The organism is Bacteroidales bacterium (assembly GCA_012519055.1).
Taxonomy (GTDB): Bacteria; Bacteroidota; Bacteroidia; order Bacteroidales; family Salinivirgaceae; genus JAAYQU01.
Window position 1 is genome coordinate 1 of sequence record JAAYQU010000001.1, and the last position, 115,343, is coordinate 115,343.

Genomic DNA, 115,343 nt, shown 5'->3' on the forward strand with positions numbered 1-115,343 from the left:
AAATGCAGAAATAACATTAGAAGCCAATCCCGATGATTTAAACACACGATATCTTAAAGAATTAGCGCGAACTTCTGTAAATAGATTAAGCATAGGTGTACAATCTCTTAATTCATACTATTTGAAGCTAATGCACAGAAGACACAACGAAGAGCAAGCCATTTCAAGTATTAACCATGCCAGAAGATTTGGGTTTGATAACATTAGCGTTGATATCATATATGGAATCCCCGGATTGACAATTAAGGAACTTAATTCTACTTTAGACAAGCTAAACAGGGCGAACATACAACACCTTTCTGCATACCACATTACATATGAAGAAAATACCGTATTCGATAATCTTAAAAACAAAGGTTTAATTATTCCAATATCCGATAACGAAAGTTATGAGCAATATATGGCAATAATTGAGTGGGCAAAGTCAAACGATTTTATTCATTATGAAATTTCAAACTTTGGCAAGAAAAGTTTTTTCTCTAAACACAACTCAAACTACTGGGATCAAGTGCCTTACTTAGGAGTTGGTGCCGCTGCCCACTCGTATAATGTTCACAGCCGCAGGTGGAATATTGATAATATACATGAATACGTGAGGTATGCCGAGAAAGGTGGACAGATATATAAAGAGGAGCAACTTTCAACAACTGACAGATATAATGAACTGTTATTAACATCATTACGTACAGCCCACGGAATAGACCTTGAAAAGGTAAAAAACGAATTTGGAGAAGATAAGGCTCAGCTTATTCTTTCATTTGCAGAACGTTATGAAAAATCGGGGTATATGGTTTTGGAAGAAAATTCGGCAATACTCACAGAAAGAGGTTTTTTTATTTCCGATAGAATTATTAGCGATATGTTTGTTGACAAATAAAGAATTGACTAAAACGTTATTCTAACAAAGTTCTAAAATTCAACTATTTCATAGAAATTAGCAAGCAGATTATGAAGCGTTATTTGTTAATTATTTTTACAACAGTTGCTCTTCTATTAGGATATACGAGTGATATATTTTCACAATCAAATCACACTGATTTACAGGATATTGACTTCTTTAATCTCTTGGTATCCACACCAAATTCAGTTATTTTGGATGTTCAGACTGCGAAAGAGTTTAAAAAATGTCATATCGCTAATGCTATTAGTGCCCCCCAAAAAAAAATATTGCTTAAAATTTGCGATACATTGAGCATAGAGAGTGATATTTTTATCTACTGTTTTCATGGGGAGAGAAGCCTGTTTTGTCAAACACTGCTCGATAGTTTGGGGTTTATAAATGTCCACAATCTCAAAAATGGCTTAGACCCTGCATTACAAAATCCAATCATGAACCAATACAAATCTTTAATCTATTTTAAGGAATAACCTCCTAAGTTCTCCAAACTATCTCAACAATTGAAATTACTCATATACAATAATATATAGGTTATATTTGTTTTATATTAGCGAATGTTTTATATTCGTTTGGTAAAACTGATAGCAAAAAGCAGATCTCACGATAAACGTAAAATGATATGAAACAAATACAAATTTCTCTGATTCTCGTACTTATTTCAACAATAAGTACATTTGGACAAAATTTTCAAACCATAAGTTCCGACCGGATAGCTTTTTTTGAGAATGAGTACAACAACGTCAAAGCTGTTCGGATTGACTCTGTAAAGTATCAAAACGATTCTCTGTTATACCCTTTTACTACCATACAACAATTGGATTATGATTGCTTCTCTCCACTTGAAGCTTCATGGATTGGGAAAAGCGTGATAATAAAAGATAATGGGCTAAATGGGTTCATTAATAAAATGGGAGATACTATATCTATAAAAACCGATGCTAATTTGGGAGATACATGGATTGCCTACGCACTACAAGATTCTCTTACAATCGAAGCATCTGTAGTAAGCTATGATACGTTGACATTCATAGGAATTACCGACTCCGTAAAAACAATTAATTTTCAGGTTTATGACAAAAATATGAACCTGTTGGATTGGGAACTAAACAATATGAACATACGGATAAGTAAGTATCACGGATTTGTTACAACATTTGATTTCTATCTGTTTCCAAATTTGCAATTTGATTATCCATACGAAACACTTGAAGAGTATAATTTAATTGGATTATCAAATCCCAAGGCTGGTATTAGTAACCTTACTTGGTTCGAAGTTAACGATTTTCAAGTAGGTGACGAATTGCATATTTTAGATGAATCGAGTTGTTGGAATTTCGATGGATACGGTTCAGCCACAACAAGTAAAGCAAATTATAAATACTTGGAACGCACAGATTATTCTGACTCAATTGTTTATCGATATTCACGAAAACAGAGTATTCATACGGTTTGGACCGATAGTTCTGATTTTAAATACTATAACGACACTTTAACAACGACAATAAAGCCCAATCCACTATTTGATAAACTTCCCGGAGAACCTATCATTTATGAAAACGAAACATATAATTATTATATGACAAACGGGTCTCACTTGTCTAAAACAGATGCAGGAGGAACTGAAAGATATTGGTTTGATGATAATTATTGTTGGAACGCGGCTCTTGTTGACGGATGCTTAAGAGATGACAAATATATTAAAGGACTTGATGGTCCGTATTATTCCTGCACACAATCGTTTTGTCTTGGTGGTGCAGAACGAAAATTAGCTTACTATAACAAAGGAGGGGTCACATGGGGCAATCCTCTTACAATAACAGGGATTTCAGATGCTTCAATATCAAGGGATATTACAATTTTCCCAAATCCAGCTAAAAATCAAATAACAGTCAATATTTCTGATGGCAATTATCAGGATTTGCAAATCTTTATTTATGATATTCAAGGGAAATTGCAGAAAATAGAGTGTTTAGAATCAAACAATTCAACTATTAATATTTCAAATTTAGATTTAGGGGTTTATATCTTAAAAATATCTGATAATGAAAGAGTTTTAAAAATAGATAGATTAATAGTTGAATAATATGGGGGCTTAACCAAATCCATTTAGCGACAATTCTGACAGCTAACTGCGTTGCCGATGAGAAAACTTGTTAAAATATTACCTATAGTTCTTTCCCTATTTACAACAAATTCATTCGGACAAACCGATAAGAATCTGATTTTCAATTTTCAAACAGATACATTAAAAGTTGAATCCAGTGATAAAGATGTCGCTGAACCAGAATTGTATTTCCCTATGGCAACACGGATTGACTCAAACAGGTGCATAGGACTAAGTTTATTCCGCAACAGGTGGTACTCAGAACACCTGCGAGCTATGAATGAACCAATATTGTATAATGGGGTGCAGCAAAAAAAGGTATTTCGTTTTACATGGCTAAGGACATTCCACAACCCAATCATCATCAGAATTGAGAATAAAAATGATTCTATCAGTTTATTTTATAAAATGACTAATGGAGATGGTGAATATGAACCAGGAAAAATAATAATTGACAAAAGAAAACAATTGACTATAAACGATTGGAACAAATTTATCCAGTTAGTAATCTTTTGCAATTTCTGGACAACAATGCCATGTGAAGAATTCTTAGTAGGATTAGATGGTTCTCGATGGATTTTAGAGGGAGCAACCGATAAATATTATCAGTTAATAGACGAATGGTCTCCAGATGAGGGGGCATACTATGATTGTTGCAATTTCCTTATTGAATTGACTGATTTAGAGTTTGAGGAGAACGAGAAATATTAATTAATTCGGCGCATAACTTATGAACAAAATACTTTTGTCAATACTTACAATCCTTCTGACTTTAACAGCCAAAAGCCAATCCATTGATTTGGAAACAGAAAGATTTAATGGTGTTAAAAGACTTGAAGTGAGGTCATTTAATGGTTGTGTTAAAAAGGGGTACCGCGCAGTATATATATTTAACAACAAAGGAGAAGCGATTGAATCATCAAATTTTTTCAGAAGAAAACTTTTATCAAAATATGAATACAAGTATAATGAAAAAGGTTTGCTAATCGAGAAAACTCAAGTATTCGATATAAATAATAGAAACAAAAATATAACAACTAAATTTATTTATGAATTTGATGAACAAGAAAGAATGATTTCTAAATCAAAGTATTTTGGACCATGGGTATCAGTGGAAAACTTTCAAACCTTTAATAACAAAGGGCTTCCAACCACAATTATTAGGACATTTAATAATGATACTACAACAATTCTAAAAGAGTATGATACATTTGGGAATGAATGCAAAATTCAAAAAGTTGAAAATGATTCTATAATAACTCTCGAAGAAAAAAGATATAATGCTAATGGGGATATATCTTACAGTATTATTCCAGACTTAGTTGGGAAAGATGAGGCAGGACTTGCCATATTTATCGGTGGAAACAGGTTTTCAGCAATAGAAGAGTACGAATATGTTTACGACAGCATGAATCTTTGGACTGAAAAATATGTTCTATTTGATAACCAAAAATTATTAATTGAAAAAAGAAAATACATATTATTCCCTAATCGCTAACATAATAGGGTAGAATACATTTACTACATAATCACAACATGAAAACAGTTCACTACTATTTCATACTGATTGCTCTTATAATCATATCTTCTTGTCAAGGCAATAAGCTAAAAGATAATGCAAACTCAACAGATACTGTTCAGTTAATTCCATTACCCAATAAAATTAAAGTTGGTCAAGATTCGCTCAATATAACATCTGGTTTGAAACTCAATTTTGCGGAACTTAATCCTGAAATAGAAAACAATCTGACAACTTACTTGAAATCCACTACGCTGAACATTTCAGAATCGGGAATAGACGTTAGGTTTTTATTAAACAATTCGCAAAACTCAACTACGCCGGACGAATCTTACAAATTGATTGTCAATAAAAAAGGAATTGAAATAAGTGCGGAAACTGAAGTAGGACTATTCTATGCCATTCAAACACTTATCCAACTAACCGAGCAAAATCCTGACAGATTGCCATTTATCGAGATAGAAGACAGCCCACGTTTTGCATATCGAGGTGCGCATATAGATGTTTCGCGACATTTCTTCTCACTCGATTTTCTAAAAAAGCAAATCGATATGATGGCACATTACAAGCTCAACTATTTTCATTGGCACCTAACTGACGGACCGGGTTGGCGAATAGAAATAAAACAGTATCCCGAATTGACAAATATCGCTGCATGGCGCACACATTCGCTTTGGAAAGAGTGGTGGGCTTCTGAAAGGAAATATGCAAATGAAAGTGCCCCAAATGCTTATGGTGGCTATTACACGCAAGAAGAGGCAAGAGAGCTGGTCGAATACGCCTCAAAAAGACATATCACAATTATACCCGAAATAGAGATGCCGGGACATTCGGAGGAGGTTCTTGCGGTATATCCACATCTATCATGCACAGAAAAACCATATACAAGCAGTGAGTATTGTATTGGCAATGAGGAGACTTTTGTTTTCTTAGAAAATGTTTTAAGTGAGATTATAGACGTTTTCCCGTCCGCTCATATTCATATTGGCGGAGATGAAGCAAGTAAAGAGCATTGGAAAAAGTGTCGCAAATGTCAGGAACGCATTAAGAATGAGGGTTTAAAAGATGAAGCCGAACTGCAAAGCTATCTAATCAGACGAATAGAAAAATATCTGCACTCTAAAGGTAGAAAGCTTATTGGTTGGGATGAAATCTTAGAGGGCGGATTAGAAAAAAGTGCGATAGTGATGAATTGGCGCAGTGAAAATATTGGAATTGAGGCTGCACAAGCAGGACACAAAGTTATTTTGACACCAGGTAAATATACCTATTTCAATGGCTATCAAGCCTCGCCCGATAAAGAGCCTGAAGCTATGGGTAGTTTCTTGCCATTGGAAAATGTTTACGCCTACAACCCTGTACTCGACAGCCTTTCAGCCGAATATATAGGTAATATATGGGGCGTTCAGTCGTGTCTGTGGGCAGAATATATTCCTACCGAAGATCTTGCGGAATATATGCTCTATCCACGCTTGTTGGCACTTGCCGAAGTAGCTTGGACAAACCCGCAAAACAAATCTTGGGAGTCGTTCAAACGGCGTGTTAATCTATCTATCCCGATATTGCAACAGAAAGGTTATAACACTTTTACCTTGAGCAAAGAGCCTAACGTTTTTATGGAAAACGATTCTGTCAATAAAGCGATATCCGTTACTTTAACATCTGAGATATATCCTGTAGAAATACGCTACACAACTGATGGTTCGGCTGTTACAAGCAAATCGTTGTTGTATGAAAATCCGATTTTGGTAAGAGATTCGACAAAACTAAAAACTCAACTCTTTAGAAACGGAAAACCTTTGGGCGAGGTTTTAGAGAAACGGGTTGATTATCACAAAGCTATCGGGAAACGGATTGAATATCTCAACCCATACAATAGGTACTACCCTGCAAGTGGAGAAAAGAGTTTGATTGATGGACTTTTCGGCGGAATCTCGTATGGTGATGGCTTTTGGCAAGGCTTTATAAAAACAGGTTTCGATGTGATTATCGATTTAGGTGAAACGGATTTGCTTCGTCATACACGTATCAATTTTTTACAAAATGGAAGTGTTGAAATTTGGCTACCAAAAGATATTACTATTTCACTCTCTAATGAAAGAGACGGAGATTTTGAAACAGTTGCCACATTCAGTAACAGCGTGATAGACAATAGACCTGGCACATTCGTCAAATCGTTTGAATGGAACGGCTCTCAACAGGCACGGTTCGTCCGTATTACTGCAACCATAAATCCCTTAGTTCGTGGATGGATTTTTGCTGATGAGATTGTTGTGTGGTAATGCTCGTATTCGTTTAATAAATATTTATTCACTTTTTATTCACTTGGTTCCCACCACTTTCAAATAACAAGCTAAATCAATAAATTCATCAACGACAACTGTTCTGGTCATTTGAATTGTTGATAAAACATCTTGATTATTTCAAGTGAATATTTACTGGAAACATTTTTAATGAAAGAAGTGAAATCTAATTCAGCTTTTTCGTCCGCAGTATCAGAAATTGCTCTTATTATCGTGAAAGGAATTTCATATTCATAACAAACTTGGGCTACTGCTGCCCCTTCCATTTCCACACACAAAACTGAAGGCAAAACATTTAGGAGAGCATGTTTGTCATTGCTATTTGAAAAAAATTTGTCTCCGCTTGCTATATCCCCAATAAATAGTTTAGGCTCCCGAATTCCAAAGTGGTTTAACTCTTCTCTGCTAATTACTTTTTCTAAATGTTTTTTATCAAAAAGTTCATTAATTATTTTTTCAGCAATACTTAAATTTTCTTTACGACACTCAAAGAAGGAAACACCAAGCAATGGAATTTCAAATTGTTCTATTAATGGTCTGCCATCCATATCGTGCTGAAACAACTTCTTACCAATCACAATATCTCCAATGCGCAATTCTGAATTAATTGCTCCGGCAACTCCAGTAAAAATAAGTTCCGTAATTTCGAACTTTAGTATGAGAGTTGTCACGGTAGTTGCAGCAGCAACCTTTCCCCAGCGTGAAAATACAACTATAGTTTTGATATTGTTCAATAATCCAACATAGTATTTTCTGCCACCAAGTTCTACTTCTTGCTTTTCTGATAGCAATTCCGTGATACTATTGATTTCCTCGGGCATTGCTCCCATAATTCCAATTGTTTTCTTACTCATTTTTTTAGCAGTCTATTTGATTTGATGCGTATTAGTTTGAAGTTAGCACTGTCATATAAGGTTTGCCGATTGCGTACAAGTATATGCAAATGTGGGCGATTGCGGACTGCGTTCTTGTCCACCGTTGTTGAAGTTGAAGCGGGAGAAAATGCCCAAAAAACCACAGAAACCCTTATTTGCTATACCGTGTGTTAGCGTGCGTAATTCATTTATAATCTATATTTTAAATTCATTATTAACATTGGGAACCATTTACTTTTTATGTCTTTAAATCCCATGCCTGGAATAAAATTACCATAACTATACAAATCTAAATACTTATCAGTCGGGAATGAAAGTTGAAAGTCAATATTTGTTTTTAATCGACTCGTTATCTTAAATTCGTATCCAAGTGACGAACTAAATCCAAATAAATAAACTGTATGTTCGATCTCGTCCGCATAGGAATATGGTCTTGGATCAATCGGTGATAAATAAAATCCTTTCTCATGGACAATTGAATTTGTCATAAATAATCCAAAATGAAAGAAATTTTGTTTTTCAAAGTCCTTTCTGAAATTTAAATATCCTCCAAGTTTTAAATATCCACCTGACTGTTTGTCAATCTCATACCCATCATACAGTTTAATGTGTGGTGTTAAAAACATTCCAATCAAGTCGTAGTTTTCATTATATCCAAATGCGTATCCAATATCCACAATCGGAGTCAATAATGGTTTATAATCAATCGAATAATTTAAGTTAATCGTTGAAGTTGGTAATTGTAAAATATTCAATCCTATAAATTGGTTTTTATCAATTTGTCCATATAATTTTAGTCCAATTAAGATTATCAATATTGTTAAAATCCTTTTTGTCATGTTTCAGGGTTTTTATTTTATGCACGCTAACGTATAATTTACTAAACAAAGTTAAACATTCGTATATTGTTTTTTATTTCATTAATACAATCGGTCAAATGTAATAAATAATACCTATTGGACAGCTAATATAGTCAAATCTGCGCTTTCGCTATTTTGGGCTATGTGTCTATTAAATCAATATTTATCACTTAACCCAGCTCTGTACCTCTCTCAAATAACAAGCTAAATCAATAAATTCATCAACCGATAGCTGTTCGGGTCTTTTGTCAAACACAGTGTCAGTTAGTGACTGTTTTTCAAATAGTTGGCTAAGGCTGTTGCGTAGTGTTTTTCGCCTTTGGTTAAATGCTGTTTTAATAACGGATAGTAAAAACTTTGGGTCAACTCCTTTTAGATCTCTGACGTTTCGCTCTAAAAGAATAACTCCCGATTTAACTTTGGGAGGCGGAATAAAAACATGCTCAGGTACTGTAAAACAGTACTTTACTGTGTAAAACATTTGTGTCCATACGCTCAATATCCCGTACTGCTTGGAGTTGTGGTTTGTTGCTACTCTTTCGGCAACCTCTTTTTGAAACATTCCTACAACCACAGGTATTTGCTGGTAATGCTCAATTATTTTAAAAAGTATAGGCGATGAAATATTATACGGGAAATTACCGATAACCATAAACTCGTCATCAAAAAGCTCATTGAGAGGAAGTTTTAAAAAGTCCCCAAAATGAATTCTATCCTTTAGTTCAGGTATATCACTCTCCAAAACTTCAACACTTTCGCTGTCTAATTCAACTACATGTAGTTTTTCTTTATGTAAATCAATTAAGAACTTAGTTAAAACACCTGTACCTGGTCCTATTTCTAAAACAGGCATGCTGTTTTGAGGAAGTAGTTCTGCTATCTTTCTCGCTATATTTTTGTCTGCAAGAAAATGCTGTCCCAGATGTTTTTTTGCTCTTATCATTCTAGGAAGTTAAAATATAGAGTTGTGCTTAAGCAACACAACTCTACATAAAAAATTTATTTATTGATTACAAGTTCTTCGAGAATATTTTGCGCCTCACCATATCTCTCGATAATAAAGAGCGCAAAGCGAATATCTATGCTAATATTTCTGCAAATCTCAGGGTTATAATACATATCGCTCATTACACCTTCCCAGGCTCTATCGAAATTAATTCCTACCAATCTTCCATAGGCATCGACAACGGGGCTTCCACTGTTGCCGCCTGTGGTGTGGTTGGTAGCTGCAAAACAGACTGATACTTTGCCATCTTCGCCAGTATAGGTTCCAAAATCGTTTGATTTATACAAATCCTTTAGTTTATCGGGTACAACATAATCGTACACTCCAAGATTACCTTTTTCGATTACTCCGTCTAACGTTGTATGCCATTCGTAATAAACTGCATCAACAGGTTTAAATCCCATTGTCTTACCATAAGCTATTCTGAATGAGCTGTTTGCGTCCGGATAAAATTGCCTGTCTGTTTGCATTTTTCTTAAACCTTCGACATATCTTTTTTCCAAATCAGGTAACTCTCTCTCTAATTGTCTAAGCTGAGGACCAATAAGCGCTGAATATGTATCTTGCAGAGCTGTAAACAGTTGATAAAACGGGTCGTTTGAAGCTACTTTGCTTTTGCTTGGTTTGTAGTTGTTAATCAACTCGATAAGTTTAGTGCTATCTGCAAAAATAGATTTTGTGTAAAACCATTGGGCAATTTTATCAAAATCGCCTTTGTGCTTTTTCTTTATGCTTTTAAAATAGTCGGGTTGATACTCAAGAGGAACATTTGAATCAAATTTGTCCAAAATCCTCGCGCAAATTTCCTGGTCGATTGGCTGATGGTAGTCTTTATAAAATCCACGTGTTATACTTATAAGCTTCTCTTTATCAATCGAATCGGAATTTGAGCCTAAACTTCTAAGTCGATATGCAAATGTTAGAAGCTCTATTTGAAATGGTCCCTCGTTGTAGTAAACTCTTAATGGAGCTATTTTATAAAGTTCTGAATATATAAAGTCGAACCTCTCTAATATGTTTTGATATTCAGAATTAGACTTAGCAAAGTTAGAAAATTGATTTTCAAGCTTTTTTTTCTGTCCAACAACATCAAATCTATCGAGACCCTGAATCTCTCCAATCCATTTTTTCCATCCATTAGCAACACCTGCAAGCTTGCTGCTGTATTTTATTCCAACTTCTCTATCCTTTGCCATAAATTGTTTCATAATTGATATCCTAACATCTCGCAACTCAATCCTAATCGGGTTTTCGTAATCCTTAAACAGAGTAATAGCCTGTGATGGCAGATATTGCTGTGTTGTACCGGGATATCCCATTACGAAAGTAAAATCATTTTCTGACAGTCCTTTGCCATTGATTTCAAAATATTTATCGGGCACATAGGGCTTATTATCAGGCGAATATGGGGCAGGTTTATTGTCTACTCCTGCATAAATTCTAAATAGCGCAAAATCACCAGTATGGCGGGGCCAAACCCAATTGTCGGTATCTCCGCCAAAATTTCCAATTGCCGATGGTGGTGCTCCAACTAAACGTACATCATTAAATATTTCGTAAACCGATAGGTAATACTCATTACCGTTGTAATAGGAATAAACTTTTGCGTGATAATGATTTCCTTCAACAGCCTCTTTTTCAATGACTTTTATATTCTCTTTTACTATAGAGTCTCTTTCTGTTACGCTCATTTTGTCATCAACACCTTTAAAAACAGATTGTGTTACATCTTCCATTTTTCGTAATATACTGACTGTCAACCCCGTATTGGTTAGTTCTTCCGTCATGGAGTATGCCCAAAAACCATCTTTTAGATAGTCGTTTTGCAGTGTGCTATGTTTTTGGATAAAACTGTATCCGCAATGGTGGTTCGTTATGAACAAACCTTGATTGGATATTATTCCCCCTGTACAAAAGTGCCTAAAGGGTCTCCCCTCCGTCCCTAACCCAACTACGGCTTCACTTAATCCATGTTTTTCTAAGGAATAAATATCATCTGCCTCCAAAGTCAAACCCTTCTCTTTCATTTGGTTAATTATACCGTCCTTTAATTTAAACGGCAACCACATTCCTTCATCTGCTCTAACCTGAATAGCGGTTAGTAAAAAAACTAAGGATAGATAAAATACTGATTCTCTCATGATTATATGTTTTTGTTTAATATTTTAGTTTTGTTTATAAAAATTCTGCCAACTCCTTATAAATCTTTTGGGTAGGCAATCCCATAACATTAAAATATGAACCTTCGATCTTCAAAATTCCCACCATTCCAACCCACTCCTGTATGCCGTAAGCACCTGCTTTATCGTAAGGTTTATATTTGTCAACATAATAGTTAATATCACTATCTGTCAATTTATCGAACCATACGGTTGTAATATCGTGAAACAGTTTATATTTATCATATCCTAAAATACAGACCCCGCTAACAACCTCGTGCTTGCTATCTGATAGAGTCTTTAGAAACATCACCGCCTCGTCTCTATTTTTGGGTTTGCCTATTATTTTGTTATTGTGTACAACAATTGTATCACAGGTAATTACAAGTTGATTTTTACTTATTTTATCTTTTATTGTGCTTGCTTTTTTATGTGCGATATATTCGGCTGTCTCAATATAGTTCAGGTTATTTGGTGCCGACTCATCAATATCAAGCGTATCAACAATTGTAAAGCTAAATCCTAAATCGCTTAGTAACTGTTGGCGACGTTTTGATTGCGAAGCAAGAACTATTTGATACTTTTTTTCTATTTTTTCGATAAGTCCGGTATGTTTGACCATAATAGTATTTTTATTGCAATAAGCCAAACATAAAGGGGAACAGTATCCCGGTTAGCATTACAAATTTAATTATTTTCCCTGACAAGGAGTATTGTTTAGCCTCTCGTGCTTTGTGGGTTCTGTAAATAACAAAAAACAAAGGTATAATGATAAATAGTGTCAAATATATTGCATAGACTATAAAATAAGGATCTTTAGACAAGTACAACACACATAAGACACTAACTAACAATATTATAACAAGGGTCACTATCTGAACTATCCATTTAGCTTTGTTTGGACCAAGCACTATAGGAAGAGAACGCCGCAAATATCGGGCATCACCTTTAATATCTTCGAAATCCTTGGTTACTTCACGAATAAAATTGGTTAGAAATGCAAATACAGAAAAAACCAAAACAGTGTAAAATGCAAATTTCATCGTATTTAGAGTTCCAATATCATCGGGGAAATTACCGTTAAGTTTTAGATACCAAGCAAATTCGTACAACGCAACCTGAAACGGAACTAAAAATGCCATTGACGAAACTGCGATATTGCCAAGTAATCCCGATTTTTTCAACGAGAGACTGTAAAACCAAAATATAGCTGTTACAGCAAAATAGACAACTGCAACCCACCATATCCCTACTCTGTACGCAAGGAATAAGCCAATTAACAGTCCAACAATATTTAGGACACTATGCGAAAGTATTGCAAACCGCCTGCTTACCCCCTTGCCTACCACAACTCTTGAGGGGCGGTTAATTGCATCTATTTTTTGATCAAAATAGTCATTTATTGCGTATCCAGCTGCACCAATGGCAAGCGTTGCCAATATCATTAAACAAAAATCGCAAATAGGCATTTGAACAGATAATCCGACTTTTGAAAATAGCGGCATAATAATTCCATATCGCATGGAAATTATCGTAAGGGCTATTATTAGCAGGTTTACCGCTCTAAAAAGTCGAACATACTTCATGACCTATGAGTTAAAAGTTTATAAAGCTTCTTTCTCCTTGTACCTTGCACCTTGTTACTTAATAGGCCACTTTCCTTGAGCTCTAAGTGTTTGCTCAATTACATCACGCACACATCCACGACCTCCTGCAAATGCTGAAACGTAGTGCGAGAGATTTTTTATCTCAGAGTCAGCATCTGCCGGACAAGTTCTTATCCCTGCAAGTTGGATAACTGAATAGTCGGGCATATCATCTCCCATAAACAGTACTGTATCGGGATTCAAATTGTGTTTTGATGTAAAATCAATAAACTCCTTACATTTATCGCCCGCTCCCATGTAAATATCTTTCACTCCAAGTCGCTCCATGCGAACTTTCACAGATTTTTCATCGGCTCCGGTAATAATTGCAATGGGATATCCTAATTTGCAGGCTAACTGAACTGCATATCCATCACGGATATTCATGGTGCGAAGTTGTTCGCCACCTGGCATAAGCAACAGACTTCCATCGGTAAAGACACCGTCAACGTCAAATGCAAATGCCTTAATAAAGCTTAGTCGTTCTTTAAAGTTTAGCATAATAATGGGCTTTTTGCAAATATAAGTATTTGTTAATTATTTTTTACCGTATTTATCTCTTATTATTTCTGTCAATATTTCGTATATATGTTTTTCACTATCAGCCAGTAGCGATAAATGTTTGTTTATTGTATTCAAATCGTTTCTGACTGCCGGTCCTGTTTGTGATAAGGAGGGGCTTGTGTGCAGAGCTTTTTCGGTTGTCTCTTTAATCAAACTGTGTAGCAATGAAAAATCGAGATTACTGTCTCTCAATATATTCTCTGATATTGAGTACATAAAGTTGGTAAAATTACAAGCAAATACAGCAGCCAAATGAATCATAAGTCTTTGGCTACTACTAATTTCTACGACATTATCACTTAAAGTATTTGCCAATTCTGTTAATACACTCTTAGTGAATGAATTGTTTGATTCAATACAAACAGTGATATCTTTAAAACTAACTTGTTTTAGTTTATGCAGGGTTTGCAAAGGATATAGAACTCCGTAATTGATACTGCTACATTTAAGTTCTGACATATCGATACTTCCTGCAGTATGCAACATTACAGAACCTTCGGGCAATGCGATTTTTTGCGCTGTTTCAGCAACTAAACGGTCAGGAACTGATAAGACACAGACACATGGATCGGTTATCTTAGCTCCATAACTAATTGCTGCTAACCCTTGTTCGGATATATACTCTTCAGCTTCTCTCCCTCCGCGAGTTATAACTCCGATTATTCTAATATTATTCAATTTTAACGAGTGCACTAATGAACGAGCAACTCCACCTGTGCCAACAACAATTACAGGTAAGGAACTACATTGTTTCATAAATTACAGATATTATACCACTTTTAGATTTTTTAATACCCGATGAATCGGTTCCACCATATACTTTAAGTTCGCCTTTACTCCTTACTTTGCCAGTTATTTTTGTTGTTTTGTTGAATGCTGCAAACCCCCATGTATTTATGTTTACCAAAGCATTTTCAATATTTGCATCGTTAGCGCGGAGATTCCCTTTTAGTGAAGATTTTACATCAAGAGAGTTTATATTTCCTGTTAAATATCCAAAACCGTCTGTTCTCACTTTCATTGCCACAAAATTTGTCTTCAAGTTTGCTCGGAGTTCTCCGCCCGTTACTATTTTTACTTCGACTGTGTCTGAGGGCATTTCATCTTCTATTATCAAATTTGCAGAGTGTTTTACTGTAATCTCTTTAAGTGGTTTTCCGTGAATTTCAACAGTTGCTTTATGCTCTTTCTTGGCTCCCAACTTTTTGTGTTTTACTATTATCGTGTTGTTTTTTAGTTTATAACGAACTAAATCCGCATTTTCTTTGATATCTACCTTATTCTCTCCATCCGGAGCAATATGGTAGCTTACCGATAAATTACCTTTAACTTTAATATTTACATAAGGCTCAACAGATTGAGTATAACTGTAATTAAACAGAGAAAAAAGCAAAATAAAAGCTGTAATTAAAGATATTTTTCCGTGCATTTTAAGTGAATTTAAGCGTTTTTTAATGATATAATTGCCTCCTCGGGATTAGGAGATTTAAAAACATAACTTCCTGCTACTAAAACATTTGCACCGCATTGTACTAATTTAGCAGCGTTAGTATTATCAACACCACCATCTACCTGTATCTTAACATTCAATGATCTTCTCTTTATCTCACTGCTAAGCTTTTTGATTTTATCGTAGCTGCGTTCAATAAATTTTTGTCCTCCAAAACCGGGATTAACCGACATAATCAAAACCATATCAAGGTCCTCCAAAACATCAAACAGCAATTCAACCGATGTGTGTGGATTTATTGCCACGGCAGCCATTGCTCCCGTATCTTTAATTTGCCGAACTGTTCTGTGCAAATGTATAGCCCCCTCGAGATGAACGGTCAGAATATCTGCACCTGCATCACGAAACGCAGTTATATATCGTTCGGGCTTATCTATCATCAAATGGACATCTAGAGGTTTTGATGTTGTGGTTTTAATTTGACTTATTACAGGCATTCCGAAAGTGATATTGGGAACAAAAATTCCGTCCATAATATCTAAGTGTAGCCAGTCGGCTTGGCTTCTGTTTAACATTTCAATGTCAGCCTTTAGATTTAAAAAGTTGGCTGATAAGAGCGATGGAGAAACAAGTATTGACATAAGGTTTTTTTTCAAAAGTACGAAAAATCGGGGCAATAAAGGCAAATTCTCAATAATTATTTCTTTTTTCAGAATGGTATAAATATTCTGAACTTTTATTGTTTATAAGTGTTGTATATGCTAATGTTATATGTTTACTCAACAAATAATAAATATACGATTATGGAAAAAGATGTAACAATATGCTATTGCAACAATGTTAACAAAAGTGAAATTGTTAAAGCTATTAAGGAAAAAGGGTTAAAAACCGTTGACGAAGTTGGCGAAGAAACAATGGCAGGAACCGGCTGTGGACAGTGCCAAGATGATATTCAAGAAATCCTTGACGAAATAAACGGCAAATAACCACTGAAGCTAACAGATTGTCACAAAACACTATGGAGAGAGTGATGCAGTTAACGTACCTATATCACTTTTTACTTGCTTTCTATTGACAAATTGTGGCTTAAAATTTTCAAAAGTTTTATTGCCCAAGATAAGTTTTCAAATTTTGGCAACGAGTTGTGTGCTTTAAACGTTTAATAGATTTTTCTTTAATTTGCCGCACACGTTCGCGGGTAAGTCCAAATTTATCTCCAATTTCTTCAAGAGTAATAGCTTGAGTATTAATCCCATAGTAGTGTCTAATGATGTCTGCTTCCCTTGTGGACAATGTTGAAAGCACTCGCTCTATCTCTTTGATCAACGAATCATTTAATAAATTTCTATCTGGTCCGTTGTTATCTGTAGATTCTAGAATGTCGGACATTGACAAGTCTTCATCTTCATTTAATGGTGCATCAATTGAGACATGTTTCCCTATGGTTTCCAAAGAACGCTTGACTTCACTTGGCGAGAGATCAAGAGCATTAGCTATTTCTTCGGCTGTTGGCTCACGTTCAAATTCTTGTTCTAAACTCGCAAACGTTTTTAAAATTCTATTTGCAGAGCCTATTTTATTTAACGGCAGCCTTACTATCCTTGCCTGCTCTGCTAATGCTTGCAAAATTGATTGACGAATCCACCAAACTGCATAAGAGATAAATTTAAAACCTCTGGTTTCATCAAATCGTTGAGCGGCTTTAATTAAACCTAAATTTCCTTCATTTATTAAATCGGGCAAGCTTAGTCCCTGGTTTTGATATTGCTTTGCAACAGATACAACAAACCTGAGATTGGATTTTACAAGTTGATCGAATGCAGCTTGATCGCCATTTTTTATCCTGCGTGCAAGCTCTATCTCCTCTTCAACCGTTAGCAACTCTACTTGTCCTATTTCGCGCAAATAGCGATCTAATGAGACGGTATCGCGGTTTGTAACTTGCTTTGATATTGTAAGTTTTCTCATTTATGTGCAATTTGTGGTTTGGTTTTAAAAACATCTCAAATATAGTATATATTTTAACATATATGTTCTGAACCAAATTTAGTGAGCGCAATTTTTGTGGGAGTGCTATTTAATTATGGTTTAATTGTACTTCTAAAACAGTATACCTATTAATTAAAACACTTTTATTGTTAAAGTTGTTCACAGATTTTTAAAATATCTTCAGTTTTTCTTTCTGCGTTTGAAAAAGAGATGATAGGGGTTGTTTAAACACTTATCCAACTGCAGTTAAATTAGTGGAGCCGGCGGGAGTCGAACCCGCGTCCAGACAAGCGGCCAGATTGCTTTCTACATGCTTAGCCATTCGTTGATTGTAGGGCAGCTACCGGAGAGTGGCATCCAATATCAGCCTTAGCTCCTAAATTTTCGCATAACATTCGGAGCAAACGCTATACTATCCTCAACTTCCTGCACCCCATGCTCGGACGGCAAGAGGAAAAACCTCCGTGAGATGTCTCGTCGCAGCTCCTTGAGCCAGCGATTAAGCTAATCGACTAAATCGTATTAGGCAGCGAGAGCAAAATTATTTTCGCCATTTAATTGTTGTTGACCCTTTTTTGCAGGAGTAGTCAATCCCCGCATGCTTACAACCCCACACATCATGCTGTCAAAACCAAGTCGGCCCCATAATTTTATGGTGGAGCTTTAAAACAAATAGCTTGCAAAGTTAAGCCTTTTTATCGAAAATTACAATGTATATTTGCATTAAGAAACAAAGACTACTGTTATGTATAAATTTCCACTTCTAGTAGCAATACTAAGCATATTAACATTTGGTACTGTTCTTAGTCAAAAGAATGACCCTTACGAACTTATACATAATCTGACCGAAATGGTAAATCCTGATAGTTTGGCAAGAACCATTCAGGACTTGGAGGCATTTGTAAGCAGATATTCTACAAAACCCAACCGAATCCATATTGTATCGTATTTGAGGAACAGACTTGAATCATACGGCTGCGATATCGAAATTGATACATTCCCGTACATAAACAACGGTTTCAATTTTGAACAGTACAATGTTATTGGGAAAATATATGGCACAAACAATTCAGCACCGTTATTGATAGGAGCACACTATGACAGTTGTTGCAGGACAGATTCATCGCCAGGAGCAGACGACAACGCTTCAGGGATTGCAACTGTTATTGAGGCTGCCAGAATAATTTCACAGTCGGGATTTACGCCTCGTCGAACAATTTATTTTGGAGCTTGGGCGGCAGAAGAACAAGGACTGTTGGGCAGCAGAAATTATGCACGCAAACTCAGTCTATTAGGGGTTGAACTTGACTTGGCAATAAACTTAGATATGATTGCTACTAACAGATCAGAAAATTATAGGGCTTATGTTAAAACTTCTTCATCTGTCACTGAACATGCACTGTTTTTTGGTAATTTGAATGGGGGATTATCCTTAATACAAGACGCTCCAACAAGCAATTCTGACCATGCATCATTTCGACAATACGGATATCCTATTCTATATTTTCATGAATACGATTTTAGTTCCTACTATCATACTTCCCGCGATTTGTTTATTCATTTGGATATGAACTATTGCGCAAGAGTAACACAGGCAGCATTGGCAAACCTATATGCTTTCTCACAAATGATTGACAAGCCTGAATTAGTTTGCGTCGGCAATAATGGAACAGGCACGGGAATATACGCTCAATGGTTGCCGGTAAAAGATGCTGTTTCGTACAGAATTAAACTACAAAGCAGCGGAGATATTTTACTCGACACATTAATAACAAGCTCTTTATCATTGAGTTACGAAGATTCCTCTTTTTCATCTCTTTCACTAGTTAATTTTTATATCTCAGCTGTTGACAGTTTGATGTTTGAAGGAGTGGCTGTAACTGAAAACATTAAACTGAGCGATAAACCATTAGCATTAAACGAAGTAAAAGCTTTTTCAGACCCTGATAAAATTACAATATCATGGAAAGCACCGAGTGAGCGCGACTTAAAAGAGGTAATTGTTTGGGTCCGTGAAGAAAATCAAGATGTTTTTGTTGATTTTGGCCGCACAGATCCCTACTCAACAGAATACGACATTATTCCTGAAGATAGCCGTCATTTATATATAAAACTTCAATGTGTTGATAGTGCGGGGAACAATGGTGCGGAATCTGCAATAACATCAGGAGCTTTAGCTAAGTTTGACAGAGGGTTACTTGTCATTAGTGATGTTAGTACGGCAAGTGGATTTTCTAACGACTCTGTAAGAGGTTATTTTAGAGCTCTTAACAAGGTAGTACCAACAACAGTCATAAGGTCGTCAGCAAAAATACCAAACATATACAAAGCCTACGAAATGGTGTTGTGGCACAGTACAAAAGCTATTTTATCGCAAAGAATAGTTACAAATCTCGACAATTTAATAGATTACGTAAACTCAGGAGGAGGGCTTATTGTTAGCACTGATTATCCACAAAAGATGTTCGTTATTAATGAACAATACTCACTTTCTGTACCAAATGAAAGTCCTGTTAATTCGTTCCTACATATATCAAAAATTGAATTTGTCAACGGCAGTCGATTAGAGCAAGCCCGAAGCAACCTCGCACCAACTCTTAACGTTGATCCAGAACGAGTCCCAAGTCAATTTGATGGTAATCTTAAGGAGTTTTGTGCAATAACCCCTATTGCTCCGTTGGCGCCTATTTACACTGGATATACATCACTATCTGGTAATTTAATGAATAACAAAACTATTGGTATTATATCTAATGAGAATCCAAAATTGTGTGTTTTAAGTTTCCCTATGTTTTATTTTAAACACAACGAAATCTGCGATTTTATTTCATTTCTGAGAAACGAATGGGGATATACATCAATACCTATTGTCAGTTCAAATAAGGGGACTTTTAATTTTTATCCTAATCCCGCTGGCAATGTAGTTACTGTTACAGTTGAAGAGACAGGAAATGATATTAATATAGAAGTATTTGATTTACAAGGAACAAGAGTCCTTCAATTAAGTAAAAAATGGTATGAAATGTTGACAACTAAAGATATAATTGTCAATATTTCAAAACTCCAGCATAATGTTTATTTCATTAAAGTTAACAATGAAACTAAATTATTGCTAAAACGTTGAGTTATATGCATTAACGACACAGTATATAAAATCTTTGACCCAAAAATTATTCTTCTGCACGGAGTTAATTATTTCAAGTAAGTCGGCTGGTTTCAGTTTCATTTGTTCATTCAACAGATACCTTATTTTGGTTTTTCTTGCATTTTTTACGTTTTATTTTGGTTTTTAATAAAAATGTACTATCTTTGCTTTGATGACCATTCTCTTGTAACCGCGGTTTAACCAGTTGCCTGAGTTTGGTCATCTTTAGTATAGCATTGCTGTTTTTCTCAAGTTTTGAGAAAAACAAAAGCTATGATGTACGGTTTTAGTGTTTGTGATTTATAACAAACTGAGCCATTTGGTTTAATGGTAGTACGTGTTGGGCGGCTCCTAGTTTAATAGCCTCCTTAGGCATTCCAAATATTACGCTCGATTTTTCATCTTGGGCAATGGTTACAGCACCTCTTTCTTTTAGTTCCAATAGTCCCCTGGCACCATCGTCTCCCATTCCTGTCATAAGTATTCCCAATGCGTTAGGACCTGCATATATTGCTGCACTTCTGAAAAGTATATCAACCGAAGGTCTGTGTCTGTTTACTAATGGACCATCGTTGATTTCAACGTAATAACGCGCACCACTGCGTTTTAACAACGTATGGCGATTTCCTGGAGCAATCAAAGCCCTTCCTCTGATTATTGTGTCGTTATCTTCTGCCTCCTTTACTGAAATTTGGCATAACTCATTAAGCCTATCTGCAAACGAGCGGGTAAAGACCTCTGGCATATGTTGCACAATTACGATTCCTGGCGAGTCGGGAGGCAAAGCCGTAAGAAACTCACGCAAAGCTTCTGTTCCACCGGTAGATGCACCTACTACAACGACCATTTCAGTTGTTTTTATCATCGATTGCCCTTTTGTGAATGGGAGTATTACGTCGGCGCTTAGCTTTGGCTGTACCTGTATTGGTTCGCTTATACGTGGTCTTTCTTTTTTCGGCAGTGTAGTTGTGGTTTGTTGCGATGTTATTATCGGTGATTCCGTTTGTGGTACAGATGTTGGGGTTTTTGTCACAGGTTTAGTAGTAGCACTAGCATAACCACGACGTTTTGGTTTAACCTTAGACGCAGTTTTAACCGAATCTGTGATTCTAATGCGCGACTCTTCTATAAATTCTCTGGTACTCATGTTAGGCTTTGCAATGATGTCTACTGCACCAAGCTCAAGCGCGCGCACTGCAGTATCTGCTCCTTTTGTTGTAAGTGATGATATTATTACTACTGGAATAGGATGTTGGCTCATTATTTTTCTCAAAAAGGTGAGTCCATCCATTCTTGGCATTTCAATATCGAGAGTTATTACATCGGGAACCTCTTTACGAATCTTCTTTGCTGCAAAATAGGGATCTGCTGCGACGCCAATAACCTCTAACTCGGGATCCATATTAAAGATAGCAGAAAGAGTTTGTCTCACAACTGCGGAGTCATCAACAATCAATACCTTAATCTTTTTCATATTTCTATAGTTTTCAGTCTAAGGTCGTATGGATCTCATATGCTTTACAGTCATACTTTTGAGTATCTAGTCCAAGGTTAGTGCGTTATATGGCCACAACTACAAATGGTATAACAAGGTATTCGATTTGCTGTTACGATCTTACATTATGGTTGAGCAACTGTACGTTGAATGGTTTTCATAAGGACAACACCTGTTTGTGTGTTAAATTGCAACTTACGTCCAAACTTTCCCCCTGTATCTGCTGCAACTATTTTTATGCCAAGATCTTGTAACATTGATTCTGCAACTTCTATATTTCTTTTACCTATGTTAAACAAATTAGTGGTAGTATCAATAACCTCACCACCTCCAAAAACTTTAGCTACAATATTATGTTTTCGGCTACCCATTTTCAGCATCTGTTCATATAATTTTTCAATGGCTATATTGCCATATTTAGGTGATGCTAATCCCTCGCCATTCCAAAAAGGGAGCATATAATGATTTATTCCACCTATCTTAAGTGTGTTATCGTGAAAACACACCGCTATACAAGAGCCAAGTATAGTATTAACCAAATATGGTTCAACCGAATAAAACATGGCCGCTGGATAAAGATAATGTGAAGGCAATGTATTCGTCATAATTTAAAACACCACGTTATCTAAGTCATCAAACAAAAATTCATTTCCATCAAAAGCCATTCCTTCCACTACCGTACAAGCCAACCTAGGGATACTTATAATTATAAGAGTGCCCATGCCCTCTTCACTACTCAAGTCAATTCTTCCTCCAAGAATATCAAGATACGATTTGGTTATTGATAGCCCTAATCCGTATCCTTCGTTAACCGAATTTATCTCATCATTTCCCTTCTCAAAGCGATCGAATATTCTTTCTAAATTTTCATGAGAAATTCCTTCTCCATAGTCTCTGATTGAAACAAAAAGCTCTTCGTCAACAACAGCAGTCTTTATTTCTATGTTGCTTAAATTGTTGCTGAATTTAATACCATTACTCAAAATGTTTGATATAATGAGTTTAAACATTTCGGCGTCAGTAGGAAAAACAAAATTATCGCCTACCTCTTCGGATACATGGTATTCAAAATTAACAGTCAGGTTTTTTTGTTCTGTTTTATGTTTGTATGTGTCTATAACGCTATTAATTACACCATTAATATCAACATTGTTTATTTCAACATTTGTTTGTCCAGCTTCAACTTTGGCAGCAGCAAAAATATTTTTAAGTTGGAAATCTAAATTAAAAGCCTCATTATATATAAGCTGAGCCATTGATTTTGCTCTATCTGTGTCTTTTATTTCCATAATAGATTTACTCAAGCCTAAAATAGAAGCAAAAGGATTGACCATTTCATTTGTGACGTTTGAAAGAAAATGGCTTTTAAGAGCCTCGCTCTCGTTAAGTTTTACATTAGCAACTTTAAGTTCTTCGTTAATCTCTTGCAATTGTTTTAAGTTTCTTCTACATTGCAACATTCTATTTTTTAACTCCTCAAGTAGCTCTTCTTCTGTAAGTTGATATTTATTCATTTTTCCCTGTAAGATCATTAATTATTTCGACAAGTTTTATTTCAGAAAATGGTTTTGCTATCACTGCATCTGCTCCCAACTCTTTTGCCTTTTCCAGATACTCATCAACAGTATAAGCGCCACCACCTGTTGTGGCAATTATTTTTAAGTTTTGTTGTTCTGCCTTAATTTCCACAATTAACTCAAGTCCTCCTTTCTCGGGCATAATTATGTCAACCAAGACAACATCATAGTCATTTTCTCTTATTTTCTTAATACCCTCAACTCCGTTAGGAGCATCATCAACATATATAGGATAATCAACGAGTAAATCTTTAATGATTTCACGCATTATTACATCATCATCAATTATCAGTAGTCTCATCGATGGTCGTCTTTTTGAAAAATTGTTGGTTTTATATGCTTTAATGGTACATTCATGTTTGTTATAGATTCAGAATGACCAAGAAAGAAATATCCTTTCGGTCGTAAGTGCCGGCACAGCTTATTTATCACGTTTTCTTGCGTTTCTCTATCAAAGTATATCAAAGTGTTTCTACAAAATATGATATCAAAGGTTTCATTTATCGAATAAGATGAATCCATAAGATTCATTCTGCCAAATTTAACTTTTGATCTTACTTGTGGAATAACTCTGTATAAATTTTTCCTGGGATCTTTCGATTTTAAAAAATACTTTCTCCTCAATGACATGGGAATTGGCTCTACTTTATCCTCTTTATAAACCGCATCGATTGCTGCTTTTAAAACAATCGTAGAGATATCCGTTCCAATAATTTGATAATCTATTCCACTATTATTTTTAATATTTTCGTTAAACTCATTGATTGTAAACGCAATAGTATATGCTTCTTCTCCACTTGAACTTCCTGCGCTCCATATTTTTATGTTTCGCTGGTTGTTTGATATGGCTTCAGGTAGTATTACATCTCTCATAAAATCAAAATGGGCAGGCTCGCGAAAAAAATCGGTTTTGTTGGTTGATACAACATCCATCATATGTATAACCTCCTCAGAACCGGGCGTTCCAAACACATGTTCAATATACTCTTTGAATGTAGACAAATTCAGTTCTTTAAGTCGCTTTTGCAAACGACTTTGCAACATAACTTTTTTCACATACGGCATTTTAATTCCATACTCGCCATATATGTATGAACTTAATGCATCAAAATCTTTATCTGACAACTGAGCATTATAATATGTTTTGGGCTGAATGTCCATCACTTTTATATACAAATTTTAATTAAGAAGATTTCTTACATAAGCGTTTTATTACTCTTCCTCTTTAACTTCTCCTGCCTCTTCAGTTTTTGCCTGTAGCAATACTACTTCGTTGGTTGAAAAAATGAGGTCGATATTCAAAAGCATTATAAATGCATCGTCACCTTGACGCCACATACCTTTAATAAACTCGGCTTTATATCGAGTTCCAATACTTGGAGATGGTTCAACCTGCATCTCGTCAATTTCAAGCACTTCACTTACTGAATCAACCAAAATACCCAACATTACTTCTTCACCACTGATGTCAACATTTAATACTATAATACATGTATCGGGAGTTGCTTCTTTTTTTTCCATTCCGAACTTTACACGCATATCAACAACTGGCAACACATTACCTCTCAGATTGATAACTCCGCACATGTACTCAGGAGAATGTGGTACTTTTGTTATGGGCTTGAGCTCTAATATGTTTAATACTTTCTGAACGTTAGTAGCAAATTCCTCGTCTCCAAGACGAAAAGACAAGTAGGTTTGAATGTCTTTGCTTACTGTGTCGGCTTCTTTGTGTTTCTCTTTCATAATATTGTTATTTTTGTTTTTTCTTATAGTTTTATACACTAGTAATATCTTTAGTAAAATTTTTAATCACCGATTTTCACCTCTGTTTTTGCAAACAGTTCTATAAGTTTATTTGGATCTAACACTAATGCAACTGTTCCATCGCCTAAAATTGTTGCACCAGAGAAAAAATCTTGTTCTTTAAATGCACTTCCGAGTGGCTTTAAAACAGCCTGATACTCTCCAATGATTTCGTCTACAGTAAAACCCATGTAATATTCGCCATACTCAATTGTAACAACTCTTTCTAAAGGTGGCGGAATAGATTTCATCTTGAAGTATTTACGTAGGTTTATTATCGGCACCTGTTCCCCGTCAGCTAAAATCAGATTATTAACAGCTTTTTCTATCTTAGTATGCTCATATTCATATACTTTATGGACAGAAGATAGTGGTATTACTATGTTTGTATTTTCAACTTTCACTAATAATCCATCTATAATCGATAATGTAAGTGGTAGCTTAATTGTTACTGTTGTCCCCAATCCTAGCTTACTGTCTATTTCAACTTGTCCTCTTAAATCAGCTATTTTCCGTTTCACAACATCCATTCCTACACCACGTCCTGAAAGGTTTGTAACAACTTTAGCCATGCTAAATCCCGGCAGAAACAGAAAATCAAAAAGCTCTTTATTAGAAATCTCTGATTCTGAGCTTATTAGATCTTTTTCAATTGCTTTTGCTCTAACTTTTTCGGCATCAATGCCTTTTCCGTCATCAATAATTTGTATATAAACATTTGTTCCTGAATAGTACGCATTAAAAAGTATTTTGCCTCTGGCTGGTTTTCCTTTTTTTACCCTCTCTTCGGCGCTCTCTTCAATTCCGTGATCAATACTATTTCTTATTATGTGCATTATCGGATCGGCAAGCATCTCAATAATATTTTTATCCAACTCGGTTTCAGTTCCTCGAGACTCAAAGACAATATCCTTATCCAAGTCGTGTGATAACTCTCGAACTAATCGCTGAAAACGTGTAAGCATGTTGGAAACTGGTATTAATCTTATGCTAAAAACGTCATCACGTAAACGGCGAGTTATTTTTTCAATCTCTTCCGATATTGGAGCCAATCCGATATGCTGGTTATGTTGGGTATATAATGATAGCTGCGCTTGTATTGTAACAAGTTCGCTGACCCAGTTTATCAGATTATCGAGCTTTTCGCTTGATACCCGTATCGAGGCTATAGTTTGTTCGCTAGAGTGTGTAGACTGTACTCTTTGTCTTTGAAAATTTGGGTCACTTTCGTTTTGTGCCTTTTCAAAGTCTAGAGCAATGGCGCTCAATTTATCAAACAAGTCATTGTAATTTTTCGATAAGGTTTCTAACAGTGTTTTTCTATGTGATTCTTCTGCTAACAAATTGTTATCGGAAAGCTTTGCTACTTCAACTTTCGAACGCTTGTTTGTAAAAATAAAAACATCCATAATTGCATTTATGTCATCATCTGTTGCTACCAACAAATTCCATGACATGTAACAATCTATTGGATCTATTTTTTCATATTTCGGTATTTTGGAGAATATAGGAACAATTAGTATTTCCCCAAGCTGCCATATATCATCAATTAAAAACAAAGGATTTGAACCATCTTGAAAGAAATCGACAGAAGGTTCGAAGCGAACAAAATATGTTTTTGTATGCTTGCTTATCTCTTTACTATTGCCTTTGGATGAAGTTTTCGAATCGTTTGATTTCAAAACTCCTGTACTAAGAATATTCTCAATCTGTTCGATAAATTTATTATTATCTTTCTCTAATTGCGCAACTGTTTTTGGTGTTTCTTCTATCAAGTTACGCAAATGGTCAACTGCATTAAGAGTTATATCAAGAATATCGTCTGTAACCTGATACTCTCCTGCTCTTATTTTGTCGTAAATATTTTCTAGCAAATGCGTGAATTTATCAATCAATGTAAATCCAAACATTGCACTACCTCCTTTAAGTGAGTGCATTACGCGAAAAACTTCTTCGACAATGGACTTATCGGTTCTATTGCCTTCCAACTTAAGTACCATGTGTTCAAGTTCGGCAATAAGTTCTCTGGCTTCTTCTTTAAATTTTTCTTTAAACGCTTCCATTATCTCACAACTTTTTTAATTGCCTCGAGCAGTTTCTCGGGAACAAATGGTTTGACAATCCAGCCTGTAGCCCCGGCATCTCTAGCTTCCATTTTTTTTGCTGTTTGCGACTCGGTGGTCAAAAACAATATTGGAATAAATTTATACTCTTCTATAGTTCTAACTTTCTTTATTAGTTCAATGCCGTTAAGGTTTGGCATATGCAGGTCGGTGATAATCAAATCGTACTTCTGTCCATCAAGATATTTAAGAGCATCTTGTCCATCGACTGCTTTAACTACTTCGTGGCCAGCATTTTCTAAAGTAAAACTAACTACTTCGCGAATACTTTCTGAGTCATCAACAATTAAGATTTTTTCTCCATGGGAATCTATTCTTTATCAAGTATTGTGATATTTGCGTGTTGTAATAAAACTGATGCTGACTGACTTAAATCGGCATCATAGTATACTTCGAGTTTTTTTGCTTCTCGATCACGCTTAAAAGCGTAAAGCAACTGTACAGCAGATAAGTCAAAAGCTTCAACTTTTTCAAAGATAACTCTTATTTTACGATTATCTGTTAAAAACTCTTGTAGTATACTTTTTAATTCATTACTATTAGCAATGCTAACATCTCCTGAGAGTTTGATATTAACTTGCTTTTCTGTTTTTTTTACGTTTTTACGCAGTGTTGACATATTTTGGTGTATTAAATAACAAAACAATTATATATTCAGTTCACTTTCCAAATATTTTGAATTTTTATTTACCTGTAAACTCCCCTGCATCGATTTCATTTAGCAAAAAACAAATTTGCCAACATCATCTTGCACTATACTAGTACGCAGATTACCTCACATGCAAATTAATTAAAACAAACTGTATGCCGACATTGTTTTAAAAAAGATAAGTTAACTCTTATTTTTTACCAACAATGTTTTTTTGAATATAAACAATATGTTTCAGTAAATGTTTGCACGATAAATAAAAATAAGTATATAGCAAAGTTAGATATTATTTGCAATGCATCAAAAATTTCTAATTTTACTTAACTAAAAAGTAACTGCAAATTAATGATGGAATAGTTAAATAATAACTAATTTTGGGTTCGTTATAAAAAACCTGTTAATATTATGAGTTTTCTATAGATTGAATTACAAACAAATTCACGTAGAAAAATATTCGTAAAAGACAATTTATCACATCACAAGGTCTGTAAAATGACAAAAAATAACATACTGTTATCAGTTTTATCGGGGCTGTTGCTTGCCACCTCATGGTTTTTTAAGCCTTTTGCTTTATTGATATTAGTTGCAATTGTTCCTTTGTTGCTTGTGGAAAACAGTGTTGAGGGTTTGAAAGATTCACAAAAGAAAATGACTCTGTATGCCTCTATCACATTTCTCATATGGAACTCATTAACAATATGGTGGATATATAAAGCCACACTTTTTGGTGCCATTTTCGCTGTTATAGGTAACAGTTTTCTTATGCTTTTTACGTTTTGTCTCTACTTTTGGCTGAGAAGAAAAAGCAATTTTAGAATTAGTAATTATACGTTAATTATATGGTGGTTGGCTTTTGAATTTGCTTATCTACGTACTGAAATATCGTTTCCCTGGCTTCATTTAGGAAATACTTTTAGCACTACGCCCTCGCTTGTACAGTGGTACGAATACACAGGAACTCTTGGAGGAACTCTTTTGGTGTTGTTTGTCAACATATCACTGTCAAGAATTATAATTGCATTTAAAGAAAGTAAAAACAACAAATACACTATATATCAAACTATTGCAACCCTGTTTATTCCAGCTTTTCTGTTTACATATAGCTGGTTTGTTTATAGCAACTATGAGGAAAAAGGTGAAGCATTTGAGGTTGTCGTTGTACAACCCAATATAGACCCATATAAAGAGAAGTTTAACGGGCTTTCAGATCGTGAACAATTAGACAGAATATTAGACCTGGCAGCAAAAAAAATCACTACCGAGACACGTATGGTTGTGGCTCCTGAGACTGCAATTACTGAAAATGTTTGGGAAAACAGTATAGAGAACGCCATGTCGTCAATTGTGATTAGTAGTTTTTTAAGCAATTGGAATAATCTTTCTGTACTTATTGGTGCCAGCACAAGGAAGATATATGAAAATGGAGAAACTCCATCCCCAACTGCGATAGCCTTCAGAGACACAGCAATTTTTTACGATAGGTTCAATACCGCCTTAATGTACGATTCGGCTGAAATACAGATATATCATAAGTCTAGATTAGTAATAGGAGTTGAAAAAATGCCCTATCCAAAGTATTTAAAGTTTCTGGAGAGTATTAGCATCGATCTTGGGGGAACCGTAGGAAGTCTGGGTACACAAGAGATTCCTTCAGTATTCAAATTTGGAAGTATTATGGCTGCACCTGTTATTTGCTACGAATCGGTATATGGCGAGTATGTTACCGAGTATGTACACGAAGGGGCAAATATGTTGTCAATAATAACTAACGATGGTTGGTGGGGCAATACTCCTGGTTACAAGCAACATCTCTCATTTGCAAGCCTGCGAGCCATAGAGACACGCCGAGCCATTGCCCGTTCTGCAAACACTGGCATAAGCTGTTTTGTCAACCAACGTGGCGAAATATTACAGCCAACAGAGTGGTGGACACCCGATGTAATCTCCGATAAAGTTCATTTGAACACCGAAACCACATTCTATACGAAATATGGCGATTGGCTTGGGAGGGCTGCGGGGATATTCTCACTTCTTTTAATGGCTTACGGAATTACTCTTGTTTTACAAAGCAGGAGAGTTTCTTTGAAAAAGCGACACTCAAAAAAGCTAGATAATTAACAATAAAGCAAGACCTTTTTATTAAAAAAAACATGCTTTTGTAAACATTTTCATATACATTTGCTATTGTTCAAAATTCGAAGAGAGTCGTTAACAGGATGACAGTGTTGTTTTTTTACTTTTCAACACTATTTTAGAAAGTAAAATACGATAATTTTATGTCTTAGAACTTAAGATCTTCTCGTTTGATATTAAAAAAATAAAGACATGAGAAATATTTTAATTTCAGTTTTGAAGAAAGTAAAATACACACTTATAGCACTCTTGCTATTTACATTTGCGTTTACTTCTGACACACCAAAAAGTACCTACACGGTTCCAAGAACAATCTGGTCTGTTAGTTCTGCCGATATAGATTTAGATGGTGATATGGATATAATTGTTGGTCATAAAACAATGTTGCAAGAAACAAATCCGTCATTTACAATATTAAAAAATGACGGCAAAGGGAATTTTACAATAGCCGATACATCAAAAAGCTTTTGCGGTTCTCAAGAAAATATTTTTGCATGTAAAATTGACGAAGATGATTATCCCGATTTGGTAACTTTATACGGAGAACTTTGTGATCGTGATGGTTTTTTTGAAAGATATATTCGTGTTTGGTACAACGAAAATGGAAGTTTTAATACTTATAAAGATTTTTTGCTATATCGTACATTAGCGGGCCTTAATTATATTGTTCGTGATGTTACTTACGGAGATGTAAACGGTGACGGACTTATAGATATACTTGTATTGTCGAATTGGATACAAAACTGGATGGTGCTATATAATCTTGGATATGGTTTACTTTCACCACCAGAATTCTATAATACTGATCATCCTCCACGGGGTATACAGTGCGGAGATTTGAATGGCGATGGTAGAGATGATGTTGTTGTTGCTTTTGGAGAAGCATTAGAAATTTACTATTCAAGAACTTTTGGTCTTGAAAAAAAGGTGCTTGACCCTCTGTCATCTAGTGAACGAATTTCCATTGTTGATTTCAATTTAGACGGATTAGTAGATATTATATCTATGGGTGGTTCAGCGACCGTGAAGTGGATAAATTTCTACCAAAATATAGGAAATGAAAATTTCCTAAAATTAGACAAGTATGTTTCAACACCGGGGGGAAACCCTTTTGTTATAGATTACAATAATGATGGTTTGCCCGATATAGCTTACAACTTGGGAACTCCCCCCTTTGCAGAGTTTATGGACACTATTGTAGGTATAGAAATACTTTACAATCTTGGGAACTTTCAACTCTCAGAGCCTCAACCTATACCTTTGGTTCATCTAGGTGGTGAAGGAGGAATATTTTACGCGACTGATCTTGATGGCAACGGATATAACGATTTTATAATAGCTCAATTGCGTTACTCTTACTTAGAGAACAATCTTATGTTGTTATTTAATGATGGCAATGGCAATTTTGTAGATAATCCTGTGGGCATTAGTGAATTTTCCTCAAAAAGAGAAAAAGCGATGCTTCGCTGTTACCCAAACCCTTTTACTGAGTATATAAACTTTGAATATAAGATAGAAAAAGCAGCTATGGTAGAGCTAAGCGTTTACGACTTGCAAGGCAAGCTTATACAATGTTTAACCCAACAAATCAAGGAAGGAGGAGATCATTCAATACAATGGCATGGGCTTGCTAATGGTTTTATACCGGAAAAGCCCTCTGTTTTAATTGCCTGCCTTAAAGTAAACGGAGAAATCTGCCAAGCAATTAAAATTATAAAAAAGTAAAGTATTAAAAACTATGTTTAAAATAAAAAACATAATAGTTACGCTATTTGCCCTGACAATAAGCACAGTTGCCTTGACACAAACAATAGGCGAAAAGATCAAGATAGACGATTATCATATTTACAAAATAACAAGCCTTGAGCCCCCAACTGTTGAAGTTGTGCCAGACTTTGCTGGACCTCCGTATTGGAATCAAATAAAACCTTATGGCAATTTAGTTATACCAGACACAGTATTCTATAAAAACATTTTATTCAAAGTTACTTCTATTGGAAAAGGTGCTTTCTATGGTTGCGATAACTTAATATCTGTTGTTATTCCTAACTCCGTGAAATCATTTGGTGCTCGTTCTTTTATATTCTGCAACCGTTTAACATCAATTAATATTCCTGACTCTTTGAGGTCAATTGCAGATTGTGCTTTCAGCTATTGCTCAGGAATAACATCAGTTAATATTCCTGATTCAGTAACGTCAATTGGTAGTTATGCATTTTTTGAATGCTCAGGTCTAACATCTGTTAACATCCCTAAATTATTAACTTCAATTAATAACCATACTTTTTTCAAATGTACAAGCTTAACATCTGTTACTTTTCCCGATTCACTGACATCAATTGAAGAATATGCTTTTGCTTACTGTTCTAATTTAACATCGGCTACTATTCCTAACTCCGTAACATCTATCGGAGAGTTTGCTTTTGGTTATTGCTCTAGTTTAACATCAGTTAATATTCCTGAACTCATAACTTCAATAGAGATAGGTACTTTTTTTCAATGTACAAATTTAATATCAATTACTATTCCTGAAATAGTAACTGAGATTGGGCTGGGAGCTTTTTTATCCTGCGAGAGTTTAACAGAGCTTACTATTCCTGCATCTGTTACTTCAATCGGTAAAGGAGCTTTTGATGGTTGTATTGGCTTAACCTCAGTTACTATTCCAAAATCTGTTACATTTATTGGCAATGGAGCTTTCAGGCGATGTACTTCGCTTACTGCTATAGACGTTGCGACCGAAAACACGGAGTATATCAGCGAAAACGGAGTATTGTTTAACTATGACAAAACTACGTTAATAACTTATCCTGCGGGCAAGGTGGGAGCTTCATACGATATTCCATTATCTGTTGACTCAATAGGGATTGCTGCTTTTGAGGGTAGTGTACATCTTACGTCAATAACTGTTCCTGAACAGATAACGTCAATTAGTCGTTATACCTTTGCCAAATGCGCTGCATTAGAGTCAGTTACTCTCCATAACTCCTTAACGTCAATTGGAGACGCTGCTTTCAATAGTTGTAGTAGTTTAATATCAATTACAATACCTACAACGGTAAAATCAATTGGAGATGAGGCTTTTATCCATTGTACAGGATTAACTTCTATAACTTCTCTAATAACAGACCCCCGCTTAGTAACATTAGGTGAAAAGGTGTTTTTTGGTGTTCCCAAAGGCACAGATGCTAATGCTTGTGCGCTCTATGTTCCTGAAGCAAGTTTACATCAGTATCAAAATGCATGGCAATGGAAAGACTTTATACCAAATATGTTTACAAGTATAGAGGATACTCCGCAAGTCTCTGTTATAGTCTATCCCAATCCAGCAAGCGACTTTCTTAATATAAAAAGCGACACGCCTATCTGTAGCTTTGAGATTTACGATGCTCTTGGAAGATTGGTGAAATACCAGACTGAAATGTTTGATACAGAGAACATTATAGATGTATCTTCGCTTACATATGGTATCTATTTTATTAAACTACACACCACAAACGGCATTGCAGAACATAAAGTTGTAATTAGGGTTTACTAAAAAAAGTCTTATTCTTTTGATTTTAAGCATAATACATGCATTTTTACCTTGTTTAAGTGCAAGGTTTTACTAATATTTTTCAAAAAATTCGTGCACTTATGTTTAAACCTAAACCCAATTAGAAATCTGAAGTCGGAAATGTCCGTAGGACAACATGTGATTAACCGTAAGATTTATCTTACGGAAACGGCACCCCCTCGACTTTCGTCCGTAGGGCGACACTAATACATTAAAGCAATGTGCCACCCTACGGGTGGGATTGTGTGCTATTGCACACCCATAGGCTTACGCCTATGGTTAATCATATGTTGTCCTACGGACAAAAAACATGTACTAATCCAAAAATATGAATCTTCAAAAATCAACCATATCATAAAGACGCAGTCTTTCCTAAATGTTCCTTAACTCCTTAATGGATATTTAGTTAATGTCCACCAACCACGCATCACGCAACCCACACCTAAAGATAACATACTTTTTCAGTGAACCCTAATTAACAATTAGCGGTTATAGAAATAAAAAAACCGATAATCTCTTTACTAAGAATTTATCGGTTTTTCTATTTTGAACTATATTCGCCTTATTTTACGCTTATTACCAAGTATTTAGACTGTTGCCAAAATAAGTCGGGGTTCTCAATTGTTAAGCTGTCAACGGTTTTGTCGCCGTGTAACGTATAACTTTCTGTTGGGTGCGAAGTGATAAGTTTTACTCTTTTAGCACCTAAAACAAACGTTTTTTTCACATATTTATCAGCGGCTTCAAAATATCTAGTGTTCAAATCGTCAGAGACTGTACGAGTTTTGCCAATACCTATAAATCCGCCAGACTTGTCAATTACTTTGTTTGCAATCAACTCTTTTTCAGTTCCTATGGCATAGTATACTGTATTGAGTCTTTCTTTTTGGTCAGCCAGCTCAACTTTTTGTTCTTCAATTACCTGATAGCGCTCCTGTGCTACAATACTCAGACTGTCAACTTTTACGTTCAAGCCTGTGATTTGATATTCCATTCTCTCAAGTTGACCACGAAGAACCTCTATCTCAACCACTTTCTCTTCCATCTGTTTGGTCATACGTTCTACTATCGACTCCAAGTCTTTGTTTTTAGTCGATAAAGACTTAACGTTATGCGACATCTGGTTCAATTTTTTACGGTTTTGCAACAACATGTCGTAAATCGCATTAATTTGTTCATTTACCTCTTCGTGTGCGGGTTTAGACTTTTCACCCGAAACTGCAAGTTTGTTAATTATTCCCTCTTTTGCAGCAATACTGTCGAGATTTGACTGTATTGCATTAAAAGTTTCGGCAAAGTTAAAAAGAGCCTCTTCGTTTTGTCCTTGCTGATTTTTTAATTTCAAGTTTTCTTCTCTAAGTTGCTCAAGCTCAGCTTGATGTGTGTTACATGCAACTACTCCTAAAAGAGCTATTGCTAAAAAAGCTAATCGTTTCATTTTGTTGTTGTTTTTATGGGTTTATTTTATGAGTTAAAAGTTTGTAAAGTAGAGACGGAGCATGCTCCGTCTCTACAATTATTTTGTTAATTTTTGTTCAATATATTGTGTGATAATATCATTTATGTTATCAAACAATTCATCGTCTTTCAGACATTTGGTTATAAATTGATATCCCTCAGAACTGGAAATTAAATTAAACGTTGACTTATAATTAACGTCAAAAATCCAACTAAGTTGCATAACTAAAAAATCAGCTGCCGATTTTAACTGTTGCTTATTCACAACCTTGTGATTTTTAAACTGTTGATATGCTTCATCAGAAATTTTTCCATTCTCTTCCAAATTGAGCAAAACAGTACTTTTGTTTTCATCAGACTCTTTTTCCAAACTTTCTTGCATTACCCGGTAAACATCGAGTTTGTCGGCATCTCTGACAACTTTGGTTATTTTTTCGGAAATTTCGTCTGGATATTCTGTTACATATCTTTTGTTATGATTTTTAACTGCATACAAAAGAGCCAGCTGTTCGGGCGTACTAAAATGTTCGAGGAACCCTGTGTTTGAAAGCACATTGTGTCCCAAATCGCCATGATCGACAGATTGTAAGTCATCAAAAGTTCTGTAAAAATTGAGTTGTTCGAAACGACCTATGTCATGCATTATCCCTCCGACTTTGCACAACAAAATCGTTTTATCATCGAAATTCTCCGAGTGTGCAATCTTACCTGAAAGTTCAGATACTTTTAAAGAGTGCTCTTTTTTTAAGTTAATAAGTTGAAGAAATTCTGGTTCTTCGTCGTCATCAACAAAGCAATCGACGTAGTTTAAAAAATCGCTTTCTATTTCGCTAAAAAGGTCTAAATATTCAGACATTCTAATTTTGACATTATATCCTTTGCCTCATCAGTGCTTCGTCCACATATAAGTGGGTCGGGTTTGAAATCCGCACACACTTTCGGTCTATCAGGATGGTTATAAATTAAACATTTTAAATCGTCAGACAGGTAAAGGCAACGTTCGCCCGCCTTTTTCCCGTTGGGATGCAACGGACTTGGAGATGATATGGATAAATAGATACAACAAGCTGCGCAATTATCATGACACTCCATATCACACGTTATCTATTGTATTGATATATTGTTAATTGCAAATTCAATTCTATTTACACAAGCCTCAGCACCAATAGTTTCGCATATCGCAAACAAGTCGGGTCCAACTGAACCTCCTACCAAAGCCAATCTAAGTGCGTTAGCAACGGCACCAAAGCCTAATCCGTTTTGCTCTATATATTTCGAAACGTTCTCCTTAATAGTTGCTACCTCATACGGTGTTGTTTCAGAAATGATTTTTCCCACATTATTTACGTGAGGAATAATATCAGCTTTCCAACGTTTCTTTACAACACTTGGATCGAACTCGGTTGGATTAATAAAGAAAAACCAGCCATGATCCCACAATTCGTGTGTAAAGTTCAGACGCTCCTTTATAAGCTGAACAATTTTTAAAACATATGAATAATTGGCTGTTATTCCTTTGTTTTTTAGGATATTAACAAACTCCACTGCCAAAAAATCGTCACTTTTCAGCAAAATATGTTGGTGGTTGAACCAACGTGCTTTATCGGGATCAAAACGTGCTCCAGATTTGCTTACGCGCTCTAAATCAAACGCTTCTATCAACTGTTCGAGGCTAAAAATCTCCTGCTCAGTGCCGGGATTCCAACCTAAAAGCGCAAGTAAATTAATTACAGCTTCGGGCAGATAACCATCTTCGCGGTATCCGCGGCTAACTTCTCCTTCGGGCGATTCCCATAACAAAGGGAAGACAGGAAATCCCAATTTATCTCCATCGCGTTTACTCAATTTTCCTTTGCCTTCGGGTTTTAAAATCAACGGAAGATGTGCAAAATTTGGCATTGTATCTTGCCAGCCAAAAGCCTCGTACAAAAGCACATGCAACGGAAGTGAGGGCAACCACTCTTCACCACGGATTACGTGAGTTATCTCCATTAAGTGGTCATCAACAACGTTTGCCAAATGGTAAGTTGGCAGTCCGTCTGATTTGAAAAGTACTTTATCGTCAAGTGTTTGTGTATCAACTTTTATCGTGCCTCTTATAATATCATTCATAACGACCTCGCGGTTCTCTGGTATTTTAAACCTTACGACATAAGGTTCATCATTCTCGATTATTCTCATCGACTCTTCTAAAGGGAGTGTCAGAGAGTTTTTCATCTGCATACGTGTAGTCGTGTCGTAGGTAAATACCTTACCTTGAGCCTCATACGATTTTCTTATAGCATCTAACTCCTCTGGTGTGTCAAAAGCAAAATATCCCCAACCTTTATCAATCAGTTCATTAGCATATTTAACATATATTTCGGAACGCTCAGACTGCCGATAAGATGCGTGAGGACCTCCAACAGTGTGTCCTTCGTCTATTTTCAGTCCAAGCCAACGAAACGACTCGATTATATACTCCTCCGCTCCGGGAACATATCGCGTTTGGTCGGTATCTTCAATACGGAGAATAAATTTACCTCCTTTGCTACGTGCAAAAAGATAGTTGTATAGGGCTGTTCTTACACCTCCGATATGAAGTGGTCCTGTGGGACTCGGTGCAAATCGTACTCTTACTGTCATTTTACATTTTTAATTGTGCCGCAAAGATACATGAAAACAAGTTCATGGGTTTATTATTTCGGATATTTTTTGATGACAGTAGAGACGGTGCATGCACCGTCTCTACATCCTGTTAATTGATAAAGCTATCAATTACTGCTTCTTTGATTAAACTGATACTTCAGAGATATTATGTGTGAATAGAGTGCTCCCGAAACATTTCCGATATCGGTATAAGCATAATCTAATCCAAATCGGTTTATTTGCAAGCCTGCACCAATACCCGGCATAATTGTATAGTGTTTTTTCGATTCATCCCCAATCTCTTGTTGAAGGTTGCGTATTCCAAATCGGGCATAAACAATATTATCGAAGCTAAACTCTAAGCCGAGTTGGGGATCCATGCTTATAAAATTGGTGCGAATAAGGGTATTTCTTTTTTTATCTGTAGTGATATCGAGGTTAAACTCTCCCAAAATCTTAAAACGTTCGCGTATTGTGTATGAATATGATACTGCTCCAATAATCCGCGGGGTAGTTATTTCGAGAGAATTGGTGGGTATCTCGTTTCCAGTCTCTATAAATACTTCTCGCAAGTCGTCTGTATTATAACTCCATGCGTTAAAAGTTCCTGTAACATCACGAGCTATCGCAGCAAAAACCCAATCGTCTAATACATATCTCGCACCAACATCAAAACCAAAACCCCACGATTTTGCAAAATCGCCAGCCTTACGTCTTATAATTTTTATATTACCGCCTACTGAAAGGTTTTCAACTGGTATTTTTTGCGCAAAAGTGCCAATAAAAGCCATATCTGCAACAGAAAATGATGTCACACGATCGTAATTTAGAACTCCGTCTTTATACAAATTCAGTGTATTGGGAATATTATCGACTCCAAATCTTATAAACGAAATTCCAGCCACCTGACTTTCGTTTATACGGTAAGCAACTGCACCATAATCGTACTTTGCGATGCCTGCAAAATATTCAGAGTGCATGTATCCAACCTGCATATCGTTTTCCATTGACAATAGCCCCGACGGATTGTAATAGGTTGAATAGATGTCAGTTGTTGAAGCTGCAACCGAATTGCCCATGCCCATTGCTCTTGCTCCAATGCCGATACTTAAAAACTCATTACTATATTTCCTTACTACCTGTGCCGATAAAGAGTTAACGGAAAAAATCATTAGAAAAAACGAAACTGATATTGTGATCTTGCGAATCATACTATATAATTATTTCTGTAAAGATAGAGAACGTTATTTCGTTTACAAAAGTATGTTTCTTTTGAATTAGTCATAACAAACTGATATATAAAATTAACAAAATCAGGTTTAATTTTAATTTGAGGAGAACGCATTGAGCAGGTCATCTATATATTTTTCGCCTCTTTTAGTTTGAAGCGGCACAACGCCCTCAAGTCTTACAACTGTCGGATATTTAGATATATTATTTTCTAAATCTATGATATTCACAATCTTAATAAATAGACTTCTTTCCGAGAAATAGTCGAAAATATATAAAAACCTCTCTCCCTTATTGCTACACCAATCTTCTATATTAATATCTTTCATCAAATGCTTGCTATGCTCGTCCATATCAATTAGTGTCGCCTCGGAAATTTTTTGCCAATTTTCATCTGTTTTCCAAAAAGAGGCAAGATTATTACTGTCAAAATTTAACGCTTCTATAATAGCATGATGAAAATCGAGGAAACTATTTTTTTGATGTAACTGTAATTCCAAAACAAAATCCTCAGACTCACCACTCAATATTAGAAAATGAAAAACCATTGTTTTTATGTGTTAGAATCAACTATATATTGCACATAAAAATTATGTACTTTTTGTTTTGCAATATAGTTAATTCTTTTCTAATGATTGTTTTACGACGTTACAAATTATGGTAAATCAATTATTAACTTTTATTAATATTTAACTGATTGACTTAAATATAGCAAGAAAAGACTATATCAAAGGGGGAAACAATATGAATTTTATAAGTTTTATTTCTACAAGTTTTGTATCTTAGTTTCGTTAATTATTCATTATATGCGATGTTAAATTGTTTCCACCAATGGATAAAGCACTATTAATTAAGAATATATGCAGAGTGTTAACAATGCAGACAAAATAATTAACACATATATACTGAAAAACAGATAAAATATTCGTGACTCTATTATAATAATATTAAACCAAACACTAAAACAATAAGATATGATAAAAAGGTCTCTAATTATTATTTTGCTTTTTGCGATAACTAGATTTATAATAAGTTGTTGCAATGAAAAAGGTTTTAATTTTGAATTTTCAAAAGTTGACCTAACTTTTGGAAATAATATTATCCATGGATCAGTAAATGATTTGGATTCTATCAAATATGACCAATTGATCGGACAGATTGATTTGGGATATACCCGTATAGCATATTTAAATTTAAATTTTTCAAATAATTTGTACGCATTTGATTGTGAACCTTTATACGAATCGATCAAAAAGATCTCTGATGTTCAAATAATCACGATTAATAAATTTAACAATGACAAATTAGAGGGTTCTGAATTAACAGTAAGTTATAAAGTTTTGGGATACGATATGGAATTTGACGGAACTAAAGAAACATTAATTAATATTCTTAATAAGCGATACGGCAGATTACCAAAAGAAATTATTTGTTTTAAATTCAATGAAATACCAAACAAAAATTCATACCACAAATTTTCGGTTAATGTATTATTTGATGACGAAACCATGATTTCAGATACAACTAACATGATTTATCTATATGATTAAGTATCTGCATACAAAACTCGATATAGATCATATAAAAACGAAAAAAATCAACAAATCAAAAAGAGATATTTTTTATTGCTTTGGTCGAACTACTAGAGAATATAAATCAAGCAATTAATGAAATAGATATATAGCAAAAGAAACAGTTATAAGCTAACGATATAAACCATAAAAGATTGAAATCATGAAAATTATTATTCCACTTATCATCTTACTAACTCTTTTTAGTTGCAACAATCAGAGCCAAAATAAATCTGAGCAAGAACCGATAAAAGAGGCAATAATATTGCCAGATAACGCTATTCCTTTTATTTATAAAGGCGGAGTAATTATGGATATAAAAGTCAACGATTCAATCATGGGAAGCTTCCTTTTTGATACTGGTTCGGACCAATTATATCTCGATAGTTCATTTGTAGCCAACAATAATATCCTTACACAAAAGGGCAGAACGAAAGAAATAAGTGGTGTTGGAGCAAACACTCCCCGAGTTCCCGTTTCTGATAATATAAAATTGGAGATAGACTCATTGACTATTACTTACAATAATGTTCCTGTTTTAAATCTTAACTCCATCAGAGGGGAAAAGATTGATGGTATATTTGGAATAGATATTTTTAGGAGTTCCGTTTTAAGAATCAATTTTGACAGCAGTTATTTTCAAATAATTAAGCCATCTGATTTTGTTATTCCAAGCGAGCATGACAGTCTGAAAATCACTATTGCGGGGAACAAAACCTTTATTAAATGTAAGGCATTAATTCTTGACTCTCTAAATGTAGATGGCTTTGCTATGTTAGATTTGGGAAGTGGACATAATCTAACATTTACAAGTGTGATTGCCCACGATTTCAACTTCAACGACAATATAACAAACAAATACTCTGTTACACATAAAAACGCAGGATATGGAGGAGACTCCCACTCTTATTATTTTAGAGCCAAAAAATTAAATATAGGTAAATATACTCTTGAAAACCCTGTTATGAATTATTCTACTGACGAAAGTGGGGGGCTATCAATGTGGGGACCTATGGGTTTAATTGGAATAGGAGTAATGAAAAGGTTTGACTTGATATTCGATTTTCCAAACAAGAAATTGTATTTCAAACCTAACAGTTTGTTCAACGAACATTTCTTTTCAAGCACAACTGGATTTACGGGAAAATATAGAGAATCAGATAGTGTTGCAGGATTCATAATTGGAAATGTTATTGAAAATTCGCCTGCCAGTGCTGCCGGAATAAAGCCGGGAGATATAATTACCCATTTGAATGGTTTAGAGATTTTGTCATACCCAGATACAGAGAGAAATAACCTGTTTCTACAAGATACAATGGAGTTGGAATTTAAAATCAAACGAGGCACTGAATCACACATCGTTAAATTTGTTCCACGAGAAATGCTATGAAACGAGCATGCCAACTTTATATGAAGGTATAAGGTAAAAGGAGCAAGTAGAAAGTGTTTTTAACTTTATAAACTTTCTCCTTTTAATACCGATTGGACAGCTACAATAGTCCAAACTTCGCTATCGCTCTTTTGGACTATGTATCTGTAACATCGGTATTTTCCATTGTAAAATTTTAAAAAAGATTGGACTATTTTAAAATTACAATTGGTATAACTTTTAACTGTGAATTACAGTTGCATTATAAAATCGCAAGTATTTATTCTATCGGCAAAGTCGTTAATATCAGGATATTGCGATTTTCCGAAAGGTACCCATGAGTTGTCAATTTTGGCATCCCCAACCACGCATTGAACCATTGAATCTAAGGCTTTTAAAGATTTTTTAACTTCCTCTATCGACTTATATATTTCAAAATGAACCACTGACATTGGCGAATTTAGTTTCGACTCCTGAATCATAATAACTGGACCGCAATCGTAAAAAGTTTCTCCTTTAGTCAACATCATTGCCTTTTGAAACCTTAGATTGTCAGACCAATCTTTATGATTAGTCATCCAGGAATATGCAGAAAGAGAGTCTTGAATTTGTTTAATACATTCTTCATCAGGCAGATAAATTTTAGAAACTGAACGACATCCCATTCCAAAATAGAGGCAAATATCTTTGGTTAACTCTTCAATCTCTTCTGCTGTCTCATTTCCAGTAATTACAGCCACACTGTTTCGGCTACCTCTTAAAATTGAGGGAATCTGCCCATATTTATAGCTAAAGTAACTCATGGTATTATTTGTGCCGGAGGCAATCAGAGCATCTATATTGTCTGTAATTTCTTGCACAAAAGAGATATGTTTGGCAATCTCGGGAAAATCTTTTTCTAAATAGGATACCAGCGTGGGTAGTAAGATTGTATCTTTAGACGAAAGCTTAACAACCGCTTTATTCCCCGTCAAAAGCACTATTATAAAGTCATGAAATCCAACTAAAGGGATATTACCCGCCATTATTAATCCTATCGTTTTGGGGGTTTTCGCAAATTTGATTCTGTTTTCATTGTAAAAACTCCAAAGTTTATCTTTATTAAGCCACTGGCTAACCCCTTTTAACGAGTTGATTACAAATGGTTTAACAAACCAACTGTTCTGCTCGTGACAATCCAAAACAGCGGTGCTAAGCTCGGGATATTTAGCAACCCTCTCCTCTTCAGAGAGACTAAGAAAATTACTGATGATTGACCCAAGTTTGTCAAGAACATCTATAATACAATCGGGCTTCATTTGATTAATAATTTATGGGTTGAATGCAATCTACTTTGAATGGTACCCTCTTTATCAATTAACACAAATTGATGGATAAAAGTTCACACAAACCTCACTTTTAAGCTATAAAACAAGCAATTTATATTGTGTATAAATTTACTGTAAACGCTGTTATCAAAAAAACAATTAATTGTTTATGGTTTATTTTGTAAAAGTAAAACATTTCATGATGTAAAATAATTATCTTTGCCTGAAATAAAGTTGAAAGGTAAAAGGTACAAGGTAAAAGTGAAGAACGGAGCACTTTACAAACTTTTAACTTTCACCTTAATTGTTAATTGTACATTGCTAATTGTTAATTGATAAAGGTATGAAGTTTGGAGTAGTAACATTTCCCGGATCTAACTGTGATCACGACATGATTTATACATTGGAAACTATCATGGGGCATGAAATTGTTCATCTATGGCACAAAGATGGCTCTATACCAAAAGTAGATGCCATTGCACTACCCGGAGGTTTCACTTATGGAGATTATTTACGCTGTGGCGCCATTGCGAAACACAGCCCAATCATGGCCGAAGTAATCAAATTTGCTAATCAAAACCGCCCAGTTTTTGGAATATGCAACGGATTTCAAATTTTGTGCGAATCGGGATTGCTACCCGGAGTGCTACTGCAAAATACAAACCAGAGATTTATCTGTAGTAACCAGTATATTATAGCTGACAATCCTAAAACAGCATTTACAGCACACGCAGGTTCAAAACCATTAAATATACCAATTGCTCACAGTGAGGGTCGTTATTATGCGCCTGATGAGGTGTTAGAAGAGCTGGAAGATAATGGTCAGGTTCTCTTTAGATACTGCGACAAAAATGGAAAAATTACTGACGAGGCAAATCCAAACGGAAGCGTAAACCATATTGCTGGCGTTTGCAACAAAAACAAAAATGTTTACGGAATGATGCCACACCCCGAACGCGCTGCAGACCACGAGCTTGGAAATACCGATGGACTGTTTATTCTCGAATCGTTTATTAAATGGATAAGCTAATAATAAGGTGCAAAAAGGCGCACTAAACGTAGAAGACATTGTAGAGACGGAGCATGCTCCGTCTCTACTTTATAAACTTTTAACACTTCGACTTCGCTCACATTTCGACTCTGCTCAGTGCATCGCTTCGACAAGCTCAGCGACCGAGTACAACGCTTTTAACTTTAAAAACTTTTAACTAAAAATAGAAATTATGAAAAAAATTCCCAAATATTTTGTTCAAGGGCTTGTGTTTGTACTACCATTAGCCATAACCTTTTATCTTATATATATTGTCTTTATGTGGGTGGACAATATTATTCCTTTTAAAATCCCTGGATTAGGAATATTGGTAATTCTGACAAGTATAACCATTCTTGGATTTTTGTTTCAAAAATTGGTTACTACTCGTTCAATGGGTGTATTGAAGCGCATGTTTAGGAAAGCTCCGTTACTTAAAGTTATATACACATCAATAAAAGACCTATTCTCTGCTTTCGTAGGGAAAGAGAAAAAGTTTGATAAACCCGTTTTGGTTACAATGGACAATGTAAACAAAATCAAACAGTTAGGCTTTGTTACTCAAACCGACCTGTCGTTTATCGATGTACCCGAAGGGTTTATTTCTGTATATATCCCATGCTCTTACGGTATTCTGGGAGATATGTATATCGTTCCAGCTGAAAACGTTGAGCCCATTAAAGGACATCCAGCCGAAATAATGAAATTTATCGTTAGTGGTGGTGTTTCAAAAATAAACCCAGACTACGATCCAGATTCAGAAGAGCAAGAATAGTCTTTCCTAGACAATAACATTATAGGTTTTGCTCGAACAAGGGTTTGTATATCGCACCCTTGGGAGTTAAGGTACTTTGGTACATAATTACTTTGTCGCACAGAACTGTTTGAAATTCCTTGTTTCGATATTTTCTAGATAAGTCGTTAACTATATTGGTATCATTTAGTTGCTTAATTCTCCCAATAGTTATATGCGGCTTGAAAGCACGAAAGTCGTGTTGAATTTTATGCTGTAAAACAATGTCATTAATGACCTTGTGTAGTTCTATGAGATGTTCGCTTTGCTCTATACCTACCCAAATAACTGTAGGGCTTGCTTTGGGTCCAAAATAACCGACATTAGCAACTTTCAACTGGAAGGTTCCAAAATCACTAATTCTATTTTTGAAATCGGTTTGGATCTTTTGAATTACACTGTTTTGAGTATCTCCTAAAAACACAATTGTCAGATGAAGAGTTGAAAAATCGACCCAATTGATTTTTGACGTTGATAGACTCTGTTTAATGTCTAACATTGCCGTTTTAAGTTCCTCGTTTACAGGTATATCTATTGCTATAAAAGTTCTCATATCAGCATAAAGTAGTGTAGAGACGGAGCATGCTCCGTCTCTACGTTGAAAACGTTGCCCTTGTGAACCGCTTTACTTGGGCTAAAGCCCAAAAAGCACGGGTGCTTACTCAATCCCCGACTTGAAAGTCGGGGCTATTGATACAAAAATTGCCTCATTAATCACCAGCCACCAATCACCAGCCACCAATCACCAGCCACCAACCACCAACCACGTAATTCGCACCCAAAAATTGCATGAACTTTTTCAGTGAATCCTAATTTGTCATGTAGTAAGCGATAATTTTTACTTTATTTCAATCTCTATCCATTTAGAACGGTCTGGCTCTTCAGGTGTTTTCCATTTTTTAGGTGGATTTTCCTTCAACTCTTTTAACAACACCTCTACAGCCTTTTCGAGAGATGGATCTTTCCCTTGTGCGACCAAATGCGGAGAGTCAATCACCTCAATATCAGGATACACTCCTACTCCCTCAATAATCCACTCTCCATCTTTATTATAAATACCAAATCGAGGAACATTAAACGAACCTCCGTCAACAAATCCGGGATTTGCGGAAATTCCAACAAGTCCTCCCCAAGTGCGTGCTCCTATAACGGTTCCCAATTTCTTTTGTTTAAAGAAATACGGAAACGCATCGCCACCCGATGACGAATATTGGTTGATAAGCATAACTTTTGGACCATCGTGAGCGATACCAGGGGTGCGCATTGGATCAAGTCCATTTACATTCCATTTTGCAAGGGTTTCGCGACTAACGATTTCAATCATTCTATCGGGGATAAATCCACCGCCGTTAAATCTGTCGTCAATAATTAAAGCCTCTTTATCGTTGTATGCATACATTCCGCGATGTAACTCACGGTTACCATCATACGATGTGTTTGGTATGTGCATATAACCTATTTTCCCGTCAGAAAGTTTGTCAACCATCGCACGTCGTTCGTTTACCCAATCAAGGTACATAAGTTCGTGTTCACTCTCAATTGGCTTAACTGTGTAGGTTATTGCACCATCGGCGGATGGTTTAGAATTGACGGTAATTTTCACGGGCACATTGACTTTGTTTTCAAGAAACTTGTAAGGATTTTCGTTAGTTGTAACATCTATCCCGTCTATTGCTATCAAATAGTCGCCCTCTCTAACATTAATACCTTGTTCGGTAAGAGGTGCACGCCGGCTTGGGTTCCAGTTCTCACCTTGATATATTTTAGTGAATTTATATCGCTGATTTTTTAAGTCTGCTGCAAATTTAGCACCTAAAAGACCTGTCTCTAAGCGTTTTACCTTTTCAAAATCGCCGTAATTTGAGTAAGCGTGTCCGGCGTTAGTCTCTCCTATCATTTCTCCAAAAATGTAGTCTAAGTCAAATCTGTGACTAACAAAAGGTAACAACTCGCTATATTTTTTACGGAAACCATCCCAGTCAACTCCGTGTATATTAGAGACATAGAAATAGTCGCGATAAATACGCCAACCATCGGCAAATACTTGTTTCCACTCCTCACGTGGCTCGATACGCATATCAAGTTTATCGAGGTTTAGCTTACCATCTCCTGCCTTTTGATTTGGTGCTAACGTAGCAACTCCGTAATCTGAGCCTTGACTGTAAAGGAATTTGTTTTCGTTGGCTGAAACAACGGCAAATGAGATACCTTCCATTATTGTCTCTTGCTTCTGCTCTTTAATGTCAAATCGTTGAAATCCTTCATCATTACAAAAAACAATTCCATTTTTTATTGCATCAAGATTCCAATAAGAGCCTGATGGTAACGGGAATGCCACAATACGCTGATTTATTCCGTCAAAATCTATTGTAACATTTAAGTCTTTTTCTGACTTATCATCTTTTTTAGCGTTATCTTTTTTCTGCTCTGTACTCTTTTGAGAGTCATCGCTTGGCGTTTCAAGCGTTTCCTTAATATCCAACAGTCTTGGGCTATCTTTTCTAAGTGCTACAGCATAAATACGCGTTGCTTTATTGTAAAGATAATTGAACTCAAAATCAGAGAATGCCAAATTAAAATCGCGGTTAGATCGGAAAAATATGTAGTTTCCACATTCAGAAAACACGGGACTTCTGTCGCTGAAAGTTGCATCGGTTAGTTGAGTTTTTTCAGATTTTTCGATATTGTAAACCCAAATTGCAGACTGATTGTTAGGATTATTTTTTGTGTATGTAACCCAACGAGAATCGGGAGAAAACGAATACGAACGTATCTCATTGCTTGTTGGAGTATCAATGACTGTAACTTTTTTAGTGGTTACATCAACAAGCTGGAGTTGCATGCTTCTGTCAAAAAAGACCAAATATTTACTGTTTGGCGACCATTCTGCTTGATATTTCCAACCTTTAGAGTTTTTGGTAATTTGCGTTGGCTTTGCACCCTCTTTATTTTCAAGCAAGTACAACTCATATTCATCGGTAGCGTCATTATAGTATGCAATATATTTTCCATCGGGTGACCATGCTGATGACAAATCCCTAACTCCTTGACTGTTTGTAAGATTAGTTATTGTGCCCTCTCCAGCGGGAACTGAAAAGATATCTCCACGAGCATCAATCAATACACGGTTTCCGTTTGGAGAGATATCAACACCACTGATATCTTCTTTTACATTTTTGAAATATGGAAGCGTATATGGATTATCGTAATTGATACTGATTTTTACTCTCTCTATATTTCCATTTGCTAAATTTAGCTTATAAATATGTCCTCCATGTTCATAAACAATTTGACCATTTGAGCCACTGGGCCACATAACATCAAATGTGTCGTGGTTTGTAACTTTTGTAGTAGCCTTAGTATTAACATCGTAGCTAAATATATTTAGCCATAGGTCTCTGTCCGAAGCATAATAAATTTTATCGCCGTACCAAACGGGAACTTGATCTGTACCCTTAAAGTCGGTAATCTCTTCGGAGAGATTTTTCTCTAAATCGTAAATCCAAATATTTGAGGCTCTACCACCTTTATATCTTTTCCATGTTCTAAATTCGCGGTCGATATATGAAAAAGCAACTTTTTTATTGTCGGGCGAAAGTGTTCCAAAACCTCCGTGCGGTATCGGAAGCTCTTCCTCTAAACCTCCCTCTATACTGATTGTAAAGTATTTTCCCATTCGGTCACCATATTCGGTTCTGTTGCTGCGGAAAAACACCTTTTTGCTGTCGGCTGTCCACCCTAAAACCACGTTATCAAACCCTCCACGTGGTGGCAAGTTTGTAACATCGTTATAAAAAGTTAATTGTTTAGGAGTACCTCCATTTGCGGGCATTACATAAACTTGTCGGCTTCCGCTGTACTCGCCTGAGAAAGCAATCCATTTTCCATCTGGAGATATTTTTGGAAAAAGCTCAATTCCACGATGTGACGTTAGTTTGCGGGCTACTCCACCTTTTGAATCGACTGTCCAAATGTCGCCTGCATAAACAAATACTATGCGTTCACCGTTGATGTCGGGGAAACGCATCATTCGGGCATCATCATAAGCCCACGACTTTGTTGCGCAAAAAGTTACCGCAACAAACAGAAATAATAATTTTTTCATATAAATGGGTTTTTTATTAATTTTTAACATTTAAGTCTGTAAAATACAAAATTTTAACTAAAATTACTTTTTAAACCGTAAAAAGGTCGTTTATATATTAACTATCAAAGTACAACAGGTCGGTGCTATCAATCTCAATCTTATCATCAAGAAATTGAGGTAAATAAAGGCTACGACCAACAATCTTTACCATCTCTTCCTGATAAATCATAGGACCTGATAATGTGTTTTTCAAAACAACTACAGTTATTTTTTGTTCAGGAAAACGCATTAGCAATGTTTTAAAGCCTTGCCACCATCCTGTATGGTAATATACAGCTGCTTGATTGTAATTGGCTATTCTCCAACCATATCCATAATTATTTTTTGACGAGATTGGTCTTCCATGTGGAGTTAATGCTAATTCAAGTGTTTCGTTTTTTATAATTACAGAATCGTATAGAGCTTGATCCCACGATACAAGATCTCTTGCTGTTGACCATATACCTTTATCGCCATAACAGCCGTTGAGATAATCTTCCCGGCTATCACGCCCAAATTTGCTATAGCCTGTTAGCATGTTAGGGAAGTTATCATTGACATTTGGCACCAAAAGTTCGGTTTGCAACATTCCTGCAGGTTCAAATAGATTGTTTCTGAGATAATTGTGAAACGACTCTCCTGTAATTCGTTCAACTATAAGCGATAATACAACATAACCTGTATTAGAGTATCTGAATCTACTTCCGGGTTTTGAATAGATTGCTGGGGGATTTTTTACTAATAGTCTTAATAAAGAGTCGCCAGAAATAGAATTATAACGAGAATCTGCAAATTTATCTAAAAAATAAATATAATTCGGTAGCCCCGATCTGTGACATAACAGTTGATGAATAGTAATGTTATGGTAGGGAAACTCAGGAATAAATTTTTGTACTGTATCATAGATATTTAGCAAACCCCTTTCATATAATTGTAAAACTGCCACCGCCGTAAATTGCTTAGTAATAGAGGCTAATTGAAAACGGGAATTTTGATTTATATTGGCATTTATTCTTCTGTTTTTAAACGACTTATACCGCTCAAAAACAATATCTCTACCGCATGAAACTATCATTGCTCCTGAAAAGCCGCCTGTTATCTTTTCATTATAAAGTTTCTCGACTTCTCCTCTTAAAATAGGATAAAATGAAGTATCGGGTTTATTTAATTCTTCAGTATTATACAAAGGGGATTTGTTAGAAAGGCTTAATGGAAAATTATTTCCCAAAATAAAAAATAGAACTGATGTGAGTAACAAAAATAAAAATTCAGTTTTTCCTCTCCTCATTACTGTTAGTAATAAAATTTTAGACCCTACAAAAATATAAAAATAGTGTTTCCATCACCATGTTTATTCAATTTTAAAGAAAAGGTTCCATCACTCGATAGTAATATCCATGCATAAATGCTATTGCCATTCCATAATTTGTTATAGGAACTCCAGCATCAATAGCAACTTGCAAACGCTGATGTAGCTGCTTTCTGGTTACCATGCAACCACCGCACTGAACAACTAAAGCATAATCAGTAATAGGACGATTAATTGCTGACAGACCTGCAACAACATCAAACTCTAGTTGTTTTTGGGAAAAATCTTTCATCCAACGTGGAATTTTCACTCTCCCGATATCGTCACAACTAACGTGATGTGAGCATGATTCAAGAATCAGAACTCTGTCACCATCTTTCAAACTACCAATCTTAGGTGTCCCTTTCATATACTCCTGAAAATTACCTTTATGGCGAGCTAAGACGATGCTAAATCCTGTAAGTGGAATATTTTCAGGCACAAGAGTGTCCACCCGATAGAAAAGTTGGGAATCGGCAATCGCTAATTTTGGCTTAATGCCGGTTGTTTTTAAAAATTGCGCCACCTCATTGAATTGCAGAACAATAGAGACTGCACGATTGTCCAATATATCACGAATTACTTGAACTTGTGGTAATATCAGTCGTCCTGCAGGAGCCTCTGCATCTATTGACACTATGAGCAATACGATATCACCTTCGCCAACAATATCTCCCAATATTGAGGACATTGTGTAAGCTGTTTCGGGAATCAAGCGTTTAATCTCATCAATAATTGCTTTTAATCCTTCGGGATTTGCAGTATTGATGAGAAAAATCTCTTTATTGTACTTATCTTGTTTCGATTTAATTAGCTGATTGTCAGGAGTAGAAATATCTGTCTTTGAATAGACTAAAACATAAGGTAGCTTGTGTTTGTCGAAATCTTTAATAAGATTATCCTCTATTTCACCAAACTGATTATCAGTAACTAAAAGTAAAGCCAAATCTATTTGCGATACAACTTGTTGCGTTCGCTGGATACGTTTTTTCCCGAGTGCCCCGACATCATCTATTCCAGCAGTATCAATAATAACTACCGGTGAAAAATCCAAAATTTCAACCGAACGCTTAACAGGGTCAGTTGTAGTACCTGGAATATCAGAGACAATGGCAACTTCTTGTCCAGTTAGTATATTGATAAAAGTTGATTTACCAACATTTCGACGACCAAATATCCCTATATGTGGTTTTAAATCGCGTGATGTTTTGTTTGTCATATGTCAATTGCTTTTAAACAAAAACCTTTACTGCTTTTGGGATAATGCTTATTTCATAAGGCGTAGAGCCGATGATTTCTCCATCAGTCTCTGCAAAAATTTCTTGTTCAGACTCAATAAGGAATTTCTTAGTTTTGAACATTCTTACTCCTCTAACCTTGCTTACGCTCCCATTAAATAATCTTCCAACGTTTATTGCAATTTTAAATTTTGGCATATTTTCGTAAATAGTAACGTCTAACCAACCGTCATCAATTATTGCATCAGGAGTTTGGAGCATTCCTCCTCCTGAGTATTTCCCATTACCAATACTTATAGACAAAAACTTCCCTTCAAGAATTTCATCGTTTATGTGAATTTTTAAATGCCACGGCTTATAGTTAATAAGGTTTTTGAGCAAACTGAACATATAAGACAATCTTGTTCTCTTCCCTCTTGCTTTCATTTGATTGGTTGCTTTTACTACAACAGAGTCAAAGCATAAACCTGCAATATTTATAAAATATGCTTCTTTGTTTTCGGATTCGTCTTTATATCTAATTAAGCCTACATCTTGAAATTTTGTTTTCTTCTGTTTAAATCTATCTATTGCCTTTTGATAATCGTTGTCAAACTCGTAATATTTAGACCAGTCATTTCCAGTACCCATTTGAATAATGCCTAAGCTAATATCTTCAGAACTAACTTCATTTTGTTTACAAACGGCATTTATTACTTCGTTTACTGTTCCGTCTCCTCCGACAATTATAAAGTTTCTATGTCCAACTTTTATTTGCTCCAGAACAATTTGTTCAGCATGTCCGTTGAATTCAGTAAAAGCAAAATCTAAATCTAAATTGTTTTTATTTATAACTTCTAATATATTGGACCATTCGCGTTTGCCTTCTGAATTTCCAGCGTTGGGATTTATTAAAAAGAAATATTTGTTTTCGTAGGTATTATTCAAAATATCTGTTTTTAAACTATTGGGATTTATTTTTTTAAAGCAACAAAAGTACAAAATTATTATTGCAAAAACACTTAGTTTAGCTAAAACAGTGAAACTGAAAAGATTAGTAAGATTTTATAATAACTAAAAAACAATTTGATGATGGCAAATTATTAACACCAGTCAAAAAAATGTGACTAAAGATAATTCTCAAAAGAGATATTTCCATAAAATTAAAGTACATCAATGTTGTACCTGTAAAAACAACTAGGAAAGTATAAATTGGGTTTTAGTCCCCAAAAACCTGATGATTATGATTTCTCTTTTTCCGTTGAAACGAAAAAGTATTGATGTTAAATAAAAATACTATTTAGAGCTTTTCAAAATGTATATAATTTTTACACAAAAACTTTTACCGCATTTGGGATAATGCTTATATCATAAGGAGCAGAGCCAATAATTTCGCCATCGGTTTGGGCAAAAACATCTTGCCCAGATTCTACAAGTATTTTTTTAGTTTTAAACATTTTAGCCCCCTTAACCTTGCTTATGGTCCCATTGTATAGTCTCCTGATGTTTAATACAATTCTACACTTTGGCATGTTTTCATAAATAGTAACATGTAACCAACCGTCATCAATTATTGCGTCGGGAGTTTGCAGCATTCCTCCTCCTGAATATTTTCCATTACCAATACTCATAGACAAAAATCTTCCTTCGAGAATTTTATCATTTATTTGGACTTTTAAATGCCACGGCTTATAACTAATAAGACTCTTTAACAAATTAATCATGTAGGACAGACTTGTTCTCTTCCCTCTTACTTTCATTTGGTTGGTTGATTTTGTTACAACAGAATCGAAACACAAACCTGCTATATTTATAAAGTATGCTTCCTTGTTTTTTCCTTCATCCTTGTATCTAACTAAACCTACATCTTGAAATTTTGTATTTTTTTGTTTAAATCTGTCTATCGCTTTTTGATAATCGTTATCAAACCCATAATATTTAGACCAATCGTTTCCCTTACCAATTTGAATAATACCTAAGCTAATATCTTTAGAACTAACTTCATTTTGTTTACAAATGGCATTTATCACTTCATTTAATGTTCCATCCCCTCCTACAACTATAAAGTTTTTGTGTCCAGCTTTTATTTGTTCTGAAACAACTTGTTCTGCATGTCCATTGATTCTAGTGACAGCAAAATCAAAGTCTAAATTATTATTATTTATAACTTCTAAAATGTTAAACCATTCAAGTTCGGCTTCTGAGTTGCCGGCATATGGGTTTACAAGAAAAAAATATTTATCTTCGTAAGTATTCAAAATATTTATTTTTTAATAATTAATTCTAAATTTTTCAACTTAAAGGTAAGTGTAATCAGTGGTTTTTACTAAATTTCTAATTTAAGTAACTATTCCTATAAGTGTTGCTGATGAAGCAGAAACTATTTTTACTTTAACAAGGTTACCAATTTTTGTGCCATTATTCGGAAATACCACAACCTTGTTTTGAGATGTCCTTCCAAACATATCTTTATCAGACTTTTTTGAATATCCCTCCACAAGAACTTCGAAGGTTTTTCCTACTTCGGCTTGGTTCCGTTTTTGGGATATTTTGTTTTGCAGATCTATTATCTCTGTCAAACGCTTTATTTTAATATCTTCGGGCACATCATCGGGTAGTTTTTTTGCGGCATAAGTTCCGGGTCGCTCGCTATATTTAAACATAAACGCCGAATCGAACTCAACTTCACGTAAAAGCTCCAATGTTTGCAGAAAATCTTGTTCTGTTTCGCCTGAAAATCCACAAAAAACGTCTGTTGTAAGACCACAATTGGGAATTAGAGTACGAATCTTTTTCACTCTCTCTAAATAATACTCACGTGTATATTTACGGTTCATTCGCTCCAAAACAGCATTGCTTCCAGCCTGAACGGGCAAATGTATATGTTTGCAAACATTGTTATATCGGGCAATAACCTCTATCAACTCATCTGATATATCTTTAGGATGGGATGTTGTAAACCTAACACGTAAATTTGGGTTAATTTTTGCAATCATCTCCACGAGTTTGGGGAAATTAATTTCTTTATCCTCTTCTATCCAATTGTAACTGTTTACGTTTTGCCCCAAAAGAGTAACCTCACGGTAACCCTTGTCAATCAACGACTTAATCTCATTGATAATATCTTTAGGATTGCGACTTCGCTCCCTGCCACGTGTATATGGAACAATGCAATATGTACAAAAATTATTACACCCACGCATAATGCTTACAAAACCGCTAATAGAATCGTCTGCAACTCTTTCAGGAACGATACCTGAGTAGGTTTCAACTTCACTCTGTTCAATATCAATACCTTTTGAACCAGAAATAGCTCTGTCGAGCAGCATAGGCATGTCGCGATACGAGTCGGGACCTGCAACAATATCAACAGCTTGATGTTCTATCAACTCCTGACCTACTCGCTTAGCCATGCAACCAATAACACCAACTTTGACATTAGGTTTTCGTCTTTTGTAACCTTTGAAAAAATCCAGCCTATTCCAAACTCGCTGCTCTGCGTTATCGCGGACACTACAAGTGTTTATTAATACAAGATCGGCATTGTTAACATCATCGGTGAGTTCGTATCCCTGAGCAACTAATATCGCCGCAACAACCTCACTATCAGCTATATTCATCTGACAACCATAAGTTTCTATAAATAGTTGCGGCTTTCTTATTTTAAAACTCATTTTAAATATCTTGGTTAAAAATTAACAACTTTAGAGCTCTTTATGATGTTTCACAAAATTCACATAAATCAAAATTCTATTTTCAACTGATTGTCTAACAATTTGAAACTCCTACGATGGTATTTGGTTATGCCATACTGCTTGATTGCCTCGCGATGTTTGACGGTTGGATATCCTTTGTTTTTATTCCACAAATATTCGGGGTATTCCAAAGCGATTTTATCCATAAATCTGTCTCGGGCTGTTTTTGCCAGGATTGAAGCTGCAGCAATGCTTTTAAACTGTGCATCACCTTTAACAATGGTTTTGTATTTTACCTCTCCATACGGTTTAAATCGGTTGCCATCAACAATAATAAATTCAGGTCTAATCTTCAGCATATCTAGCGCACGGTGCATACACAAGATAGATGCATTTAAAATGTTTATTTTATCGATTGTTTCGCGGTCAACAAATGCTACGGCGTAATCAATTGCATTTTGTTCAATAAAAACACGTACTTCCTCTCGTTCCTTGTGAGAGAGTTGTTTCGAGTCATTTAGAAAAGGATGGTCAAAGTTATTTGAAATTATTACAGCCGCTGCAACTACAGGACCTGCCAGACAGCCCCGACCGGCTTCATCGCATCCAACTTCAAACTTAAACCCTGAATAGTTTTCTTTTAATATGCTGTTTCCTTGACGTATTGTTGACATTTAAGACAACTTACAACCACCTATTTATCCATATCCGCAGGAACTACAAGCCGTAATTCTCCTTTTGTAATCGAACCTGCTGTAATTAGAGTTTTGAACTCATCTTCGCTAATCGTTATCGACTTTGTTTTATTTCTCTCGTATTCAAATGTTGCAGATAACCAATTGTTTATTAATATCTCGTATTCAGCATATTTCGCATATTTATAACGTTTCAAGTCGTCAATAGTGCGTTTATTAAGTATGATATCGACATAACTTATCGGACCTTTAGGTTTCGATGGCTTATTTTGTGCAATTGATTGCTCTATTTTTTTTACCTCTACCGGATCTTCAGGCATTTGATCCGGATCTGCCATATTAAGCTCTTTTTCAGTAACCTCATCTCCATCTTCTTCAACTAAAAAGTTTGGAGTTCTAGCCCTCTCGGCCTCAATTAGATCCTTACTTTTTAATATAAGTATTGAGTTTAAATAATTGTCTGGACGGTATATAATGTAATGGTTATTTTCTGTATAAGACTCAGTTGTATATTGCCTCGGCTCAATTTTCTTACAACCAATTGGTGTTGCATTACAATTTACTTCTTCAACTTCCTTAGTCTTGATATTGATTTTTTTAAACTTATTTCTAAAAATATCGGTATTTGCATAAAAAAATTCACCTTCTGGATCAAAAGTACTGTTATACAACTCTATACGATTGTCATCCAAACGTAAGGAGACCAACTCTTCCCAAGTATAAAGTTTATAAACCTTTAAATAGGTATGTGAGGCTTTTTCAGCTCTGAAAGTTGCTACAAAATAGTTGTTGTATTTATCAACCATTATTTCAAGCACACTGCTTCTCTTATGTCTGGGTCCTACTATTCTTTTTTCGAATCTATACTTCTCTATTTTTTCCTCTCTCTCTGTTTTAACCTGTGATTTGGCACTAAAGGCAACGCCACACACTAACAAAACAACAAGAAAAATATTATTTATAGCTTTTTTCATATGTCTATAATTTTTTCAGTTTAGGGTCACAATTAACAATGTGCAATTAAGTCAAAAAGAGACCTCAAATTTATAATAAATTATCTAATCTACGCAATAATTTACTCATTGAAACCTTACTATCAACTATTTCAGTCAGCTTATCAATCGGGATACGTTCTTGCTTCATTGTATCGCGATCACGTAAAGTGACTGTGTTAGTATCTAATGTCTCATGATCGATTGTTATGCAATATGGCGTTCCAATAGCATCGTGGCGACGATATCTTTTACCTATGCTGTCTTTCTCATCGTATTGACAAACAAAGTCATATTTCAAATTATTAAATATTTCTGCTGCTTTTTCTGGTAATCCATCTTTGTTTACTAATGGGAAAACTGCGACTTTCACAGGTGCGAGCGGGGCAGGTATTTGCAACACAATTCGCGTATCTGATTTTCCTTCGCTTTCAAGAACCTCTTCTTTATAAGCGGCTGACAATATCAACAAAAACATTCTATCTAGCCCTATTGATGTCTCTACAACATACGGCACATAACTTGTATTTGTTTCATTATCATAATATTGCAACTTCTTACCTGAAAACTCTTGGTGTTGTTTCAAATCAAAATCGGTACGAGAATGTATTCCCTCAACCTCTTTGAAACCTATTGGGAATTCAAACTCTATGTCAGTTGCTGCGTTTGCATAGTGTGCAAGCTTTTCGTGATCGTGATATCTAAATCTACTTTCGTCAATACCCAAGTTTTGATGCCATGCCATACGTGCTTTTTTCCAGTACTCAAACCATTTGATCTCCTCGCCCGGCTTGACAAAAAACTGCATCTCCATTTGTTCAAACTCACGCATACGGAAAATAAACTGGCGTGCAACAATTTCATTACGAAATGCTTTACCAACCTGAGCTATCCCAAAAGGCAGACGCATACGTCCTGTTTTAGCAACATTCAGGTAGTTAACAAAAATGCCTTGAGCCGTTTCAGGTCTTAAATAAATTGTGTTTGCATCATCGCTAACTGAGCCTAATTTGGTTTCAAACATTAAGTTAAACTGGCGTACATCTGTCCAATTACGTGAACCACTTACAGGGCAGACGATTTGTAAATCTTCTATCAGCTTTTTAAATCCCTCTAAATCGTCTTTGTTTTGAACATCAGCCAAACGTTGTTGAATATTTTTGACTTCAGCCGAATAACCTAAAACACGTTGATTTGTTGTAACAAACTGTTCGCGATCGAAGCTGTCTCCAAAACGCTTTTGTGCTTTAGTTATCTCTCTATTAATCTTATCTTCAATTTTTTGAATATGTTCTTCGACTAAAACATCGGCACGATATCGTTTTTTTGAATCCTTATTATCAATCAACGGATCATTGAATGCTCCAACATGACCGGAAGCTTTCCAAATGGTTGGATGCATAAATATTGCTGAATCAATTCCAACAATGTTTTCATTAAGCATGGTCATTGTTTTCCACCAATATTCACGAATGTTAGATTTTAAAGCTACACCGTTTTGTCCATAGTCATAAACTGCGCTTAACCCGTCATAAATCTCACTCGACTGAAACACAAACCCGTACTCTTTCGAGTGGGCTATAATCTTCTTAAATAAATCTTCCTGTATCATTGTTATTTTTAAGCTTTTAAAATCGAGTGCAAAAATAAACTAAAATTTATGTTTAATTGCAAAATAACGCCGAATATACAATTATAGTACCTACATATCACACTGTTTTTGATAAATAACATATCATTAAGAAAAGATAAAGCAGAATTAAAGTCAGGTTTTCGAGTGTAAAGTTTAGGTTGGCATGTTCGTTGTAGCAGTCCAAAAACAGTTATTGATTTTTATAAAAGTACTCCTTTTGTTGTCTATAAAAATTCTGTAACTTGCAACGTTTTTTTTAATTTATAAATATAATAAATCAAAAGTTTTTTAACAATATGACAATGAGAAAGTTAATTTTTATTTTGCCGGTATTGCTTATTGCGGTATCGTGCGCTGACAAAGCAAAAGAGAAAATCGTGTATCCCGAAACCGCAAAAGTTGATACGGTTGACATCTATTTTGGGCATGAAGTTGCTGACCCTTATCGTTGGCTTGAAGATGACAACTCGGAACAAACCAAAAACTGGGTAAATGCACAAAACGAAGTGACCCAAAACTATTTGTCTAAAATCCCATTTCGCGATTACATTAAAAACCGATTGACTGAACTTTGGGACTATCCACGTAATTCTGCTCCATTTAAAAAAGGTGGTTACTATTTTATTTTCAAAAATGACGGATTACAAAATCAAAGTGTAGCTTATTATACACGTTCACTTGACGAAGAACCGAAAGTTTTGCTCGACCCAAATCTTTTAAGCGATGATGGCACTGTTTCGTTGACTGAATTCTCGGTATCAGAATGCGGAAAATATTTAGCATATGGAATTTCAAGAGGAGGCTCAGACTGGAATGAGTTTTTTGTAAAAGATATTGAGACAGGAGAAGATTTAAAAGAGGATCATATCCAATGGGTAAAATTCTCAGGTGTCACATGGTACAAAAATGGATTTTATTACTCACAATATCCTGAACCAAAAGCAGGAGATGAACTTAAAGGTGTTAATGAAAACAATAAAGTTTACTATCACGAGATTGGTACTCCACAGTCGAAAGATAAATTGATTTACGAAGATACAAAAAATCCAAACTGGAGTTTTTATGTAGACATTACTGAAGATATGAAATATATGGGTATATCAGTAACCGAATCCACCACAGGCAATGCTTTATATATCAGAGACATAAAAACACAAAAGCAAACTGTTTTGGTTGACAATTTTGAATCGTCCTATTATATAGTTGACCATATCAACGGTAAACTCTTGATTATGACCAATAATAATGCACCAAAATATAAGATTGTAGCTGTTGATCCACATAACCCAGAACGTGAAAACTGGGTTGATTTTATACCTGAGGCAGAAGGTGTATTAAATGGCATTTCATTAGTTGGTGGCAAAATAATTGCTTCTTATATGGAAGATGCACACTCTAAAATTCGCATTTTCGATTTATCTGGTAAATATCTATACGACATAGACAACCAAGAAGTTGGAAGCATTGGCGGTTTTAGTGGAAAAATAGAAGATAACGAAACTTTCTATACCGTAACATCATTTACAACCCCTGCAACCATATACAGATATGATGTAGCCTCTAATAAATCAGAACTATATGAAAGTTCAGCTGTTGATTTTGATGCTTCAAAATATGAGACAAAACAGATTTTTTATACAAGCAAAGATGGAACAAAAGTCCCGATGTTTATTGTACACAAGAAAGGTCTTAAGTTAGATGGGAACCGTCCTACCCTACTATACGGTTATGGTGGTTTCAACATCAGTTTAACACCTTCTTTCAGCATCACACGACTTATTTGGCTTGAAAATGATGGTGTATTTGCAATGGCTAACACTCGTGGTGGTGGCGAATATGGCGAAACATGGCATAAAGCTGGAACAATACTTCAAAAACAAAATGTTTTCGATGATTTTATTGCAGCAGCAGAATATCTAATCGACAACAAATATACAAGCAACAAACGTTTGGCTATTCAAGGCGGATCCAACGGAGGACTTCTTGTAGGAGCAGTAGCCAACCAACGTCCAGATCTGTTTGCAGTTGCATTCCCAGCAGTCGGAGTTATGGATATGCTTCGTTATCATAAATTTACAATTGGTCGCTATTGGGCAACTGATTACGGCACAAGCGAAGATAGCGAAGAGATGTTTCTTTATTTGAAAGGATACAGCCCTCTACACAATGTTAATCCTGAAACATATCCGGCAACACTAGTAACTACAGCCGATCACGACGACCGCGTTGTTCCTGCCCACTCATTCAAATATATTGCAGCACTGCAAGCCACATACACCGGCAATAATCCTGTTTTAATAAGAATAGACACAAAAGCAGGGCACGGTGCAGGGAAACCAACATCAATGGTTATCCAAGAGTATGCTGACCTGTGGGCGTTTGCATTCTATAATATGGATTTTAAACCAGTTAATAACAATTAACAATTACGAATTACGAATGGGACACAGATAACACGGATTAAACTGATTTGCACGGATAAAAATCTGTGTGAATATGTTACATCTGTGTCATCTGCGTTCTACTAACTTTTAACTTTACTAACTTTATAAACTTTTAACTATATTTACTATTTTTGGGTTTTATAAGACTAAAGCACCAAAATATAATGTTATATAATAATCGCTATATGAAATTTTTAGCCATCAACAAATCAGGATTTAAAGCGTCTATCACCATATTATTAATGGTCTCTATTTTTTTCAATGCGAAATCACAAAGTATAAAAAGAGACTCTCTAACATTAACTACACTATCAGCAAATGTAGGCTTCTGTTACCCAATGGGTGATTTAAATAACAGATACAACTTTTTTGGTCAAGCTGGATCATCTTTTATGATGAAATTCAAAAACAATATCTCTTTATCAGCAGAGGGTTTAGTACTGTATGGAACTGGCTACAAAGGCGAAGACCCATTAAGATTAATCTTAAACTCAAACGGCACCCTTACAAACGAATATGGGCAACCTGCTGAGTTTTCGAGAGGTATGAGAGGAATGCAAATAACCACAAAAGTTGGGTATATTTTCTCAAAATATGCACATAATCCCAACTCGGGTATTACAGTCTCTTTGGGCGGAGGATTCTTTCAATCGAAATACTGGATTGATCAACGTGGTAACAACATACCACAAATTATGGGTGACTATGTAAAAGGTTATGATAGATTGTCGAACGGCTTCGCTTTAACTCAATTTGTTGGCTACACCTATTTTCACAATAAAAACTTTTGGAACTTTTTTATTGGTGTAGAATTTACCGAAGCTTGGACACAAAACCGTCGCAGCTGGGATTTTACGTTAATGCGTAAAGACGATAGTCGTTACAATGAGTTTATGGCGACAATTAAAGCTGGATGGATAATTTCGTTTATCAAACGAGAAGCCGAAGATATTTATTATTACTAAAATTCTGATAATGCGACTATTATATACCCTTAGCATTAGTTTATACAGCTTGGCTATTAGGTTAGTCTCAGTAAAAAACCAAAAGGCAAAACTGTGGGTTGATGGTCGTAAGAACTGGAAACAGGGCTTAAAAAATGCCATGAAAAACAACACTAAACCTGTTGTATGGGTGCACTGTTCTAGCTTAGGGGAATTTGAGCAGGGACGGCCTGTTATTGAATCTATCAAAGAAAAAAGTGACAATCTATTTATATTGTTAACTTTTTTTTCACCATCGGGATATGAAATCAGAAAAAAATATGCTCACGCTGATTATGTGTGTTATTTGCCCTCAGACACAATTACCAATTCAATAAATTTCGTAACGATTGCCAATCCTACAGTTGCTCTTTTCGTAAAATATGAGTTTTGGTATAATTATCTAAAAGTGTTGAAAAACAGAGATATACCTGTTTGGTTAATATCAGGAATATTTCGTCCTAGCCATCACTTTTTTAAATGGTGGGGATTTTGGTTCCGCAAACAATTAAACTGTTTTGACCATTTTTTTCTTCAAAATCAAGCATCAGCACAACTACTCGATAGAATTAATATAAAAAACTACACTATTGGTGGCGATACCCGCTTTGACAGAGTTATTGAGGTTGCCAAAAGCGGCAAAGAGATAGAGATTGCCAAAACGTTTAAAAACAATAAGTTTACAATAGTTGCGGGTAGTACTTGGCAAGCAGATGAAGATATTTTAACAAGATATATCAACGAATCGGATAACGATTTCAAATATATAATTGCACCACACGAAATAGACAAAGAGCATGTGCAGCAAATTGTCTCAAAAATATCTAAAAAAACCATAAAATACTCCGAAGTTAATACCAATACCGACCTATTGAGTGCAAAAGTTTTAATAATAGACAACATAGGAATGTTATCAACGCTTTATAGATATGCCGATTTAGTCATGATTGGTGGTGGTTTTGGGAAAGGAATTCACAATATTCTTGAACCTGCTGTTTTTGGTATTCCTATAATTATAGGTCCTAATTATCAAAAATTCAATGAAGCTGTCGAACTTGTGAAACGAGAAACAGTTTTCACAATAAAATCTTATAATGAGTTTTCAGAACTTGTAAACAATTTATCGGGAGACAAGGTTAGATTAAAGAAAATTTTTGAAACTCAAAATCAATATATTAAAGCAATGTCGGGGTCAACTACCATTATCGTAAACAAACTTCTTTCAATTACTGAAACCCTTTAAAAAATACGATATCAACCGATTAATACGCTCTGTATTTGCTTGTTAACACACAATTGTTACAATTTGTTAATAATTGTTTTTGTAAAATTTATCGCATTACATTAAATTCGCAAGACTGTTTTTTGAGAGTTTTACCTTATAATTATACAACAAGAATTCAGTCATTTACTGGTTATATTGCTTATTAAGTGTAACAATAAAACCAAATAATTAAGTAGAATTTAACAACACTAACGATAAAACTTAATATAATAATGCTAACGGATGAAATAATAGCCCCTAAAAGCAATACAATGCGGAAAACTTATTCAAATGAAGAGGCAGCAGAAGCGACCTTAGCCTATTTTAAAGGCGACCAATTAGCGACATCGGTATGGCTAAACAAATATGCTTTAAAGGATTCTTTCGGCAATTTGTATGAAAAAACTCCAGATGATATGCATTGGCGTATTGCAAATGAAATTGCTCGTATTGAAGCAAACTACCCAAACCCAATGACCGCGGAGGAGATTTTTGAAGCCCTAAAAGATTTCAAATATATAGTTCCACAGGGTAGTCCTATGGCGGGAATTGGTAATAATTTTCAGGTAGGCTCCCTTTCAAATTGCTTCGTTATTGGAAATAAAGGAAACTCCGACAGCTACGGAGGAATAATGAAGATTGACCAAGAGCAAGTTCAACTAATGAAACGTCGTGGAGGCGTTGGTCACGATCTGTCGCATATACGTCCTGCGGGTAGTCCTGTGAAGAATTCAGCTCTCACTTCTACCGGATTAGTTCCTTTTATGGAGCGTTATTCAAATTCGACCCGCGAAGTGGCACAAGATGGTCGAAGAGGGGCTTTGATGCTTTCAGTTAGCATAAAACATCCTGATGCTGAGCATTTTATTGATGCAAAATTAGAACAAGGTAAAGTAACCGGTGCTAATATATCTGTAAAAATTGACGACGATTTCATGCGCTCTGTTATTGATGGTAAACCGTACGTACAACAATATCCCGTTAAAAGTCATAACCCTACTGTAAGCCGTGAAATAGATGCACAAAGCTTGTGGAACAAAATTGTACACAACGCATGGCGATCAGCTGAGCCAGGGATACTGTTCTGGGATACAATACAAAGAGAGTCAATACCCGATTGCTACGCAGATTTTGGTTTTGAAACTGTTTCAACAAACCCTTGTGGTGAAATTCCATTGTGCCCTTATGATAGCTGTCGATTATTGGCAATAAATCTGTATGGATATGTAAAAAATCCTTTTACTCCACAAGCCGAATTTGATTTCGAACTATTTAAAAAACATACAACCATCGCACATCGAATGATGGACGACATTATAGATCTTGAAATTGAAAAAATTGATACCATACTTCACAAAGTAAACAGCGACCCCGAAACTGAGGAGATAAAAAGAGTTGAAAAACAGTTATGGTTAAATATTAGAAAAAAAGCAATCGAAGGACGTCGCACCGGTATTGGTATAACAGCTGAAGGTGACATGCTTGCAGCTATGGGATTACGCTATGGTAGCCCAGAAGCAATTGAATTTTCAGTTGAAGTACACAAATTTTTAGCTCTAAGTGTTTATTCAAGTTCTGTTGATTTGGCAAAAGAACGTGGACCTTTCACAATATACGACGCTGAAAGAGAGTGTGACAATCCGTTCATTCTTAGAATTAAAGAAGCAGATCCAGAACTATATAAACGAATGGTTGCACACGGTCGCAGAAATATTGCAATGTTAACAGTTGCTCCTACGGGAAGCACAAGCATTCTAACGCAAACAACATCGGGAATTGAGCCTGTTTTCAAGCCAATATATCGCCGTAATCGCAAAGTGAATCCAAACGAAAAAGATGTAAAAGTATCATTTACCGATTCAGTTGGTGATAGTTGGGAAACGTTTACTGTAATTCACCATAAATTTATAGAATGGATGAATGCAGCTGGCTACAATATCGATGACGTAGAAAAAATGGAAGAGTCTGAGTTGGAAGAATTGGTTGCTAAATCACCATATTACAAAGCCACTGCCAATGATGTTGATTGGGTTAGCAAGGTACATATGCAAGGGGCAATACAAAAATGGGTTGACCACAGCATAAGCGTTACTGTTAACCTCCCAGAAAACATTACCGAAGAGATGGTTGGAAAAGTATATTTTGAAGGATGGAAATCGGGATGTAAAGGTATTACTGTATATCGTGAAGGTTCAAGAGTTGGTGTCTTAGTTTCAAACACAAAAGAAGAGAAACCCACTTCTACACAAGAACTCAAACGACCAAAAGAGTTATGTAGTGATGTGGTGAGATTCAAAAATGGCACAGAAGATTGGATTGCTTTTATAGGTTTATTAGACGACCGCCCTTATGAAATATTTACCGGTCTTGCCGAAGAGGATGTTTTACCAATCCCAAAAGGTATTGATAAAGGTAAAATCATCAAAAACAAAGATGAGGAAAACGTTACAAGGTACGACTTCCAATATATCAACAAGTTTGGATACAAGACAACTATTGAAGGATTATCTCATAAGTTCAATCCTGAGTTTTGGAACTATGCAAAACTTATTTCAGGCGTACTAAGATACGGCATGCCCATTGAAAAAACTGTTCCTCTCATTAGCTCACTTCACTTTGATAACGAGTCAATCAACACTTGGAAAGCAGGTGTTGCCAGAGCTTTGAAAAGATATATTCCTGATGGCACAGAAGCTAAAGGAGAAGTATGCAAAAACTGCAAGTCGCACAATATTGTATATCAAGAAGGTTGCTTAACATGTAACGACTGTGGCTCATCGGAATGTGGTTAATTTTTTACATCGTACCAAAAAGTCACCTAAAGCATTTTAGGTGACTTTTTTATATTATAACAATTGTAATTTTAAAATAGTCCTATCTTTTTAAAATTTTACAATGGTAAATACCGATGTAACAAACACATAGTTCAAACGAACGATAATGAAGTTTGGACTATAGTAGTTGTCAAATCGGTATTATATCACTAAATGTCAACACATTCTCATTATTACTCACACAACATATTTCTGCTATAGCAACGTGATTTTTATTAAGTGGAGGTGTTAACGCTATCAAGCCACCTTGCAACTTATTTTTACTCCATTGCGGACTGTTTGAATTTATAAAGCCTATAATATCATTGTTGGGAACACAGGTTTTATTTATAATTCTGAACCTACCTACATGATTATCCGCAATCCACGGCAACAAATAGTGAGCTGCCAGTCCCATATTCTGTCTTAAGTTTATTTCAACGCACGGATGTAAAAACAATTCGCCATTTTGGTGTTCACACAAAAACATATCTACTCCCAAATAACCATTGTAGTAATTTCCAATTTCAAGTTTTTTTAGTGCATCGGATAAAATATCAGCGATTAGCCCGATATCAATATCGTTAACGAACTGCTTGACTTTCGGCAAAACCTCAACTCCACCGATAAAATTACACTCATATCCACCTTTCGAATTGCATGAAAATGCTCCGAAAGCTACTCTCCTACATTGTGCTTTATCGTTATAAAACTGTATTGAAAAATGGTTTAAAATATTAAAAAAGGGCTCTACCATAACATAACCGCTCTGTTTTATGGCTCCTAAAATCCAATCGACATTTTGTCTGTTTAAAACTGGTTTTTGCAACATTACTATCCCCTTACCTGACGAGCTATGAGGCGATTTAACTACAATTTTTTTATTTAATTTCAAAAAATCGTCAATCTCGGCAACTTTACATGCTTTTACAGGAAACATGTTATCGGGTATTAACTTTTCGCGATTCGGATAGTCTTGTACTATGAATTTTAATGCCTTCAATGCTGTTTCGCGCCCGTAAACGGATTTATGTTTTGATGTCCATCTATAATTGGGTAAATTAAGATCAATACTAGGCGATAGTCGTATTATCTCTTCTACTCTTTTAATCATTCTTGGACTCCAACCCCACGGTGTAATATCTTCTATAACAACCTCTTGAGACTTGATTAATGACATCAAATCTTCCTTTTTCAAAAATTTAGGTAGTGGTATTTCTCGCGAAGAGAACGACTCAAGCCAATTTTTATCAGGGATATTATCAACCAGCACGTAATCATCGGGGGAGGCGAATAAAAACGGTAAAGTATCTAAATTGCTTTCAAACTCGGCTAAATATTTCGAAGGAATATAGCCCTTACCTCCATCTGCTATGGCCAATTCATTGGTTGGGTTGAATATATATAGTTTAGACACGGACAATCAATTATCAATGTGCAATTAGCAATGAACAATTATTTAGTTAAAAGTTTGTAAAGCGGTGTACTCGATCTCTGAACCTGTCGAAGTGGGCGAAGCCGAAGTGTTAAAAGCAATTGACTGTTAGCTATTTTTAAACGAACAATTATTAATGGGCTAATAGTTTACTAATTAGCCCATTAACAATTGTTCATTGTTAATTGTTAATTGTTCATTGCTTGATCACTCTTTGAACAACATGTTTATCGTTTTTAGAAATCTTCAACATGTACAATCCGCTAGCATATTGACTTAAATCAATTGTTGGATCTAAAGGATTGTATTCATATTCGAGCAACACAGCTCCATTGTAGTTGTATAAAGAAATATGTATATTTTCACCGCCCCCGGGAATAATAATATTTGCTGAACCTGTAGTAGGATTCGGATAAACCATTATAGACTCCAATGGGTCATTTTCTCTATCTGATGTTACACTTACAACTTTTGAATAAGAGTACAAGCCATTAAAATCAACCTGTTTTAGCCTATAGTAGTTCGTTCCCGCTTTAGGAGCATCGTCTGTATATGCATAGTCGATTGCTTGAGTGCTACTACCATTTTGCGCTTTAGAATAAACAGTACCTATTTTGGTAAAATCTTTCATATTATCAGACCTTTCAATTTCGAAATGGCTGTTGTTGTGTTCTGTTGCGGTTATCCAAGTAAGGAGAGTTTGTCCGTTATACAAATATGCTTTAAAGTTTATAAGCTCAACAGGTAGCGGGTTGTCTCCTGTTAAAGACCCAAAAGTAAAATAATTATTAGGTCTGGTGGTGCTTACACCAGATTTAATAGAACCTGTGTTAGTGTCAAAAGAGGTGCCTCCATTACCTTTATCCGTCCATGTTCCATCAAAATATGCAACTCTTAAGTCTGGTAAATTTGAAGTATTAATATTGCTTAATGAGACATTTTCAGTATGTAGTGTAACGTTACATTCCGCATCGTTTGTTGTATTTTGTAGGTACCAGTGCTCTACTTCACTAGCGTTATTTAATGGTACGCTTACATTGTCAGGTTCGCTGTATTTTCCAATATGATACTGCGCTTTCATTGTTATCGTAGATTTTGCTGCTACAATATCCGAAATTCCAATTCTTGCCCAACGGTCTCCAGCACCAACTGGGAACGTAAAGTCGGTGTTACCAATTTTCTGCATAGGACCATCGACATAAGAGTTAGCATTACCTGGAGTAGTACTTGCTGTATTCGCAAGTGTAAGAATATTTGTATCATCAGTTTTTACAATGCCACTTGTTAGTGTAAGTGCACCAGATATGTTAACTTTAGTTTCAAGGATAACAGATTCACCTTGTTTTTCAACAGTTAAATTACTGAAATTAAACCCTGTGTTATCTATTAATTTTTGTTCATTTCCTCCAGTCAACCTGATGGTTGCATTAGATGATGTAAATGTTCCTCTATTAATTATATCTCCAGCGATTGAGAATATTCCGTTGTTATGGGTTAAAGAGGCTCCTGTCTCAACTTCAATTGTCTTAACAGATGAAGACGTGCTAACTATAGGCATACGCGCAGCTCTTACGGGTATAAACGCATCAATTGCTAACGATGGCAAGTATCCACATGCCCAGTTACCTAAACTTTCCCATGCTGTCGATACTTCACCCGACCATATATTGTTACCCACTGATACAGCAATAACACTACTCGTATCTCTACATCCTTTGTTTGTAGTACCCACAACATATATTTCGTCATTGTGCTGTAAACTTGTTGTTGCGTATGACGTAGATTCAGAACTTTGAACTGATAAGCCATTTATAATAAAATTAAAACTGTTGGCCAAAGCTGCTGCATCTGATGCTGTGAAGTTCGCCTGTGTCCCTTGACAAAGAATATGGTCGGTATCATCAATAGCTAATAGAACATCAGGATTTTGCACAGTAACGTCAACTGTTCCTGGATTTGGTGGCATTCGCAGTTCACATCCAAGATTATATGCTCTAACATAGAAGTTTTCTGTTGCTAGTAATGGATCTGTATTAAGCTGTAGATTACCCCCATTTCCTGATAAATACGGACCCACGTTAATACCACTACTATTATTTACAAGTTGATAATTGACACCCGATTCCGAATTTATAACCGTAATTTGTCCTGCCAAGTTTTGGCAAACTTCATCGCCCAGTAAAGTTCTTTGAGTCGGTTGTTTAGATACTTGTATATTTAAAATATCTTCAGATTTTGTTGTAGTGTTTTTAATTTGCTCTTCAACTTTAACATAACCCGCATTTGTTGGACTATCCCATGTCACTATTATTTGAGCTTTATCGGAAACCCAACTGTCGCATCCTTGACAAACTCCTCCAACTACCGTCCAAAAGTATTCATTTGATGGATTATAATTAGTGGTATAAGTTCGTATTTCTCCTTGACAAATATTCGTTTCATCATGTGGATTTATATACGGTGCTGGCATATTTTGTACATTAATAGTAATTTCATCATATGCAAAACAGCCTGAACTACTCGTTTCTGTAACTTTTAGGACATAAACTCCAGTAGTACTGTTAAAATTAATTTTTGCTTCATTTGCTGTTGGAGTAATTGTTCCTCCTGAAGCACCTACCCACTCCCACAAATAAACACTTCCATCGTGAAGAGGTGTTGTATAGGTTCGTTCCTCACCTAGTGCAACAATTGCTGCACCTGAAATAATTGGCTTATGAGTCAATTTTACTGTAATTTTCACACTATCTGGTCTTACAAAACCTGCAGTTGCTCCACCATCTCCTGATACCGAAACAAGTTTCAAAACATATGGAGTTGCTGAATATCCTCCCATACTAAGTCCATTCAATGTTATTACAAATTGTGAAGTTTCAATATTATTCTCAGTAAATTCTCTTGTATATTCTCCAACTGTCTTATAAGTCAGTCTATAAGGCGGGTTTCCCGTTAGTTTAACAGGTACCATTACGTAATCTGTTTCATTATCGCAAATAGACCATGAAGTTGTATCATCAATTATTGCAGTAACTCCAATTGCTCCAATTGAGTATGTGTGACCAACTTGTGTCACGGACTGTGGTACAAATGTATAAACATTTCCAGATGTAGCTGTTCCACTTACTCTGTCTCCAATGGGAGTCCACATATCAGCTTCGTTTTCAACAACTCTCAGCAAATTTCTTCCAGAACTTGAATATGTATATTCTGGGAATGACACTCCGTCATAACGAAGATAAATGTTTGCCTCTGAATTAACATCAGGTCCTATTACACGCCAGTATTCATTATCACTAACTGCAGTCAACGGTATTGCTAAATTTGTTATCTCTGTTGGATATGTTGGACTTGGATCTGTGTTAAAATATTGTGCTGTCCAGTACTGTTGCGATGATGTCGCCCTAGTCAATCTGATAACTCCTAAACGTCCGTCGTTTCCTGTCGGGAAGTTGAACGATTGTCCAGATAATATTCGCTTTTTAACAGGTCCATCAACAAACGAAGTGTTTTTAACTCCTACGACGGCTTGACTTATTGAAGTGTTCGAAAGTATTACTTCTCTATTTTCTGCCGAATGGATAACTCCTTTTGTTAATCTAAGAGTTTTCATAATCTCTATGGGATTGTTAGTTATAACGAGACCTGCACTATTTTGCATAGTAAGGTTATTGAATTTTTCTTTAGCAGACACAGTCATATTTTGTGTCTCTGTTCCTTCAATAAATACTGTTCCCGTTCCTGCAATAAAGCTATTTTCTGTTGTGTTTTCGTTTATCCAATCTCCTGAAATATAAATACTTCTATTGTGATTAGAGCTGTTTAGCTTTGTTCCATTTTTAATTTCAAGCCTACCTCTAACTCTAAGGTCATCAGCACTCATATTTTTTTGCCCAAGACCCGATAATATTAAGTTGTTAAATGGCTTACTATAATTTCCAGGTTTTAGAGGCATAGTAGCCGTAATTGAACCTGTAAGCTCAACCTCTGTTCCCATTGTATTAAAGAACTCTTCATATTCACCCGCCGGAAATACAAAATATCCTTCATCTGTTGACTCTATTACTATTTTTCCTGTTCCATATACATTTCCTAAGTTGTGAAATACAGTTTTGCCACAATTTAATACTCCATTAACCTCTACTGAAGCCTGCATCTGCTGATTTACACTTATTACCATTGTGTGTCCTGCTGCAATAACTATCGGATTACCATGTGGGGGAACTGAAGCTAAATGAGTGTCGTCATCATGTCCAACTGTTGACCAGTTGTCTTGTTCAATCCAATTATCGTTTAATCTGTTGTTTCTACTATAATAAGTTGGCAACGATATAAAATTAGCTGGATATCCTGCTGTAAAATCTCCAGTAGCATAATTAACATTTAAAACTTCAATAGTTTTTTCGACTGCATTAACTTTCCCGGGGTGACCATCATTACCTAAGTTATTCCACAGATATGTATCATAGTGGTATAATCCTACAACATATTGGTCTATGGTTCCTAATACATCTTCCTCTATATATTGATATTTATGTGTAAGCTGCAAATCTGTTCCAAAACCTGTAGCATTAACACTCCAGTAATATTGAAGTTCATTACCTGCTACGTCATATAATGCAGGATGCTCTCTATTAACCGGTCTGACGGTAATAGCTCCTGGTGTACCTGTAGTGACAGTATAAGTAGCAGGCGTATATTTACCTCCTGTACCTATAGGTATTGTAAATTGAGATGATGTAACTGATGAGAACATTTTCCTAACTCCTAAATCACTTAAAACACCATTTAACATAATCATCTTGCTATTATCAAATGCACCCTCTACAGTTGCGTTTACACCTAACGTTAACAAATAGTCATCGATATATAAAAGTCCGTTCTCTAATATGAGTCTTCCATTTATGGTTGTATTGTCTAAAAGACTGATACCGTGTGAATTGTCAATAATTATATTTCCATAAGTTGCTCCATAACCCCTCAGTTTTTGGTTTTTCATCCCTACTAAATTTATACCACCTGATGATTGGCTACTTACATGTATTGAGGTATTTACTATGTCTCCTGCTGCATATACAAAGTTACCTCCATCAATAAGAGTTCCACTTCTAATTTCCAAAGTATTATTAACTCTTACCGTGGTGTTTTCAAGCAGTGAAACTGAACTTGTTGGTTCAATTACCAGGTTTGCAAAATTTGTTAAGTTGTTCTCTGTACCGGTAATATTTTGTATATTTCCACTAAAAATGGTGGTTTGTGTGTTTGTCCCTGGTTGATAACCACCTTCAGTTAGGTTTGTTGATGCAGAAGTGTTTTTATTAACGATGTTTCCTTTTAAAGTAACGTTCAATCCATTAGCTATAAATTGAGAAGCTTCATTGATCAATAGTTCACCTTTCACTGTAATAGCGTACACATTAGTTGTCAGAAGCTGTGGTATAATCTCGTTACCAACTGTTAAATCCCAAACTGGTGATGACGCTATCATTTTAAAATTATAATTTGCTATTGATGTTGGTAACCCAAATTTTATCATACCACCTGTTACACTTAATGAATCGGGTTTTAGAACAACATCCCCAAAGGTGGTTCCTGCAACTGATGGACGATCAAACTGCAATGTTCCTCCTGACATTTCAAAACTACCTAAATTATCTATCTCAAATAACCCACGGGTCGCTATACGACTCTTTCCGTATATGGTAGTTGTACCACCTGATTGCCTATAGTGCAGATTACCAGTTGTTACAGCTGTTAACCTCCTAATTTGCCCATTAACGTGCAGCTCTCCATCTTCTACAATTATCTCAGGGTTACCAGCCGCTACATACTCGATAGAATGGTTAGTATTATACATACTGTTTCCAATAAACATTTTTCCACCAAGCACCTCTAACCTTCCTGCCAGACAAAGTTTGCCACTACCAGAAACAGTACTAGTTGCTATTCTGACATTCCCATCAACAACAGAAAGTGCTGCTGTATGTGGAATAGTAAAATCTGTATTTCTGTAAGTAATCACTAAATCTGCCTCAGCACGATTTACTCTAAATGTACCGTTTTTTAACTCTAAAAGAGGATTAGCTTGTGCAACCGTAATGGGAGCCAATAAAGTGACTACGGCATTGCGGTTTGTACCTTTGTCAACAATTATCCAATAAAAGAAATATTGACCAGTACCATCTATAACCGTATTTTGTACGCCTTTGAATATTGCCTCCATGCTGCCACCCGTCGCATTGTTTAACCCTAACGTACCATCGTTTATAATGTCACCATATATATGCAACCTGTTATCTGCAGACGTTGCCGAAACTGTAAAACGAGCTCTGTTTGTAGTTAGCATCAAATCACCATAAACGATAATATCTTTCTGCGTATTATTTACAACAAAAGTCGGATTGTCTATAATAAAATCTCCTTTTACTACCAACTCCATTTTATTAGTACCCGAGATATTTATACTACTATTGCCATAACTATTGCCTGTACACAATATATTTTCTAATATTGTCAATTTTTCGAGCGATGGTAGCTGAATATTATGATTTGTACCAATTCTTAATACCAAATTTCTATATTGGTTTAATTTCAATCTTGCAGCATCATCTGACTCTATTGGTATAACTATATCTGCATTATTTGTATAATACTCTACAGTTCCGCCATTGGGTCCAAGAAAATCGCCGAAATCACCGGCAGGGAAATAGTTTGAGCTTGATATTTTAAGTGTTCCCGCTCCATCGATTTTCTCTTCAGGGATTGACGAGAAATCGTGTCCTGTTGTATTTGTTATATCCAAGGTGGTGCCTGCAAGTAACCTTAGTCCTCCTGCACGCTTGCCATTACTATTTATTTGGACGGTATGACCCTCGCCAATAATTACGAGAGTAGTTTCGTTTGGTATCTGTGAAGCTGGAACTCCGTCGTGACCTGTTTCAGACCACGTACTTGTGCTATCCCAATCCCCGTTTTCACGACTGTACAGAACAGGTATAGAACCAAAAGCTTCAATATAACCTGCAGTATGATCACCATTTGCTGTTGGTTGATTGGCAAAAGTAATTGTATTAGTTGCGGTGTTTATTGCTGTAGGGTCGTTCAAATAAATCCATGAGTCGCCGTGTCTATATACTGCTGCAACATAGTTTGCCTCTATTCCTGAAATAAAATAGTCATTGTATGTAAATCTTAATCTAAAAGCATTACTGCTAACACCTTCAAAACCCGTAGTTGTATTTTTCCAATACGTACTTAATGATAGATTTTGTGCTAACGGATGGTGTTCCTTAACAGGTCTCGAAGTAACCGTCCCTTCTACGGCTCCACTATACTCTATTGTGGAAGGCATATAATAATATGTAGAGTTGTCACTAACATAAAAACCATAAGGCAATAGTATTATTTCCGAACCTGAACCACTAAATAGTTTGGTTATTCCTCTATCTGATCCAAAGCCATTGGTTAAAATCATTTTATTATTATTAAATATCGCCCCAGTACCTAATGCAGAGTAAACTGCTGCATTTTCACCAAGGATAAGTCTGTTTGAACCCAAATTAACTCTTATGTTACTAACCAAACTAAATGCACCGTTAATTTGAATGTCTGATGATACTGTGAGTTCTCCACCTGTTTTATTTACCGCTAAATTATTAAACTTACCATTACCGTCGCCGGAAATATCTTGGTTTCCTGTGCCATTTAAAACAATTCTTCCAGCAGCACCTGAAGGTCTAATATGGGTTCCGCTGTTGATAATGTTACCTGCAACATTTACAATCTTGGTATTATCACGTAGTGCCGACTCGGTTCCAATCTCAAAGTCATTTCTTACGTTAAATATGCTTGCTGTTCCTGCTAAATTTAACTCCGAGCCATTAATTATTGACATCTTATATAATCCGCTTGTTATTGTGCCCGAGTTTGAAAATGTTTGCACTCCCGAACCATTAAAAATGGTGTTATTTGTTAAAGGAGTATATGTAGTTCCACTATTAATGATAAAGTCCTTTCCAACAATAACATCAACACTACTTTCGCCCGAATTTAAAACAGCTTGATTTTCAAGTGTTAAATTATTCAACACAACAAGAGGTTGAGCACTCATTGCAGGAATATAAGTTGTAGAATTCCCCGGATATCCTTTTGGCTGAGCAGAAAAGGTACTTGATGATGATATAATATTCAAATCCCAAAATGGCATAGTTGAATTTATATAAGAATTACTACTACCTGTTACATGTATATTTACTGTACCACCAGTAATATTTACATTATTAGGATCTGCTCCAATCAACACACTAAAGTATCGACCACCATAATTTGGCCAATATCCATAACCAGTTGGGTTAGGTGCAAGAATATTTATAGTACCTCCGGAAATATTAATTGCATTGGTCGCATAAGGCATTGTAAAAGTACCATAAACACTCATGCCATCTAAGTTAGGCAACCCAGAACCTCTTAAATTTACTACTCCTCCTGACATAGTAAAAGAACCCCTATGTGTTCCTGGTTGATACGATGTTCTAATAATTTCTGTACTTAAATTACCCCCTTCAATAAAGATCTGCCCAGTTATACGAACAACAAAACCCTGCTTGCTATTGTCTAAAAAATTTGAATTCCCCGTTTGCTTGTAGCCACCATATAACAAAAATGTAGAGCCATCACCAGTAGTACTATTTGAAAAGTCTACTGTTGCACCATCTAACCAAAGCATTGCATCTTCATCAATATAATAAACTAAGTTAGTACCACAAAGCGAAGGTATAACTATATTATTACCCAATCTCAGTGTTCCTACAAGTATATCTAATGCCTTACGGTTTGTTATATTTGGGGGATAACCTGTTGCATCTAGATTATTTCTACCAAATAGTTTAAAATTACTTGTACTCGAGGCATCAATATTTAGTATATAAGTTTGGTCTATTCCCTTATTTACCACAATTCTATAAAATTCGGTTACGCCATTACACTTTACATACTGGTCTTTTGTTGCATTATCAAAATATACATCAACATGCCTATTGTTAGAACCAGTATAATCAGGTTGTGACAATAGTGAAAATTTCACTTGACCATAATTTACAAAATCGCCACTAATAATAAAATCATGCACCCCAGTAACATTTCCCACCTCTATTTTCCCTGAAGTTTCTACAGTAACATTTTCTTTTACAGACAGCGTTCTATTTCCTGAAGCACTAATCTGAAATGTTCCTTGTTTAATTGTAAAATTACCATTAATTGTCATATTGTCATTAATGGTAGCCGTACTTAAATTTGGGAGGTTTATTATTAGGTTATTATAAACTTTTCTATCAAAGGTGAAGTTACTTGAATTGTAATACTCCACAGTGCCTCCTCCTGCTGCTACAAAACTATCAAAATCGCCAGTTGGGAAGGTCGTTGAAGCCAACTTTATAGTTCCTTGTCCAACAACTACATTAAAGTTATGTCCTGTAGTAGTTCCTATATCCAACTCTCCTCCCTCGTTAAGCTGCAATGAGTAAGCCACTTTACTATCTTCATTAATAGTTACGGTACGACCATTTAGTATTACTACCCTATCATAAGTACTAGGAACACCTCCACCTTCCCACACTGAACCTGAAGGGTCGGTTGTCCATGTTGTACTGTTTTTCCAATCACCCGACTGATAAGAGTAGTACGTTGTAATAGGCTCTCGTAGTGTCCACTGAACATCAATATTTATTACGTTTGATACTGTGAAAAAATCATTATATATGTCAACAAACCCATTACTAACAGCAGTCCAAGTTACTCCATTTAAAAACATGGGTTTGTATTTATCTTCATCTCCTAAAACATCGTTTGAGTTATAGAAAAATTTTATATTAGCTGAGATGTTTGACAAATTATTTGAACTTGTAGTCCAGTGTCTATTAAGATCATTGGGATTTGTAAAAGAACCTCGCTCATTCAATGTTCTAGCATAAAAGCTACCCGTACCATTTACAGTTGCACTCAACGAAGTTACTTCCAATGGAGTATAAGCATTACCTGCACCTATAGGATATTCCATTACAAAATCTGATGACTGTACACCCTCCTTTACAAGGCTTCCTGTACCATTGCATACAATCATTTGGCTACTACTGAAAGCTCCTGCAGCAGAGATTGCTGCATCTTTACCCAAAATAATATCTGCTCCAGAACCTGTTGCTAAACAAGCACCGTTTAAAACTAGACTTTCATCAACTCTAATATTCCCACCAGTATTTTTAGTGCCGCCGCCTTGTATGTGAAGGTTTTTATATGAATTTGGTACTGACGAAACAGTTTGTCCTCCAATACCTTGATAAACTACAGTAGTACCTGGACTGAAAATTATATTATAGGACGTAAAATTATATGGAAATGGAACTGTGCTTGTAGTTGAGCTCAAAGTTAGAGTTGAAGTATTGTTCATTTCTAACCTACCAGTGCTGTTTCCAGTTATAGGATATCCAGTTGTAAGATTTGATGTGCCGTTTATAGTAAGATTCCAAACACCAATATTACCCTCTAATGTTTTAATACCGCTAGTAGAGGATATGAGGTTATAATAGTCTGTTACATAAATGCTTTGATCCCCTGCTCTTTTGTACTCAACTGTAGAGTTTAGTGTATTTAAAACAATTGTACTTGTACCTATAGTCGACAAATCGAATGAATTTATACCCTTAAGAATTAAATGAGGGGAGCCAGTGCCAAGTAAAAATTTCGATTCGTTATAAGAGTGCACATTAATTGTTTTAATACTTCCATCAACTACAATTTTGCCTCTGTCATGTTCAAAAACACCATTTCTTATTCTTTCTCTACCATATATTCTAACGCGGTAACTGTTAATTTCAATATCATTAGATACATTTATGGAATCAATAGAAGATTTTAGAGTACACACATATGTAGGATCAAATAAACCGGCATCGAAATTTGCACTACCATTTCCAAGAACTATCGAACCGCAATTTATTGTTCCTTGTCCAGTTATGTTTGCATTAATATTGTTTCTAGTAGTAGTATAATTCAGAGTAATCGCACCTGACACGTCTAATGTTTTGCCATTATTAACTGCTAAATTCCAATAATAACTACTAGTTGTTGTTGTAAAAGTAATACTCATACACGAGGCGTTATCATTTACCTCAATAGTATGTCCTCCCCTTATCTCAACGTAGTCGTTGGCCCCCGGAACACCATTCGGTGTCCATGTATTAGGATTATGCCAATCACTCAAGGTGGCAGATGCTGATCTATAAGTAGTCTGCCCAAAAACACTTAAATTGCCCAAAAACATAAACAGCAATAAAGTGGTTTTAATCAAGTAGGACAAACTGTTATTAAAAAATGTTGGTTTAGTACTACAACGTTTTTGTCTTGTGGATAGATATGTATTCATGGTTCAAATATTTATCTAGTTGTGGAAATGTAATTGTTTAAGGAAGTGAAACTGTTATTTATTGTTGCAAATTGTCAAATTCTGTTTGGCTATAATCCCATTTTACCATAATAATATACAAATTAACGAATTTAATATAACTTATGTTCCGACTATTACTGTTTTTTTTACAAACAACTACTTTGTTTATGCAAATGTATTATTTAGTCTGACATATTGCCAATTACCGATGGTCTTATACAGTATATTGTAAGTCACCTCATTCGTTAATAATATTCAAACACAGTACCGCAAACCGCAACATAATACTTTTGTTTTTATTATTTTGATAAATGGCCTATTTTTGCATGCCAATGTAACTTAATTTCAACTTGCTAAGATAGTATAATTTTATCAGTTTAAAGTTATTTTTTTATTAAAAAACTTATAATCAAGTTACTATGGGTAAATTTTACATATAAATATTTTATAAACAAAATGAATTTAAATTGGGAAACTCTCTTAAATGCTAATCGTTTTGGTGACAATCATCAAACAACTGCATCTGATTTTCGTTCGCAGTTTCAACGAGACTACGACAGGCTAATTTTCTCGCCCGAATTTCGTAAACTACAAAGTAAAACACAGGTGTTTCCCCTTCCTGGTGAAATTTTCGTACACAATAGATTAACCCACAGTTTAGAAGTTGCCAGCGTGGGTCGTTCTATCGCTAGCTTGGTTGCTGAATATTTGGCTAACAACAATCTTATTGAAAGCCGTGCAGCTACAGAAATGCCAACCATTGTTGCTACTGCTTGTTTGGCACACGACATGGGTAACCCTCCTTTTGGTCATTCAGGAGAAAACACTCTCTCTTCTTTTTTCACCGACGGAAAAGGTTACGAACTTAAAAACCTATTTACAAAAACACAATGGGCTGATTTAAACAGATTTGAAGGAAACGCAAACGTATTGCGTCTGCTAACACATCAGTTCTATGGTCGTCGTGTTGGTGGCTTTGCTCTTACCTATGCCACTCTTGGTACAATAATAAAATACCCCTATTCGTCAACAGCAGGAAAAACAAAATATGGATATTTTGACTCTGAAACCGACGCTTTCAATCTGATTGTCAACGAAACCGGTCTAAACATCAATAACAGTGTTGTTCGACATCCTCTTGTATATTTAGTCGAAGCCGCTGATGATATTTCATATCTTATTATGGATATCGAAGACGCTCATAGACTCGGGATAATTGACACTAAAACTGTTTTTAATTATCTGCTTCCGTTTTTAGACCAACACGACAAGATAAAACAAAAGTTCCAACAGCAATCAGCAACGCTTATTGATTCTGAAAAAATTGCTTACTTGCGAAGTGTGGTAATAAATATTTTGGTTAACAACTGCTATCAAATTTTTATCAAAAACTATGCACTAATTATGAGTGGCAGATTTGAAGGATCGCTTGCCAATAAACTTTCTGACAATATAAAGCCTTCTCTTGACAATTGTAAGCAACTGGGTATTAATAAAATATATAACGATTCTGGAGTAACAAAATTAGAAATATCGGGGCATCGCATTTTATCCACTCTTTTACAGTGCTACGTTGAAGCCGTTATAGAACCTCAAAAACCATATTCTAATTTGTTGTTATCAACAGTTCCTGAACAATATTATCCGACAGGAACTCTATATGAAAAGATAAGGCTTGTAATAGATTTTCTCTCGTCTATGACTGATATTCAGGCGGTTAAACTGTATCGAGAGTTAATGGGTATTGATATACCGCAAAGATCAATTAACAACTAGCGATTATCATACAGAGACAACCCTTGTAGTTGCCCAAAACTTAATATTCCTTAATAGTTAAATATCTAATTGAAATAAAAGGATATTTGTTTAATTCCAATTTTAAGCAATTGCTTTCGTTAGATTGTACTTCAAAAGCAGAAAAACAATTTTTTCTTTTCCTATTTCCGGGGATTCAGACAATTTGGCGAAATAATCCGTGTAATCAAACAAAACCCGTGATTTTGACAATTTCCGCGAATTATCCTAAATAATTAGTTTTTAACTTTTAATTCGTAATTTTTTTTTATATTCGTTTTGTAAAAGTTTTCACCATTTTATTTATTTTATTATTAATTTAAAAATTTTAATAAAATGTACAGAGGAAATAAAAGGTGTTGTCTTAAAGCACTTAAAACAAACCACTTAAATAAAAGAAAACAGATGGATTACCCATTAAAAAACGTTAATCTTTCTTTTGTGGTGCTACCCTGCACCAAAAGTAAACCCCAAATTGCAAACCTTTTTGCAATTTTTTTATCTGTTCTATTGTTGGGCTTTAGTGCACTGCAGGTACAAGCCCAGAATCTTACTGTAAAAATTACCAAAACCGACAGTACTAGTAGCACAGTAACTGGTGCGGCCTCCTTGCAGGGAGCCATTGGCATCACGCCATTGGGAGAAGTGGCAAAGCTTGAAATCTCGGCCGGCGATTTTGTCACAACTGACTGGAACTGGCTCAGGGCTAATCGTACCGCTCTTAAAGCCCTCACGCACTTTACCATAACCGACAGCATTAATAGCGTAGCAGATATTCCCGATACCGAATATGGAAATCCCTATTTCAGTAGGAAAATTAATGAACTGAGCATGGCTAAAATTGCGAGGGTTGGGATGCATACATTCATGGGCTGCAACGCTCTCACTACAATCAGTTTCCCGAATCTGACTAGTATTGGCGGCTTTGCGTTCCGTGGTTGCACCGCTCTTAGCACTGCTAACTTCCCGCTGGTAACGAGCATTGGAGGACGAGCGTTCATATACTGCACAGCCCTTAGTAGTGTTAATTTCCCGTTAGCAATGAGCATCGGATTTGAAGCGTTTTCTGGTTGCACCTCCCTTAGTGCCACTAAATTTCCGCAGGTTACAAGCATTGATAGCTATGCATTCCTTGACTGCGTCACACTTAACAACCTGATGCTGGGCGCAACACCGCCGGTAGTCTATGAGACAAATGCCTTTGAGAATTGCCCTGACAACCGCTTCCTTATCCCTATAAATGCAAGTGGCACGCCACTCACCGGCCAGGACCTCACCAACGCATTGGCATCATACAAAAATATAGACGATGGAAATACCAACGATAGCCTCTGGTACGGCTGGATTATCGAACCACCACACCCCATTGTAATCAATCCCTCCAGCTACGGCACTGTAAGCAGCATATACCCCTGTGCCCCTGCTGGTATCACAGTAGCACTTATCGTCACCCCCGATGCGGGCTACATACTGCAGAGCCTCAGATACACAAAGCATAGCGGAGGCGGGGCAATAACCATTGATACAAGTAGCTGCACCTTTACCATGCCCAACGACGGTGTTACAGTAAGCGCCACCTTTGCACCAAATCTGCTGGTTACAGTAAACGACTCAATCTACAAATCCGGCACCTCGCTGGAGAACGCTCTCAGCGGAATTGCATTGAACCAAATTACCTCGCTCACCATTACGGGAGGACCATTCTATCTAAACAACTGGTATTGGCTACAAAATAACCGTAACAACCTTAATGCTCTGACGCACTTTACCATTACGGACGGTGTTGTCAGCATCGCAGATGTGCCAACTGTTGAGGGATGGGAGCACAGATCTATATTTGGCAAACAGATTATAAAGCTATGTGTGGCTAAAGTCACCGGTATTGGTGGCTATGCGTTTCAAGGCTGCTCCGCCCTCAACACCGCCTACTTCCCACAGGTAACAAGCATTGGTGGTAATGCATTCGAAAACTGTATTGCCCTTGCTAACGCCGGCTTCCCGTTGGCAACAAGCATTAGCGGCGGTGCATTTTTCGGCTGTACAACCCTTATCAACCTAATGCTTGGTGCAACACCACCGGAAAACGTTGGAACAAATCCCTTTAATGGTTGCCCGGACACCCGCTACCTTATCCCCGTAAATGCAGACGGCACACCGCTCTCCGGTCAAGACCTCACCAACGCATTGGCATCATACAAAAATGTGGATGATGGCAATACCGGCGATAGTCTCTGGTATGGCTGGAAATTGGGAGAAACGCTATTCCCGGTAGAGATAAATTACATAGGAAGTGGCACGGTGACCGGCAGCTACCGCTATGCCCCCGCCGGTGCCACGGTTAAACTTTCCATTATCCCTGAAGCGGGCAACATGTTGCAAAGCATTAGTTGCGTCAAATTTGGAGGGGACGAAGTGGATATTGATATGAGTAGCTACACCTTTTCCATGCCTGCAGAACGCGTTACTGTGAATGCCATCTTTGCGCCAAATGTGCTACATCTGACTGTAAACGACTCAATCATCAAATCCGGCACCTCACTAGAGAACGCCCTTGACGGAGTTGAACTCGGCGATATTACTTCACTCACCATTATGGGAGGAGCATTCTTTGCAACTGACTGGAATTGGCTAAAGGATAATCGCACCGCTCTCGCTTCTCTTACATACTTTACCATTACAGACGGTGTTACCAGCGTGGCAGATATACCAAATACTCAGTGGGGAACTCCTTACTTCAGCAACCATCTTAAGGAACTGAGCGTGGCTAAAATCGCTAACATTGGTAACTATGCGTTCTCTGGTCGTCCCCTCACCACTGCCAATTTCCCTCAGGTAACAGGCATTGGCGACGGTGCGTTCCGCGATTGTGCCCTTCTCAGCACCACTAACTTCCCGAAGGTCACGAGCATTGGTTGGGGTGGGTTCTACGACTGCACCGCCCTCACCACCATCAGCTTCCCGCAGGTAACAAGCATTGGAGAATATGCGTTTACGCATTGCAACACCATCAAAACCGCCAGTTTCCCGCAGGTTACGAGTATTGGCAACAATGCGTTCTTTTCTTGCAGGCTCCTTGCCAACCTGATGCTGGGTGCAACACCTCCGGTAAGCGTTGGAGCAGATGTTTTTGCGTACTGCCCGACGAATCGCTTCCTTATCCCTGTAGATGAAAGTGGCATACCATTAACCGGCACAAACCTCACCGATGCATTGGCATCATACAAAAATATAGATGATGGTAATACCAACGACAGCCTTTGGTACGGCTGGATTATCGAACCCACACACCCCATTGCAATCAACCCCACCAACAACGGCACGGTGGATGCTCCTCAGTATGCCTCTGCCGGTGCCACGGTAACACTTATCGTCACCCCCGATGCGGGCTACATACTGCAGAACCTTATCTGCACTAAGCAGGGAGGAGAAGAGGTGGATATTGATATGAACAGCTACGCCTTTACCATGCCCAACGAGGGCGTTACTATAAGCGCTACCTTTGTGCCAAACCTGTTGGTTACTGTAAACGGCTCAAACAATAAATCCGGTACTTCGCTGGAGAATGCCCTTAGCGAAGTTACATTGGGCGAAATCACCTCACTTACCATTACTGGAGGGCCATTTTTTGAATCCGACTGGAACTGGCTCAAGAATAAGCGCACTGAACTCAACAATCTCACACACTTCACCATCACAAGCGATCCTGTCAGCGTAGCAGATATTCCCGATACATATAGCAATATCCCCTACTTCGGTGAGCAGATTATAGAGCTAAACGTGGCTAAAATTGCTAATATTGGTAATTTTGCGTTCAGTGGCTGCACCGCCCTTAGTACCGCTAGCTTCCCACAGGTAACAAGCATTAGTTGGAACGCATTCGAAAACTGCACCGCCCTCACCGTCACCAACTTCCCGCAAGTAACGGACATCGGGACAAGTGCATTCTTTGGATGTACCGCCTTTAGCGCCGCCAACTTCTCGCAGATAACAAGCATTGGCAACAGTGCGTTCGCTAACTGCACCGCACTTACCAACCTAATGTTGGGTGCAACACCACCAGTAAACGTTGGGACAAATGCCTTTAGTGGTTGCCCTGACACACGCTTCCTTATTCCCGTGAATACAGACGGCACACCACTTACCGGACAAGAGCTTACCAATGCACTATCGTCATACAAAAATATAGACGATGGCGATACCAACGATAACCTCTGGTACGGTTGGAAGTTGGGAGAAACATTATACCCCATTACAATCAACCCAGCTAGCAACGGCACGGTGAACAGCAGCTACCGCTATGCCCCCGCAGATGCCACGGTAACGCTTACCCCTATCCCAGATGCGGGCTACATACTGCAGAGCCTTATTTGTGTCAAACAGGGAGGGGGTGAGGTGACCATTGACATGAACAACCACAGCTTTACCATGCCCAACGATAGTGTTACCGTAAGCGCCACCTTCGTGCCAAACTTGTTGGTTACTGTAAATGGCTCAAACAATAAATCCGGCAACTCGCTGGAGAACGCCCTTGACGGAATTGCATTGGACCAAATCATCTCGCTCACCATTACTGGAGGGCCATTCATGGCAAACGACTGGAACTGGCTAAAGGATAATCGAGACACCCTTACCGCCCTTACGCACTTCACTATTACCAACGACGCTATTAGCGTGGCAGATATACCAAATGAGTGGGACCCCTACTTCGGCGAGCAGATTATAGAAGTGAGCGTGACTAAAGTCGTTAGCATTGGTAACTATGCATTCTATGGCTGCACCGCCCTCACCACCATCAGCTTCCCGCAGGTAACAAGCATAGGGTTGAACGTATTCCAAAACTGTACTGCCCTTAGCACCGCCAGTTTCCCACAGGCAACAACAATTAGAGCCGGTGCTTTCTATAATTGTACTTCCCTTGGCACCGCCAACTTCCCACAGGTTACAAGCATAGGTAATGTTGCGTTCGCTTTTTGTACCACCCTAATCACCGCCAACTTCCCGCAGGTTACGAACATAGGTGAATATGCGTTCAAAGGCTGCACCATTCTTAGTACTGCCTGCTTCCCGCAGGTTACAAACATAGAAGGTGAAGCATTCCATGGCTGCATCGCCCTTAGCAATCTGATGCTGGGCGCAATACCGCCAAGCGTTGCAAACACAAATGTCTTTAGCGGTTGCCCTGACACCCGCTTCCTTATCCCCGTGAATGCAGACGGCACGCCGCTTACCGGGCAAGAACTTACCAACGCATTAGCATCATACAAAAACACAGACGATGGCGATACCAACGATAACCTCTGGTACGGCTGGAAATTGGGAGAAGCACTATACCACATTACAATCAATCCCGCCAACAACGGCACGGTGAGCAGCAGCTATTCCTACGCTCCCGCCGATGCCACGGTAACGCTCACTCCTACCCCCGATGTGGGCTACATACTGCAGAGCCTTACCTGCACTAAGCAGGGAGGAGGAGAGGTGCCCATTGACATGAATAGCCACACCTTTACCATGCCCAACGATGGTGTTATCATAAACGCCACCTTTGTGCCAAACCTGTTGGTTACTGTAAATGGCTCAAACAATAAATCCGGCACCTCGCTGGAGAACGCCCTTGACGGAGTTGCATTGGACCAAATCATCTCGCTCACCATTACTGGAGGACCATTTTTTGCAAGCGACTGGAACTGGCTAAAAAATAATCGCGACACCCTTACCGCCCTTATACACTTTACTATTACCGACGACGCCAGTAGTTTAGCTGATATTCCTGATACGTATAGCAATAGCCCCTACTTCGGCGAGCAGATTATAGAAGTGAACGTGGATAAAGTCGCTAGCATTGGTGACTATGCGTTCTCTGGTTGTACCACTCTTAGTATCGCCAGATTCCCGCAGGTTACGGGTATTGGTAATAATGCATTTCAAGGATGTGTCACCTTTAGCAATCTGATGCTGGGCGCAACACCACCAAGCGTTGCAGACACAAATGTCTTTAGCGATTGCCCTGACACCCGCTTCCTTATCCCCGTGAATTCAGACGGCACACCGCTTACCGGGCAAGAACTCACCAACGCATTGGCATCATACAAAAATATAAACGATGGCGATACCAACGATAACCTCTGGTACGGCTGGAAATTGGGAGAAACGTTATACACCATTACAATCAACCCCACCAATAACGGCACGGTAAGTAGTAGCTATCGCTATGCCCCAGCTAATACTACGGTAACAATCACTATTAGTCCTAATATCGGTTACCGCCTTAAAGAGGGCAGTCTAAGGGCATACAAAACTGGTGAGGAGTCCACCACTGTTACCATCACCAATTGCGAGTTCACCATGCCCGCCTATGGTATAACAATAGAATGCGAGTTTGAATTAATTCCAATAATAGAGCAATTTACCATTACCTTTGCTACTCCTGAAAATGGTACGCTTAGCGTAAAACAAGGAACAACAGAACTTTCAAGTGGTGCACAAGTAGATAAAGATAGCGAAATCACTATTACTGCCACGCCTAACACAGGCTACAAAATTGATACCCTAACTGTTAACGGTGCTGCGTTTGAAAGTGGTGGAACCCACATAGTTATTGCAGATGTTGAGATTGTAGCAGTGTTTACGGAAGGTACAAGTATAAACACAAATGTGGTAACCACTTTTATACTTTATCCAAACCCAACCAATGGCAAGGTAAACATAGAGGGCTTGCAACAACCAGCTAATATAACTGTTTACAATATCGCTGGCGTTGCTATGCACACCCAACAACTAAACCCTGCAGAAACATTAGATTTAGGTCATCTACCAGGTGGAGTATACATGATTCACGTGAACAACACAACAACACTGCGTGTTGTTAAACAATAATAACACATTTGTCAATGAAAAAGGGCACCCAAGTGATTGCCCTTTTTTTTGTACGCAGCTTTATCCGCAGAACACCACCAAAGACTGAAGCAATTAACAATTTTCACCAACTACTTTTCCCATTTCCCTTTTTCCTTGACGGTTAGCCAATTATTTAAAGAGTCCATGAAGCTCGCCATTAATCTTGTCGATTACATAGCTTAAATCTTCGGGATTATTTTCAAAGTCGCATTCGTCAACATCAATAATCAACAATTTGCCATCTTTATAGTTGGCCGCCCATTCTTCGTATTGTTGATTTAAACCCTTAAGATAATCTAATCTTATAGAGTTTTCATACTCACGACCTCGTTTTTGTATTTGTGCTACGAGTTTCGCCACCGATGCACGTAAATAAATAACCAAATCAGGAGGTGACACAAGCGAACTCATTAATTTAAAAAGGCTAAAATAGTTCTCAAAATCACGTGATGACATCAAACCCATAGAGTGTAAATTGGGTGCAAAAATATGCGCATCTTCGTATATGGTTCTATCTTGAACTACATTGCTTCCACAATTGCGAATATCAATAATTTGATTTAATCTCTTGTTTAAGAAAAATATTTGAAGATTAAACGACCATCGTTGCATATCGTCATAAAAATCAAACAGATATGGATTATCGTCAACGTCTTCGTAACGCGGCTCATATCCCATATGCTTTGCTAACAATGCAGTAAGAGTTGTTTTTCCTGATCCTATATTTCCAGCAATTGCAATATGCTTACCTTTTTTTGTTGAAGCTGTTATGTTAGACTTTTTACTCATATGCCATAAATAATTTAAATGTAAAAATCAATGGTTTTTTATTGTCAATCAATTCTCAAAAGCAACATATTTATTCCTTACATTATTAACTATATTGATTGTGACTTGTTAAAACAAAACGCTGACAGCAGTTTCTCTATGATGCGCTAAAATAGCTATTACAAATTATATTTCAAAAAAATGCTTTAGGTTTTTAACTCAATTTTGTTCTATAAAATCAAAGGTTCCCTTTTGAAAGAAGTTGTGCTAAATCTTCTGGTGTGTCAACTGAAAGATTTTCGATATCTGTTAATGAGGTTTGTATCATGAGTCCATTTTCAATCCAGCGAAGTTGTTCTAGTGATTCTGCAATTTCTAATTTCCCCGACTTTAGTTTTGAAATATCACGCAGTGCGTTCAAACGGTAAGCATACATCCCAATATGCTTGTAATAAACATGATTGTTTAACCACTGGTCTTTTGATTTTCCGCGCATGAAAGGAATCGGGTTTCTACTAAAATAAATTGCTCTACCATTTGTATCTACCACTACCTTGGGTTTGTTAATATCAAAAAGCTCTGTCTCCGTTTCTATTTTCTTAATAAGTGTTGCTATTTGCGTGTTTTCATTATCGAAACAGGCACAAATCTGTCTCAGTTGCTCTGCTTTCATAAAAGGCTCATCGCCTTGAATATTTACTACAACATCTATTTTCCAACCAAGCTCTTTTAAAGCAATTTCAGAAGCCTCTGCACATCTATCTGTTCCGCTTTGATGATGTGAAGCTGTCATAATAAACTTACCATCAAAAGCCTTTACAGCATCAGCTATACGCTTGTCGTCCGTTGCTATAGCGCACTGTTCAAAAATCTCTGAAGCACGTTCATAAACATGTTGTATCATGGGTTTGCCGTAAATATCCACTAGGGGTTTGCCTGGAAAGCGAGAACTTGCATAACGAGCAGGTATGAGGGCAGCGAAATTAGTTGTTTTGTCTGACATAAATCAGAAAACTTGAGAAATTATTTTTGGTGCTACTGCATATTTACAATATACTCAAATGGCAACTCTGTTAAATCTTCAAAATATTTTCCTGACTCTAAAATATCTTCGTCTTCTTTGTTATAGCACCACTGCACTGTAAACAAATAATTGTCTCTATACAATTTATTAAAAGCTCTGAGCAACTCAAATAGCTTCTTCGATGACGCAGTATTGTAATACTTCATATTTATCTTAACGATATATTGCTTACCTTGCTCTGGCTCGAAGTCTGACAACCATTCAAAAATAGGTCTATAAACCTCATTAGTGTCTTCTGGATATGATTGTCCAAAAATATGAAATACCCCCGCCTTACAATCGAAATGAATACCTGGTGTCTGACGAGTAGCTTCTATTTTTAAATTTTTAGTTGTCATAATTTTTTTGTTTATATCAATCGTAAATATATAACTTCCTATCTGATTTTAAACAGAACTCTTTTATGAACCTATGCTTTATTTGTTTCGCTTATAGTACAATGTATAAAGTTCTCAAAAAGCCTGCCACAATTTAAAACAAAATTTCATTTTTTGTCTTACCTTTGGAAAATTAAAGTCAAAAAAACTAATCATCAAAAAACAACATTTTCTTAACCTCTGTTGTTTAGCATTAAAGATGCTAAAATAACGAAACTATCATAACAAAACAAATTTTACACAGAAAAACTCTATAAAAGAAATCGTTTCAAAACTTCTCATAACATTGACTAAACAAATCACATACTTATGAAAAACATTGTAATTGCAGTTGATGGCTTTTCTTCATGTGGGAAAAGCACGTTAGCCAAAGATATAGCAAAAGAACTTGGATTAATATATATCGATACTGGAGCAATGTACCGCGGTGCCACTCTTCTCGCAATGGAACATAACCTAATACACAACAACACTGTCGATGAAGAAAAACTTATCGAAATACTTAAATCAACCTCTATGGTTTTTAAAAAAGTTGGAGAGCAAGTTCAGTTGTACTTAAATGACAGAAATGTTGAAAATGAAATACGGTCAATGGAGGTGTCAAATAATGTAAGCCCAGTAAGCACAATAGCTGAAGTTCGCAATATATTAGTTGATAGACAACGTGAATTAGGAAAATCGATGAATGTAATACTTGATGGTCGTGACATTGGTACCGTTGTCTTCCCAAATGCTGATATTAAGTTGTTTATAACCGCCTCACCTGAAATACGAGCTCAACGGCGTTACGACGAAATGAAAAAAAAAGGCGAGAATGTAACTTTTGCCGAAGTGGCAAAAAATATTCAAAGTCGCGATTTTATTGATCAAAACCGCGAAGTAAGCCCACTAAAAAAAGCCGATGATGCCTATGTAATTGACAATAGCAATTTGAGCAAACATGAGCAATTACAACAAGCTATATCAATTATTAAATCAAAACGTCCTGATATTTTTAAAGAATAATGATAAAAGTAACCATAGACCCTTTATCCGGGTTTTGTTTTGGAGTAGTTACGGCTGTTGAAAGAGTTGAAAAATTTCTTGCCGAAAATCCAAACGAAAAGCTTTTTTGTTTGGGTTCAATCATGCACAATGCAGAAGAGGTAAGGCGCTTAGAAAAAAAAGGTATGGTAACAATAACTCATGAAGAGATAGAAAAGATGGAACCTGCCCACATTATGATTCGCGCTCACGGAGAGCCTCCTGCAACCTACGAGTTGATTGAGAGACACGAACACCAACTAATTGATGCTACTTGTCCTGTCGTATTAAAGCTACAACACCGTATAAAACAGTCATTTATCGATAATCCCAACTCCCAGATAGTAATATTTGGCAAAAAAGGTCATGCCGAGGTTATTGGACTGCAAGGTCAAACAAACAATACAGCAATAGTCATATCTGACGAAGCTGAAATTCAACAACTTATAAACCCCTTGAAACCTATAATTCTTTTTTCACAAACAACTATGCCACAGGACAAGTTTAAAGATGTTTCGAAAGCATTGAAAGGTTTCTGCAAAGCAGGAGTCGAAGTTCACGACTCTATTTGCAAACGCGTTTCCAATCGAGAGCGAGAGCTACGCAAATTTGTCGAAAAACACGATATAGTGATTTTTATTTCAGGAAAAGACAGTAGCAACGGAAATTTGTTGTATAAGGCTTGTTTACAAAATAATCCCAACACCCATTTTGTAAGCTCTGCAAAAGAGTTGAAAAGAGAGTGGTTCTCAAACAACATTTCAGTTGGAATATGTGGTGCGACTTCCACTCCACGCTGGCTTATGGAAAAAGTTGCTTTAGAAATACAAAACTGCTTGAGTTAAAAGTTTGTAAAGTAATTGGTTACCCAAAACTGAAAGTAAGTGTATCGTAGAGATGCCACAATTTATATTGAATCTAATCAATATTTATAACAATCTTTCCGATTATTTTCATTAATTTCGTGACTTCAATCATAATATGACATTTATTTTTTGTATCTTTAAAGAAAACAAACATAAATTTTAAATTATAATACAAACATATGAAAAAAACACCTATAGATGGAGAAATTGTCCAATCAGTACTTAAACAATTAAACATTGAAGATGTCGGCAAAACAAGCATTCGCGAAATAGCAAAAATTGTCGATTTAATACAAAATAAAAGTGGCGAGAAATTTATCCGCATGGAAATGGGCGTTCCAGGGTTAGACCCTATAAAAGTTGGAGTTGAAGCCGAAATCGAAGCCCTTCGCCGTGGAGTAGCTAGAAGTTACCCTTCAATTGAGGGTGTTAGAGAGTTAAAAGAAGAGACAGCAAAATTTGTAAAAAACTTTATCAACGTTGATGTAAAACCCGAAAGTTGCGTTGCAACCGTTGGTTCAATGCAAGGCGGTTATGCTGTATTTCTTGCAAACTCAAATTTAGACCCAAAGAAAGATACCGCGCTTTTTATTGACCCTGGTTTTCCAGTACAAAAACAACAGTTTATGGTTATGGGGCACAAGTTTGCCTCTTTTGATGTATATAAATACAGAGGTGAAAAACTGCGTGATAAGCTTGAATCGTACTTATCAAAAGGAAACATAAACTCAATAATATATAGCAACCCAAATAATCCTACTTGGGTTTGTTTAACAGATGAAGAGTTGAAAATTATTGGTGAATTAGCAACCAAATACGATGTTGTAGTTGTCGAAGACCTTGCTTATTTTGGCATGGATTTTCGAAGAGACTTATCAACACCCGGGAAACCACCATATCAACCCTCAGTTGCTAATTACACTAAAAATTGGATAATGTTGATATCAAGTTCTAAGATATTCAGTTACGCAGGTCAAAGAATGGCAGTAATTGTCCTCAGCGACTATATTGCAACCCGTAACTATGACCAGCTTAAAAAACGTTTTGGAGCAGGTAAATACGTAATTACTTTAACTTACCGTATCCTATACGCACTGAGTGCAGGAGCTACACACTCAGCACAATTCGCTATGGCAGCCATGTTTAAAGCTGCAAACGAAGGAAAGTTAAATATTGTAGCCGAAGTTAAAGAGTACGGGGAAAGAGCACATATGATGAAAAAGCTCTTTACAAAATACGGATTCGAAATTGTTTACGATAAAGACATGGACGAACCGATAGCCGACGGTTTCTATTTTACAATAGGCTATCCGGGCATGAAAGGTGGAGAACTAATTGAAAAATTACTCCATTACGGGATAAGTGCAATTACATTAGGCTCAACTGGAAGTGAAAAAGTTGATGGTTTGCGAGCCTGTGTTTCGCAAACCAAACTAACGATGATGCCTATTCTTGAGGAGAGATTAAAACAATTCCATGCCGACAATCCTGTCAAATAGTTTTGTAACATGTATTTTTGAAAAATTGACAATTAATTAATAATTTTGTAAATCATAAATAAAAATTAAAAAAAACTATGGCTAAAATTAGAGGAGCAGTTGTCGTTGATAAGGAGCGTTGCAAAGGTTGCAGCGTTTGCGTAGTTACTTGTCCGACAAAGACTCTTGCCCTTGCAAGAGAAGTAAATAGCAAAGGATATAACTTTGCATATATGGAGAACCCCGACAAATGTATAGGATGCGCAAATTGCGCTGTAGTTTGTCCTGACAGTGTTATCACTGTGTATAAAGTTAATTTGCAGGATGCATAAAATCAATTAAATTACAAACGTTAAAATATTTCATTCATAATGGGAGAATTACGATTAATGAAAGGGAATGAGGTTATTGCCGAAGCCGCCATTCGTTGTGGATGTGACGGTTATTTTGGATACCCCATTACCCCACAGTCAGAGGTTATGGAGACGTTGATGGCTCGCAAACCTTGGGAAGAAACAGGTATGATTGTTGTCCAGGCTGAAAGTGAAATTGCCGCCATTAACATGGTTTATGGTGGTGCAGGAGCTGGTAAAAAGGTAATGACATCATCGTCAAGTCCTGGCATCAGCCTTAAACAAGAAGGTCTAACATACATCGCAGGATCAGAACTTCCTTGCCTTGTAGTAAACGTTGTTCGTGGAGGTCCAGGACTTGGAACTATACAGCCTTCTCAATCAGACTATTTCCAAGCTGTTAAAGGCGGTGGTCACGGCGACTACAAACTAATAGTTTTGGCACCAAACTCGGTGCAAGAGATGAACGACTTCGTTGATCTTGGCTTTGAACTCGCATTCAAATACCGAAATCCAGTCATGATTTTAAGTGACGGTGTTATTGGTCAAATGATGGAAAAAGTTGAACTCAGCGACTACAAACCAAGAATGACAGACGAATTTATCGCAAAAGAGTACGGTAGCTGGGCAGCAACCGGCAAACCTAAAAGTCGCGAACGCAATATCGTTACATCATTGGAGTTAGACCCAGCACGTCAAGAAAAGTTCAATGAAAAGTTGCAGAAAAAATATGCAGAAATTAGAGAAAAAGAGGCTCGCTTTGAAAACTTTAAAACCGAAGATGCAGAATATTTAATCGTTGCATACGGTTCAAGTTCACGAATCTCTAAAAAATCTGTTGAGCTACTGCGCGCTAAAGGAATTAAAGTTGGACTATTACGTCCTATCACACTGTTCCCATTTCCAGAAAAAGAGTTACTAAGATTGTCAAAACAAATAAAAGGTATACTTACTGTTGAAATGAGCGCAGGACAAATGATTGAAGACGTAAAATTAGCTGTAAACTGTTCTGTTCCAGTTAAACACTACGGACGTTTTGGCGGTATGATACCATCACCAGACGATATAGTTACAGCTCTTGAACAACAAATTATAGGAGGCAAATAAAATGGACGTAAAAGATATTATCAAACCAGAAAACTTGGTTTACAAAAAATCATCGGTACTTACCGACAATGTTATGCACTTTTGCCCCGGATGTACACACGGAGTAGTACACAAAGTTGTTGCCGAGGTAATTGAAGAGATGGGCATTCAAGAGAAAACCATAGGCGTATCGCCTGTTGGCTGTGCCGTATTAGCATACAACTACTTGCATATCGATTGGCTAGAAGCTGCACACGGACGCGCTCCAGCTGTAGCAACCGCTTTAAACCGCTTGTATCCTGAAAAATATATTTTCACATATCAAGGAGACGGTGACTTGGCTTCAATCGGTGCAGCAGAAATTATTCACGCATCTAACCGTGGAGAAAATATTACTGTTATTTTTATTAACAATGCGATTTATGGAATGACCGGTGGACAAATGGCTCCTACTACACTAGAGGGCATGGTAACATCAACATCACCATATGGTCGAGATGTAAAATTAGCAGGATATCCGCTAAAAATTACCGAACTTATAGCACAACTTCCCGGCACTTGCTTCGTAACTCGAGAGTCGGCAGAAACAGCACCAGCTGTTAGAAAACTAAAAAAAGCTGTACAGAAAGCTTTTGAAAACACAGGCAAAAAGAAAGGGACATCATTCATAGAGGTTGTTTCAACTTGTAACTCAGGTTGGAAACTATCTCCAGTTGAGGCTAATAAATGGATGAAAGAGAATATGTTCCCGTTCTATCCGCTTGGAACAATGAAAGACGAATAGAAGTTTTACCGTAAAAACAAAAGAAATGAAAGAAGAAATCATTATAGCCGGATTTGGCGGACAAGGAGTACTCTCATTAGGAAAAATTCTTGCCTACTCGGGAATTATGCAAGACCAAGAGGTAACTTGGATGCCTTCGTACGGACCTGAAATGCGTGGAGGAACTGCTAACGTAACTGTTATTTTAAGTGACGAACAGATAAGTTCTCCAATTGTTAACGAGTACGACACCGCAATAATCCTAAACCAACAGTCATTAGACAAATTCGAGAAAACCGTAAAAAAAGGCGGAACATTAATTTATGATCCGAACGGAATAACTAGACCGCCACAACGTACCGACGTAAATATTTACAAAATTGATGGTACTGACGAGGCTGCAAAACTTGGCAATGCAAAAACATATAATATGGTTATTATGGGAGCTTTCTTAAAAGTGAAACCCATAGTAAAAATAGAAAATGTTAAAAAAGGTCTTGAAAAATCAATACCTGAACGATATCACAAACTAATACCTCTAAATATTGAGGCTATTGAACGTGGTAAAGTTGCAGTTAAAGAAGTTAGAAAGTTATAGTAAATGTTTATTATTCATTTTTTTAAAGCCGTTTTTGAAAAGAAACGGCTTTTTTATTAAACACAATTAGGCTTATTTAGAGTAGCTCAAAAATAGATAATTGCATTACATTAACTATTTTTGTATAATATTTTATAAGATTATTTAGAGATGAAGCATATCATTAAATTTATAACTCGCTTTGTATCAAGACAAACCATGCAGCGTTTCGCCATATTTTTTCTTCGGATAATTGGATTTTTTATGCGAGGTAAAAAAATAACCGACCCTATTAGTGGCAAATCATATAGAAAGTTACTACCGTATGGTCGTCAAGAGGTTAGAAAAAATGCGCTTGCTCCTCACTCCGCATCATTAGAGCGACATAGAGTTATTTGGCTCTATTTACAAGCAGAAACAACAATTTTTAGAGAGCCAACAAAATTTTTACACATTGCACCTGAATACTGTTTTCTAAAAAAATTCAAAAAAATGCCCAACATCGATTATATAACAGGCGACTGGGATTCTCCTTGGGCAGATATGAAATTAGACGTAAGAGCTCTGCCTTTCGACGACAACACATTTGATGCGGCAATGTGCAACCACGTTTTTGAACATGTTGATGACGATAGATTGGCAATGTCTGAATTTTACAGGGTACTTAAACCTGGTGGCTGGGCTATTTTTCAAGTACCTATCAGATGGGATAAAACTACTTTTGAAGACCCAAGTATTACCGACCCGAGAGAAAGAGAGAGACTATTTGGGCAAAGCGACCATGTCAGATACTACGGGGCAGACTATTCTGACAGGCTTAAAGAAGCTGGCTTTAAAGTAACAATTGAAGACTACGCAAGCAAACTCGGCGATGAAAAAATAAAAAAATATGCCCTTTTAAGAGATGAAAAAATAGTATTCTGTGAAAAATTGTAGTAACTTGGCATTCATTAAGTCATAAAAAACAAACTATGCAACAACAAAACCACGACGATCTTGTAAAACGAATTGCACGTTTGATGGACGAAAACAAGGAGCTGTCGCGCCAAATAAAAACACTTCAGGATTCATTTGACAAAATTCAAAACGAAAACGACAAGCTTAAATTAAAAGTTACTCGTTTACAAGATAAAGTAGCTGTAGAAAGTGGCGAAAGCGAAGAAGATCAGATTCTTCGCTTTAAAATGGCTACTGTACTTTTTGCTGATATTCAGGGATTTGAAAATATTAATACAGAATCAAATTCACACCATATCATTGATGAGCTTGATAATATGTTTTTTCGGTTCGACGAAATATCTAAAAAACACAACATTGCTCGCATTAAAACTATCGGTGACACATACATGAGTGCAGGTGGCATTCCAATAAAAAACATTACAAACCCAATTGATGTTGTGCTTGCAGCATTAGAAATGCGACATATGTTATACACAACACAGCACGACAGGAGTGATGAAAACAGACAGATTTGGGATCTTAGTATCGGGATGCACACAGGACCTGTGATTGCAACAACAATGGGAAAGAAAAAGGTCTCATATAATATAAAAGGAGAAACGGTAAATATTGCCAGTCGAATGCAGGCTGCATGCAAAACCGGAAATATCAACATCTCTATTATGACATACGAAATGATACGTGAATATTTCGAATGCGAATATGTAGGTCGAATGCCAGTAAAATATGAAGGAGATGTTGAAATGTATATGGTTAAGGGCTTAAAACCTGAATTTGCAGCTGACGACTCTAAAACTATCCCAAACCAAAAATTTATTGTCAAATATCTTTTAAGACAATTTAGTGATTTACAAGAAATTATATTAGACAAGTTGGAAAAAGAACTTCCTTCGTATTTATATTATCATAATTACAAACACACTATTGATGTTGTATCACAAACTGAATTAATAGGTATTGGCGAAGGTGTTAACGACACAGAAATGTTACTGCTAAAAACTGCAGCACTGTTCCACGATACCGGACATATAGTCAATAGCGATAACCATGAACATTTGGGAACCTTGTTGGTACGTGAAATGTTGCCAAATTACAATTACAACGATGAACAAATTGAGGAAATTTGCAAACTAATAATGGCGACAAAAATGCCACCAAATCCACAAACTTTACTTGAAAAAATAATGTGCGACGCCGACCTTGATTACTTGGGAAGAGCAGATTTTATTCCTGTTTCAAATACTCTTTTTGAAGAATTAAAAGCGCAAAATAAAATAACGGAACTTAACGAATGGAACAAAATGCAAGTTAAATTTATTTCAGGACACCAATATTTTACTGATACGGCTAACAAACTGCGAGAAGTAAATAAGCAAAAACAGATAGACCGAATAAAAAGTCTAATAGTTTAATTACTGTTTCACCAAAGTTTACTATATTTGAACGCAGTTTGACTCTTTTTAACATATTTTAGATTCAGGCTACTAAATAGTCACGCATTACTGATTACAAAAACAATATACATATGAAGAAAATTCTTAAAAGCATCGGATTAGTGATAATATTTATCGGTGTATTTATAGTTGGTTATACTTCTATAGGAACAGTTCAAGATAATACAGGCTTATGGGTAGGCGGTATTATTATATTTATTGGTCTGATAACCTTTATTATAACTAACAAGTACATTGAATAGATATTTATCTAGTAAATTGTTTTGTATTTTCTGTTGCTTAGCAACATATTCATACTGACTTTTTTGCAAAACGCTTGTTGATATCTAACGCAACCTTAGAAAGCTGAGATATTGTTTTTCCAGGTTGTTCTATTGTGGTCATTAAATTTGTTGTAGTGACCAATGATGTATTCTGGCCTTCTCTTTTGAAAGCTATCAAGTTAAAAAATTAATTGATTAAAATATAGAAAATTGTAAAGGCGGACATGCTCCGCCTTTATTAATTAAATATCCTCCTCGTCTCCTTCTATTTGATCAATATACAAATCATCAGTCTGATCAGTATCAAAAGACTGTTTTTGCAAAGGATTTTTTGTTAACTCTTGATATAACTTTCTGTTCCTTACGATATCAAGGCTTAAAAATAGCGCTTGCAGGAAGGAAGATTCACTTGCCACATTTCTCCCCGTGATATCGAAAGCTGTTCCGTGAGCTGGAGATGTTCGTATTATTGGAAGTCCTGCAGTATAATTTACTCCTCGGTCAAATGATAATGTTTTAAAGGGTATCAATCCTTGATCGTGATACATTGCTATTACGCCGTCAAACTTAAGGTAACTGGCTGCACCAAAAAATCCGTCCGAAGGGAATGGTCCTATTGCAATTATCCCATTATCGCGGCACCTGTTTATGGCAGGAATAATTATCTCTATCTCTTCCATACCCATAGCGCCTTGTTCTCCCGCATGAGGGTTCAAGCTAAGAACAGCAATATTTGGTCGTGTTATACCAAAATCAGATATTAATGATTTGTGCATTAGCTCTATTTTATTGCACAAACCCTCAATTGTCAATGTCTCTGATACTTGTGACAAAGGGATATGTCCAGTTGCTACTCCTAATTTAATATTGTCTGCAACCATTAGCATTAATGCGTCATGGGTGTCAAACTTTGATTTTAAATATTCAGTATGTCCGGCAAAAGCAAAACCCACTTGCTGAACATTCTTTTTATTAATAGGTGCGGTTATTAACGCATCAAGCTTCCCTATTTGTAAGTCACTTACTGCTGCATCAAGCGAACGGATTGAGGCTTCTCCGGCATCATTAGTTATCTTTCCAAGCTCGACTCGCACATTATCATCTAAAACATTTATTAAGTTTGGCTTATTATGCTGTATCGAATCTATACCTCGAACGCTAGTAAACGAAAATCTATTAATGTTTAATGCTTTTCGATGATATGCTGCAACCTTGGGCGATCCATAAACTACGGGCGTACACATTTCGTATATTCTTGGATCCATCAGTCCCTTCATAATAATCTCATAACCAATACCATTAATATCTCCTTGTGTTATACCAATTACGGGTTTTTCGCTCATAAAAAGGGTTGTTAAATATTATTTTTTACTTTTTGAATAATTTGCAAGAAAATCTACCAACAAACGCACTCCGAATCCTGTTGCTCCAGATGTGTAGTATGTATGTGGTTTTTTATAGAAAGCGGTTCCTGCTATATCAATATGTATGAATGGCTTATGGGCAAACTTTTCTAAAAACTTTCCTGCAGTAATGGCACCACCGAATTTTGAACCAATATTTTTCATATCAGCAATGTCTGATTTAAGTTCTTCTGCGTAATCGTCCCAAAATGGGAATACTGCTAAGCGTTCGTGCGTTAAGTTAGCAGAATTTAGTAGCTTTGACATAACTGTATCAGATGCATTTCCCATAACTACTGCAGCACGCGAGCCTATCGCTCGTTCTGCTGCCCCTGTGAGGGTTGCAATACTCAATGTCAATTCTGGTGACCACTGTTTTGAGTAGCTCAATGCATCCGCAAGAATTAAACGCCCTTCGGCATCTGTATTCATAACCTCGACAGTTTTTCCGTTGTGCATCGTTATTATATCGCCCGGTGCATACGACTCAGCGCTTAAACGATTGTCGGTTGAAGGAATAAGTGCAATAATATGTAATGGCAGCTCAATTTTTGACGCAATAGAAATTGTATTCATTACCACTGCAGCCCCAGCCATATCACATTTCATATCGTCCATATATTCAGATGGTTTAAGGCTGAGTCCTCCAGAATCATAAACTACTCCTTTCCCAACTAAAACTATCGGTTTTTTATTTACAGCTTTCGATGGTTTGTACTCCATTACGGTAAATGTTGGCTGCTCTGTGCTTCCTTTATTGACAGCTAAAAGCCCTCCCATTCCCATTTGTTGTATCTCTGATTTACGATATATCTGCACAGACACTCCTGCATCACTTCCAATTCTCATAGCCTCATCAGCCAGTTTGTTCGCTGTTAGATATGATGCCGGTTCGTTTACCATGTCGCGTGCTCTAAAAACACCTGTAACAACAGCTTCTAACTGTTCAAGGTGCTTAAGTGTAACCTTTTTGCTATACATATTAATCCGACTAAAGCGCTTAACTTTTTGATTGTCGGTAATATATTTTCTAAAACTGTAAGCTGTTAATGAAACTCCTTCAATAAAAGATAGGGTCAATAATTCTTTCGATAAATTATCAACAATATTGATAAAATCTACTTGATTTTCCTTAATGTGCTCAGCAACTTTAACTCCTACATTGCGCAATTCTTCGCATTGTATATCCAAGTCACTTGTCTTATCAGAAACTACTATATAGTTCCAATGATAATAATAGTTTAGGATTATAAAATTCTTTTTAGTCTCTATTTGGTGCTGGATATAATCCATTTCCCTGTCAGAAAAAATGCCTGCTGGAAGCTGGCTGATCTCTTCAATTAAAAAGACCGAATTAACCAATTGTGGTTTATCATCTCGAAGGTTAAATATCAAATCTATCATAGCAGTTCGTTTTTATTTACTCTGTAAAGGTACAAAATTGATTTTTTATTCTATAATTTTTAACACCTTTAGAGTATATTTGTTGTGTTTTTATTTTAAAAAATTATCTCTTGAATCTTAAAATATTGCAATAATATATTATTAATCAGTGATTTAGCGATAATGAAATTAGATATCAATATAATTTTATCAAAAGCATTAAATTTAGGATTTCTTTCGGTTGATGAGCTAATATTTATTTATAATAATGCATCGCTCGGTGAATTAATGAGTTGTGCAAACTCAATACGCGAAAAACTGACTCAACCAAGTATTGTTTCATGGATAGTTGACAGAAATATAAATATTTCAAACAGATGCTTTTGCGGTTGCAAGTTTTGTAATTTTCATGTTAAGCCTAATGACAAATCATTTTTTGTCACTTCGTTAGAAGAATATAAGCAAAAAATTGACGTATTGTTTAAACTTGGTGGCAATCAAATATTGTTACAAGGAGGTCTTGATCCATATGTAGATATTAATTTTTATACCAACTTGTTTCGAGAGTTAAAAAAACTCTATCCTTCCTTAATTATACATGCCTTGGGTCCAGCAGAGATTCATTTTATTGCCAAAAAATCAAATTTAACCATATCGGAAACATTAGAAATGCTTGTTGATGCTGGGCTGGACAGTTTACCTGGTGCAGGTGCCGAAATATTGGTCGATAGGGTAAGACAAATTGTCTCTCCCAACAAATGTAGTTCAGACGAATGGCTAAATATAATGAGAGTTGCACATCAAATGAACCTTCTTACGTCTGCCACAATGATGTTTGGTCATGTAGAAACTATTGCAGAAAGAATGGAACATTTGATAAAAATTCGTGATTTACAAGCTGAACGTCCCGAAGGAGCACACGGTTTTAAGGCTTTTATTGCTTGGCCCCTACAAAAAAAAGGGACTACTTTAGAGAAAGAGTATCCTAATATTAAACGTACAAGTGCTACAGAATATATAAAGATGATTGCTATAAGCCGTATAGCACTGGTAAACGTACAGAATATTCAGGCGTCGTGGCTTACGGTTGGTAAGGAGATTGCACAAGTTTGCTTGTATGCAGGTGCCAACGACCTTGGTTCTATTATGATTGAAGAGAACGTTGTTTCTTCTGCCGGATCTAATATTTCAATGAATCAATCGCAACTTATTAACACAATAATTGAAGCAGGATTTAAACCCCTAAAGCGTAATCAAGATTACTCACAATATACTGAGTAAAGCATTGTTAAAACAAACACCTTATAATCAATTTGTTATCATGATTTTTTTAGAAACAACTTTACCATCGATAAAATGCATGGTTAAAATATAGAGTCCTGGCATTGCCGGCTTTTCTAAAACTATCTGATTTTCAGAATTATTTGACGTAGTTTGAATAACTACTCTTCCAAGCATATCAATAACTGTAACTTTTGATTGCTTTTCTAACTGTACACCTGTTACAAAAATATTATTATCTTGTATTTCTATTGCAACATCTTGATTCTCTACGCTTTCTATATTTATACCGCTACATCCTTTAAAAATTTCGGATATGTTTTCTAGTGAACTTGTTTTGTACGACAAATCACTACAAATTACGTAGTACTGAGGCGTATAATTAATATTGTAACCATACTGTTCACTTAAAACAGAGTCTCCATATTCAGCTCTAAAAAACACATAAGTAGCGCCGTAAGTCTGCATAAATTCTTCTATTTGCTCGTTTGAGACTCCTCCTGTTTCAATAGCCCAAACCCATCCTTTCTCACCCAACTGTGCATCACGCTGCCAAACCAACTCAATAGTTGGAACTGCCTCTTGGCACGTACCACAATTAACCCCGAAAAAAATCAAAGCCACTGTTTTGCCTTTCTCAAGCTCTGAGTACAAATTATAAGTAACTCCATCCACTGACGTGAGTGTAAAGTCAGGTGGAGGTGGTATATCAGCTTTTACACTAATAACTAATGTAACAAATATCAATAATATTAAATTTCTAAGCATTGCAATTATCATTTAATTGTTAGTCACAAAATAGCTTAACATCTGAGTTGTCTGTGCATGTTTGTAACAAATCCAAAACGGTTTTGTTTAATATCGGATGAACTTTATTTGGTTGTATTTCTGACAACGGGACAAGAACAAATCTACGATTAGCAAGTCTACTGTGTGGTACAATTAGTTCTGATGAATTGATAATGAGGTTATCAATAAACAATATATCAATATCAATCGTACGTGAATAATATCTTTTTTGAGCTTTATATTGTTCTTCCCTACCCAACTCTTTCTCTATTTTTTGAGTCTTTTTAAAAAAATTTTTGGGCATAAGTTCTGAAACAACTATTACAGCCTGATTTAGAAATGATGGTGCTTCGAAACCCCACGAAGCTGTTTCATAAACTTGTGATTTTTTAGCAATAGTTCCACAATGCACAGATAATTGTTCAATTGCTCTCTCTAAATACATTAACTTGTTTCCGAGATTTGAGCCTAACATAATTGTATATTCCATAGAGCTATAAATGTCTTTTAATAAGCATAAATAAAACGGACAGTTTTTTAACTCTGTCCGTTTTACTGGGAAAATATTATGTTTTACTTTTTACTTTTCATTTTACGTGGTTTAATCATATTTTCGGGTGCTAAAGCGTTATCAAGTTCTTCTTTTGATAAAACTTTATTTTCGAGGACTAACTCATAAACCGAACGATTTTCTTTTAGTGCTTGTTGTGCAAGCTTAGTTGAAGCTTTATAACCTATTAATGGGTTCAATGCTGTTACTAAACCTATTGAATTATGAACCATATTGCGGCAATGTTCCACATTAGCTGTGATTCCATCGATACATCGGAAACGCAGTGTGTCCATTCCGTTTTTAAGCATTTCAATATTTTCAAGCGTACTTTGTACTATAAGCGGTTCCATTACGTTAAGCTCAAGTTGTCCAGCTTCAGATGCAATTGTAACTGCCATATCATTACCTATTACTTTAAATGCAATTTGGTTAACTACTTCTGGTATCACCGGATTAACCTTTCCAGGCATAATTGATGAGCCTGGTTGCATAGGCGGTAAATTAATTTCACCTATACCTGTACGAGGTCCACTAGAAAGCAGTCTTAGGTCGTTACAAATTTTCGACAGTTTAACTGCAAGACGTTTAATGGTTGAAGAATACATTACAAAATCGCTTGTGTCTTGTGTCGCTTCAATTAAGTTTTTTGCAAGTTTTAGATCGAATCCTGTGATCTCTCTCAAGTGTTCTAAAACTATTCCGCTGTACTCAGGATCAGCATTAATGCCTGTACCAATAGCTGTGGCTCCCATATTTATTTCGGTAAACAGCAAAACATTACTTTCAAGTCGCTCAACTTCTTCTTCTAATGTACTTGCATATGCCTCAAAAGTTTGTCCCAAAGTCATCGGAACTGCATCTTGAAGCTGTGTCCTTCCCATTTTAATAACATCCTTAAACTCAACTGATTTACGTTGAAACGAATCAATTAAGTTTTTCAAAACCTCAACAAATTTGATATTGCTGTATAACAATGCAAGCTTAACTGCTGTAGGATACGCGTCGTTAGTACTTTGGCTTAAATTCACATGATCGTTTGGACTGCAATGTGTATAATCGCCTTTCTCATATCCCATAAGCTCAAGTGCCCTGTTGGCAATAACTTCGTTGGCATTCATATTTGTAGATGTACCTGCCCCTCCCTGTATCATATCAACCACAAAGTGTCCATGATATTTTCCTTTAATTATCTCATCACATGCACCACAAATAGCATCAGTAACCTCTTTTGACATTAACCCAAGATCATGGTTTGCAAGTGCTGCAGCCATTTTAACGATAGCCAACGATTGAACTAATGCCGGATAAAACCTGAGTGTTACACCGCTGATATCAAAATTTTCTATTGCACGCATAGTTTGTATGCCATAATACGCATGTTCGGGAACTTCGCGATCTCCCAACAAGTCTGTTTCAGTTCTTGTACGACCGGGCAAGTATTGTGCTCCGTCATCAATCAATTGCGCGTTAGCATTATACATCCGTCGCTGAATCACTGATGAAAGATTTCTAAGAACAGTGATAATAATATCAGGGTTCCCACTGCAAGACTCGCGAAAATCATCACTGTTAATTTTTAGCACTGTTAAATCCGAAGCAGCTCTGGCATTTGTGCTATGCGGAGTTTTTTCTATTAACGAACCTTCACCCATGAAGTCATACTTCCCAAAATGTGTTATTCGTCTTTCATCGCCCCGAGGTGTTTTTTTGTACAATTCAACTTCGCCGGAATAGATTACAAAAATTGCTTCTCGGGTTGCATTTTGCTTGTATAAATGCTCTCCTTCACTGTAATTACACGTTTTAACAATATTACTAAATATTGCCATTTCCTTGTCGGATAAACCTTTGAACAGTTGTGTCTTTTTTAGAAAATCTCGAATTTGAATTTCAGTCATTTTATTTATAATTTTATTTGATTAAAAACAACATTAATATTTTAAGGATTTGGTCACAATAAACTTGCCGAAACTAATAAATTAAAAGTAAAACAATTCACCTGTAAAATCTTTATCCTTTATATTTTTTGCGATCTGTTTATTGTACAACCAGCTTGATTTGTTGTGTGTCTTTTGCTGTTTTAACTTGTAATAAATATACCCCTTCAGACACAATGCCTACCGAGTTCAAATCAAAAGTTGTTTTTTCAGAATTTAATTTTGTTTCATACAGCTTAACTCCTGAAATAGAGTAAATTGTTAATCTTGTATTATCAGTTAACTCTTTTACCGACAATACAACCTGGTTATTAGCAGGATTTGGATACACTGCTATCTGTGATGTGTTTGTCTCTCCAATTCCCACCAAATAATCAACAATAACGGGAACTGTAATAATACTATCCATTACGTCTACCAAAATATTTGCATTGTATTGAGTGTGATCCATTCCGCTAAAATTAAAATACATAGTTACCATACTTTGCTCATTTGCTTCTAATCCTCCGGTCGGATCTTCAAGCGTAAGCCAACCGCTACTTCCTATGGTTTCAGCTGACATTTCATAGTAAAGGGTACCTTGACCAACGTTTCTAATAAACAGATCCAATGACGATGTCTCATCATAAGTTTCAACAACTACAGGGCGTGGTGAAATATAGGCAACTGGTCCTAAGTTTTGAATTGATGGTATTGAAATAAAATCGACCCATGCTGCATCGCTTCCACCACTTACCGAACCATCTTTTGAATAAGTCCATTTTAGTGTGTGTGAACCACTTGCAACTTGATAGATACACTCTGTCCAACCTACATTTCCGCTCCATGTATCTTTTAATGTACCATCTATCCAAAATTGTAGTTTATCATAATTTACTTCGCTTGATACTTTTACATAAAAGGTCACATCACCGCTTGATTGACAGGTAAACGTATAGGTCATTGTTGATGATTGATTATGCGAAATTGCACCAGACTTCATTGATTTTTCACCATCATAGGCTTCTCCTGTATCAACAGCCCATGGTAAATTTCCACTAAAATCAAAACCTTCTGGTATTATACCATCTTCAAACGAGAATCCTGAAAATGCATCTAACACAATAAATGCTTCCTCCATTCCCTGAACAATTTGAAAAAATTCAGTTTTGCTGACATATCCTACTTTTGAGAATTTTACAAAGTACTCTCCCTCCATAATTCCATTTACTTGAAATTCCCCTTGCTCACCAGTAACATCAGAACCTACAGGAATACCTTGAATAGCAACTGTAACACCATCAAGTGGCCTTCCTGTTGCGGAACTTACAACTATCCCGTTAAATGGCACCACTTCAGCTTGTTGTAAAACTACATCAAGTTGTGTTGCATTATTTTGAGATACCGTTACATTATTAATTGTTTGAGGAATATAACCATACGATTCAAACTTTAAATTATAGCTTCCCGGCAATAACATTCTATAGTAGTTTCCGTGAGCAGGATTGGTCATTACGTGGGAATTATCTTTGTCGTATCCTATAATTGTCATGGTTGCATTTAACGGCTCACCATTTGTATTTGTTACCAGTCCACGGATTCCGTAATGAGCTAACTCAATGTGAGTTAAAATTGCCTCACGATTGTAATTCCAGTGAGCAACCAATTGATCGGTTGACAGTAGTTTGGTATTAGAAACCTCTAAAGTAATTTCACGACAACTATGAAAATAGTTCATATAGTCTTGCCTTCCACCATAAATAACATACCAGTCTCCACCGTGGGTGACTCCATTGTTCTGTCCTGTCATATATCCTGATGGACTGTTTTGTTGTGCCAAGGTTGCGTATTGGCGACTTATTACACCATACCATGCATGATCTGCGTGTGTGTTTTGGCTACTTGTATATGAGTCCCATGGATAATTAACCACTTCGATACCTCCGTGGAAGTTAGCTCCTAAAATAAAATGGTGTGCAGTAGCGTAATCCATCATTAATTGCGTCTCTGGTTGGTACGGTGCATTGGGTCCGGTTGGACCAGGAAAATCGCGATTAAGGTCTTGTCCATTAGCGTTTGCTCTACGTGAGCCAGACACCGTGTGATTGCCCGAATAATAAGTTCCATCGGGGTTTGTGTTTGGAGATATATAAACCTCCATGTTGTTTACGATATTCGTAACGCGTTCTATACTTCCATAGTTTACTAACAGATAATCAATTAACCTCATCATAAGAATCATACCTGTTGTTTCATCGCCGTGAATTGTGCTGGTGTAAAGCAGTTGTGGCTCGGCTTCGTCTTGCATTGGGTTGTCTGATATTTTTAACGCCAAAAGCAATCTGTTTTGGACACTATACCCAATTGTGTCCAACTTACACAAATTGGGATAGTTGGCTGCCCAATTCTGCATCATCTGTACATACACTTCGTAGGTTGGATATCTGTCCCAATTCTGCATTTGTTCAACAGTTGTTGCCATATTGATTACTTTCGAAGGATCTGAAGACGGGTGTGGCAACGATTGAAACTGGTATCCAGACTTTTTAAGCATTGCGTACTCATTTTCATTGGCATATGCAATTACAGTATTGCCTTGCACGTTATCGATTGAAACTATTTGGGTTAAAAAATCCAAATCAGCTCGGCTGTTAATGGAAATCTGTAAATAGTGTTCAACAGACTGAGCCGTAACAACCTGAAATAACATCAGGATAGGGATAAGAAGTAATGTTTTTTTCATTGTTTATAATTTTAATCTGTTTATGATCGTATGGTTACTTGAGATTATAAATGACAACTTTATTTTGTAAAGATCTCCTTTTGTTTTTTATGCAAATGTAGTAAAAAAGTATCTCTTACAATTAACATTCGTTAAAAATCAAAAAGCGGATTTTTGATAAAACAAAAATCCGCTTTACACATCGCAAATATCTATGTTAAGTTACTAACTGTCATTAGTTACCCATATCAGAAATAAATTTTATTCTCATTAGCCTAATCTCTTCTTCAGAATAATCATCTTCAAAAGCTTTTATGGCATCTTCGATAGAGTCGCTTTCCGCCTCGGTTCTGAAGTATTCATATATTTCGTCTTGATTTTCTTTGTCTAATATCTGATCCAAATGGTAATCAATATTCACTTTGGTTCCGAAATTAACAATTGCTTCAATTTCTGATATTAATTCTAACATATCTATTCCTTTGGAATCAGCAAACTCATCCAAAGATACTTTCCTGTCAATTATCTGAATTATATTAACCTTCAATCCCGATTTGTTTACAACAGACTTAACAACTAAATCTGTTGGTCTCTCTATTTCATTGTCTTCGACGTACTTGCGAATCAATTCTATAAAAGGTTCTCCGTATCGCTTTGCTTTTCCAGGTCCTACTCCTGATATATTTTGCATCTCCTCAATAGTAATCGGGTATTGCATTGTCATATCCTCTAATGAAGGGTCTTGGAAAATTACCCAAGGCATTAATTTTTTCTCTTTTGCAATCTTTTTTCGTAACGATTTTAGCATTTCAAAAAGCTCGGGGTCAAGAACATTTGGTCCACTATCCAACACAGCATTGTCACTATCTTCCTCGTAATCATGTTCTTTGTAAAGCTTTATATCATACGGTTTCTTTAGGTATTCATAACCTTTTTCAGTAAGATGTACGGTGCCATAGTTTACTATATCCTTGTCAATCAAATTATGAATTAACATTTGCCTGATAACACCTTGCCAAAAACGAGTGTCTTTGTCGCTACCACTTCCGAATGTTTCAAGCTGGTGATGTCGGAACGATTTTACTGCTGCTGATTGTACACCAGATAACACGTTGGCAATATGATCGGGTTTAAACTCCTGACGTACTGATATGATTGCATTCAAAGCCTCAACGATATACTCTTTCCCTTCAAAATGCTCTTTTGGATTCAAGCAATTGTCGCAGTTGCCACAAGGCTCTTTTAAATCTTCTCCGAAATATTTAAGCAGTTGTATTACTCTACATACCGATGATTCGGCATAACTTACAACATCAGACAACAATTGCTTGCCAATTTCTTGCTCGCTTACGGGTTTACCTTGCATAAACTTTTCTAACTTTAAAATGTCTTTATAACTGTAAAAAGTAATGCATTTCCCTTCTCCTCCATCGCGACCCGCGCGCCCGGTTTCTTGATAATATCCTTCTAGACTTTTTGGAATATCGTAATGAATAACATAACGAACATCGGGTTTATCAATACCCATACCGAAGGCTATTGTTGCTACAATTACATCAATATCTTCCTGAAGGAACATATCCTGATTGGTCGACCTTTTAGAAGCCTCCATTCCTGCATGATAAGCCAAGGCTTTGATGCCATTTACCTGGAGAACTTCGGCAAGCTCTTCAACCTTTCGGCGACTTAGACAATAGATTATCCCTGACTTTCCTTCATTATTCTTGATATACTTAATAATTTCTCTATCTGTATTGACTTTTGGTCTTATTTCATAATACAAATTATGTCGTCTAAATGAGGATTTAAACTCCACCGCATCTAACATTCCAAGGTTTTTTTGAATATCGTGCTGTACCTTAGGCGTTGCAGTAGCCGTTAGTGCTATTATTGGTGCGCGACCTATTTTATCAATTATTGGACGTATTCTTCGATACTCTGGTCTAAAATCGTGCCCCCACTCTGAAATACAGTGCGCTTCGTCAACAGCATAAAAACTAACTTTTGCCTTTCGAAGAAATTCAATATTCTCATCTTTAGTAAGTGACTCGGGTGCCACATACAGCAACTTTGTTCTGCCATCCAATATATGATCTTTAACTTTTTGAATCTCACCCTTTGTCAACGAAGAGTTTATAAAATGGGCTACACCGTCATCTTCACTAAAACCTCGCATTGCATCAACCTGATTCTTCATTAAAGCAATCAAAGGAGAAATTACTACGGCAGTTCCTTCCATTAATAATGCGGGTAACTGGTAACAGAGAGATTTCCCTCCACCGGTTGGCATTAACACAAATGTATCATTCTGTTCTAAAAGGTTGTTAATAATTTGTTCTTGATTCCCTTTAAATGTGTCAAACCCAAAGTGCGTTTTTAAATAATGGTGTAACGGGTATTTTAATTTAATCATAGTAAATTTTAATTGGAAGTTTTATCAACCCCATAATACAAAATATTAAACACGTAAAATAATAATAAAACACTACATTTGTAGCAAAAATTGTGCACAATTTAATAATTCTTTTCAAAAATGACAAATAAAGAATTAACCTTAAAAGCTATAAAAAAGTTAGCTGTCGATACTATAAGATTTGAGGCTCAATCAATTGAAAAGCTTGTTGAATATATTGATGATGATTTTGCTAAATCTGTACAATTAATATTTGAATCAAAAGGACGAGTAATAATAACCGGAATTGGGAAAAGTGCCAATATTGCAGGAAAAATTGTCGCAACAATGAACAGTACTGGTACTCCTGCCATTTTTATGCACGCTGCTGATGCTATTCATGGTGATCTTGGAATGATTCAACCAGACGATGTAATAATTTGCATTAGCAAAAGTGGCAACACTCCCGAAATTAAAGTGCTTGTTCCATTGATTAAAAAATTTGGCAATAAATTAATAGCATTGGTATCAAACACTAATTCATTTTTAGCTTTACAAGCTGACTTTGTACTAAAAGCCACTGTTGAAAAAGAGGCTTGTCCAAACAACTTGGCTCCCACCTCAAGCACAACAGCGCAGTTGGTTTTAGGTGATGCTCTTGCTGTTTGCTTACTACATTATCGGGGATTTGATTCTTCTGATTTTGCAAAATATCATCCGGGAGGCTCACTGGGGAAAAAACTTTATATGAGGGTAGAAGATATTTATAAAAATAACTCTTCCCCTAAGGTTGATATTAATTGTAATTTGAATAAAATTATTTATGAAATTTCTTCAAATCGTCTTGGAGCTACAGCAATTACAGACAAAAGTAACAATGTGTTAGGAGTTATTACCGATGGGGATTTGCGCCGTATGCTTCAATCTGGGGTTGATATAAAAACAATAAAAGCAGGCGATTTCATGACCAAAAACCCTAAAACAATAGATGAAAACGAGCTGGCAATCAACGCTTTTAATTTAATGGAAAAATACAGTATAACACAGTTGATAGTAACAAAAGAGGATAAATATGCCGGAATCATTCATTTACACGACATTATACGTGAAGGAATTGTTTGAATCACACGACTTCCAAATATGTTTATTAAAAATTAAAATATTGTCATTGTTTCATCGTTTACTTAATTAACAAGGATTATAAAACACACTCCTAAATCACATGAGAAAAATTTTATTAATTTTTACAGTTATTTACTGCACAGTATCATTTTACAGTTGCAATTTTTTTAACAAAGAGGAAAAAATACCAGCCTATATTCAGATAGACTCATTAACCTATCAGGGTATTAGTCCTAATATATTTACGTGTGCATATGTTTTTGTCAACTATAAATTAGTTGGCGTTTTTGAGTACCCAAGGACCATACCTGTTCTGGTATCAGGAGATGCGGTTGTTACCATTCGTCCCGGTATCGACTTAAACGGATACTCATACGAAAGAACCATTTATCAAATGTCCGATATAAGCGAGACACGTATTACTCTTGAACCTCAAAAAATACATAATATAAATCCCGCTTTTAGTGATTTGCCTTCAGTACACACAGCGTGGCTTGAGAATTTTGAACAATCTGCTATTACACTTACGGCAGCAGACTCTCTTACACCACAAATAAAAGTAGTAAGAAATCAACGCCCCGGACATACAGGTTATATAGGCAGAATACAAATATCCCCAAGTGACACTTTAACCGAAAAATTCGATTATACATATTATGACTCTATACCCATATATTTTCAGGCTACTCCGGGATATTTGGAATTTTCATATAAATGCAACGAGCCTTTCGAAGTCCGCATAAAAGCGTACAACATAGCAAATGGCGAACTGCACGACAAAACTGTTTTGTTTACCTATAAATCACCTGACATATGGAAAAGAATGTACATTAATTTTGCAACAATTGTGCGTGAAATGGGTCCGGGGTTCTATTACAAACCATATTTCAGAATAAGACGACTTGCAAATACAAATCCACAAGATTCAATAAATATAGACTTAGATGACATTAGAATAGTCTATAAAAAGAGCATTTAGAGATGTTAAAGCCTAAAAAGCTGATAGCCAAATATGTTTTTTTCGACTACATTGCCGCAATGACAGCGTGGTCTGCCTTCTACTTTTATCGTAAAATTGTAATTGAATTACCTCTGTTCGGAGAACTACACACGGAAATAAATATGGAGTTTTTTCTGGGAACTCTACTTCTTCCTGTTCTTTGGGTGCTGTTTTATTACTTAACGGGTCAATATCAAAATCCATATTACAGATCACGGCTCAAAGAGTTAGGACATACAATATCTACAACTATCGTAGGGTCAACAATAATATTCTTCGCATTGATATTGGACGACTATATTGGCACATACAAAGACTACTATTCATTATATCTTATCTTAATTTTGTTTCACTTTGCTGCTACATATATCCCTCGTTTAACTATCACGGCAACAACGATAAAAAAAATCCGATCGGGAAGAATTGGTTTTAATACGGTATTTATAGGAGGAGGTGAAAAAGCACTGAACTTTTACAAAAAAAACAAAGAAGGTATTCGTTCTAGTGGACTAATTGTAAAAGGATTTGTTGCTATTTATGAAAACTCCACTTATCAAGCTGCAGAAGTGTTGACACAATTAGGCTACTTAAAAGACATTCACAAAATTATTGCCGAAAATGACATACACGAAGTAATTATTGCCAGTGAAGCCAAAGAACAAGAACAAGTTGAAGCGATTATACATCATATTGAATTTATTGATGTAAAAATCAAGCTAATACCTGACCTGTTTGATATGTTTACAGGAAAATATTTAACCCCAGGAATATCCAAAAACCCATTATTAGAAATATCCCATAATGTATTACCTGCTTGGCAGGAAAACACAAAACGCTTTACCGACATAATTGGTTCTTTGATATGTATGATAATTTTATCACCTGTTTATTTATTTCTCGCGTTTGGAGTGAAGCAATCTTCAAAAGGTCCCATATTATATAACCAAGAGAGAATTGGCAAAAACGGAAAACCTTTTAAAATATACAAATTTCGTTCGATGTTCATAGGTGCCGAAAAGAATGGACCAATGCTCTCATCAAAAAATGACAACCGGATTACTAAATTCGGACTATTTATGCGTAAAACCAGACTTGACGAAATTCCCCAATTTTTCAATGTTTTTATCGGCAACATGTCACTTGTTGGACCTCGACCTGAAAGACAATATTATATTGAACAAATTGTGCAACGTACACCTCAATACAAGCGCTTACTAAAAGTGAGGCCTGGTATTACATCATGGGGACAAGTAAAATATGGATATGCCGAAAATGTTGACCAAATGGTAGAAAGACTAAAATATGACCTTATTTATATTGAGAACATGTCGATATATTTTGACCTGAAAATCATAATATACACTATTAAAACAGTTCTCGAGGGAAGTGGCAAATAATTATATCTTTTGAGATAAAAGAAAATTACAAAACTCAATATCACTCTTTTTAGTTATTTTTACATTAGTTGGTTCTCCTTCAACCATAAATACTTTATTCCCGGAATGTTCATAAACTGAAGCATCATCAGTAAAACTACTGTTATAATCAACTTTGTAAGCCTTTTTAATAAGTTCATAATTAAAAACTTGAGGTGTTTGAACCAAAAAAACATTATCACGTAGAATCGTTTTACTATCTTGTAAAGAACCAAAACGAACTGTTTCTGACGGATTAATAACAGGAATCGCCGAATTATTGGAGATTACAGTCTTAAAAC

Annotated in this window: 85 protein-coding genes and 1 other RNA gene (1 of these 86 running past the window's edge); 35 read left to right on the plus strand and 51 right to left on the minus strand. The window is 36.1% G+C overall.

What is annotated here, in order from left to right; translation table 11 throughout:
* From GX311_00005 to GX311_00030, 6 genes are all read left to right on the plus strand, one after another.
* The coding region (locus GX311_00005; GenBank protein NLK14760.1) for a coproporphyrinogen III oxidase family protein at positions 1 to 877 on the plus strand (877 nt) is incomplete at its 5' end.
* 71 nt (positions 878 to 948) lie between these two features.
* The gene (locus GX311_00010; protein NLK14761.1) at positions 949 to 1,368 is read left to right on the plus strand and encodes a rhodanese-like domain-containing protein; all 420 of its coding nucleotides are present in this window, start codon (positions 949 to 951) and stop codon (positions 1,366 to 1,368) included.
* A gap of 149 nt (positions 1,369 to 1,517) precedes the next feature.
* Positions 1,518 to 2,981 (plus strand): T9SS type A sorting domain-containing protein, encoded by a 1,464-nt coding sequence (locus GX311_00015; GenBank protein NLK14762.1) that lies wholly within the window; start codon positions 1,518 to 1,520, stop codon positions 2,979 to 2,981.
* Between the two features lie 57 nt (positions 2,982 to 3,038).
* Positions 3,039 to 3,713: a hypothetical protein gene (locus tag GX311_00020; GenBank protein ID NLK14763.1), complete on the plus strand. Its 675-nt coding sequence runs from the start codon at positions 3,039 to 3,041 to the stop codon at positions 3,711 to 3,713.
* 19 nt (positions 3,714 to 3,732) lie between these two features.
* Complete coding sequence (locus GX311_00025; GenBank protein NLK14764.1) at positions 3,733 to 4,500, plus strand: hypothetical protein; 768 nt, start codon at positions 3,733 to 3,735, stop codon at positions 4,498 to 4,500.
* A 38-nt stretch (positions 4,501 to 4,538) separates the two neighbouring features.
* Complete coding sequence (locus tag GX311_00030; protein ID NLK14765.1) at positions 4,539 to 6,803, plus strand: family 20 glycosylhydrolase; 2,265 nt, start codon at positions 4,539 to 4,541, stop codon at positions 6,801 to 6,803.
* 107 nt (positions 6,804 to 6,910) lie between these two features.
* On the opposite strand, the gene GX311_00035 is transcribed toward GX311_00030, so the two are convergent.
* The 10 genes from GX311_00035 to GX311_00080 all read right to left on the minus strand — a co-directional run bounded on the left by GX311_00035 (position 6,911) and on the right by GX311_00080 (position 16,025).
* Positions 6,911 to 7,678, minus strand: a complete 768-nt coding sequence (locus GX311_00035; GenBank protein NLK14766.1) for a 5'-methylthioadenosine/adenosylhomocysteine nucleosidase — start codon at positions 7,676 to 7,678, stop codon at positions 6,911 to 6,913.
* A gap of 209 nt (positions 7,679 to 7,887) precedes the next feature.
* Positions 7,888 to 8,538, minus strand: a complete 651-nt coding sequence (locus GX311_00040; GenBank protein ID NLK14767.1) for a hypothetical protein — start codon at positions 8,536 to 8,538, stop codon at positions 7,888 to 7,890.
* A 187-nt stretch (positions 8,539 to 8,725) separates the two neighbouring features.
* Positions 8,726 to 9,502 carry a 16S rRNA (adenine(1518)-N(6)/adenine(1519)-N(6))-dimethyltransferase RsmA gene (rsmA, locus tag GX311_00045; GenBank protein NLK14768.1) on the minus strand — a complete coding sequence of 259 codons (777 nt, stop codon included), beginning with the start codon at positions 9,500 to 9,502 and terminating at the stop codon, positions 8,726 to 8,728.
* 56 nt (positions 9,503 to 9,558) lie between these two features.
* Positions 9,559 to 11,706: a S46 family peptidase gene (locus tag GX311_00050; GenBank protein ID NLK14769.1), complete on the minus strand. Its 2,148-nt coding sequence runs from the start codon at positions 11,704 to 11,706 to the stop codon at positions 9,559 to 9,561.
* Between the two features lie 34 nt (positions 11,707 to 11,740).
* On the minus strand, positions 11,741 to 12,346 hold the full coding sequence (gene maf, locus GX311_00055) for a septum formation protein Maf (GenBank protein NLK14770.1): 606 nt from the start codon (positions 12,344 to 12,346) through the stop codon (positions 11,741 to 11,743).
* Positions 12,347 to 12,356: 10 nt separating this feature from the next.
* The gene (locus GX311_00060; protein ID NLK14771.1) at positions 12,357 to 13,310 is read right to left on the minus strand and encodes a UbiA family prenyltransferase; all 954 of its coding nucleotides are present in this window, start codon (positions 13,308 to 13,310) and stop codon (positions 12,357 to 12,359) included.
* Positions 13,311 to 13,364: 54 nt separating this feature from the next.
* Positions 13,365 to 13,871, minus strand: a complete 507-nt coding sequence (locus tag GX311_00065; protein NLK14772.1) for an HAD hydrolase family protein — start codon at positions 13,869 to 13,871, stop codon at positions 13,365 to 13,367.
* A 36-nt stretch (positions 13,872 to 13,907) separates the two neighbouring features.
* Positions 13,908 to 14,690, minus strand: coding sequence for a DUF2520 domain-containing protein (locus tag GX311_00070; GenBank protein ID NLK14773.1), 783 nt, complete (start codon positions 14,688 to 14,690; stop codon positions 13,908 to 13,910).
* Positions 14,677 to 15,363, minus strand: a complete 687-nt coding sequence (locus GX311_00075; protein ID NLK14774.1) for a hypothetical protein — start codon at positions 15,361 to 15,363, stop codon at positions 14,677 to 14,679. Before GX311_00075 ends, GX311_00070 begins: the two co-directional genes overlap by 14 nt.
* Positions 15,364 to 15,374: 11 nt before the next feature.
* A complete protein-coding gene (locus tag GX311_00080) occupies positions 15,375 to 16,025 on the minus strand; it encodes a ribulose-phosphate 3-epimerase (protein ID NLK14775.1) in 651 nt (216 codons plus the stop codon).
* A gap of 162 nt (positions 16,026 to 16,187) precedes the next feature.
* Here GX311_00080 and GX311_00085 point away from each other — a divergent pair, with 162 nt between their 5' ends.
* Positions 16,188 to 16,370: a (2Fe-2S)-binding protein gene (locus tag GX311_00085; GenBank protein ID NLK14776.1), complete on the plus strand. Its 183-nt coding sequence runs from the start codon at positions 16,188 to 16,190 to the stop codon at positions 16,368 to 16,370.
* Between the two features lie 118 nt (positions 16,371 to 16,488).
* Here the strand turns inward: GX311_00085 and GX311_00090 are convergent, their stop codons facing one another.
* Together GX311_00090 and ssrA are read right to left on the minus strand one after the other, a co-directional pair.
* Positions 16,489 to 17,352: a sigma-70 family RNA polymerase sigma factor gene (locus GX311_00090; GenBank protein NLK14777.1), complete on the minus strand. Its 864-nt coding sequence runs from the start codon at positions 17,350 to 17,352 to the stop codon at positions 16,489 to 16,491.
* Positions 17,353 to 17,625: 273 nt separating this feature from the next.
* Positions 17,626 to 18,017: a transfer-messenger RNA gene (ssrA, locus tag GX311_00095) on the minus strand.
* Between the two features lie 101 nt (positions 18,018 to 18,118).
* Between ssrA and GX311_00100 the strand changes: the two genes are divergently transcribed.
* Positions 18,119 to 20,497 (plus strand): M20/M25/M40 family metallo-hydrolase, encoded by a 2,379-nt coding sequence (locus GX311_00100; GenBank protein NLK14778.1) that lies wholly within the window; start codon positions 18,119 to 18,121, stop codon positions 20,495 to 20,497.
* A gap of 307 nt (positions 20,498 to 20,804) precedes the next feature.
* On the opposite strand, the gene GX311_00105 is transcribed toward GX311_00100, so the two are convergent.
* The 9 genes from GX311_00105 to GX311_00145 all read right to left on the minus strand — a co-directional run bounded on the left by GX311_00105 (position 20,805) and on the right by GX311_00145 (position 28,138).
* The gene (locus GX311_00105) at positions 20,805 to 21,992 is read right to left on the minus strand and encodes a chemotaxis response regulator protein-glutamate methylesterase (protein NLK14779.1); all 1,188 of its coding nucleotides are present in this window, start codon (positions 21,990 to 21,992) and stop codon (positions 20,805 to 20,807) included.
* A gap of 146 nt (positions 21,993 to 22,138) precedes the next feature.
* Positions 22,139 to 22,576: a chemotaxis protein CheD gene (locus GX311_00110; protein ID NLK14780.1), complete on the minus strand. Its 438-nt coding sequence runs from the start codon at positions 22,574 to 22,576 to the stop codon at positions 22,139 to 22,141.
* Positions 22,577 to 22,621: 45 nt separating this feature from the next.
* Positions 22,622 to 23,527: a HAMP domain-containing histidine kinase gene (locus GX311_00115; GenBank protein NLK14781.1), complete on the minus strand. Its 906-nt coding sequence runs from the start codon at positions 23,525 to 23,527 to the stop codon at positions 22,622 to 22,624.
* On the minus strand, positions 23,520 to 23,891 hold the full coding sequence (locus GX311_00120; GenBank protein NLK14782.1) for a response regulator: 372 nt from the start codon (positions 23,889 to 23,891) through the stop codon (positions 23,520 to 23,522). The genes GX311_00115 and GX311_00120 overlap by 8 nt, the downstream gene beginning before the upstream one ends.
* A complete protein-coding gene (locus GX311_00125; protein NLK14783.1) occupies positions 23,888 to 24,751 on the minus strand; it encodes a methyltransferase domain-containing protein in 864 nt (287 codons plus the stop codon). The genes GX311_00120 and GX311_00125 overlap by 4 nt, the downstream gene beginning before the upstream one ends.
* Before the next feature lie 51 nt (positions 24,752 to 24,802).
* The gene (locus tag GX311_00130; GenBank protein ID NLK14784.1) at positions 24,803 to 25,336 is read right to left on the minus strand and encodes a chemotaxis protein CheW; all 534 of its coding nucleotides are present in this window, start codon (positions 25,334 to 25,336) and stop codon (positions 24,803 to 24,805) included.
* A 62-nt stretch (positions 25,337 to 25,398) separates the two neighbouring features.
* Positions 25,399 to 27,459, minus strand: a complete 2,061-nt coding sequence (locus GX311_00135) for a chemotaxis protein CheA (protein ID NLK14785.1) — start codon at positions 27,457 to 27,459, stop codon at positions 25,399 to 25,401.
* On the minus strand, positions 27,459 to 27,833 hold the full coding sequence (locus tag GX311_00140; protein ID NLK14786.1) for a response regulator: 375 nt from the start codon (positions 27,831 to 27,833) through the stop codon (positions 27,459 to 27,461). The genes GX311_00135 and GX311_00140 overlap by 1 nt, the downstream gene beginning before the upstream one ends.
* Entirely contained in the window at positions 27,830 to 28,138 is a 309-nt protein-coding gene (locus GX311_00145; protein NLK14787.1) for an STAS domain-containing protein, read from the minus strand. The genes GX311_00140 and GX311_00145 overlap by 4 nt, the downstream gene beginning before the upstream one ends.
* 522 nt (positions 28,139 to 28,660) lie before the next feature.
* On the opposite strand from GX311_00145, the gene lnt reads away from it, so the two are divergent.
* From lnt to GX311_00160, 3 genes are all read left to right on the plus strand, one after another.
* Positions 28,661 to 30,286, plus strand: coding sequence for an apolipoprotein N-acyltransferase (gene lnt, locus GX311_00150; GenBank protein ID NLK14788.1), 1,626 nt, complete (start codon positions 28,661 to 28,663; stop codon positions 30,284 to 30,286).
* Between the two features lie 207 nt (positions 30,287 to 30,493).
* Positions 30,494 to 32,026: a T9SS type A sorting domain-containing protein gene (locus tag GX311_00155; protein NLK14789.1), complete on the plus strand. Its 1,533-nt coding sequence runs from the start codon at positions 30,494 to 30,496 to the stop codon at positions 32,024 to 32,026.
* Positions 32,027 to 32,039: 13 nt separating this feature from the next.
* Positions 32,040 to 33,839, plus strand: a complete 1,800-nt coding sequence (locus tag GX311_00160; protein ID NLK14790.1) for a leucine-rich repeat protein — start codon at positions 32,040 to 32,042, stop codon at positions 33,837 to 33,839.
* 580 nt (positions 33,840 to 34,419) lie between these two features.
* On the opposite strand, the gene GX311_00165 is transcribed toward GX311_00160, so the two are convergent.
* From GX311_00165 to GX311_00190, 6 genes are all read right to left on the minus strand, one after another.
* Entirely contained in the window at positions 34,420 to 35,295 is an 876-nt protein-coding gene (locus GX311_00165) for a hypothetical protein (GenBank protein ID NLK14791.1), read from the minus strand.
* A gap of 78 nt (positions 35,296 to 35,373) precedes the next feature.
* Entirely contained in the window at positions 35,374 to 36,171 is a 798-nt protein-coding gene (locus GX311_00170) for an HD domain-containing protein (GenBank protein ID NLK14792.1), read from the minus strand.
* Positions 36,156 to 36,407, minus strand: a complete 252-nt coding sequence (locus GX311_00175; protein ID NLK14793.1) for a YkgJ family cysteine cluster protein — start codon at positions 36,405 to 36,407, stop codon at positions 36,156 to 36,158. Before GX311_00175 ends, GX311_00170 begins: the two co-directional genes overlap by 16 nt.
* Positions 36,408 to 36,419: 12 nt before the next feature.
* Positions 36,420 to 37,940: a glutamate--tRNA ligase gene (locus GX311_00180; protein NLK14794.1), complete on the minus strand. Its 1,521-nt coding sequence runs from the start codon at positions 37,938 to 37,940 to the stop codon at positions 36,420 to 36,422.
* A gap of 128 nt (positions 37,941 to 38,068) precedes the next feature.
* Positions 38,069 to 39,154, minus strand: a complete 1,086-nt coding sequence (locus GX311_00185; GenBank protein ID NLK14795.1) for a PorV/PorQ family protein — start codon at positions 39,152 to 39,154, stop codon at positions 38,069 to 38,071.
* 114 nt (positions 39,155 to 39,268) lie between these two features.
* Positions 39,269 to 39,721 (minus strand): hypothetical protein, encoded by a 453-nt coding sequence (locus tag GX311_00190; protein ID NLK14796.1) that lies wholly within the window; start codon positions 39,719 to 39,721, stop codon positions 39,269 to 39,271.
* A 426-nt stretch (positions 39,722 to 40,147) separates the two neighbouring features.
* Here GX311_00190 and GX311_00195 point away from each other — a divergent pair, with 426 nt between their 5' ends.
* Complete coding sequence (locus GX311_00195; protein ID NLK14797.1) at positions 40,148 to 40,723, plus strand: hypothetical protein; 576 nt, start codon at positions 40,148 to 40,150, stop codon at positions 40,721 to 40,723.
* A 184-nt stretch (positions 40,724 to 40,907) separates the two neighbouring features.
* Positions 40,908 to 42,134 (plus strand): PDZ domain-containing protein, encoded by a 1,227-nt coding sequence (locus tag GX311_00200; protein ID NLK14798.1) that lies wholly within the window; start codon positions 40,908 to 40,910, stop codon positions 42,132 to 42,134.
* Positions 42,135 to 42,364: 230 nt separating this feature from the next.
* Here the strand turns inward: GX311_00200 and GX311_00205 are convergent, their stop codons facing one another.
* A complete protein-coding gene (locus GX311_00205; protein ID NLK14799.1) occupies positions 42,365 to 43,411 on the minus strand; it encodes an acyl-CoA reductase in 1,047 nt (348 codons plus the stop codon).
* 352 nt (positions 43,412 to 43,763) lie between these two features.
* Between GX311_00205 and purQ the strand changes: the two genes are divergently transcribed.
* Entirely contained in the window at positions 43,764 to 44,450 is a 687-nt protein-coding gene (purQ, locus tag GX311_00210; GenBank protein NLK14800.1) for a phosphoribosylformylglycinamidine synthase subunit PurQ, read from the plus strand.
* Positions 44,451 to 44,643: 193 nt separating this feature from the next.
* Positions 44,644 to 45,225, plus strand: coding sequence for a DUF502 domain-containing protein (locus tag GX311_00215; protein NLK14801.1), 582 nt, complete (start codon positions 44,644 to 44,646; stop codon positions 45,223 to 45,225).
* Positions 45,226 to 45,244: 19 nt separating this feature from the next.
* On the opposite strand, the gene thpR is transcribed toward GX311_00215, so the two are convergent.
* From thpR to GX311_00265, 10 genes are all read right to left on the minus strand, one after another.
* Positions 45,245 to 45,796 carry an RNA 2',3'-cyclic phosphodiesterase gene (gene thpR / locus GX311_00220; GenBank protein ID NLK14802.1) on the minus strand — a complete coding sequence of 184 codons (552 nt, stop codon included), beginning with the start codon at positions 45,794 to 45,796 and terminating at the stop codon, positions 45,245 to 45,247.
* Between the two features lie 285 nt (positions 45,797 to 46,081).
* Positions 46,082 to 49,348 carry an acetyl-CoA synthetase gene (locus GX311_00225; protein ID NLK14803.1) on the minus strand — a complete coding sequence of 1,089 codons (3,267 nt, stop codon included), beginning with the start codon at positions 49,346 to 49,348 and terminating at the stop codon, positions 46,082 to 46,084.
* A 97-nt stretch (positions 49,349 to 49,445) separates the two neighbouring features.
* Complete coding sequence (locus GX311_00230) at positions 49,446 to 50,555, minus strand: beta-lactamase family protein (GenBank protein ID NLK14804.1); 1,110 nt, start codon at positions 50,553 to 50,555, stop codon at positions 49,446 to 49,448.
* Between the two features lie 175 nt (positions 50,556 to 50,730).
* Positions 50,731 to 51,936, minus strand: a complete 1,206-nt coding sequence (gene hydF, locus GX311_00235; GenBank protein ID NLK14805.1) for a [FeFe] hydrogenase H-cluster maturation GTPase HydF — start codon at positions 51,934 to 51,936, stop codon at positions 50,731 to 50,733.
* Between the two features lie 13 nt (positions 51,937 to 51,949).
* Entirely contained in the window at positions 51,950 to 52,882 is a 933-nt protein-coding gene (locus tag GX311_00240) for a diacylglycerol kinase family lipid kinase (protein NLK14806.1), read from the minus strand.
* A 380-nt stretch (positions 52,883 to 53,262) separates the two neighbouring features.
* A complete protein-coding gene (locus GX311_00245; GenBank protein NLK14807.1) occupies positions 53,263 to 54,192 on the minus strand; it encodes a diacylglycerol kinase family lipid kinase in 930 nt (309 codons plus the stop codon).
* 81 nt (positions 54,193 to 54,273) lie between these two features.
* On the minus strand, positions 54,274 to 55,608 hold the full coding sequence (gene miaB, locus GX311_00250) for a tRNA (N6-isopentenyl adenosine(37)-C2)-methylthiotransferase MiaB (GenBank protein NLK14808.1): 1,335 nt from the start codon (positions 55,606 to 55,608) through the stop codon (positions 54,274 to 54,276).
* 68 nt (positions 55,609 to 55,676) lie between these two features.
* The gene (locus GX311_00255; protein ID NLK14809.1) at positions 55,677 to 56,276 is read right to left on the minus strand and encodes a ribonuclease HII; all 600 of its coding nucleotides are present in this window, start codon (positions 56,274 to 56,276) and stop codon (positions 55,677 to 55,679) included.
* Between the two features lie 47 nt (positions 56,277 to 56,323).
* Positions 56,324 to 57,298: a hypothetical protein gene (locus GX311_00260; protein NLK14810.1), complete on the minus strand. Its 975-nt coding sequence runs from the start codon at positions 57,296 to 57,298 to the stop codon at positions 56,324 to 56,326.
* Between the two features lie 70 nt (positions 57,299 to 57,368).
* Complete coding sequence (locus GX311_00265) at positions 57,369 to 58,928, minus strand: glycine--tRNA ligase (protein NLK14811.1); 1,560 nt, start codon at positions 58,926 to 58,928, stop codon at positions 57,369 to 57,371.
* A gap of 323 nt (positions 58,929 to 59,251) precedes the next feature.
* Between GX311_00265 and GX311_00270 the strand changes: the two genes are divergently transcribed.
* The 4 genes from GX311_00270 to GX311_00285 all read left to right on the plus strand — a co-directional run bounded on the left by GX311_00270 (position 59,252) and on the right by GX311_00285 (position 66,432).
* Positions 59,252 to 61,372 carry a S9 family peptidase gene (locus GX311_00270; protein ID NLK14812.1) on the plus strand — a complete coding sequence of 707 codons (2,121 nt, stop codon included), beginning with the start codon at positions 59,252 to 59,254 and terminating at the stop codon, positions 61,370 to 61,372.
* A 206-nt stretch (positions 61,373 to 61,578) separates the two neighbouring features.
* A complete protein-coding gene (locus GX311_00275; protein ID NLK14813.1) occupies positions 61,579 to 62,358 on the plus strand; it encodes a hypothetical protein in 780 nt (259 codons plus the stop codon).
* A gap of 10 nt (positions 62,359 to 62,368) precedes the next feature.
* On the plus strand, positions 62,369 to 63,619 hold the full coding sequence (locus tag GX311_00280; protein NLK14814.1) for a 3-deoxy-D-manno-octulosonic acid transferase: 1,251 nt from the start codon (positions 62,369 to 62,371) through the stop codon (positions 63,617 to 63,619).
* A gap of 254 nt (positions 63,620 to 63,873) precedes the next feature.
* The gene (locus tag GX311_00285; GenBank protein ID NLK14815.1) at positions 63,874 to 66,432 is read left to right on the plus strand and encodes an adenosylcobalamin-dependent ribonucleoside-diphosphate reductase; all 2,559 of its coding nucleotides are present in this window, start codon (positions 63,874 to 63,876) and stop codon (positions 66,430 to 66,432) included.
* 172 nt (positions 66,433 to 66,604) lie between these two features.
* Here GX311_00285 and GX311_00290 read toward each other — a convergent pair whose 3' ends face one another.
* Positions 66,605 to 67,870 (minus strand): hypothetical protein, encoded by a 1,266-nt coding sequence (locus GX311_00290; GenBank protein NLK14816.1) that lies wholly within the window; start codon positions 67,868 to 67,870, stop codon positions 66,605 to 66,607.
* Positions 67,871 to 68,084: 214 nt separating this feature from the next.
* Positions 68,085 to 79,301 (minus strand): T9SS type A sorting domain-containing protein, encoded by an 11,217-nt coding sequence (locus GX311_00295; GenBank protein ID NLK14817.1) that lies wholly within the window; start codon positions 79,299 to 79,301, stop codon positions 68,085 to 68,087.
* A gap of 477 nt (positions 79,302 to 79,778) precedes the next feature.
* Between GX311_00295 and dgt the strand changes: the two genes are divergently transcribed.
* Together dgt and GX311_00305 are read left to right on the plus strand one after the other, a co-directional pair.
* Positions 79,779 to 81,098 (plus strand): dNTP triphosphohydrolase, encoded by a 1,320-nt coding sequence (gene dgt / locus GX311_00300; GenBank protein ID NLK14818.1) that lies wholly within the window; start codon positions 79,779 to 79,781, stop codon positions 81,096 to 81,098.
* Between the two features lie 423 nt (positions 81,099 to 81,521).
* On the plus strand, positions 81,522 to 87,992 hold the full coding sequence (locus GX311_00305) for a leucine-rich repeat protein (GenBank protein ID NLK14819.1): 6,471 nt from the start codon (positions 81,522 to 81,524) through the stop codon (positions 87,990 to 87,992).
* Positions 87,993 to 88,142: 150 nt separating this feature from the next.
* Here GX311_00305 and GX311_00310 read toward each other — a convergent pair whose 3' ends face one another.
* From GX311_00310 to GX311_00320, 3 genes are all read right to left on the minus strand, one after another.
* Complete coding sequence (locus tag GX311_00310; GenBank protein NLK14820.1) at positions 88,143 to 88,802, minus strand: deoxynucleoside kinase; 660 nt, start codon at positions 88,800 to 88,802, stop codon at positions 88,143 to 88,145.
* A gap of 217 nt (positions 88,803 to 89,019) precedes the next feature.
* A complete protein-coding gene (gene kdsB, locus GX311_00315; GenBank protein ID NLK14821.1) occupies positions 89,020 to 89,784 on the minus strand; it encodes a 3-deoxy-manno-octulosonate cytidylyltransferase in 765 nt (254 codons plus the stop codon).
* 32 nt (positions 89,785 to 89,816) lie between these two features.
* Complete coding sequence (locus GX311_00320) at positions 89,817 to 90,203, minus strand: DUF1987 domain-containing protein (protein ID NLK14822.1); 387 nt, start codon at positions 90,201 to 90,203, stop codon at positions 89,817 to 89,819.
* Positions 90,204 to 90,551: 348 nt separating this feature from the next.
* Here GX311_00320 and GX311_00325 point away from each other — a divergent pair, with 348 nt between their 5' ends.
* The 10 genes from GX311_00325 to GX311_00370 all read left to right on the plus strand — a co-directional run bounded on the left by GX311_00325 (position 90,552) and on the right by GX311_00370 (position 99,044).
* A complete protein-coding gene (locus GX311_00325; GenBank protein ID NLK14823.1) occupies positions 90,552 to 91,247 on the plus strand; it encodes a (d)CMP kinase in 696 nt (231 codons plus the stop codon).
* Positions 91,244 to 92,110, plus strand: a complete 867-nt coding sequence (locus GX311_00330) for a 4-hydroxy-3-methylbut-2-enyl diphosphate reductase (protein ID NLK14824.1) — start codon at positions 91,244 to 91,246, stop codon at positions 92,108 to 92,110. The genes GX311_00325 and GX311_00330 overlap by 4 nt, the downstream gene beginning before the upstream one ends.
* A gap of 200 nt (positions 92,111 to 92,310) precedes the next feature.
* Complete coding sequence (locus GX311_00335) at positions 92,311 to 93,630, plus strand: pyridoxal phosphate-dependent aminotransferase (protein NLK14825.1); 1,320 nt, start codon at positions 92,311 to 92,313, stop codon at positions 93,628 to 93,630.
* 77 nt (positions 93,631 to 93,707) lie between these two features.
* Positions 93,708 to 93,941, plus strand: a complete 234-nt coding sequence (locus tag GX311_00340; GenBank protein ID NLK14826.1) for a 4Fe-4S binding protein — start codon at positions 93,708 to 93,710, stop codon at positions 93,939 to 93,941.
* Between the two features lie 36 nt (positions 93,942 to 93,977).
* Positions 93,978 to 95,069, plus strand: coding sequence for a 3-methyl-2-oxobutanoate dehydrogenase subunit VorB (locus GX311_00345; protein ID NLK14827.1), 1,092 nt, complete (start codon positions 93,978 to 93,980; stop codon positions 95,067 to 95,069).
* A 1-nt stretch (position 95,070) separates the two neighbouring features.
* Positions 95,071 to 95,832, plus strand: coding sequence for a 2-oxoglutarate oxidoreductase (locus GX311_00350; protein ID NLK14828.1), 762 nt, complete (start codon positions 95,071 to 95,073; stop codon positions 95,830 to 95,832).
* Between the two features lie 25 nt (positions 95,833 to 95,857).
* Entirely contained in the window at positions 95,858 to 96,409 is a 552-nt protein-coding gene (locus GX311_00355) for a 2-oxoglutarate ferredoxin oxidoreductase subunit gamma (protein NLK14829.1), read from the plus strand.
* A gap of 150 nt (positions 96,410 to 96,559) precedes the next feature.
* Positions 96,560 to 97,324 carry a methyltransferase domain-containing protein gene (locus tag GX311_00360; protein NLK14830.1) on the plus strand — a complete coding sequence of 255 codons (765 nt, stop codon included), beginning with the start codon at positions 96,560 to 96,562 and terminating at the stop codon, positions 97,322 to 97,324.
* A gap of 35 nt (positions 97,325 to 97,359) precedes the next feature.
* A complete protein-coding gene (locus GX311_00365) occupies positions 97,360 to 98,760 on the plus strand; it encodes an HD domain-containing protein (GenBank protein NLK14831.1) in 1,401 nt (466 codons plus the stop codon).
* A gap of 113 nt (positions 98,761 to 98,873) precedes the next feature.
* Positions 98,874 to 99,044 carry a hypothetical protein gene (locus GX311_00370; protein NLK14832.1) on the plus strand — a complete coding sequence of 57 codons (171 nt, stop codon included), beginning with the start codon at positions 98,874 to 98,876 and terminating at the stop codon, positions 99,042 to 99,044.
* Between the two features lie 263 nt (positions 99,045 to 99,307).
* Here the strand turns inward: GX311_00370 and pdxA are convergent, their stop codons facing one another.
* The gene (gene pdxA, locus GX311_00375; protein NLK14833.1) at positions 99,308 to 100,408 is read right to left on the minus strand and encodes a 4-hydroxythreonine-4-phosphate dehydrogenase PdxA; all 1,101 of its coding nucleotides are present in this window, start codon (positions 100,406 to 100,408) and stop codon (positions 99,308 to 99,310) included.
* 18 nt (positions 100,409 to 100,426) lie between these two features.
* Positions 100,427 to 101,872: a leucyl aminopeptidase gene (locus GX311_00380; GenBank protein NLK14834.1), complete on the minus strand. Its 1,446-nt coding sequence runs from the start codon at positions 101,870 to 101,872 to the stop codon at positions 100,427 to 100,429.
* A gap of 162 nt (positions 101,873 to 102,034) precedes the next feature.
* On the opposite strand from GX311_00380, the gene GX311_00385 reads away from it, so the two are divergent.
* Positions 102,035 to 103,132 (plus strand): CofH family radical SAM protein, encoded by a 1,098-nt coding sequence (locus GX311_00385; GenBank protein NLK14835.1) that lies wholly within the window; start codon positions 102,035 to 102,037, stop codon positions 103,130 to 103,132.
* Positions 103,133 to 103,159: 27 nt separating this feature from the next.
* Here GX311_00385 and GX311_00390 read toward each other — a convergent pair whose 3' ends face one another.
* From GX311_00390 to recQ, 5 genes are all read right to left on the minus strand, one after another.
* Positions 103,160 to 103,900 carry a T9SS type A sorting domain-containing protein gene (locus tag GX311_00390; GenBank protein NLK14836.1) on the minus strand — a complete coding sequence of 247 codons (741 nt, stop codon included), beginning with the start codon at positions 103,898 to 103,900 and terminating at the stop codon, positions 103,160 to 103,162.
* Between the two features lie 19 nt (positions 103,901 to 103,919).
* The gene (folK, locus tag GX311_00395; protein NLK14837.1) at positions 103,920 to 104,411 is read right to left on the minus strand and encodes a 2-amino-4-hydroxy-6-hydroxymethyldihydropteridine diphosphokinase; all 492 of its coding nucleotides are present in this window, start codon (positions 104,409 to 104,411) and stop codon (positions 103,920 to 103,922) included.
* 83 nt (positions 104,412 to 104,494) lie between these two features.
* Entirely contained in the window at positions 104,495 to 106,372 is a 1,878-nt protein-coding gene (aspA, locus tag GX311_00400; GenBank protein NLK14838.1) for an aspartate ammonia-lyase, read from the minus strand.
* Positions 106,373 to 106,511: 139 nt separating this feature from the next.
* Complete coding sequence (locus GX311_00405) at positions 106,512 to 109,133, minus strand: T9SS type A sorting domain-containing protein (GenBank protein NLK14839.1); 2,622 nt, start codon at positions 109,131 to 109,133, stop codon at positions 106,512 to 106,514.
* A 214-nt stretch (positions 109,134 to 109,347) separates the two neighbouring features.
* The gene (gene recQ, locus GX311_00410; protein ID NLK14840.1) at positions 109,348 to 111,525 is read right to left on the minus strand and encodes a DNA helicase RecQ; all 2,178 of its coding nucleotides are present in this window, start codon (positions 111,523 to 111,525) and stop codon (positions 109,348 to 109,350) included.
* Between the two features lie 120 nt (positions 111,526 to 111,645).
* Here recQ and GX311_00415 point away from each other — a divergent pair, with 120 nt between their 5' ends.
* The 3 genes from GX311_00415 to GX311_00425 all read left to right on the plus strand — a co-directional run bounded on the left by GX311_00415 (position 111,646) and on the right by GX311_00425 (position 115,023).
* Positions 111,646 to 112,626: a KpsF/GutQ family sugar-phosphate isomerase gene (locus GX311_00415; protein ID NLK14841.1), complete on the plus strand. Its 981-nt coding sequence runs from the start codon at positions 111,646 to 111,648 to the stop codon at positions 112,624 to 112,626.
* 100 nt (positions 112,627 to 112,726) lie between these two features.
* Positions 112,727 to 113,605 carry a hypothetical protein gene (locus GX311_00420; GenBank protein NLK14842.1) on the plus strand — a complete coding sequence of 293 codons (879 nt, stop codon included), beginning with the start codon at positions 112,727 to 112,729 and terminating at the stop codon, positions 113,603 to 113,605.
* Between the two features lie 2 nt (positions 113,606 to 113,607).
* Positions 113,608 to 115,023, plus strand: a complete 1,416-nt coding sequence (locus GX311_00425; GenBank protein ID NLK14843.1) for a sugar transferase — start codon at positions 113,608 to 113,610, stop codon at positions 115,021 to 115,023.
* Here the strand turns inward: GX311_00425 and GX311_00430 are convergent, their stop codons facing one another.
* On the minus strand, positions 115,024 to 115,343 hold the end of the coding sequence (locus GX311_00430) for a 2-C-methyl-D-erythritol 4-phosphate cytidylyltransferase (protein ID NLK14844.1). 355 nt of this gene lie beyond the right edge of the window; 320 of the gene's 675 nt are visible here — the last part of the coding sequence; the start codon falls outside the window, past its right edge; it ends in the stop codon at positions 115,024 to 115,026.

Coding starts and splice junctions, on each gene's coding strand:
- GX311_00155 (NLK14789.1), top strand. CDS start 30,494: ATGAGAAATATTTTAATTTCAGTTTTGAAGAAAGTAAAATACACACTT.
- GX311_00160 (NLK14790.1), top strand. CDS start 32,040: ATGTTTAAAATAAAAAACATAATAGTTACGCTATTTGCCCTGACAATA.
- GX311_00215 (NLK14801.1), top strand. CDS start 44,644: ATGAAAAAAATTCCCAAATATTTTGTTCAAGGGCTTGTGTTTGTACTA.
- thpR (NLK14802.1), bottom strand. CDS start 45,796: ATGAGAACTTTTATAGCAATAGATATACCTGTAAACGAGGAACTTAAA.
- GX311_00205 (NLK14799.1), bottom strand. CDS start 43,411: ATGAAGCCCGATTGTATTATAGATGTTCTTGACAAACTTGGGTCAATC.
- GX311_00175 (NLK14793.1), bottom strand. CDS start 36,407: ATGGAGTGTCATGATAATTGCGCAGCTTGTTGTATCTATTTATCCATA.
- GX311_00080 (NLK14775.1), bottom strand. CDS start 16,025: ATGTCAATACTTGTTTCTCCATCGCTCTTATCAGCCAACTTTTTAAAT.
- dgt (NLK14818.1), top strand. CDS start 79,779: ATGAATTTAAATTGGGAAACTCTCTTAAATGCTAATCGTTTTGGTGAC.
- GX311_00265 (NLK14811.1), bottom strand. CDS start 58,928: ATGATACAGGAAGATTTATTTAAGAAGATTATAGCCCACTCGAAAGAG.
- GX311_00130 (NLK14784.1), bottom strand. CDS start 25,336: ATGAAAGAGAAACACAAAGAAGCCGACACAGTAAGCAAAGACATTCAA.
- GX311_00415 (NLK14841.1), top strand. CDS start 111,646: ATGACAAATAAAGAATTAACCTTAAAAGCTATAAAAAAGTTAGCTGTC.
- GX311_00170 (NLK14792.1), bottom strand. CDS start 36,171: ATGTCTGAATATTTAGACCTTTTTAGCGAAATAGAAAGCGATTTTTTA.
- GX311_00385 (NLK14835.1), top strand. CDS start 102,035: ATGAAATTAGATATCAATATAATTTTATCAAAAGCATTAAATTTAGGA.
- GX311_00365 (NLK14831.1), top strand. CDS start 97,360: ATGCAACAACAAAACCACGACGATCTTGTAAAACGAATTGCACGTTTG.
- GX311_00020 (NLK14763.1), top strand. CDS start 3,039: ATGAGAAAACTTGTTAAAATATTACCTATAGTTCTTTCCCTATTTACA.
- GX311_00065 (NLK14772.1), bottom strand. CDS start 13,871: ATGCTAAACTTTAAAGAACGACTAAGCTTTATTAAGGCATTTGCATTT.
- GX311_00195 (NLK14797.1), top strand. CDS start 40,148: ATGATAAAAAGGTCTCTAATTATTATTTTGCTTTTTGCGATAACTAGA.
- GX311_00280 (NLK14814.1), top strand. CDS start 62,369: ATGCGACTATTATATACCCTTAGCATTAGTTTATACAGCTTGGCTATT.
- GX311_00180 (NLK14794.1), bottom strand. CDS start 37,940: ATGACAGTAAGAGTACGATTTGCACCGAGTCCCACAGGACCACTTCAT.
- GX311_00340 (NLK14826.1), top strand. CDS start 93,708: ATGGCTAAAATTAGAGGAGCAGTTGTCGTTGATAAGGAGCGTTGCAAA.
- kdsB (NLK14821.1), bottom strand. CDS start 89,784: ATGTCAGACAAAACAACTAATTTCGCTGCCCTCATACCTGCTCGTTAT.
- GX311_00165 (NLK14791.1), bottom strand. CDS start 35,295: ATGAAACGATTAGCTTTTTTAGCAATAGCTCTTTTAGGAGTAGTTGCA.
- GX311_00060 (NLK14771.1), bottom strand. CDS start 13,310: ATGAAGTATGTTCGACTTTTTAGAGCGGTAAACCTGCTAATAATAGCC.
- GX311_00425 (NLK14843.1), top strand. CDS start 113,608: ATGTTAAAGCCTAAAAAGCTGATAGCCAAATATGTTTTTTTCGACTAC.
- GX311_00420 (NLK14842.1), top strand. CDS start 112,727: ATGAGAAAAATTTTATTAATTTTTACAGTTATTTACTGCACAGTATCA.
- GX311_00025 (NLK14764.1), top strand. CDS start 3,733: ATGAACAAAATACTTTTGTCAATACTTACAATCCTTCTGACTTTAACA.
- GX311_00110 (NLK14780.1), bottom strand. CDS start 22,576: ATGTTTTATTCGGTTGAACCATATTTGGTTAATACTATACTTGGCTCT.
- GX311_00200 (NLK14798.1), top strand. CDS start 40,908: ATGAAAATTATTATTCCACTTATCATCTTACTAACTCTTTTTAGTTGC.
- GX311_00305 (NLK14819.1), top strand. CDS start 81,522: ATGGATTACCCATTAAAAAACGTTAATCTTTCTTTTGTGGTGCTACCC.
- rsmA (NLK14768.1), bottom strand. CDS start 9,502: ATGATAAGAGCAAAAAAACATCTGGGACAGCATTTTCTTGCAGACAAA.
- GX311_00285 (NLK14815.1), top strand. CDS start 63,874: ATGCTAACGGATGAAATAATAGCCCCTAAAAGCAATACAATGCGGAAA.
- GX311_00185 (NLK14795.1), bottom strand. CDS start 39,154: ATGATTCGCAAGATCACAATATCAGTTTCGTTTTTTCTAATGATTTTT.
- hydF (NLK14805.1), bottom strand. CDS start 51,936: ATGACAAACAAAACATCACGCGATTTAAAACCACATATAGGGATATTT.
- recQ (NLK14840.1), bottom strand. CDS start 111,525: ATGATTAAATTAAAATACCCGTTACACCATTATTTAAAAACGCACTTT.
- GX311_00145 (NLK14787.1), bottom strand. CDS start 28,138: ATGTCAACACTGCGTAAAAACGTAAAAAAAACAGAAAAGCAAGTTAAT.
- GX311_00075 (NLK14774.1), bottom strand. CDS start 15,363: ATGCACGGAAAAATATCTTTAATTACAGCTTTTATTTTGCTTTTTTCT.
- GX311_00370 (NLK14832.1), top strand. CDS start 98,874: ATGAAGAAAATTCTTAAAAGCATCGGATTAGTGATAATATTTATCGGT.
- GX311_00035 (NLK14766.1), bottom strand. CDS start 7,678: ATGAGTAAGAAAACAATTGGAATTATGGGAGCAATGCCCGAGGAAATC.
- GX311_00310 (NLK14820.1), bottom strand. CDS start 88,802: ATGAGTAAAAAGTCTAACATAACAGCTTCAACAAAAAAAGGTAAGCAT.
- GX311_00040 (NLK14767.1), bottom strand. CDS start 8,538: ATGACAAAAAGGATTTTAACAATATTGATAATCTTAATTGGACTAAAA.
- GX311_00390 (NLK14836.1), bottom strand. CDS start 103,900: ATGCTTAGAAATTTAATATTATTGATATTTGTTACATTAGTTATTAGT.
- folK (NLK14837.1), bottom strand. CDS start 104,411: ATGGAATATACAATTATGTTAGGCTCAAATCTCGGAAACAAGTTAATG.
- GX311_00360 (NLK14830.1), top strand. CDS start 96,560: ATGAAGCATATCATTAAATTTATAACTCGCTTTGTATCAAGACAAACC.
- GX311_00015 (NLK14762.1), top strand. CDS start 1,518: ATGAAACAAATACAAATTTCTCTGATTCTCGTACTTATTTCAACAATA.
- GX311_00010 (NLK14761.1), top strand. CDS start 949: ATGAAGCGTTATTTGTTAATTATTTTTACAACAGTTGCTCTTCTATTA.
- GX311_00125 (NLK14783.1), bottom strand. CDS start 24,751: ATGGACATTCAGCCCAAAACATATTATAATGCTCAGTTGTCAGATAAA.
- GX311_00275 (NLK14813.1), top strand. CDS start 61,579: ATGAAATTTTTAGCCATCAACAAATCAGGATTTAAAGCGTCTATCACC.
- purQ (NLK14800.1), top strand. CDS start 43,764: ATGAAGTTTGGAGTAGTAACATTTCCCGGATCTAACTGTGATCACGAC.
- GX311_00030 (NLK14765.1), top strand. CDS start 4,539: ATGAAAACAGTTCACTACTATTTCATACTGATTGCTCTTATAATCATA.
- GX311_00090 (NLK14777.1), bottom strand. CDS start 17,352: ATGAGAAAACTTACAATATCAAAGCAAGTTACAAACCGCGATACCGTC.
- GX311_00335 (NLK14825.1), top strand. CDS start 92,311: ATGAAAAAAACACCTATAGATGGAGAAATTGTCCAATCAGTACTTAAA.
- GX311_00190 (NLK14796.1), bottom strand. CDS start 39,721: ATGGTTTTTCATTTTCTAATATTGAGTGGTGAGTCTGAGGATTTTGTT.
- GX311_00355 (NLK14829.1), top strand. CDS start 95,858: ATGAAAGAAGAAATCATTATAGCCGGATTTGGCGGACAAGGAGTACTC.
- GX311_00350 (NLK14828.1), top strand. CDS start 95,071: ATGGACGTAAAAGATATTATCAAACCAGAAAACTTGGTTTACAAAAAA.
- aspA (NLK14838.1), bottom strand. CDS start 106,372: ATGACTGAAATTCAAATTCGAGATTTTCTAAAAAAGACACAACTGTTC.
- pdxA (NLK14833.1), bottom strand. CDS start 100,408: ATGAGCGAAAAACCCGTAATTGGTATAACACAAGGAGATATTAATGGT.
- miaB (NLK14808.1), bottom strand. CDS start 55,608: ATGAGTTTTAAAATAAGAAAGCCGCAACTATTTATAGAAACTTATGGT.
- GX311_00070 (NLK14773.1), bottom strand. CDS start 14,690: ATGAAACAATGTAGTTCCTTACCTGTAATTGTTGTTGGCACAGGTGGA.
- GX311_00135 (NLK14785.1), bottom strand. CDS start 27,459: ATGGAAGCGTTTAAAGAAAAATTTAAAGAAGAAGCCAGAGAACTTATT.
- GX311_00270 (NLK14812.1), top strand. CDS start 59,252: ATGAGAAAGTTAATTTTTATTTTGCCGGTATTGCTTATTGCGGTATCG.
- lnt (NLK14788.1), top strand. CDS start 28,661: ATGACAAAAAATAACATACTGTTATCAGTTTTATCGGGGCTGTTGCTT.
- maf (NLK14770.1), bottom strand. CDS start 12,346: ATGGTCAAACATACCGGACTTATCGAAAAAATAGAAAAAAAGTATCAA.
- GX311_00050 (NLK14769.1), bottom strand. CDS start 11,706: ATGAGAGAATCAGTATTTTATCTATCCTTAGTTTTTTTACTAACCGCT.
- GX311_00115 (NLK14781.1), bottom strand. CDS start 23,527: ATGAATAAATATCAACTTACAGAAGAAGAGCTACTTGAGGAGTTAAAA.
- GX311_00405 (NLK14839.1), bottom strand. CDS start 109,133: ATGAAAAAAACATTACTTCTTATCCCTATCCTGATGTTATTTCAGGTT.
- GX311_00085 (NLK14776.1), top strand. CDS start 16,188: ATGGAAAAAGATGTAACAATATGCTATTGCAACAATGTTAACAAAAGT.
- GX311_00225 (NLK14803.1), bottom strand. CDS start 49,348: ATGAAAAAATTATTATTTCTGTTTGTTGCGGTAACTTTTTGCGCAACA.
- GX311_00320 (NLK14822.1), bottom strand. CDS start 90,203: ATGACAACTAAAAATTTAAAAATAGAAGCTACTCGTCAGACACCAGGT.
- GX311_00120 (NLK14782.1), bottom strand. CDS start 23,891: ATGAGACTACTGATAATTGATGATGATGTAATAATGCGTGAAATCATT.
- GX311_00260 (NLK14810.1), bottom strand. CDS start 57,298: ATGAAAAAAGCTATAAATAATATTTTTCTTGTTGTTTTGTTAGTGTGT.
- GX311_00325 (NLK14823.1), top strand. CDS start 90,552: ATGAAAAACATTGTAATTGCAGTTGATGGCTTTTCTTCATGTGGGAAA.
- GX311_00105 (NLK14779.1), bottom strand. CDS start 21,992: ATGAAAAAGATTAAGGTATTGATTGTTGATGACTCCGCAGTTGTGAGA.
- GX311_00100 (NLK14778.1), top strand. CDS start 18,119: ATGTATAAATTTCCACTTCTAGTAGCAATACTAAGCATATTAACATTT.
- GX311_00380 (NLK14834.1), bottom strand. CDS start 101,872: ATGATAGATTTGATATTTAACCTTCGAGATGATAAACCACAATTGGTT.
- GX311_00295 (NLK14817.1), bottom strand. CDS start 79,301: ATGAATACATATCTATCCACAAGACAAAAACGTTGTAGTACTAAACCA.